Here is an 82,944-nt window from a genome sequence, read left to right on the forward strand (position 1 = left end):
TACTGACCCTCTCCCCGACTGACGCGCGCGCGGGCCGGACGACTCGTCCGGCCGGCGGCGGCGTTTTGCTTTGCTCACCGTCCTGAGTAGGACGTTGATGATGACTATCCAGAACTGATGAGTGGTCGATGGGGCCGCGATGACGGCGGATGCCAGGCTGCCGTTGTCCCCTTCACCTGATCAGGAGAATCATGAAGCGACTGTTGTTCCTCCCTGGCCTCGCCTCGGCTCTCGCCCTGAGCTTCCTCGCCGGTCCCACCCCGGCCCAGGCCGCGCCGGCCCAGCCCGCGTCCGTATCCGACGTCGAGGCGGTGATCGCGGCGGGGCAGGGCACCCGGATCGACGCGGCGACGCTCGCCACGAGCGGCTGCGGATCGTCGTGCGACGGGAAGGATCCCTACTTCAAGATCTACTACAACGGCTCGAGCTACTACAAGTGCGCTGACGACGCGATCACCCAGTACAGCGTCTCGAACTCCTCCGGCAGCGTCAGCCTGCGCTACAGCCCTCGTTGTCGTACGGCTTGGGCGAAGACCGCCGCGAGCGACGTGATCTTCAAGGTGGTCAGCCGCTACACCAATGGCACGCAGCGGACGTCGATGAGCGCCTTCTACCCGTCCGAATACACGAACATGGTCAATGACGCAGGGCTGGAGGCGCAGGCCTGTTTCGACCCGACCGGCCCGGGTGAAGGCTGGACCTGCACCAGTTGGTGGTGAGTCGAGCAGATGTCCACTTGGAGGGGAACGCGCCGACCGGTGCGCTCCCCTCCAAGTGCGGATGTGCGTACAACTCAGTTGTTGAGGAACTCCAAGGCGTTGGTGAGCACCTTCAGAGACTGTGTCGTTTCAGTCAGTGCCCGGCGGAGCGCTTCAACTGCTCGGTCGGACTGAGGCGTCTCGGGATCCGGCGATGCGCCGACCAGGCGAAGGTGCATCTCCTGCACCGAGGCGCCCGGATTGATGCCCAGCTCGGTGGCGAGCCGCATCTTCAACTGGTGTAGCAGCATCAGCGCTTCACCCGTGCGAGACCTTAGATGCAGAGCCTCGGCGAGCCGGCAGTGCAGACCCTCGTGGTAGGGGTAGCGCTGGACCCAGGTGCGGAGATCGGCGGTGACGGCGCTGTGTCGGCCGCAGCTGAACTCCAGCTCCACCAACGTCTCGATGGCCCTGAGTCTGGATTCCTCCCAACGGAGAGCGTCTGCGCTCAAGGCGGGCGAATCGATGCCCTCCAAGGCGGAGCCCCGCCAGAGGCCGAGGGCCGCGTTGAGGTGGCTGGCCGCGCGATCGAATTGCCCGAGTCGCTGAGCGTACTCGGCTTCGGCGCAGAGCTTGCGGAACGTGAGGCCGTCGACCTGATGCTCGCTCACTTCAAGGGAATAGCCCCGCCCGACCCGGTTGATTTGTGGGTCATGCGTCTGCCCGAAGAGGCGCCGAAGCTTGCCGAGCCGATTCTGAACCTGCTGGCGTGCGGTGCTAGGTGGCTGCTCGCCCCATAAGACATCGATGAGCCGGTCGATCGGTACCGGTTGGTTGGCATCGATCAGAAGAGCGGCGAGAAGTCTGCGATTCCGGTCCCCACCTAGAGGTAGAACCATTAAGCCCGATTTAACGGTTAATGGCCCTAAAAACGAGATTTCCAATTGAGCCCCCGTGTTGCGTTCGGTGCTTTTGCCGTAGCAAGTTGTGACTCAGCATAGTCGGTCCTGGATGTCCGTCAAGCGTCTCTCAAGATCATCTGAGTGGAAGCTCGACGCCTGATATAGGCCTCATGCCCGAATGGCTCGGCGCGGTCCACAGCCCCGTACCGAGGGGATGGATTGCCTGGGTACAGCCATCCGTCCGGTCTTCCCGCAGGGCGCTTTCGTGCTGGCGTCGACGCTGCGGCTAACGGCCGCTCGGCGGCGCGGCACGCGCTGGTCGTCCGGCGCTGCGTCGGGTGACGCCATCAGGTCGATTGGCCGAACTGTGGAGAGCTGGTGACGGCTTGATGGCCGACGGTTGGATCCTCCACTCATTCCATCGACATTGGAGGTACTGCCGTGCTGAAGAGGAATCTCGTCCGACTGGGCGCCACGCTGCTGATCTGCCTGGGGGGTGCCGTCGTCGCCCCGCAAGCCGCGATGTCGGCACCGTCGGCGACTGACAGCTCGGCCACCACGATCAGGGCGCAGGATCTGGACCCCAGCACCGCCACGATGATCCCGGCCGCGGAGCTGGCCAGTGCCGGCTGCGGATCGACGTGCGACGGGAAGAACCCGGCCACCTACAAGATCTACTACAGCGGATGCACGTCGTGCTACCACTACTGCGCGGACGATGCGACGACTGTCGCGTCGAACACCAGCGGCATCAACCTCGAGCTGCGCTACAGTCCCCGCTGCCGCACCGCCTGGGCTCGGGTCGGGTCGGACTTCTACTACCCGACCGTCCGCAGCTACTACTCCGACGGTCGCGTCCGTACGTCGTACAGCGGTTTCGCTGACGCCTACTACACCCAGATGGTGAACGACGCCGGGCTTCTCGCGAGAGCGGAAGCCTCTGCGGGCCCCACCACCTGGTGGACGTCCAAGTACTGATTCTGCCGTTCCATCGCCGTGCGGGGTGCCGCATCGGGCTGCACTTTCGCAGCAGCCCGATGCGGCACTTACCTTATGAGCCGCCGCCGGGAACGAACGCCACGGCGTCGAACCCGATGGTCTTCTCGGTGGGTGCTGACTTGAAAGAGTCGAGCCTCACGCTGGCACCGGAGCGGAGGCTGAAGTTGCCGAGCCACACCCAGCCGCCCTTGTGGTAGTCCTGGTCCACCCGTACCTGACGGGTCCGGCCGTCGCCCGTCTGGACTTCGTAGATCGCGTCATTCACGCGAGCCCCGGTCATGGGGATGTAGGCATAGATTCCGGTCCAACCGGAGTACGACGCCGGCGGTCGCCACGTTCCGATCACCTGGAACTTGACCGACCCGCGTGCTCTGGTGAACCAGTGATGACCCCCAAAGCCGTTGTCCACCTGGTGAAGGTCGATCTTCGCCGTGTACTCGTTCGGCCATCCACTCCCGAACTCGAATTTCACCGACCCGTCATTGCGTGGTCCGACGCCGCCGCAACGCGGCATGCTGGTTCCGGATAGAACGTAGTCGACCACGATCGCGCCAGACGGCAGCTGACTGGCCGTGCACCGTGGTGGATTGTGCGTGCCATCTGCCGGCTCGGAGTAGTTGTCCGGTACGTCGTAGCGAATGCCCTCGTAACCGCAGGTCTCCTCGCAATCGCTCTTCCAGGTCACGGGTTTGTGGTACCAGCACTTCAGGTCATACTGGCCAGCGCTGTTCTTGTGTAGGCAGGGCCCCGGCTTCTCGCCCTCCAAACCCGGCTCGTTCGGTTGCACCCGCTGGAGCTGGTCACAATTGTTGGTGGAATCGCAGAACGTCCAGATCTGTGGCTTGGCCTCAGAGCGCCGCAGCCGCGCCTCGATCGGTTCGCCGTTCCAGTACGCCGTGCGAAAACCAACCCCGTCGTCGCCGGTATCGATCGACTGAGCAGCCCACCCGATGACCTTCTCCTGGTAGGGCCAGTCCTGTGGATGTGCCGCGTCGCTGAACACCGGCACGTTGTCGTCTGGGTCGAGCGGGTTCCGCACGTCCAGGAACGGGTGTCGCGTCGGGTCGTACCGCGGGTTGATGGGGTTGTTCCCCCAACCCACTCCCCAGGGTGAGCCATCACCCTTGTCCGGGTAGAAACCACTGTTGTACGCCCAGGCAGCGAAGAACCAGTTCTCGATCCGGGTCGGGTCGGCGTTGTTGATCCTCAGTCCTGCGTTGTACGTCTGGTTCCACTTGTCCTGCAGGATCTGCAAGCCCGCGGAAATGTTCGCCGCGTAGTCGAGTGCAATTGCCCGCTGGTGGGTGGCCGGTCTGGCGGTCTCGCCCGGCTTCTCCTTTCCGGCCTTGCGCATACCGTCGGTCACCTGGCTGACGCCGTAGCCGCAGTCGGCCTCGTCCCAGTGGATCCGCCAGTCATCGCTGGTGTCGGAGTCGTAGTAGCGGCGGCCGTAGTAGTTGCCGATCAGCGGGTTGCCATACTCGCCGGACTCCGTCTGGGACGCCTGCCACAGGTTGGATTCCTGAGCCAGGATGCCGAGCATGACCTGGGCAGCAACATGGCCGCCGCCGGCAAGCGCGCGGGGCGGGAACATCCCCTGGGGCGAGTAGGCCGGCAGGCCGAAGCCCCGGTAGTTGGCGGGACGGCTCTGGGTCAACGCCCCGAAGATGCCGTAGTCGACGGCCCACTCGATCTGACGAGGGCGCGGATGGTAGGCGAGTGTGGCGATGTCGTTGCGCGGCACCGAACACCACGGGTCCGGGTCCTGTGGCGTGTACGGCTCCAGCACGTCATCGGCCGCGCTGGGCCCCATCGATCTGCCACTCGACGACGGTCGGGACGCGCCGATGGCTGGACTGTCCGACGTGGGGGCCGTCCCCACAGGGTTCACCTGAAAGGCGACCTCACGGCCGGACTTCATGACGCGGGCACCCAGCCGGAGAGGTGCCGGGGTGCCGACTGACACTGTCGACCCGGGCAGGCTCTCCTCCGCCGTCATCGTCCGCTCGAAGGCCAGGTCACCGTTTGTGGAGATCTCTGCCTGAACTGGCACGCTCAGTCGGCGCACCGCCGCTGGTAGCGGTTTCACCGTCTTCGGAGTGCCCGTCAGGAATACCCGACCGCTGTCGCCGCGCTCCAGGCCGAATGTGCCGATCGGACCCTCGGCGAGAGTGGTGACCCTGCTGTCGATCTGCCGACGTGCTCGCATGGCGGTTCCATCCGCCTCCAGGAAGTTGAGCCCGCCGTCTTTGTCTGCTCGGATCGCGAACGGCACGCCTCGGCTCTTCGTCACCATCCGCACCCGGCCCGCAGTGTCGACTGCGGCGAGCCTGTCGCTCAGTCCGCCGACGAAGCCGTCCCGCGTCGACACCGCGGAGGTGAACTGGCCGTTGATCTTGACCTTGGACCCCAGCGTGCCGCGTTCGGCGTCAAGCCGCAGCAGTTGGGTGCCGGGCAACCCTTCGTCGCCCTCTTGCGTCAGTGCAGCCGACTCACCCGCACCGCAGCCCGGATTGAAATACGCGAGGCTTGTCGTGACCGGAAGTTTGGTGACTTTTCCGGTCTGCAGATCGACGACAGCTGTGAAACCGCCCCGCCCGCTCAACTCGGTCTTGTTGGTGAAGCTGCGTGGGGCATAGACGACGACCACGCGGCGCCCGGACGACGTGACGCAGGCATTGCCGATCCACCGGTCGGTGTCGAAGCCACCCTCACGCAGCGTCGCAACGGTACGCCACGCATAGCCGTCGGCGGCATCCGCCACCAGCACATGAAGGCCCTCGGCGTCGCCCGCCGTGGTCCATGCCCGGTCCGTCGAAGTGCGCCACGATGCGCCCAGCAACTTGTCCCGATCGGCGCTGGGAACCGCTTCGGCCGGCACACCGGCTCCGGCCTTCGGTTCTGTCTCCGGTCGGGCCTGTGCCGCCGGAACCTGCACCAGAGTGAGGCCCACCGCACCCGCAGTCATCAGCGCCAACCGCAGGAAGGTCCCCCTCCTGATGGGGTCAACTGTCATGCCAGTCTCCTTCATCGTCGGTCGTTGCGGACGGTCAGTTCGGTCATGTTGGGGTACGCAGCCGCAATCTTGTCGACACCCACCATGTCGTAGTTGAATGGGTTCTCGTCACGTCCACTGTGAATCCGCACGATGATCCCCTTGATCAGAATTCCGGACTCGGGTCCTTCCCTGGGTATGGTGTAGACGGCTCCACCCATGTCTCCATCGCCGAACGCGATGGAGCTGCACCCGATCGAGTCGAAATCCTTGTAGAACGGGAAACCATTACATGGGCTTCCATCTTTCAGGATGTACGTGCGGCGATCAGGCCACAGGGTGCCGGGCTCGTTGATGTCGGCCTTGATCACCGATACACCCCTGGTCTCCTCCAGTTCTCCCTGGTAACTCTCAATCCATACGGTGTTGCTGCCGACGAACTCGGTCATCTCCACCCCGCAGAAGGTGCCGGTTTCGGCGCCCGAAACACAAACCTGTTGGCCGGCGATCGGCGACTCCCAGGCATCGATCTGCCAACCGTCCTGCGTCCAGCCAGTGCCGTCATAAACAGCCGGATCGGCACCACCCTTCGGCTTGGTCAAGGTGACGCCGCGGATTGGTTTATGCCAGGCTGCGTTGACGCCCGCCGTCTCGTTCACCACGTCCCCGCTGGGGTCAACGTAGGTCTGACCGGGAGTACCACAACTCGCCGGGCCGACCATCAGTTCGGTGTTCGTGGCGTCGTCCAGAATCGGGACGCCTGAGGTGCAGTGCCATTTCGTGTCGGCATCGACAACCTCGCCGGAATCAAGTCGAACACTCCAACCGCCATTGCCGCGGTTAGTGCTCGAGTTGATGATGTGTGCGCCTCCCCATGCCGGCGTCGTGTCATCCTGGCGGCTCGGACTGGGCCAGGTGACTGCGGCGGCAGCAACTCCAGCAGAGGTGCTGCGGCCATCTGACGTTCCGGTCCTCCCGCCGAGCGCGGGCAGATCCGGCTCGCGCCGCACCGTGACCGGCACGCCGACGTCCGGCAGCTGGAGAGAAGATTTGGCACCGCTCGACAAGGTGGCCGTAATACCGTCGCCCCGCACGGTGTAGGCGACAGACCGTATCGACCGGTTGCCGCTGGCCCTGATCTTCTCGGCAGCTCGAGCGAGTTCGTGGGCCGCGTAGCGGGCGGGCTCCACCTTCACCGGAACGCGCGCACCCTCCTGATCAAGCACGCGGCGCACGTCCGCCGGGACTTTGCCCCTCCAATAGACAGTCACTGTTCCTTGCCGAAGCGCCACTCCCGCGAAGCCTGACTGCCTCGCCTCGGCAGCAGTGCGGATACGTACCGCCGCTGCGGCCAGCGGTGCCTCGGCGGCCATCCGCGCGCGTTGTGCCGGCGTCGCGCCCTGGGTGTCAGCCGAGAACAGCTTGTCCGCGGCCGCAGGCGTCCGTGACGCCCTGCCCGGCTTGTCGGTACTTCCCGCTGCCTCCGCTGACACTGGCAGTACGGCGAGTGCTGCACTGGCCACGCCGGCGGTGACCAGCCACCCCATGGTTCTTACCGAACCCTTCAATCCGATCCCCTCACCGTGATGACGGGCTCGCAGGGCTCAAACGAGTCGATGCTGTGGCCCGATTGGCGCGAAGTCTGTCCGGCTGTCTCATCAATCGATCACAGCTCGGACAGTCCGAGCGCGGGGAGCAGGTCAGGGTGCGGGCGGCGGCCGGCGGGTCTCGGGCCCTGATCGCGCTGGGTTGCCACCTGATTGGACGGCTCGGGACACATGACGTACTACTGCGAGTACGGCAGGATGCCTCTCTATGAGCACCCAGTCGACGCCCGGCATCGACGACGCCGGAACCACCGACCACCCGTCCCGCTCCGATGGGTTCGTCCGCGGCCTCTCCGGCGCGATCGGCGGTCCGCTGGGCGACCACGCGACGGCCCTGGATCGGCCGGCCGGGCAGGAACGCCGGTTCTGGACCGCCGTCCGGATCGTCCTGGCGCTTGCCTGCCTCACGCTCGCGCTGCACTGGGTGCAGAAATCCCCATGCCAGGACGGCGCCTGGCAGAACAACGTCCAATACACCCGGTTCTGCTACACGGACGTGCTCGCCCTCTACTACGCAGAGGGCCTCAACGAGGGCAAGGTGCCCTACCGGGACCACCCGGTGGAATACCCGGTGCTGACCGGCTACTTCATGGGGGCGCTGGGTCTGCCGGTGCACGCCATCGGCGACGGCGACCCGAGCATCAACCAGGGTCAGTGGTTCTACAACCTCAACGCGCTCGTGCTCGGTGCGCTCGCCGTGGCCACCGTGGCGGTGATCCTGGCATTGCGCCGCCGACGACCCTGGGACGCCGCGTTGTTCGCGCTCGCCCCGGCGCTGGTGCTCACCGCCACCGTCAACTGGGACCTGCTCGCCATCGGACTGGCGGCGTTCGGTCTGCTGGCCTGGGCCCGACGACGACCAGCGGTGGCCGGCGTACTGCTGGGCCTGGCCGGCGCGGCGAAACTCTGGCCGCTGTTCCTGCTGGGGCCGATCCTCATCCTGGCGCTGCGGGCCAACCGGCTCCGCGCCGCGCTCACCGCGCTCGGCGCGGCGGTGGTGGCCGTGGTGCTGGTGAACCTGCCCGCCTACCGGGCCAACCCCGACAACTGGGGTCGGTTCTTCGAGCTGAACACCACCCGGCCGATCGACTGGGGGACGCTCTGGTACATCGGGCGCTACCTCGACGGCAAGGTCGGCAACGACCCCGGCCAGCAGGGCCCGTTCGAATGGTTGAACGCCAACATCCCCGCCCTCAACACCATCTCGTACGCCCTGTTCGGGCTGGCCTGCCTCGGCGTGGCCGTGCTGGCGCTGCGGGCGCCCCGCCGGCCGCGGCTCGCCCAGCTCGCCTTCCTGGTGGTCGCCGCGTTCCTCATCTTCAGCAAGGTCTGGTCCCAGCAGTTCGTGCTCTGGATGCTGCCGCTGGTGGTGCTGGCCCGCCCGAAGTGGGGTGCCTTCCTGGCCTGGCAGCTCGCCGAGGTCTGCTACTTCGTCGCCTTCTACGGTGAGCTGCTCGGCGCGGCGACCAGCCGGCCGGTCTTCCCGGAGGGCGTGTTCGTGCTGGCCTCGACGCTGCGACTGGCGACCGTGGTGACCCTCTGCGTCCTGGTCATCCGGGAGATCCTGCACCCCGAGCAGGACGCGGTACGGGCCACCTATGCCGACGACCCGGACGGCGGCGTGCTCGACGGCGCACCCGACGTCGGCTGGATCGACCGCTTCCGCCTACGCTCCAGCACCCCGACGACGGTCACCGAGGGGGACGTGCGGGTCTGACGCTGTGGCTTGTGCGTGCCGTACCGCGCTGGGATGCGGCACCTCCGTTACGTGCCGCCGCCGGGAGCGAATGGCACGGCGTCGGTTCCGACGGTGAGCACCTGCTCGCCTGACCGGAGCCGTACCGGAGGAGCGATCACTTCCGTAGGCCGACCGTCGTGTCCGCCTGGCCGAGTGTCCGGTCGAGGCCGGTGTCACAATCGGTGTCTGACATCGTCACCTCGGGCTCTGCACTCCGGGCGCCGCTGAACCGTACACAGAGCCGCACCGTCACCTCGGCGGGCGCGAGCCCTCCGGCGTTGCCGGTGCCGTCAAAGGCTACGTCCAGCCAGATCCGATCACCCGGCTCAGACCGGCGATCGAAGACGAACCCGTTGCGCTCCCCGCTTTCCACCAACTCGGCGATCGCACCGAGCAGCGCCTCCTGGCGCGGGGCCGACGGGTCGGCCAGCGCGTTCGCCATCGCCTGCCGGGACCGTTCCGCCTTGTCGCGGACCACAGCCGTGGCCTTATCCGTGGCCTCCTGCTCCTGGTCAGGGGCACCGCAGCCGAGGCTCGACGCGGCCAGGGCCGTGCCCGCGAGAAGGCCGAGCAGCCTTCTCGCGGGCACGGATGATGAAGGTCTGGTCAAAGCCCCATCTTTTCCTGCGTGACGTCGTTCATCACCTGAGCGTAGATACCGGCGCCACTGATCTTCGGGTGGAACGACTGCTGTGACACCCCGTAGACGTTCCACGAGTCCGGTATCGGGCTCTTGAGCGGTCCTTCCTCACCGGCGGTGAGGTCCTTGATGACACCGTTCACCGTTTCCGGTGAACCGCAGATGCCCTTGCCTGAGAAGCGCTGGATCGGGTTGCCAAACCACACCTGGACCCCCTCGGCCCTGACCTCGTTGACCGCCTCCTCCATCTTCGTCGCGAGGAGTTCGGCTGTGGAGTTGAGCCAGGGCAGTTCGGCGGCGCCGATACCGAGGACGCAATACCCTTCGACCAGCTTGGGATAGCCCATCAGCAGGATCTTGGCCGATGGCGCCTTCTTGTGGATCTCTCTGAGCACGATCTTGAGTGATTCCTTGACCGGCCCTTCGATGCGCTTTCTGGTGGCCGTGCTCACCGGCTCGGTGTCGCCCTTCAACGTGCTGTCCTGGCAGAGTTGGAGGCCGGACCCGTAGATGCATTCCTGGATCACCTTGCTGAACTCGGAGTCATTACCCCCGATAGACAGGGTGACCAGGGTGGTGTTCTCATCGAGGAAACCCTTGTCCAGTTGGGACACCTCGCCGTACGAGCCGCTGCCCGTCTTGTTGAACGCGTTCGCCGGCGGTGACTGCCCGGCGGGGACGGTACGGAAGGGCAGCAGGTTGTGAGTCCGGGCGCCCGAGCAGGCGTGGAACTGGTAATCCATCTGCGGATCCCAGGAATCGGCCCGGCTGCCGATCGATGCCGAGTTGTCCGACAGCACCGCCTGCCGTGACCAGGAGTACTTGGAGCGGTGGCAGTCGTTTTGGAACAGCGCGACATCGCCGTTGACTTGCTTGAAATCGGTCTCGCGGTAGTAGTCGGCACCACGGTTCTCCGAGGCTCCCTCGCCGGAGGAGTACGAGTCCCCGAGTGCCACCACCTGGTGACGCGGCTTCGCGTTCAGCTTCTGCACCGCGATCGCGTCCCACGCCACGTCCTCCACCCCGGTGCCGTCCTGGGTGTCGGTCGACAGCCGGACGCGGGGAGTGCCGGCGAATTTGAAGACACCCAGGGACACCCAGCGGTGCTCCTGGGTGCGTTGCAGCAGGACCCGCTTCTTGCCCTTGTCGAAGCCCTGTCCGAGGTCTACCTCGTACTCGGCCTGCCGGGTGTGCGCGCCCTGGTCGGGCATGTGCACCATCACCCGGGCCCAGCCCTGGAGTTGCTGGCTCAGCGACCACGTCCCGGACACCCGCAACTTGCCCCCCAGGTCATCGGGCCGGCGGGTGTGCGCGAACCAGAAGTGCCCCCCGAATCCGCCACCGATCTGGTGAAAATCGACCTTGGATGGGTAGTGGCCGGTGCTGTCTGCGGCGAAGTCCAGATTGAAGGTTCCGGCGTTCGTCCAGGGCCGTCCGCAGCCCGGCCGGACCGACGGGGTGCCGTCGACGACGTTGTCGATGACAAGAGCGCCGCTCGGCAAGCCCGACAGGCTGCAGTTTGGTGCGTAGCTGGTGGCATCCTCCTGGTAGGCGTACCCGGGATCGAATCGGAGCACCTCATTGCCGGCCTCGAAGCCCTCCTTCCACTTCACCGGCCGGTTGTACCAACATCTCAGGTCATACAGGCCTGCGGAGTTCTTGTGGGCGCAGGGGCCTGCGGCTTCGCCCACCACGTCCGGATCATTCGGAAGGTGCAACTCCCCTGGGTGGCAGTCGTTCGAGTCGTCGCAGAACTGATCGATCGGCGGCTTGACGGTGATCCGTTGCCGAGTGTCGTTCCACCAAGCGGCACGGAAGCCCGAGACCAACTGATCTGGGCCCTCCAGCAACTCCGGCGGGTGGCCGGCAAAACCGAGCACCTTCTCCTGGTACGGCCAGAACTGCGGGTTCGCCGCGTCGGCGTACGTGTACTCCAGGAAGGGCTCGCGGTCCGCCCGGAACCTCGGGTTGATCGGGTTGTTGCCCCAACCGACGCCCCACGGGGATCCGTCGCCCAGGTCCGGGTGGAAGCCACTGTTGTACGCCCAGAGAGCGAAGAACCAGTGCTCAAGCCCGCCGGCATCCCCGCTGTTGACGATCAACCCGGCATTTCGGGTCTGGTTCCACTTCGACTGCAAAATCTGCAGCCCGGCAGCGATGTTCGCGGCGAAATCCAGAGCGATGGCGCGTTGCTTGTACGCGGGCAGGGCTACCTCGCCATCCTTCTCCCGGCCCGCCAGCCGCATACCATCAGTGACCTGCGTGACCCCGTACCCGCAGTCTGCGTCTTTCCAGCTGATGTCCCAGTCGTCCACGTCGGTGTTGTTGTAGATGTCGCGGCCGTAGTAGTTGCCGATCAGAGGACTGGAGGTGACGCCCGGGACAGCGTGGAAGGACGCCTGCCAGAGATTCGACTCCTGCGCTGCGATGCCCAGCATGACCTGGGCCGGAACGCGGCCGCCGCCTACCAACTGGATCGGCGGGAACAGATCCTGAGGTCGGTAGGCAGACATGCCGAGGTTCTTCCAGTTGGCCTCCCGCTGCACGTAGAGCGAATTGGTGATTGCCTGGTCGATTGCCCACTCGACCTGGCGCGGCTTGGGCTGCAATGCCTGGTTGCGCGGATCGTTGCGCGGGACCGAGCAGTAGGCTTCCGCCTCCACGGGGTTGGTCGGTGAGCCTGCGGCGGCTGCCGAGGCCCGGCTACCCCCGCCGGCCGACGAGAGTTTTGGATGAATGCGCCTGCCCTCGGCGGCTTGGGCGTCCGAAGCGTCACCGGGTCGCACCTGGAAATCGACCTTCTTGCCGTTGGTCAACACGGTGGCCTGAATCTTCACCTGCCGCGGCGACGTCGGGTCCGGGACCGCAACCCGTGGGTCGGCCTGACCGGCCCAGCGGACCTCGGTCAACGCCAACTGCCCGTGCGAAGACAGCTGGGATCCGGCTGCCACCTCGACCTTCGACACGTTCTTCGGTAGTGCGTGCGTCCGGTCCGCTCGACCGGTGATGAAGGCCCGGCCACCAGCGCCAGGCGTGACGCTCAGCTTGGACAGTTGCCCTTCCGCGAGCGTTCGCGGTTCGTTCTTCGACTGAGGAACGGCAAGCCGGACCCGTACCCGGTCACCCGTGCGGTCCATGAACACGACACCGCCGCCGCCGTCCGCCTTGAGCTGGAACGGTGTTCCCGAGGTGGAGGCGACGGGCGTCAGCGTGCCGTCGCCCCGCACCTGCACCAGGCGCGAACTCCCGGCGGCCACGATGGTGCGCCCCACCGGCAGGGCAGAGGTGACCTCGGCATTGACCACGATCGGTCGTGAGAGCTCGCCTTTGCCGGCATCGAGGCGGAACAGTCGAGTACGGGTGGGCCCGTCGACCTGGTCGTTCGGTAGCTGGCCGCCCAGTTGGGTGAGGACCGCCGTCTCGTCCGCGCCGCAGCCCGGGTTGAAGTAGGCCAGCGATGACTGCACCGGCAGCTTGCGCACCGAGCCGGTCACCAGGTCGACAGTTGCCGTGAAGCCGCCGCGATCGAAAAGATCAGCTTTGTTGGTGAAGGCGCGCGGCGCGTAGACGACAACGAGCCGACGACCGGAACCGGTCAGGCAGGCGTTGCCGATCCACTGGTCCGCATCGAAGCCCGGCTCGGAAAGACTGGCCACGGTCCGCCACGTGTAACCGCTGCTGGCGGTCGCGGCGAGCACGTGGAAGCCGTCGCCGTCTCCCGACGTCGTCCACGCGACGTCCTGCGACTCCTTATAGCCTTCGGTCAGGAGATCAGCCCGACGCTGCGGATCGACAGTGAACGACGGGCTGTCCGCCGGGGGTGGCGGAGCAACCGGCGCGGCTGCTGCGAATGCCACGCCGTGCACCGACTGAGGAAGCAGCACCGCACAGGCCACCGCGGCGATGAGTAGTGCCGGAGATCGGGAACGTCGACGAGCCATCGGACTCCTCTCGGACTCGATGCGGCCGCATTCGTCTTCAGATGCCGTGCGAAAGGCCGGAACGTAAGGGCCGTGGTGGCTGAAGAACGCGCGGATGGCACCGGGGGATCAGGGAGCCCTCAGGGTGGGGTGAGTGGTCATTGCTATCTCATCGCCGTCACATCGGCCGACCGTCACGCGCCGTCGCTGAGCGTGGCTGCGGCCGATCCGGGTGCGCGGCCCGGGGTGCGTCGACCCCATTGGCTGCCAACGATGGATCTCCGCCGTGATACCGACGCCATCGGCAGGCCGCTGGGTGACCACGCCATGGCACTGGTCCGGCGGGCGGACGTGTTGCCAGGCAAACCTCAGGTAGCGAGAGGCGTCAGAGTCGGTAGACGACGGCGTCGCCGACGTCCTGGCGGGTGATGCCGAGCGACTCGACCGGCGCGTCGATGGTGATCTCCCACGGCGTGCCGGGCACCTGGCTGCGGAGCAGCACCACCGTGCGGACGCCGAACGTCCGCAGGTAGTCGACGCTCGTCTGGTCGGGGAACGACTGGCTCACCCGACGGACGTCGTCGAGCTGCCGAGGCGTGAAACCGCTGCCGCCGTTCACGACGTCCGGGAACCCGTCGGTCGACCAGAGCATCACGTGCTGGTCGATGCTCTGGTTGCTGGGCAGCACCAGCAGCGGTCCCTCTGCCGCGCGCATCGCCGCCGGCTGGGCCGGCACCACCGGATGCGGGGTGGCGTTCAGGCCCTCGAGTGTGACCAGCAGCAGCGGCAGCAGGGTGGCCATCCGCAGCCACGGCCCCGGCCAGGACGGGATCCGCTGCGCGGCCAGCTCACGGACCCGGTCGGTGAGGGCGGTGACCGCGCCCGCCGCGAGCAACGCGAGCAGCAACGTGGTCCACAGCATCAACCGGCCCGGGGTACGCAGCGCGTTCCAGCCCGGCGCGTGCTCGAAGAGCGGCACGTAGGTGAACGTGCCGTCGAAGAAGCGGGTGCCCATCGCGAAGGCCATCGTCACCAGCACCCCGACGAGCAACAGCAGCCGGTGCCGTAGCCGCCAGACCGAGAAGAACAGCCCACCGGCGGCCAGCGCGTAGAGCACGAAGCCCGGCAGCAGCGTCATCTCCGGATGCCACGGCAGCGCCGCGCGGGCGCCCTCGTGCAACCCACCCCAGACTCGTGATTCGGCCGGCGCGGTCACGAAGCCGGACGCCGGCGGCGAGAAGATGCTGATGTCGCGGATCGTCCGCTCGGCGTACGGGTGCAGTTCGGTCACCTTGAAGTACGGGAACGCCATCAGCAGGCCCACCCCGGCGAAGAACACCCCACCGACCACATCGGCCACGAGGAGGCGGCGGCCGAACGGCAGCGCCCGGCCGGACTTCAGCCGGCGAACTCCGAACAGCACCGCGACGACGAGCACCGCGCCGGCCAGGAAGTACGCGAACGGCAGGCCGATGCCGAAGCCGAGGCTGACCTGCCAGGCCGCCACCAGCCAGCCGGCGTACACCCAGCCGTCGTGCCGCCGCTCCGGGCGGTAGCCGTGCCGTAGCGACCAGCCGTGCCCCCGCGCGAGCATCGCGAGCGCCAGCGGGATGCCACCGTTGGAGAGCACGTGCAGGTGCCCGGCCTGGGCCAGCAGCCACGGCGCGTAGGTGTAGCCGACCCCGGCCACGGCGGCGCCGATCCGACCGGCACCGAGCTGCCGGGCCAGCGCGTACGCTCCGAGCGTGGCGAGCGCGTGCGCCAGCACGAACATGATGTTGTAGCGCAGCACCGCGTCCTCGGGGCCACTGCCGAGCATCCCGGCCGGGGCGTAGCCGAGCAGCGTGTCGGAGAACGCGAAGCTCCACAGCTCCGGGAAGAACGTGTTGGACTGCCACAGTCGCGCCGGGTCGGCCAGCAGGATGTGCCCGGACCACGCCATCTGCCACGCCTGCAGGCTCGGATCCCAGGTGTCCTGCGGAAGCGTGTAGCGCGGGTAGCGCAGCGTCGGCCAGGTCATCAGCACAGCCAGCGCCAGCGAGGCGAGGGTGGCCAGGGTCCACTCGTGGACCAGGAACCGTCCGACGGCGCGGGCGACTCGGCTGAGTCGGCTGGGCCGCGGCTCCGGCGCCGAGGCGAACGCCTCCCAGCGTTCGGCCTCGACCGGCTTCGCGTCGCCCGGCTTCGCGTCGCCGTTGGCCTTCTGCGGACCGTCGGCGTCATCCGCCTTCGTACCCTCGGCCTCGTCGGCGTCCTTGACTGCGACGTCCTTGACCGCGGCGTCCTTGACTGCGACGTCCTTGAGCGCGGCGCCCTTGAGCGCGGCGCCCTTCGTGCTGCCGCGCTTCGTGGCGGATTTCCTGCCGCCGACCTTGGCGATGTCGTTCTTCGTGGCGTCGCGCTCTGGTCGGCCGTTCGGGGCGGTGGCGCCCTCGGCCCCAGCGGCGCCGGATGGCGTGTCATCGGCGCGGGTCGGGCGGTCCGCGTCGGTGTTGGCGGTCGCGTCGGTGGAAGACGTGGCGGTGGCGGAAGCCGGCGGGACGGGCGGGTCCCCGGCGCGCGTCGGCGCCGGTCGGCTCGGGGCGTCGTCGGTCGGAGTGGGCCGGGGGTTCCCGGGCTGTCCGGTGGTCATGCGGCCGGGCGCTCCGTCCCGAGCTGCTGGCGGAGGAAGTCGATGTCGGCCGCCTGACCGGACACGCCGCCCGGGGTCTCGACGACCACCGGCGCCCCGGCGGCCCGGATCACGGCCACCACCAGCTCCGGGTCGATCGTCCCGCCATCCAGGTTGTCGTGCCGGTCCTGGCCGGAGTTGAACGCGCCCTTGGAGTTGTTGGCGTGCACCAGATCGATCCGACCGGTGATCGCCTTCACCCGGTCGACCAGGCCGAGCAACTCCTCGCCACCGGCGTACGCGTGGCACGTGTCGAGGCAGAAGCCGACCTCGTGGTCGCCGATGGCGTCCCAGAGCCGGGCCAGCGCGTCCAGCCGGCGGGCGCAGGCGTTGTCGCCGCCGGCGGTGTTCTCGATGAGGACCGGGACGCCGAAGCCGCCGGAGTCCGCCGCGTACGCGAAGGTCTTGCGCCAGTTGTCGAAGCCGACCGCCAGGTCGTCCCCGGCGTTGACGTGCCCGCCGTGGACGATCAGGCCCTTGGCGCCGATCGCGGCCGCCGCGGTCGCGTGCCCGAGCAGCAGCTTGCGGCTGGGGATCCGGATGCGGTTGCTGAGGGTCGCCACGTTGATGACGTAGGGCGCGTGCACGTAGAGGTCGACCTCGGCCGCGCGCAGCCGCTCGGCGTCCTCCCGCGGCTTGGGGGCCTTCCATCCCTGCGGGTCGGAGAGGAAGAACTGCACGGTGTCGGCGGACCGGGCGGCCGCCTCCGCCAGCGGGTCGGTCGAATCGACGTGGGCTCCGATACGCATGGCAGCGAGCCTACGTCGCGACCCCGACGGCTGCGGCGACGGCTGGCGCGGTGTCGTCGCTCGTCGCGTCACCCCGGCTGCTCGACGATCGTTGATGGGATGGAACCCGGCGAGCACGGCCCGGGGCTGCGCGTGGCGGGTCCGCCGCGCATGGCAGTCGGCGCTCGTCGGCCCGAGAGCGAGGTCATCCCCGCGGCGCGGCCCGGCACCGCGGGGGCGACCCCTCGACGTACCAGATCTCCGCCGTTGCAGAATCTCGGAAAATTCCGCCTTTTGCCCCGACAAGGGACGAGAGTCGTTGTATCGTCAGATAACAACACGATAAAGCTCCGCGGGGCGTCTTCGGTCCAACCTCATCGGTGTGGTCGTTCCTCCCCAGGTCCCACCCAAGGAATGCGGACGGGACGCTCCGCGGCCTCGTTGACGGGGGCTCGCCACCGACCAGTGACGGTCGGGTGGTGGGCCCCCGTCGGCACGCCCGGGGCACTGGCCCGACCACCCCGGGCATGATCGTCCGGACCGGGTATCCTGGTCAGGTTGTCCGCGTCCGGCCGGGTTCCCCCGGCACGTGCGGGCAGCGACGCACGACCTCCTGCCACGGAAGGACCGTGGCCGCTTAGCCCACAGGAGGTGAGCACGTCTTGCGTCATTACGAGATCATGGTGATCCTCGACCCCAGCCTCGAGGAACGCACCGTCGCCCCGTCGCTCGACACGTACCTGAACGTGATTCGGACCGCGGGTGGCTCGGTTGAGAAGACGGACGTGTGGGGCCGCAGGCGCCTCGCGTTCGAGATCAACAAAAAGGCCGAGGGCATCTATGCCGTCGTCGACCTGCAGGCTACGCCTGCTGCCGTGGCCGAGCTGGACCGTCAGCTCCGGCTGAACGAGTCCGTGCTGCGCACCAAGGTCATCCGGCCGGAGATGCGCTAAGCATTCAGTCCGGCATTCAACCCGGTTCGCCCGGATCAGCCTCCGCGACTCTGTCGTACGGCTCTGAGAGCCTGTACGACGAGACGCTGAGTGCGCGAGGAGATGGTCATGGCAGGAGACACCACCATCACGGTCATCGGCAACCTGACCGATGACCCCGAGTTGCGGTTCACCCCGTCCGGTGCGGCGGTCGCCAAGTTCCGGGTCGCTTCGACGCCCCGTTTCATGGACAAGACCACCAATGAGTGGAAGGACGGCGAGCCGCTCTTCCTGGCTTGCACCGTGTGGCGTCAGGCGGCGGAGCACGTCGCCGAGTCGCTGCAGCGGGGCGCCCGCGTGATCGTCTCGGGCCGGCTGCGTCAGCGGTCCTATGAGACCCGCGAGGGCGAGAAGCGCACCGTCATCGAGCTTGAGGTCGACGAGATCGGCCCGTCGCTGCGCTACGCCACGGCGAAGGTGCAGAAGATGTCCCGCTCCGGTGGCGGTGGCGGCGGCTTCGGTGGTGGCGGCGGTGGTGGCCAGGGTGGCGGCGGAGGCAACTTCGACGACCCCTGGGCTTCGGCCGCACCCTCTCCCGCGCGTGCCGGTTCGGGCGGCAACTTCGACGAGGAGCCTCCGTTCTAATGGCGCCGAGCGCCCGCGATCGCAAACCAGGAGCAAGGTCAATGGCCAAGGCTGCGGCACTTCGCAAGCCGAAGAAGAAGGTGAACCCGCTCGACAAGGACGGGATCACCTATATCGATTACAAGGACACGGCGCTGCTGCGCAAGTTCATCTCCGACCGCGGCAAGATCCGCGCTCGGCGGGTCACCGGCGTGACCTCGCAGCAGCAGCGGCAGATCGCCCGCGCGGTCAAGAACGCCCGCGAGATGGCGCTGCTGCCGTACACCGCAACGGCCCGCTGAGAGGAGGCACCGATATGAAGATCATCCTGACTCAGGAAGTGTCCGGCCTCGGTGCCCCGGGCGACATCGTCGAGGTCAAGGACGGCTTCGGCCGTAACTACCTGCTGCCGCAGGGCTTCGCGATCGCCTGGACCAAGGGCGCGGAAAAGCAGGTCACGGTCATCAAGCGGGCCCGTTCGGCCCGCGAGATCCGCGACCTCGACCACGCGAACGAGGTCAAGGGTCAGCTCGAGGGTCTCAAGGTCAACCTGAAGGCCCGCGCCGGCGACGGCGGTCGGCTCTTCGGCTCGGTCACCTCGGCCGAGATCGTCGACGCCGTCAAGGGCGCCGGCGGCCCGGTCCTCGACCGCCGCCGGCTGGAGGTGCCCGGTCACATCAAGTCGACCGGCACCTACCCGGTGAAGATCAAGCTGCACCCCGAGGTCACCGCGTCGTTCAACCTGAACGTCGTTCAGGGCTGACGACCAGCTGCACCACGACGAGGGCCCGCACCGAGCGATCGGTGCGGGCCCTCGCGCATGCCCTGGCGTGCCCGGCTCGCCGTCAGCCGATCGGTTGACCGGTCACCGCGCTGATCAGCACCGTGGACAGGCCACCGCCGACCACCGCGGCGGCCAGCGCGATGGTGGCCGACCGCCACGTCGTGCCGACCCGCCGCAGCAGGGCCGCCACCACCAGACTGCTCACCAGCGCCAACCCGAAACGCGGCGAGCCGGCCAGCAGCGACTCCAACGCGCGTGACCGGGCGGAGTCGCAGCCACCGCCGCTGATGTCGGTGACACACCCGGCCGGCGCCTGCCCGTCCAACGTCAGCAACCACAGGAAGATCAGCACTGCCGGCACCAGGTAACAGGCGGCGGTGTAGAGCAGCGGCCGGACGGACCCACCGGGATCCGGGTCGAGCAGGTCGTCCTCCAGACGACGCGCCCAACCGCCCGTCGCCACCGACTCCACCCGCCGTCGGACCGACGCCGCGCCGACCGGCGGCCGGTCCGACCGACGCCGGGCGCCATCAGGGGGTACGGGAGCACTGCGCGGTCGCGGAGCCGTGTAACCCACCACCGGCGACCGGGGTGCCGACGTCGTCGCATCCATCCAGCGCGGATCGTCGCCGGACAACCGCGTGCCGGACCAGAAACCGTTGTCCCGGCTTGACCACCCCTCGGCCGCCGTGAACCGGTCGGAACGGGGTGGGAGCGTCCGGTCCCACTGGTCGTCCTCGACCGCCGAGCGTTCCCACTGGCCGGTGCGGTCCGACCGCTCCCAGCCACCGATGTTCTCCGCCTGCGACCACTGCTCGCTCAGGTCGGCGCCGTCCGGGCCGGCCGGCGGCCAGGCGTGCACACCCGAGGCGTCCCACGGGTCCACCGCGGGCGCGTACGACGGGTCCGGCTCCGCCGCCCGCTCCGATCCGCGTTCCCACGGATCCACCGCCGGACGCGTCCAGGACTCCTCCGCCGCCCGTCGGCTGCGCCGCGTCGGCCGGCTCGGCTCCGGACGAGACGTCCCGTCGGCCGGGTCGGACTCCAGGTCCCCACCGGACCAGATCACCTGGGGCCGGCCGACGGGCGCACGGCGGGGACGACGGTCCGGGACCGCGCCGGAGACCGGCTCCTCCTCTGCCGCGTTGGCACGCCGACGGCCGGCGTACCCCCCATCCTGCGGTCGGTCGAGCGTCCACTCCCGGGTGTGGTCCGAATCGGGGCCCGCGCCGATCGCCGGCCGCTCACGCCAACCCGTCTCGACGGCACGCCGTCGGGCACCCGTCGTCTCGGTGCTTCGCCAGCCGCCCCCGGAACTCGGACGCTCGACCTCGAACTCGGGCTCGGGCGCGTCCTCGGGCGCGTCCTCGTCCTCGTCGGGCGCGGCGTGCCGGCCACCGCCGTCGGCGTGCCGAACCCCCGACTCCAGCGCCCACCGCGGCAGGTAGGCGTCGACCGGTTCGTCCTGCCCACGGTCCAGCGCGCGCCGCCGACTGGAGGTGCGATAGCGCGCGTCCTCGTCGTACGGCTCGACCGGAGCGGGCAGCATGGGCTCACCCCACGAGGCGGTCGGCGGGCGCTCGCGCGGGCTGCCCTCCCCGCGTCCCCAGTCCCGGTAACTCACGGCCGGAGTGTGACCCTTCTGAACCGAAAGCGTAATCCGCTGTCCAGGTGTAGCCGTTCGCTGGAGATAGTACGGGAAGATCGTGTCACAGAACCGACCGAAATATTCTCCTCCACAGGCTGGGGACCGCGTTTCAGCAGCTCAGCGGCTTGTGGCCGAGAATTCCCCAACCGTTGTCCACAGCCTGTGCACACCCTGCGCACATGCTTGTGCACCGGTGTCCACAGGTTGTCCCGAGGCCCGTCCACCGGGCTTGTTGAGTCGCTGACCTCGGGGTCCGTATGGTTGGCCCTCGACCGCCGGCGCGATGGCCCCCGATCGACCGGCCTGGTCGGAGGAGAACTGTCGTACCCCGGCGGTAGAGCTGGGACCGGATCCGACGCAGTGGAGGGGGGACCCGTGTCGGTCACCGACGACAGGCGGGCGGAGTCACGGCCCGGCGGCGGCCAGCCGCCCGTGCAGCGGGACGGCCAGTTCGACAAGACCCCGCCCCAGGACGTCGCGGCCGAGCAGTGCGTCCTCGGCGGCATGCTGCTCTCCAAGGACGCCATCGCCGACGTCGTCGAGATCCTCAAGACCAACGACTTCTACCGGCCGGTGCACGCCACCATCTTCGACATCATCCTGGACATCTACGGCCGGGGTGAGCCGGCCGACTCGATCACCGTTGCGGCGGCACTCGCCGACTCCGGCGACCTCGTCCGCGTTGGCGGGGCGCCCTACCTGCACACCCTCATCGCCAGCGTGCCCACCGCCGCCAACGCCGCCTACTACGCGCGGATCGTCAGCGAGCGGGCGGTGCTGCGCCGGCTGGTCGAGGCCGGCACCAAGATCGTGCAACTGGGCTACGGCACCGCCAGCGGCGGCAGCCGCGACGTCGACGACGTCGTGGACCTCGCGCAGCAGGCCGTCTACGACGTCACCGAACGGCGGGTCAGCGAGGACTTCGCGGTCCTGGCCGACATGCTCCAGCCGACGCTCGACGAGATCGAGGCGGTGGGTGCGCAGGGCGGGATGATGACCGGTGTGCCGACCGGCTTCACCGACCTGGACCGGCTGCTCAACGGCCTGCACGCCGGCCAGTTGATCATCGTGGCCGGCCGGCCTGGTTTGGGTAAGGCGCTCGCGCTCGACACCCCTCTGCCGACCCCTGACGGCTGGACCACGATGGGTGAGGTCAAGGCGGGCGATCAACTACTGGCGGCGGACGGCTCCCCGACCACTGTCACACACGCCTTCGACGTGATGCACGACCGTCCCTGCTACGAGGTGGAGTTCTCCGACGGCACCGTCATCGTGGCGGACGCGGAGCACCTGTGGAAGACGACCACCCGAGCGAGCCGGCGCCAGAGCCCGGCGCGGCGGACGCGGCACTGGTCCGAATCGTCGCTGACCAACCTACGGGCGGCCCACGAGACGCTCGGCGCCGCGGGAAACCAGCCGATCACCCTCTTCGACACGCTCGAGCAGGTCGGGCCGGAGTTCCGGCATGTCCTGCACACGGTCGCGCGTCGTCAGGTCGGGTCGACCGGCCGGATCACCCGCCCCATCGTCCGCAACGGCAAGACAAGGAACTGGACGGCGCCCGGCTACCCGGCCGGTCCGCTGGTGAACGCGCTTCTTGAACGGGCTGAGCGGGAGGTCAACGCAGGCAGCCGGGTCGACCATGATGGCGTCGTCACCACTGCCGAGATCGCGGCCACGCTGCGTACTGACACCGCAGACCGACGGCTCAACCATGCCGTACGGAACTGCGCCCCGCTCCAACTCCCGGACCGCGATCTGGTGGTTCCGTCCTACACCTTAGGGGCCTGGCTAGGGGACGGGCACACCGGCGCCAGCCGCTTCACCACCGCAGATCCGGACATGCTCACGCACGTCGAGGCGGACGGCTTCGCCGTGCGGCCCAGCGGGCCGATGGTCTACACCATTCTGCTGCAGCCCACGCCGGTTGCTCAGGCGCACGGCGTCTGCGCGGACTGCGGCGTTTCCACCAGGGCGTTGGTTGAGAGGCCGGCGACCAGGAGGTGTGCAGACTGCCGGCACCGCAACGGTTCCTTCCTCGGGTTGCTGCGTCAGATCGGGGTAGCGGCGGACAAACACATCCCTGATGTGTACCTACGCGCCTCCGAGGCGCAGCGCCGGGCGCTGCTGGCTGGCCTGATGGACACCGACGGCACCGTCGCCCCCACCGGTAACCTTCAGTACACGTCGACCTCGAAGCGACTGGCAGAGGACGTACGCGAACTCATCGTCAGCCTCGGCTACCGCTGCACGGTCAACGTGAAGCAGGTTCGCGGCCGCACAAGCGAGTCGTCGATCGCGTACACGTTGAACTTCTCCACCCCCGACGTCGTCTTCCGGCTCAAGCGCAAGCAGGATGCGCACGTCGAACGCCGCCGTATCACCTCCGACGTCCGGACGACCTCGCGGCACATCGTCGACGTTCGTCCGGTGCCGAGTGTGCCGGTCCGGTGCGTCACGGTCGACAACCCCGAGCATCTCTACCTGGCCAGCCGGGCGATGATTCCCACCCACAACAGCACGGCCAGCATGGACTTTGCCCGAAATGCTGCGATTCGGGCCAACCAGGCGGCCGCGATCTTCTCGCTCGAAATGAGCAAGGTCGAGATCGTCATGCGACTGCTCTCGGCCGAGGCGCGGGTGCCGCTGCACGTGCTACGCAGCGGGCAGCTCTCCGACGACGACTGGACCAAGCTGGCCCGCTGCATGGGCGAGATCAGCGAGGCGCCGCTCTTCGTCGACGACACGCCGAGCATGAACCTGATGGAGATCCGGGCGAAGGCCCGCCGGCTCAAGCAGCGACACGACCTCAAGATGATCGTCGTGGACTATCTCCAGCTGATGACCTCGCCGAAGCGCACCGAGAGCCGGCAGCAGGAGGTCGCCGACCTCTCCCGTGGTCTGAAGCTGCTGGCCAAGGAGGTCGAGTGCCCGGTCATCGCGGTGAGTCAGCTGAACCGTGGCCCCGAGCAGCGCACCGACAAGCGCCCCCAATTGTCTGATTTGCGTGAATCTGGCTCAATTGAGCAGGATGCCGACGTTGTCATCCTTCTGCACCGCGACGACTACTACGACAAGGAGTCGCCGCGGGCGGGGGAGGCGGATTTCATAATTGCTAAGCATCGGAATGGGCCAACCGACACGGTGACGGTCGCGGCCCAGCTGCATCTCTCACGTTTCGTGGACATGGCTATCGGATGAGCACTACGGCTTCTCGTCTGTCGGCGGCGCAAATCCAGGCTGTTGTTGAACGTGCGGGAGCGGTGAGACTCTAATCCGAATTGCGCATTCGTACGGAGTCAGCAGGCAGGCCATTCGTGGTCTGCTCAGACGACGGGGCGTGCCAGCCCGGTCGAGGGCAAAGTTGACCGAGCCAGAGCGCTCGGAGGCGGTCAGGCAGTACACCGAGGGTCTATCTATAGCCGAGGTGGCGAAATACTTCGCCATTACGGAGCCCGGGATGCGCGGCCTGTTGGTCCGCCGTGGCGTCGAGCTTCGCAGGACCGTGCACACTCTTCGACACGACGCATTTGATGTACTGACACCGGAAGCGTGCTACTGGCTCGGGTTTCTTTTCGCGGACGGATGCGTAACGTACCGGGAGGGCCACCTCCCGCAGATCTCGGTGGGCCTCGCTCAGCGAGACCGCGACCACCTTGTCTCGCTGCGCACCTTCCTGGGTTCGACCAGCAGCATCTCCGCGCCAAGCCCTACTCATGAATCGTGCCAGTTTTCGGTGCGCTCTGCTCGCTTGGCGGAGCGCCTGATCTCTCTGGGGAGATACGATGGTCCCCTCGGCGAACAGCTCGACGAATCACGCGACTTTTGGCGTGGCGTCGTCGACGGCGATGGATCAATCGGCAGTTACCGCCGACCGAAGCCGAGCGAATCGACGTTCTCGCAATTCAGGCTGGTAGGCAGCAAGCGTCTGCTTGAGCCGTTTGTGACATTTTTGCGAAGGCATGACATCAACGGCCTTTCTGTTCGTCCGCACAAGACGATCTACACGATCGGAACGACATGCGGACCCGCCGAGAGGATCGTAGCTCTGCTGTATGCGGAAGCAACAGTTGCGTTGGCTCGCAAGGCGGAGGCGGCGAAAATAATGTTGGGTCGCTGATTTCTGATCCGCTTGATGTCCTGAGCCGTCGGCGGCGAGGGCTTCAACCGAGCAGGGGGAACCAGCCCGCCGCCTCACCAAGCTCCACCCGGTCCCGGTCGGTGAGCGGGATTCGCCCGGTGGCCTTCAGCAGGAACTCCTGGTCGTCCCATCCAGCGGGGCGGACCGCGTCGTCGCTCAGCAGGCCGTCCATCGTGGAAACGGCGATGCGTACCGCCGTTGGGCCGGGTGGCGGCGCGTCCGACAGCTCCGGCGTCAGGTCGAGGTGGTGCACGACGGCCTCGGTGGTCAGGGTGGCGAGGAAATCCGGTACGCGCAGCACGTGGCCCTGTGTGGTCACGTACCCCTCGGGGTCTGCCGACGCGGCGGCGCGGACCGCCGCCGGGGCGGTCTCTTCCCAGAGCCGGACGATGCCGGTCGGGCGGTCGAAGGCGGACGCCGACCGGCGGACCCACCAGGCGTGCCGAGCGGCCTGGTCATCGCCGCCCGGGAAGCCGCGCCAGTAGGACACGTCGTCCACGTCGGCGGGACCGTCGACGGGGCTGGCCAGGGCCACGAGTGCCCGCTGGGCGTCGCCGAGCACGTGCAGCAGCAGGTCCGCGACGAGCCAGCCCCGGCAGCGGGTCGCTCGTTGCAGGCGCGCGTCGTCCAGGCCGTCGACCAACGCCGTGATGCCGTCGTACGCCTGGGCGAGAGCCTCGTCCGGCCGGATCTCGGTCATGCGATGCAGCCTCGCATGACGCACCTCGGCCGCCAACCATCGACGGCGTGGGTGGCTGGGCCACGAGTGACGTGCCTCTGAGTCACAGCCGCGACTCAGAGGCATGTCACCTGGGATGACTCCGCGGTCGGGCTCAGCCGAACATCTCGTCGAGGAAGCCCTTGCGCTTCTTGTGCCGGTAGTGGCCGTGGTAGCCCTGGTGCTGCTGACCGTAGGCAGGCGCCGGCGGGTAGCCGTGCACGGGCGGCGGGGGCGGCGGCGGGGGGACCGCGCCGTAGCCGGGCTGGTGCTGCGCCGGGGCGGGCGGCGGCGGGTAGCCCCCCGGCTGCTGGACGGGCTGCGGCGGCGGGCCGCCGGCCTGCTGGCGGCTCCAGTTGGCCTCTGCCTCGAACAGCTTCTCCAACTCGCCGCGGTCGAGGAAGATGCCCCGGCACTCCCCGCACTGGTCGATGACGACACCGCTGCGCTCGTATTGACGCATCTCGCCGTGACACTTGGGACAGGTGAGGCTATTCATCACCCGACGGTACCTGGTCGAGCTAAGCGGTTGCTGTGAGCGCGTCGGTGACCTCGTCGTCGGAGACCTCGTGGAAGTCGTCGTAGTAGACGCTCACCGCGCCGAAATCCGACGGGCGCTGCGCGCAGACGACCTGGTCGGCCTCGGCCGCCAGGAGTTCGTACGCCTCCTGCGCGCCGACCGGCACGGCCACCACCACCCGGCGCGCGCCGAGTCGGCGGACGACCTCGACGGCGGCGCGGGCGGTGGCGCCGGTGGCCAGACCGTCGTCGACGATCACGGCGACGCGCCCGGTGAGGTCCAGCGGTGGGCGACCACCCCGGTAGAGCCGCTCGCGGCGCTCCAACTCGACCTGTTCGCGCTGGCTGACCTCGGCGATGTCATCGCTGCTGAGGCGGCTGGCGATCGCGTCGTTGAGCACCTGCACCCCGGCCGGGCCGAGCGCGCCGAAGGCGACCTCCCGGGCCCAGGGCATACCGAGCTTGCGGACGACCAGCACGTCGAGGGGGGCGCCGAGCCGTTCGGCGACGACCCGGGCCACCGGTACGCCGCCGCGGACGAGGCCGAGGACGACCGTGTCCGGTTCGCCGACGAGGGCGGTGAGCCGCTCGGCGAGCACCCGGCCCGCCTCGGCGCGGTCGCGGTACGTGGTCATGCCTTCAGGTGTACGCCGTGCGGCGGCGTTTCGCCCGCCGGTTAGACCGATGTGGTCCGACCGGGCAGCCGGTCGGGCCACGGGGTGGTCGGTGCGGTGTCCGGGCTGTGCAGGGCGGGTGCCCAGGTGAGCAGGGCCAGCGGGTACAGCAGGTACCCGAATCGGGTGGAGGGCATCAGCGCGATCGCGGCGAGGAGTCCGTACCCGCAGATCAGCGCGGTGGCGGCGGCCGTGCCCGGCGGGCGGCGCGCGAGTCGGACGGCGATGGCCACGCCGGCCGCGACCAGCAGGGCGGCGGCGATCAGCCGGCCACCGGGCAGCGTGGCGGCGATCAGCTGACCGGGGAACGGAGACTGCGCCGGGCTGGTGACCAGGCCGTGCCCGAGCGGGAAGCGCAGCACGTTCTCGGTCAGCGCGTCGCGGTCGACCAGCAGGGCCGGGAGCAGGGCGGCGACGGGTAACCCGATCGCGCCGGCCGCGACCCGGGCGCCGGCTCGCCGGGTCAGACCCCAGACGATCAGGACCAGGGCGATCGGCCAGGCGAACAGCTTCAGCGCGCCCGCCAACCCGACCGCGAGGCCGGCCCGGCCGGGCCGACCGGCGGCGGCGAGTGCGAGGGCCAGCAGGCAGAGCGCGAGTACGGGCATGTCGTCACCGCCGGTGGCGAGGGTGAGCGCGCAGATCGGCAGGACGGTGGCGGCCTGCACGCCCCGCAGCAGCGCGGCATCGGACCGGCGCGCCCCGACAAGAGGGCCGCCGACGGTGCCGCGCGCGGCGCGCAGGGTGGCCACGGCCAGGGCGAGCGCCAGCGCGGTGCCCACCGCGAACCACACCCGGGCATCGGTCCACCAGGTGTCGGCGAGTGCCCGGGGCAGGCCGAACAACGCCATGCCCGGTTGGTACGGCGTGTATCCGAGCAGTTGTTCACCGGCCGGCAGGGCGGCGATGGCGTCTCGGCCGAGGTACGGCGTGCCGTGCTCCAGCAGGCGGATGCCGGCCTGCTCGACGACCAGCACCTCCTCCTGCGCGCGGTCGGTGCGTCCGGTGGCCCGCTCGGCGCTCTGCCAGAGCACGGGTAGCAGCGCGGTGCTCGCCCACGCGAAACCGGTCACCGCCCAGCGGGCCGGAAGGCCGGCCGGTCGGGTCGCCGGGTTGCGCCGACGCAGGAGGAGTTGAACGATCACCGCCAGCGTCGTGACCAGGTAGCCGACGGCGGCGACCGCACCCCAGGCGCGGTGTGGCGGCAGGGTCGACGTGACCGCGGTGATCGCCGCGAAGACGGCCGACACGGCGTAGAGGCCCAGGTCGAGGGCGAGCCCGCCGGCGGCGGTGTCGAGCGTCCGCCAGCGGTGGCGGCGGGCGGTCGGGGCGTGGGCGATCACGGGCGCCAGTCTGGCAGACCTCGCTGCTCACGCGATTGTCCGCAGGGCTCCGGCCGGCCTGGTCACACCGGCGGCGGCGCCTCTGCTCGCCGTGTCGTGCTCGTGCGCCGCTCAGGCGGGGAGGTGGGGAAGGCGGTCGGGGCGGGAACGCCCGGCCTGACGGCGGGTCTGGCTCAGCCGGATCACCGCGCCGGTGTCGTGCAGCGGTGGCGCCAGAGTGCCGGGTTGGCCACCCGACCCGCGCTGCAACGCGGCGAGCAGGGTGCCGGCGGGCATCGGCCGGGCGAACAGGTGGCCCTGGCCGGCCACGCAGCCCAACTCCCAGAGGGCGCGTCGCTGCGGCTCGCTCTCCACGCCCTCGGCGACCACCGCCAGGTCGAGGCTGCGGCCCAGGTCGAGGGTGGAGCGGATGACGGCGGCGGCCTCGGCCGAGCTCTCCATGGTCGTCACGAAGCTGCGGTCGATCTTCAGCTCGTGCACCGGGATCCGGGACAGCAGGGAGAGCGAGGAGTAGCCGGTGCCGAAGTCGTCCAGCGCCAACCGCACGCCCTCGTCGCGTAGCCGGCTGAGCACCCGGTCGACCACGTCGAGCTGGCTGAGGGTCAACGTTTCGGTCAGCTCCAGCACCAGCCGGTCGGGCGGAAGGTCGTGGGCACGCAGCCGGGCCAGCACCGAGCCCGGGAAGCGTGCGTCGAGCAGGCTGCGCGGCGACACGTTGACCGCGACCGGTACGTCGAAGCCGGCGTCGCGCCAGTTGGCCGCGGCGATCAGGGCCTGGTCGAGGATCGCCTCGGCGAAGGCCGGCAGCATTCCCGAACGCTCCACCGCCTCCAGGAAACGCAGCGGATCGATCAGCCCGTGCGTGGGGTGGTGCCAGCGGGCCAGGGCCTCCGCGCTGGTCACCTCGCCGGTGCCCAGGTCGACGATCGGCTGGAAGTTGACGATGAACTCGTGGTCGGCCACGGCACGGGGCAGGTCGCCGCCGAGGGTGAGGCGGCTCAGGTCGGCGGTGTCCCGGGTCGGGGCGTACGTGGAGATCCGCTGCCCGGCCCGTTTCGCCTGGTACATCGCGACGTCCGCGCGGCGCAGCAGCTCGGCCATGCCGCCGCTGGCCGGGGCGACGGAGATCCCGCCGCTGGCCTCGACGCTGATCCGCATGCCGTCCAGCTCGAACGGCTCGTGCAGGGCGGCGAGCAGCGTCTCGGCCCGGTGCGCGGCCACCGCGGGGGCCGGCAGCCCGCGCAGGAGTACGGCGAACTCGTCACCGCCGAGGCGGGCCACCAGATCGCTGGACTGGGCGGCCCCGCGCAGCCGATCGGCGACCTGGACCAGCACCTGGTCACCGGCGGCGTGGCCGAGGGTGTCGTTGACCTCCTTGAAGTGGTTGAGGTCGATCAATACCAGTGCGGTCACCCCGTCGGCGTGCCGGGCACTGAGATGCTCGGTGCCCCGGTCGAGGAGGTGCCGCCGGTTTGCGAGGTCGGTGAGCGCGTCGTGGGTGGCGGCGTACGCGTGCTCGTCGGCGACGCGGGCCAGCTCGGCGTACGCCTGGGCGTTGCGGACCGCCGTGCAGAGCGCCGAGGCGAAGGTACGCAGGGTGTACTGCTCCCGCTCGGAGAGCTGGACCGGCCCACGGAAGCGCAGGCGCAGGACGCCGACGTCGACGGAGCGGTCGTGGCCTTCCAGCGGGGTGGGCACGACGGTGCCGTCCACGTCGGTGGGCGTGCCGGTCGGTCCGTCGAAGGTGATGCCGCCGGTGCCGCCTCGAACGGTGCGGCCACCGTCGCGCAGCTCGATCTCGACCTCGTCGGCGGAGAACAACTCGGCGGCCTGGGTGACGGCGGTGGTGAGCACGTTGTCCAGGTCGACCACGTTGAGCGCGTCGGTGGTGCGGGCGAGCCGCTGCCACGCCTGCTGCTCGGTGCGACCTCGGATGCGCGCGGAGTAGGCCAGGTGCAGGCTCAACATCAGTGGGGGGACGGCAAGCAGCAGTCGGGGGTCCTCGCGGAGGATGAGTAGCGTGCAGACAGCCACGATGAATCGCACGCCGAAGCCGGCGATCCGCAGGTCAAGGTTGTTCAAGAACTGACGGGAGACCGGTGTCCCGGTGGCCAGCGCGATCACCGGGATGGCCAGCAGGTCGTCGAGGAGTGCCGCCACCAGGTAGATCGCCCCGAGCAAGGTGGCCAGCTCGACCACGCCGGCCGGCGGCCACTGCCAGGGGATGGCCAAAGTGGTGATGCCTGCTCCACCAGCCACCAAAATGTTCTTGCTGACTCCGAAGGCCGCCTTGATCATCGGCAGCTTCATGATGGCTGATGCGATACCGACGCCAGCCCCGGTCGCCAGTACCACCCAGGCGGGTGGTGCCACGGCAAGCCCTATCACGATCGCCGTCTCGACCCAGGTGATGCCGTGTGTGGTCGAGCGAATTCGGATAGGTGCCATGACGATCGTGCCAAGCGCAGTCATGAAGGTCAGCGCTACGAATGTCGCACCGTCGCCTACCGAGACGGGGCGACGGGTCAACACGTTGGCCCCAGCGATGACTGTGGGAACGATTGCCATGACCACGATGAGACCGACGAGCAGCAGAAGCGACCGATCTGCCCGGGGACTCTGCGGTGACACCTGGCTCATGAAGCTCCTGTCGTCGCCCACAGTTACCTGTTGACGACAGGAGCTTACCGCTCAGTGCTACTTCGATGTCAGAACCAGTCGCTGCCGCGCATTGCATGCTCCCTCCACTCGTCCGGCCGTTTCCGTATTCCGGATCCGTTCTCGTGATGGGAGCCTAAGAGGAGTTAGGCAGTTTTAGTAGCGATAAATGTCGGTATACGCAACATTAGCCAAGCCAGCGGCCTTTGTGACGGTCTGTCCATGCCACCTGAGCGGAGCGCGGTCGTGCTGCACTGGCGATCCGCAGCTTGCGCGCTGCTGAGAGGCTATCGGCGTTGTCGCCTCCTCCCTAGTGTGGCCAGGATGTGCGCCTGGCCTCATCCGTCAGTTTGGGCTCAGGGTCAATCCGGTCGGACAGAATCTGCTCTCCGTCGCCTGGTCGGTGTGGATTTGGGGTGTCTCGTTGGGGGGTTGGCGTGCATTCTGACCACCGTTAACCTTCCCCAGTGTGATCAGCTAGACACCGATAGACGCGAATTCGGAGGGCCGGTGGAGATCAACCTGCTGGGTGGTCTGGAGGTGCTGCTTGCCGACCACAAGTTGCACCTGGGTACGCCCAAACAACGGGTAATCTTCGCGATGCTCGCGGTCCAGCCAGGCCAGTTGGTGACGTTGTCCGGCCTCATAGACGAGCTGTGGGCCGACCGTCCTCCGCGTTCCGCTGTGGCGAATGTGCGGACCTATGCGGCCAATCTTCGCCGGGAGTTCGAGACGTTAGCGCTCGCGGACGCGACTCTCGTGCGGCAGGGGAACGGCTATCGCCTCGCCTTGCGGCCGGATGTGATCGACGTCTTCCGCTTCCAGGACGAGCTTTACGCTGGCCGGGATGCTCTGGGCGCCGGCGACCTGTCGCGTGCGTCGGAACTGCTGGGCCGCGCTTTGGTGCGGTGGCAGGGTCCCATGCTCGCCGGCATCCCGCTTGGGCCCGTCCTGACGGCTCGAACCGTCGCTGCGGAGGAGGAGCGTCTTCTGGCCGTGGAACTACTCGCCGAGGTTCATCTGCGATCCGGGCGGGATGATCTCGCAATTCCGTCACTGCGCGCGGTGACTGCCCTTCATCCGCTCCGAGAGCCGACATACCTCCTTCTCATGCGGGCCCTGCACGAGCGCGGTGACAACGCGGAGGCGCTTGTCGCGTATGACGAGATTCGCAGGCATCTGATGACGGAGCTGGGGGTGCGCCCGGGGGCCAACCTCGAAAAGTTGCGGCGCAGGATCCTCACCGAGGCGCCGAGCCGGGAACCCGTCGTCACCGGCCTGAGCAAAGGCACGGCTGGGCGCCTTGCTGGGTCCCCACCAGGACCGGCGGGTGACCCGACGACGAAGCAGATGCCCACAGTCGCAGCGGTGGATCATCTGCCTCGTTCGGTCACCGACTTCGTTGGTCGGGAGGCCGTCGTGGCCAGGCTGTTGGCGGAGACGCGGCGTGTCGAGGATCGCGTACCGGCCGTGCACGTCATCGACGGAATGGCCGGCAGCGGCAAGACAACACTTGCCGTGCACCTGGCCCGCCGGCTGAGCGATCGGTACCCGGATGCCCGTTTGTACGTCGACCTGCGGGGGCATGGCGAGAAGGACCTGATTGGACCGGCGTCGGCTCTTGTCGTCCTGCTTCGCCAGCTTGGGGTGCCGCCTGAGCGGGTGCCGGTTGACCTCGACGACAGGACGGAACTCTGGCGACGCGAACTGGCCCGCTGGAGGTCGGTGATCATTCTGGACAACGCCGCCAGCAGCGACCAGATCCTGCCGCTTCTGCCGATCGAGCCCACCGCCGTCGTGCTGGTGACGTCTCGACGCCGACTCACCCACCCGGACCTCGGCGCGTCGCAGTCCCTGCCGGTCATGTCGTCTGGAGAGGGCGTCGACCTGTTGGCTGCGAGTGTGGGGCGGGAACGGGTCGACGCCGAGCCGGAAGCAGCGGTCGAGGTGGTCCGGCGGTGCGGCCATCTTCCTCTGGCGATTCGGCTGGCCGGCGCCCGGCTGGCGCACCGACGTGGTTGGCGCTTGGCGGATCTCGCGGCACAGATGGCCGGCGCGGCGTCGGTTCTCCCTCATCTGGCCGGGGAGAACAGCACAGTCACCGGTGCGTTCGCCGCCTCCTACGAACCTCTCCCCGAGTCGACCAAGCGGGTCTTTCGCTTTCTGGGTCTGTACCCCGGTAGCCGGTTCAGCCCAACGGCGGTCGCGGCACTGACCGGGCTGACGGTGGCGGAAGCTCACGCGGCTCTCGACGACCTCACCGACAGGCACCTGGTAGAGGATCTGAACTCCAGGCAATACGGATTGCACGACCTCATGCGCCAGTACTCCGTCGAGCTATGCCTGTACGTCGATTCGGCGCAGGACCGCCGGTCAGCCCTGGCCCAACTGCTCGACTTCACCCTGGCAGCGGCACTGCGGATTGCTGAGATTATCGAGCCCGTTGTCATCGAAAGCCAGGTCAGTCATCTCCCGTTCGGTCGGCCTGAATTGCTGGAGGCTCTTGGCGAGCCGAGCGCCGAGTGGTTGGAAGCCGAGCGGGCGGACCTGGTGACGATGGTGGCGTCGGCACATGAGGCGGGCTTCCACGAGCACGCCTGGCGGCTGGCTCGTGCCCTGTGGCGATTCTGCTACATCCGCGGATACTTCGAGGACATCATCGTGACCCACCAGCAGGGGCTGGCAGCGGCAGAGGCGACGGGCAACGCCGAGTCGACGGCGCTGATGCAGAACTACCTGGCCTCCGCTTACGTCCGGACCGGCGACAACCGGGAAGCCCTGAAACATCTGACCCGCGCGGTCGAGCTTTCCAAGGAATCCCGGGACGTGCTGAACACGGCTCGCTACCAGGCCAATCTTGCCCCGGTCCACTACTGGAGCGGCAATCTGACCGAGGCGGTGGCACTCGGTATGGAACATCTGCGTGACTACCGGGGCTACGGCAACGCAGGAGCGCCGAACGCGTTACCGAACGTTGGTATCGCCCTCACGTCACTGGGCCGTTACGAAGAGGCGTTATGGATTCACCGGCGTCACCTGGCCTGGGCCCGAACCAACTCGAACGAGTTCCACGTGCTCAACGCTCTCAGCCATATCGGATCGGTACGCACCCGAATGGGAGATTTCCATCAGGCGATCAGGATCCTCAGGGCCTCGCTGGCGCTTCGCGACCGCACCGGCCACCGCTACGGCGAGGCAGAGGTACGCCTCGACCTCGGCATCGCCTACCGCGGTCTTGGTCGCTTGGCGGAGGCCAAGCAGGAGCATGAGTTGGCTCGGACCCTCGCGGTCGGTTCGGGCGAGCGGCATGTCGAGGCCGCGGCGTTGAACGAACTGGGCCGCACGCTGCGGGCACGCGGGCGGGACCGTGCGGCAGCCGAGATGCACCGCGAGGCCCTGCGGTTGGCGACGCGGATCGCACACCCGCACGAGCAGGGGCGTGCACTGGCGGGCCTCGCGGAGCATTTCAAGGCTGTCGACCCGGCCGAGGCCCGGCGGCACTGGGAGCGGGCGTTGGCGATCTTCCGTCGGATGGGCGTACCGGAACGCCTCGATGTCGAGCGCCGCCTCGCCGAACTGGCTGCCAGTGTCGTCGATGCGGGGTGCTGACCTGCGCGAACGTCGCTTATCGATTTCTTATCGCCGGGCCCGGTAGCTTCTGGAGCGTATCGGCGAACGGGGGAGGTTCTGCCCGTGGGCAGAACCGGGTCGTCGACACGCGCCCGCCGCCAGGTCCCCCCAGCGACCTCGGCGGCGGGTCCAGCGAGGGAGGGGCGCGGCCCGGTGAGCGCTGTCGCACCCGGCGAGTGCCGGGCCGCCGCCCCTTCCGAGCGCCGGGCGTCGTACCGCGACGATAGGCTCACGGCCGTGACCGAACCCGCGCAGCTCAGCCACGTCGACCGTGCCGGCGCGGCCCGCATGGTCGATGTCTCCGCCAAGCCGGTGACCGGCCGGGTGGCCGTCGCGGCGGGCCGTTTGCGCACCACGCCCGAGGTCGTCGACCTGCTGCACCGCGACGGGTTGCCCAAGGGTGACGCGCTGGCGGTCGGCCGGCTCGCCGGCATCATGGGGGCCAAGCGCACTCCGGAGCTGATCCCGCTCTGCCACCCGATCGCCCTGCACGGTGTCACCGTCGACCTGCGGCTGACCGCGGACACCGTGGAGATCACCGCCACCGCTCGCACGGCGGACCGGACGGGAGTCGAGATGGAGGCGCTCACCGCGGTCGCGGTCGCCGGCCTGGCGCTGATCGACATGGTCAAGGCGGTCGATCCGGCGGCCTCGGTGGAGGCGGTCCGGGTGCTGCGCAAGGAGGGCGGCAAGACCGGCGAGTGGGTCCGGCCGGAGGATCGGCCGTGATCCAGGCCCGGGTGATCGTGGCGTCCAACCGGGCCGCGGCCGGCGTCTACGCCGACACCAGCGGCCCGCTGCTCGTCGCCGGCCTGCGCGAGTTGGGCTGTCAGGTCGACGAGCCGGTGGTGGTGCCCGACGGCGAGCCGGTCGGCGCCGCCCTGCGGGACGCCCTCAGCGACGGTGTCGACGTGGTGCTGACCAGCGGCGGCACCGGGATCACCCCGTCCGACCGGACGCCGGACGTGACCCGGGCTCTGTTGGACTACGAGATCCCCGGCATCGCCGAGGCGATCCGGTCGCACAGTCGCGAGCGGGTGCCCACCTCGGTCCTGTCCCGGGGCCTGGCCGGGGTGGCCGGCCGGATGCTGGTGGTCAACCTGCCCGGCTCGACCGGCGGCGCCCGGGACGGGTTGGCCGTGCTCGGGCCGATCCTCGGCCACGCCGTCGACCAGCTTCGCGGCGGCGACCACTGATCGGTCCGCGCCGGCGACCACCGGCCGGTCCGCGCCCAGGCCCGGCGGGCGTCGGTCCGCCCCGATAGGCTCGGTCGGTGAGCACGGAAACCGCACCAACCGCGGGCCGGGTCGCCGCGCCCCCGCCGGCAGGGTGGGAGGAGGCGCGGTCCCGGGTGTACGCGGTGGGTCTGGCCGCCGCGCTGCCTGCCGTCGCCCGGCCGTTGGTCGACACCGACGGGCTGACCCTGGCTGAGCCGCTGACCACCCGCACCGACCTGCCCGCGTTCCCCACCTCCAGCGTGGACGGCTGGGCGGTGCGCGGCACCGGGCCGTGGCGCGTCGTCGGGCGGGTGCTGGCCGGCAACACCCCCACGCCACTCGCCGAGGACGGCACGACCGTCGAGATCGCGACCGGGGCCATGGTGCCCGAGGGCGCCACCGCCGTGCTGCGCATCGAGGAGTCCACCGTCACGGGCGGCCTGGTCAGCGGCACGCCCCGGCCGACGCCGGAGTGGCGGCAGCCGGGCGAGGAGGCGTACGCCGATGAGGAGCTTCTGCCGGTCGGCACGCCGGTCGACCCGGCGGTGATCGGCCTGGCCGCCTCCTGCGGGCACGACACGCTGCGGGTCCGGCGGGCGCCGCGCGCCGCGCTGCTGGTCTTCGGTGACGAGTTGCTCACGTCCGGTCCGCCGGGGGCGGGCCGGGTGCGCGACGCGCTGGGCCCGGCGGTGCCCGCGTGGCTACGTCGGTACGGCTGCCACGTCCGCCCGTCGGACGTGGTAGGCCCGGTCGCCGACACGCTGCCCGCGCACGTGGCGGCGGTGCGCGCGGCGCTGACCAGCGCCGACCTGGTCTGCACCACCGGTGGCACGATGTACGGCCCGGTCGACCACCTGCATCCGACCCTGGAGGCGCTGGGCGCCGACTACGTGGTCAACACGGTGGCGGTCCGGCCCGGCTTCCCGATGCTGCTGGCCCGGCTGGCCGATCACGACGGGCGGGTCCGGTTCGTCGCCGGCCTGCCGGGCAACCCGCAGTCCGCCATCGTCGCGCTGGTGTCACTGGTCGCGCCGCTGCTCGCCGGGCTCCAGGGTCGCTCGATGCCGGTGTTGCCCCAGGCCACGCTGGCCGAGGCGGTGCCCGGGCGCGGCGATCACACCCATCTCGCGCTGGTCCGCCTGGACCGGGCCGCCGGCACGGCGTACCCGGTGCGGCACGTCGGGTCGGCGATGCTGCGCGGGCTCGCGGGCGCCGACGGGTTCGCCGTCATCCGACCGGGCACCAACGGTGCGCAGGGTGATCGGGTGCCGATCGTGCCGTTGCCGCTGCTGCCCGGGGAGCGGGTGTCGTGACCGCGCCGGCGATCACCGTCGTCGAGGTCACCGACCAGCCCCTCGACCTCGCCGCGCACGAGGCGGCGGTCGCCGACCGCCGGGCCGGCGCGGTCGTCTCCTTCCAGGGCGTCGTACGCGACCACGACCACGGGCGTCCGGTGGTGAGCCTGGACTACGAGGGGCACCCGAGCGCCGCGCAGGTGCTGCGCGAGGTGGCCGCCGAGATCGCCGCCGATCCCGACGTCTACGCGGTGGCCGTCTCGCACCGGGTCGGGCCGCTGGCCATCGGTGACGTGGCGCTGGTCGCCGCGGTGAGCACCGCGCACCGCGCCGCGGCCTTCGCGGCCTGCGCCCGGCTGGTCGACGAGGCCAAGGCCCGGTTGCCGATCTGGAAACGGCAGGTCTTCGCCGACGGCACCGAGGAATGGGTCAACTGTCCCTGACCGCTCAGCGGCGGCCGTTGACCAGTACGGCCCGGGCGAGCCGTTCGCCGTAGAACGCCGGCTCGGCGCCGGGCCGCCAGGGCAGCGCCGCGACCAGCACGATCAGCGCGAGGGCCAGCGAGTTCTCCATCAGCGCCCCGAACAGACCGTCCTGGTAGTGCGACACCTCCGGCAGTTGGTGCTCGTACGGCCAGATGGGCGAGATCAGGAAGAGCAGGTAGAGGCCGAGGGCGGCGACGCCGTGCCGGAACCCGGTCAGCGTGGGGTACCAGATCGGCGGGCGAAGACCGTTGAGCCCGCTCAGGCCACCGAATGCGGCGCCCTGGCCGGTGCGCTGCCCCAGACCCCTGCTCGCTTCCCGTCGACGGACGGCGGCGTCGGCCAGCACGATGATCGCCGGGATCACCCAGATGAGGTGGTGCGTCCAGGAGATCGGGCTGATCACGTTGGCGGTCAGGCCGACAAGCGTGAACGCGGTCAGCTCGTCACCGTCGGCGCGCGAGCTGGCCGCCCGGGACAGACCCACCGCCAGGATCAGCACCGAGAAGGCGAGCCAGAGCAGCCCGGGAGTCTCGATCGAGTCGTACAGCCGGGCCAGCAGGCCGGCGAGCGACTGGTTCGGCGTCATGTCGGCCGCGCCGACCCGCTCGGTCTGCCAGAGCACGCTGCCGAAGTACGTCCGCGACTCGTCGCCGACGATCGCGAAGGTCCCGATCGTCACGCCGATCGTGGTGCCGATCGCGGTGGCCGCCACCCGCCACTGGCGGGTGATCAGCAGGTAGGCGATGAACAAGGCCGGGGTGAGCTTCACCGCCGTGGCCAGGCCGATGCCGGCACCCGCCCAGGCGCCGCCGTAGAGGAAGCGCAGCAACGGGCCGTCGGTCGCGGCGTAGTGGGTGCCTCGGCGCGAGCGCCACCGCAGCCCGATCAGATCCGCCATGATCAGTGCGAACAGCAGGAGGTTGACCTGGCCGTAGCCCAGCGTCTCCCGGCTGGGCTCGATGGCGAGCGCGAGCGGCACCGCCAGGGCCACGGTGAACCACAGTGGCCAGGCCAACCGGTCCACGATGGGGCGCAGCAGTCCGGCCAGCACCAGTGTCAGCGTCGCGATGCTGGCGAGGGCGTTGACCATCCCCGCCGCGTCGATCGGCAGCTGCGCCATGGGCAGCATGACGAGCCCGGCGAACGGCGGGTAGGTGAAGCCGAGCGTGGTGCCGGGCGCGATGAACTCGTAGAGCTCATGACCGCTCGCCCACCACACCACCGCACCGTGGTAGATCTTCATGTCGAAGAAGTTGTACGGTCGCCCGAACTCACCGATGGCGAGCCATGCGGCATAGGCGACGGCGGCCACGATGGCGCCTCGTACGACGTTCCTGCGATCGATCCCCCGCGTCATGCGTTGAACTGGGGCGACGCGGTCCGCCCGTCTACCGACAGCCGTCGGCATGGCGTGGCCACCCCCGTACCAAGGTCGTCCTACCCGTCCAGGTCCTGCACGGAGCCTAGAACGGCGCCTCACGTCAGTGCCTCCCGCGTTATGCGACCGTGTCCGATCCCACACATGTTTTTGACATTTCCACCGCGTTAACGCCTACCGGGTGGTTCAGGTAATTCGTCGCCTTAGCGGGGGGTGGGGGTGACACCGCAGCAGATCGAGGCAGGTCAGCCGGGAAGTCGACGCGCGGTGGCCGCTGACCGGACGGCGATCCGGGCCTCGCGGCGGGCGGTGCGGACGGCGCGCTGCATGGAACGTCGAGAGTGGCCGATGCGGTGACCCGTACGCCAGCGGATGCCCGGCTTGCCACCGGTGTCGGCGGCGGCGAGCAGGAGGCCGCCGAAGAGCCCGAGATTCTTCAGGGTGTGGATCTCGTTGTTGTTCTTGGCGATCGGGTCGTCGTTCTTCCAGAACGGATGCCCGGCGAGGGTGACCGGCACCAACGTGCCGGCGAGAACCAGCGCGGCGGGCCGGCTGAACCGCCCGGTGGCCAGCATCAGCCCGGCGCCGACCTGCACCGCCGCGTTGAGTCGGATCAACGTCTCGGTCTCGGTGGGGAAGTTCGGGTGCGCCTTCTGCAGGAGCGGCGCGACCCGGTCGGTGACCGGCTTGGCGGTCTCCGCGAGCCGGTGCGGGTTGCGGAAATTGCGGTACCCGCTGACCACGAAGATGCCGCTCAGCATGGCGCGGGCAAGGGAGCGTACGGGCGTCATGGATCAGTCATACCCCGTCGGGGCGTTTGCTACCCCGGCAACCGCCGGATCCGGATCGGCCGATGTGCACGTGCGCCACGCCGATTCGAGCGACCATCGCTGATGGACGGGCCGTCACGGGTAACGTCGCGCGGGTGACGACGCTGCGGCTCCGCCCCGAAGGTCCGGCCGATACCGGCCCGGTGCGTCGGGTGCTGGCCTCGGCGTTCGCCCGACCGGAGGTGCAGACGCCGCCGGAGGTGGGGCTGGTCGACGACCTGCGCGGCACCGACGCCTGGCTGCCCGAGCTGGCCATGGTTGCCGAGTACGGCGGCGAGGTCGTCGGATACTCGCTGCTCACCCGGGTGCGGGTGCGGCCCGATCGCGGTGCCGTCGCGCCGGCCCTGGCGCTCGGGCCGGTGGCGGTCGCGCCGCACCGACAGCGGGTCGGGCACGGCAGCGCGGTGGTGCAGGCCGCGCTGGACGCCGCCACCGAGCTGGGCGAGCGGCTGGTCGTGGTCCTCGGTGACCCGGCGTTCTATCGCCGCTTCGGCTTCGGGCCGGCCGCGGAGCTGGGCCTCACCAGCCCGTGGGCCGGGCTCGGGGAGCCCTGGCAGGCGCTGGTGCTGCCGCCGTCCACCAGCGAGGAGGGTCCACCGCCGCGTGGTGAGGTGGTCTTCCCGGCGCCCTGGTCCAGGGTCTGAACGCGCTGGCGGGCGCGGCGGTCAGGTTGGCTGGGTGCGCAGGTACCGGCCGAAGTGCGGAACGGTGAAGGCCACCGTGCCCCGTTCGCCGGAGTAGATGAGCCCCTTCTTGATCAGCGCGTCGCGGGCCGGGGAGAGGCTGGCCGGCTTCCGGCCGAGAGCGCGGGCGATCTCGGCGGTGGGCACCGCGGCGTCCATGTCGTCACGGACCACGCCGCCGGACTCGCCCTCCACCAGGGACAGCGTGGCCATCGCCCGCATGTATTCGCGCTCGGCCGGGGTGGCTCGCTCGAACCGGGAGCCGAAGAAGCCGACCGCCAGCTCGGCCTCGGCCTCGGGGGCGGCGACCCGGACGTCGGCGGCGGTGATCGGCGACCGTGGCGCATGATCCCAGGTCGCCTTCCCGTACGCCTGGACAAAGTACGGGTAGCCGCCGGACTTCTCGTAGAGCAGGTCGAGCGCCTTCTGCTCGTACTCCACCTCCTCGCGCTCGGCCGGCGCGCAGAGCGCCTGGTCGGCGGCGATCCGATCGAGCCGGTCGATGCGCTGGTAGCGGAAGAGCCGCTCCGAGTACGACTTGGCGGCGCTGAGCACGGCCGGTAGGTGCGGCAGCCCGGCGCCGACGACGATCAGCGGCGCGCCGATCTGGGACAGCTCGTGGCAGGCGGCGCAGAGCGCGGAGACGTCCTCCGGCCCGAGGTCCTGCATCTCGTCGATGAAGAGCGCGACGCCGGTGCCCACGTCACTGGCCACGGCGGCGGCGTCGCTGAACAGCTCGACCAGGTCGATCTCGATGTCGCCCGAGTCGGCCCGGCCACTGGCGGCGGGCACGTCGATGCCGGGTTGCCACCGGTCGCGCAGCTTGGACGGGGTCCCGGCGCGGCCCGTCGGTGTGGACCGCTGGGCGAACGCCTTGAGCACCCCGAGGAAGGCGTCGATCCGGTCCGGGGCGCGGTGCCGGGGGGCGAGTTCGCGGACCGCCATGTGCAACGCGGCGGCGACCGGGCGGCGCAGTGACTGGTCCGGCCGGGCCTCGATCTTGCCGCTGCCCCAGAGCCGGTTGATCGCCTGGGAACGCAGGGTGTTCAGCAGGACGGTCTTGCCGACGCCGCGCAGGCCGGTGAGCATGAGGCTGCGTTCGGGCCGACCGCGGGCGATGCGCTCCAGCACGATGTCGAAGACGTCCAGTTCCCGCCCCCGCCCGGCGAGTTCGGGCGGGCGCTGGCCGGCGCCCGGGGCGTACGGGTTGCGGACCGGATCCACGCATCGCAGAGTATCGGGCCCTCTAGCTGCGAAGCTAGATATGGATAGATGAGGCTACCGGCGTGTTGCGGCCGTCGAGATAAAACTAGGGCTGTCTAGCGTCCACGCTAGACAGCCCTAGTTTGCGCAAGGATCACCGCTTCTTCAGGCAGAGCACGTAATCGAACACGTCGATCGCGTTGTCGTGCACGTAGTTCGCGGTCGCCTGCGGCGCGAGCGTCTCGCACCGGTCCCCGTCGGTGGTCGCCGGGATGCGCAGCAGCACCTGGTAGGTGTTCGGGCCGCACGGCACCTTGCGCAGGTCCGCGTCGTCCTCGCTGCCGTCGTTGACCACGCAGTCCCCCTTGGCGAACTCCTCCTCGTCCGGGGACGGCAGGACGGGGCTCGGGGCGTCACTGGGCAGGCCCGGCGGGACGACGGGTGCGCTCAGCGACGGGGCTGGTGCGGCAGAGTCGCTGTCGCTGTCGGCGACCTTCCACGCCGCCCAGCCGACGAGGCCGAGACAGGGACAGAGCAGGAGCAGGACCACCAGCGCGACGATGAGGACGATCTTCCCGCCGCTCCTTCTCGCCGGCGGGGCGGGTGGCATCCCGTACCCGCCGGGCGCCTGCGGAGGCCACGGCGCCGCCGTCTCGCCGGGTGCGGGCCCGGCGGGTGGGAACGGCCCCGGCGGCGCGTCCCACTCCGAGGGCTGCGGTGGCGGGCCCCACTGCGCCGGCTGCGGCGGGGGACCCCACTGCGCCGGCTGCGGCGGCGGGCCCCACTGTGGTGGCTGCGGTGGCGGCGGACCCCACTGGGGGACGGTCGGGTCGACCGGTGGCGGGCCATCGGGGCCGGTCGGCGGGCGCTGGTACGGGTCGTCCGGCTGCCCGGAACCCGATGGTCCGTAGGTCGTCATGTCATCCCCAGGGGGTGGGTGGTCAGCGCTGCTTCAGGCAGAGGACGAAGTCGAGGGTGTCCAGCTCGCTGTCGAAGAAGTACCAGTTGGTGTAGCCGTCGACCTTGGCGCACTTGGCCTCGGCGTCGCGTTCGCCGCTGGTCGCGCCGTCGATCCGGCGCAGCACCTCGTACGACTTCGCCGTGCAGCCGCTGATCAGCAGCTTGGGCTTGCCGCCGGCCGCCCCGTCGTTGCGCACGCACTGGCCGACCTTGACGAACCGCGGGTCGGCCGACGACTCCGGTGCGGCGGCGCTCGGCACCGGCTCGGCCGGCTCGGTCACGTCCGCGCTTGGCGCCCCGACACCGGCCGAAACGGTCGGCGCGGCCACCGGGGCGGCCGGGTCGTCGGACCGGCCGAGAAACCAGTACGCGCCGCCACCGGCCAGCGCCAGCAGCACCACGACGGCCACCACAGCGATCAGCGGCCCTCTGCCGCGTCCGGACGGGTCGGGTGCGGGGTCACCGCCGTACGGGCCGTCGTCGGGCCGGTACGGCTCTCCGCCGTACGGGGGGTTCGCCGCGGCCGGCGGGTACGCGCCACCGTAGGGCGCCCCGGTCTCCCCGCCGTACCGCCCGCCGCCGTAGGGCGCCCCGGACGGCTCGGCCCCGTACGGTGTCCCGCGCTCCCCGCCGTACGAGGGCCCCGCACCGTAGGGCCTCGCCGGTACGCCGCCGTACGGACCGTCGCCGTAGGACCCGGGGCGCTCCGCAGGGGCGGGCGGGTAGGCCTGGACCGTCGGCGGGTAGGGCTCGGGGCCCGACGGATAGGGCTGCTGCGGCGGCCGGCCGGGCGTCTCGTCGGGCCGTTGCCCACGCCACGGGCCTCGAAAGCCCTCACCCGGTGGTCCGTAGTTCGTCATGCCGCCCTCCTGCACATCTGGTGAGAGGCCGGCCACCAATGCGCGACGCCGACTCCGAGGTCACCGTAGCGTGGTCCACCGATGAGCTCATCTCCACCGAGCGCCGCCGCCCTGCCCGGCCGCCGCGCCGCCGCCGCCAAGCCAGCCCTGGTCTGGACCGCGTTGATCGTGGTCTACCTGCTCTGGGGCTCCACCTATCTGGCCATCCGGGTCGCGGTGGAGACGCTGCCGCCGCTGCTGTCGGCCGCCCTGCGGTTCGCCGTCGCCGGCCTGGTGCTGGCGGTGGTGCTGCGGTTGCGCCGAGGGCCGGGCGCGCTTCGCGTGCAGCGTCGGCAGCTCGGCTCCGCCGCGCTGGTCGGTGTGCTCCTGCTCGCCGGTGGCAACGGCCTGGTGGTGCTCGCCGAATCCGGGCCGCCCGGGGTGGCGGTGCCGTCCGGAATCGCCGCGCTGCTGGTGGCGACAGTGCCGCTGCTCGTGGTGCTGCTGCGCTCCGCCACCGGTGACCGGCCCCCGGTCTGGACGTTCGCCGGGGTCACGTTCGGCTTCGTCGGTCTGGTCCTGCTGGTGCTGCCCGCCGGCAGCGCGGACGCGGTGCCGCTGGTCGGCGCGCTGACGGTGGTGGCGGGGGCCATCGCGTGGTCGGTCGGGTCGTTCCTGTCGGGACGGATCCGGGTGCCCGCCGACCCGTTCGTCGGCACGGTGTACCAGATGGTGGCCGGCGCGGTGGCGCTGGCCGTGGTCGCCGCCGGCCGGGGCGAGCTGAGTGAGTTCCACCCGGCGTCGGTCAGCACCCGGTCCTGGCTGGCGTTGGGCTACCTCATGGTGGCCGGCTCGCTGGTGGCCTTCACCGCGTACGTCTGGCTGCTGCAGAACGCGCCGATCTCGCTGGTCTCGACGTACGCGTACGTGAACCCGGCGGTCGCGGTGGCGCTCGGGGCGCTGCTGGTGGCCGAGCCGATCACCGGGCGGGTGCTGCTCGGCGGGGCGGTCATCGTCGCCGGGGTGGCCCTGGTGGTGAGCACGGAACGCCCGCGCCGGGCGGGCACGGGATCACGAACGGGGACCGCATCGACGGCGGACCGGCGGTAACCTCCGGCTCATGTCGGCCGCTGGGCTGGTGGGGGTGGCGTTGCTCGGTGGGGTGGTCGGATTCGTCGTACCCCCACTGGCCCGGCGCTTCACCACCCCGGCCCGGCTGCGGCGCGGCGCCTGGCTGAGCCCACCGGTGGCGGCCGTGGTATTCGTGGGGCTCGCCGTCGCGCGGGGTGACGACCCGGCGTTGCCGGTCCTGCTCGCGGTGGCGGCGGTGGGGCTGGTGTTGGCCGTGGTCGACCTGGCGTGCCTGCGGTTGCCCGATCCGCTGGTCGCGGTCGCCGGCACGGTGGCCCTCGGGGGCCTGACCGGGGCGGCGCTGCTGGCCGGCACTCCTGGCCGGCTGCTTGGCGCGCTGGGGGGTGCGGCGGTCGCGGGCGCGTCACACGTGCTGCTGGCCCTGCTGCCGAGGTCCCGGCTGGGCTTCGGGGACGTGAAACTCGCAGCGGTCCTCGGGCTGCCGCTCGGCTGGCTGGGCCGCGATGCCGTGCTGGCCGGGCTGCTCCTGCCGCACCTGCTGCACGGTGTCCTGGTTCTTGCCCTGCTAGCAGCTCGAAAAATCCACCGCGAAACGTTGCTGCCCCTCGGACCGGCCCTGCTGACGGGCACCTGGCTCGCCGTGCTCATCGGTTGACCAGGGCTGAACGTGTGGCCGACGCGCCGGTTGCCGCGACTGCCGGGCTCAGCGGCGGGCAATCACCGTTAGTGACATCGCCGGTAGCGGTCGTCCGCACGAGCGGTATACCTGAAAGTCATAAATATGACTTTCAGGTATACCGCTCGTCGGCGTGACTAGGCCCGAGCGCGCCACGCCGACGGCACCCAGCCCCCGGGTAGCTCAGATCAGGCGGAGTTGGCGATCCCTGGGGCGACGCGGCTCGGTTTCACCGAACCGCTCGAACAGGCCCGGGTCGATCGCGGTGAGGAACGGCGAGGGTGCGCAGTCACGCTCCACGCCGTGCCGGGTCCGGCGGGCGGCGTGGCTGACGTACAGCCGGTCCTGGGCCCGGGTCAGGCCGACGAAGAAGAGCCGGCGTTCCTCGGCGACCGCGTCCTCGTCGGGCGTCGAGCCAGGCCAGCGCAACGGCAGCAGCCCGTCCTCGACGCCGACCAGGAAGACCACCGGGAACTCCAGGCCCTTCGCGGCGTGCAGGGTGAGCAGGGTGACCGCCTCGGCGCGCGGGTCGAGCGCGTCCACCTCCGCGCCGGTGGCCAGCTGCGACAGGAACGTCTCCAGGTCGTCGCCGCAGCGGCGGGCCAGCGGGGTCAGCAGGTCCACCGCCGAGCGGACGTCGTCGGGGCGGACCGTGCTGCCGGCGCCGTCCAGGGTGGGCACCGCGAACCGCTCGGCGACCACCTGACCGGCCAGGCGCACCCGGGCGGCGAGCGAGCCGGCCAGCCCGTCGGCGTGCCGCAGCTCGCGGGCGATGGCCGCCACGCCGGGCCGGTCCCGCAGCCGGTCGTGCGAGCGCTTCTGGACCGGGATGTTGGCCCGGGTCAGGGCGTCCACGATTGGGGCGGCCTGGGCGTCGGTGCGGTACAGCACGGCGATGTCGGAGAACGACAGCGAGGTGGACCGGCCGTCGATCCGGCCCGAGTCCAGCGAACGGTGGGACAGGCCGCCGACCAGCTCGTCGACGGTACGCACCACGAAGTCGGCCTCCTCGGCCACCGACGCCGCCGGGTACCGCCCCACGAGTGGGGCTTCCGGGTCGAGTCGGGCCGGGTCCAGCCGCCGGCCCCGCACCAGCGAGGACGGTGCGATGGCCTGCACGGCGGCGGCCAGGATGGGCGCGGACGAGCGGTAGTTGCGGTTGAGCCGGACCAGTCGGGCGTCCGTGAAGTCCTGCGAGAAGCGCAGGAAGTAGCCGACGTCGGCGCCTCGGAACGAGTAGATCGCCTGATCCGGGTCACCGATCGCGCAGAGGTTGCCGTCGGCGGGGCTGAGCAGCCGCAGCAGCTCGTACTGCACCGCGTCGACGTCCTGGTACTCGTCGACGAAGATCCACTGCCAGCGGTTCCGGTACCGCTCGACCAGCTTCCGGTCGGCCCGCAGCAGCTCCACCGGGAGGCTCACCAGCTCGTCCAGGTCGACCAGGTCCTGCTTGCGCAGCAGCGCCGTGTAGCCGGCGAGATCGTCGCCGGCCTCCGACTTCGCCGCCGCCCGCTCGGCGTCGTCGGCGATCCGGAACCCGGCCGGCAGGCCCGCCGCGTCGGCGTTCTCCCGCAGGATGGTCAACCCCAGCGCGTGGAACGTGCCCACGGTGACGTCCTCGGCGACCGGGCCGAGTAAACCGTCGAGGCGGTGCCGCAGCTCCTCGGCGGCCCGTCGGGTGAACGTGATCGCGAGGCAGCGCTCGGGAAAGACGTTCAACTCCGCGCACAGGTACGCGATCCGGTGGGTCAGCGTCCGGGTCTTGCCGGTGCCCGGCCCGGCCACGATGAGCAGTGGCCCACCGGGCGCGGACGCCGCCACCCGCTGCATGGCGTCCAGCCGGTCCAGCAGGCCGGTGCCGACCTCCTCCATGCCGGAGAGCATCGGCTCGAACGGTTCGTGCGGTGACGGCGGCGACGCGATCGGTGGCGCGGGCGCCGGGGCCGGCTTGCGCTTCGGTTCCGCCTTGGCCGCCGCCGGGCGCTTGGCCGTGGCCTTGGCCGCCGGCTCCGCGGGTCGCCGCTGCGCCGGCACGGGTACGTCGAACAGCGTCTCCTGCGAGCCCAGCTCCGCCGGGTCGAACAGCGTGATCACCCCGTACTCGCCGTCGTAACCCGGCACCCGGCGTACGTCGCCACGCCGCAGCCGCCCGATGCCCTCCGCGAGCAGTTCGCCGCCGGCCTGCGCGATGTCCGACAACGGCGTCGTGGTCAGGATCTCCAGCTCGGGACCGAGCGCGGCGAGCAGCTCGTTGAGTCGCCCCTCGACCTTCTTCGACCGGGCACCCACCTTGTTGATCTCGCCAAGGATCTCGGCGAGCGGCACCAGGTGGGTGACCTCTCGGGCGTGTGCCGGACGGTGCCCGTCGGGTCGATCGGCCAGCTCCTCGATCCTGCTGAGGACGCCCACGGTGAGCGGCTTGCCGCACTCGGGGCAGCGCCCCCCGGCGGCCCGGGTGCGCTCCGGGGACCAGTTGACCCCGCAGAGCCGGTGCCCGTCCGCGTGGTACTTGCCCTCCTCCGGGAAGAACTCGATGGTGCCGGCCAGGCCGTCGCCGGTGCGCAGCGCCTCCCGGACGGCGAAGTAGTCCCGCTCGGCGGTCAGCACGGTGGCCTCCCGGCCCAGGGCCGGCGGCGAGTGCGCGTCCGAGTTCGAGACCAGTTGGTAGCCGTCCAGGCTGCCGACGCGCCAGTTCATGGCCGGGTCGGACGAGAGGCCGGTCTCCACGGCGAAGATGTGCTCGGCCAGGTCGGCGTAGCAGTCGGCGATCGCGTCGAAGCCGGACTTCGAGCCCAGCGCGGAGAACCACGGCGTCCAGATGTGCGCCGGGACGAGATAGCCGTCCGGGCTCGCCTCCAGGGTGATCTCCAGCAGGTCCCGCGAGTCCAGGCCGAGGATCGGGCGGCCGTCGGAGCCGAGGTTGCCGATCCGGCCGAGCGCGGTGTTGAACCGGGCCACCGCTTCCAGGTCGGGCAGGTAGATGAGGTGGTGCACCTTGCGGGTCCGGTCGTCCCGCTTGTAGATGGTGGAGATCTCCACGCTCAACATGAACCGGACCGCGTCCGCGTCGGTCGTGCCGGCGAGTCGCGGCGGCAGCCGGCGGGCGATGTCGCGCTCCGCCTCCGGGGCGAGCCGGTAGAGCCCCGGCTCAGCCGGCCGCAGCGTCTCGGTCAGATGGTCGTACCAGGCGGGATGGGTGAAGTCGCCGGTGCCGAGCAGGGCGATGCCCTTGCGCCGCGCCCACCACCCGAGGGTCGGCAACGTCAGGTCACGGCTGCACGCGCGTGAGTACTTCGAGTGGATGTGCAGGTCCGCGACGAAGGGCGGGAGGCCACCGGGGGGTACGGCGCTGAACGGGGGCACGCCGCATCCTGTCACGCCCGCCGCGCCGCCCGCCCTCCGCCACGCGCGGACGTGACGTCCGCTATGCCGAGCGCAGCTCCACGAGGCTGATCTGCGGCTTGGCGCCCACCCGCACCGGCGGGCCCCAGAAACCGGCGCCGTTGGTCACGTAGACCTTCGTGCCGTCGACCTCGCCGAGACCGCTGACCACCGGCTGCGCCAGGCCGACGACCAGGTTGAACGGCACCACCTGCCCGCCGTGGGTGTGCCCGGAGAGCTGCAGGTCGACGCCGTAGCGGGCCGCCTGCTTCGCGGCGAGGGGCTGGTGCGCGAGCAGGACGACCGGGCGGCTCGGATCGCGGTCACCGAGGGCGGCGGCGAAGTCCGGACCGGCGGCGAGGCCGGTGCCCGCCGGGTCCGCGTCCAGGTCGTTCACGCCGGCCAGGTCGAGCACACCGCCCCGGGCCTGGATCTCCTGCCGACGGTTCTGCAGCACCCGCAGGCCGAGGCGATCCACCTCCTGGACCCATTCCTCCACCCCGGAGTAGTACTCGTGGTTGCCGGTGACGAAGAAGTTGCCGTACCGGGAGCGCAGGTCACGCAGCGGCGCGGCGGCCGGGCCCAGCTCGGCGACCGAGCCGTCGACCAGGTCACCGACGACCGCCACCAGGTCCGCGTCGAGACGGTTGATCGCGCCGACGATCCGCTCGGTGTGCGCCCGCCCGCGCAGGGGGCCGAGGTGGATGTCCGAGACGGTGGCGATGCGCAGGCCGTCCATGCTGCGCGGGAGCTTGCTGAGGGGGATCTGCACCCGGTCGAGTTGGGGCGGGCCGAGTGCCGTGCGGACGCCGTACCCCGTGATGCCGGTGGCGGTGAGGCCGGCGAAGATGGCGGCTCCGCGGGCCAGCAGCAGACGGCGGGCCGGGTCGTGGTCCGGTGCCGTCACGGCGCCGGTGGCCGGCGGATCGGCGGGCCCGGCGGCCCCGACCAGCACCGGCTCGGGCGCGGCGGTGGTCGGCTCGGCGGCGGTCACCCGGCGGGGCAGCACCAGCCGGACGACCAGCATCGGCACTTCCAGCACGACGAGCGTGACCAGCAGGTAGAACATCACCGCGAGCCACAGGTAGCCGGGCCAGGCGAGCCAGTAGAGGCCGGCCTGCGTGCCGACCAGGGTGGCCGGCACGAGCACCGCCAGCACCAGGGCGGCGATCCCGCCGATCCGCCGCCAGCGACCCGGCGTGGTGGTGTCCCGGATGAGGCGCTTCCACAGGTAGAGGTGGATCAGCCCGGTGACCAGCGCCAGGACGCCCATGAACCCCAGAACCGCCAACATGTGTGCGCCCCCCTCAGCCGCCCGCGAACGGGGGCAGGACATCGATCGTGGCCCCGCCCGGCAGGGGTGCCCGACGATCATGGCAGGCGACGCCGTCCACGAGGAAACTGGCCACCCGCAGCACGGCGGCGAGCCGGTCGCCGTGCCGCTGGGCCAGCTCGGTGGTGAGGTCGTCGAGTGACCGACCGGCGGGGGTGACCTCCTCGGCGCGGCCGGCTGCGGCGCGCGCGCCGGCGAAGTAGCGGACGGTCAGCGGTCTCGGCTGCACGGTCATCCCCCGATCGCGGACATCGGCCGGGTCGGCTGGAGGAAGGTGGGGTCGTCGATGCCGTGCCCGGCGCGCTTGCCCCACATCGCGGTGCGCCACCGCTGGGCCACCTCGTCGTCGGTCGCGCCGCCGCGCAGCGCCGCCCGCAGGTCGGACTCCTCGGTGGCGAACAGGCAGGCGCGGACCTGGCCGTCAGCGGTCAGCCGCGTGCGGTCGCAGTCGCCGCAGAAGGGTCGCGTCACGCTGGCGATCACGCCGACCCGGGCCGGGCCGCCGTCGACCAACCAGGTCTCCGCCGGTGCCGCGCCGCGCTCGGCCGGGTCAGGGCTGAGATCGAAATGGGTACGCAGGGAGGCCAGGATCTCCTCGGCGGTGACCATCGTGCTGCGGTCCCAGCCGTGCTGCGCGTCCAGCGGCATCTGCTCGATGATCCGTAGCTGGTAGCCGTGGTCGAGCGCGAAGCGGAGCAGGGCCGGCGCCTCGTCCTCGTTGACGCCGCGCATCAACACGGAGTTGATCTTCACGGGGTCGAGCCCGGCGGCTGCCGCCCCGGCGAGCCCCGCCAGCACCGCGTCGAGGCGGGGACGGCGGGTGAGCTGGGTGAACCGGGCCGGGGCCAGCGTGTCCAGCGAAACGTTCACCCGGTCCAGGCCGGCCGTACGCAGCGCGGGCGCCAACCGGTCCAGACCGATGCCGTTCGTGGTGAGTGAGATCCGCGGACGGGGGTAGAGCGCGGCGACCGCGGCCACGATGCCGAGCAGCCCGGGCCGGATCAGCGGCTCCCCGCCGGTGAACCGCACCTCGGTCACGCCGAGCCGCTCGACGGCCACCCGGACCAGCCGGACGATCTCCTCGTCGGTGAGCAGCTCCGGGCCGGCCAACCAGGGCAGCCCCTCGGCCGGCATGCAGTACGTGCACCGCAGGTTGCACTTGTCGGTGAGGGACACGCGCAGGTCCCGCGCGACGCGGCCGTACCGGTCGACGAGGACGCCGTCGGTCCGTGGGGCGACACTCACCGGTCGACCGTAGCGCGCTTGACGCTGCCCAGGGCGGCTCGGGCGAGTTCGACGACCGCATCGCGGTAGCCCGCGCCGAACAGCGCGGTGTGCACGAGCAGCAGATGCAGCTGATGCAGCGGCACCCGGTCGCGCCAACCGTCGGACAGCGGCCAGCTCTCCCGGTAGGCGGCCAGCACCCGATCCAGGTGCGCGACGCCGCCGAAGAGCGCCAGTTGGGCGAGGTCGGTCTCGCGGTGCCCGCCGTGCGCCGCCGGGTCGATCAGCCAGGCCCGCTCGTCGATGCCCCACAGCACGTTGCCTGGCCACAGGTCGCCGTGGACCCGGGCCGGCGGCTCGTCCCCGCCGAACTCGCCGACCCGGCCGATCACCTGCTCGACCAGCGCGGCGTCGGCGTGGCTGAGCGCACCGCCGTCGACCGACAGCCACAGATAGGGCGCGAGCCGGCGGCGGGCGAACCATGTCGACCAGGGACCGTCGTCGGGGGTGTTGTCCTGCCCGAGCGCGCCGATGAAGCCGGCCCAGGCCGCACCGAAGGTCGGTGCGCCGGCCCGGTGCAGGGCGGCCAGCTCTCGACCGAAGCGTTCGGCCACGTCCGGCGTCGGCTCGCCGGGCTCCACCCAGTCGAGCGCCAGCAGGTCGGGCAACGCCACGATCACCTCGGGTACGCCGATCGCGTCGGCCTCGCGCAGCCAGCGCAGCCCGGCGGCCTCGGCGGCGAAGAAGCCCTCGGGCACCGGCCGGTCGGCCCGCTCCGGCCAGGACTTGGCGAAGACCGAGTGGCCGTCGTCCAGGGTGAGCCGGGCGGCGGCGCAGATGTTCCCTCCGGCGACCGGCGTCTCGCGGAGTCGCTGATGGGTCCGGAACGTCGGCAGGTGTGCCGGATGCGCGCGCAGGTACGCCAGGTCCATCAGCGCACGGTAGCCGCTGCCCATGACACCGGGGTGTCGTGTGAGTACATCGAAACGCGTCCACCTGCATGAATACGTTCAGTAACTGTGGATAAGCCGCGTGTCATCCACAGGGTCTGGAAGGCTTCGCAGGTCGGACGCAGCCTTCCTGCATGACCTCGACCGAACGTGCGAAGCTCTCCGTCCGCTCGCCCGCCGACCTGATCGCCGCCGTGCCGTACCTGCTCGGCTTCCATCCCGCCGACAGCGTGGTCGCGGTGGCGCTGCGCGGCCGGCAGATCATCTTCGCCGCCCGCGCCGACCTGCCCGAACCGTCCACGGACCCGGTCGAGCGTGCCCGACACCTGGCCGGGGTGATCTCTCGGCAGGGCGCGGAGGCGGCCACCGTGGTGGGCTACGGGCCACCCGACCGGGTGACCCCGAGCGTGGACGCGGTGCGCGCCGCCCTGACCGGCGCCGGCCTGGAGGTGCTCGACGCGCTGCGGGTGACCGACGGCCGGTGGTGGTCCTACCTGTGCACCGAGGCCGACTGTTGCCCACCCGAGGGTCGGCGCTACGACCCGACGGCCAACCCGGTGACCGCGTCGGCCGTGTTCGCCGGTCAGGTCGCCCTCCCCGACCGGGCGGCCCTCGTGGCGCAGGTGTCGCCGGTGGACGGCCCGGCCCGCGACGCGCTGCACGCGGCCACCGTCCGGGCGGAACGGCGACTGGTCGAGCTGGTCGAGCAGGCGCCCGCCAGCGACCTCCTCGGCGGGCGGGCACTGCGTTCCGCCGGGGTGGCGGCGGTCCGCGAGGCGCAACGCCGGCAGCGGCGCGGTGAGCGCCTCGACGACGACGAGGTGGCCTGGCTGAGCCTGCTGCTGACCCACCTGCCTATCCGTGACCACGCCTGGGAACGCACCGACGGCCGCGACCGGGACATCGCCCTCTGGACCGACGTGCTGCGCCGGGCCGAGCCGGAGCTGACCGCCGCCCCCGGTGCGCTGCTGGCGTTCGCGGCCTGGCGAGCGGGGCAGGGGGCGCTGGCGGCGGTCGCGCTGGAGCGCACGCTGAGCCTGCACCCCGACTACTCGCTGGCCCTGCTCCTGGACGACCTGCTCCGGCGCGGTGTGCCGCCCTCCGAGCTGGACGGCTGGCCGTCGGTCGGGATGCCCGGCGTGGTCCGCCCCCGCAAGCGGAGCCGACGTGGCCGCCGCTGACCCGCGCGCGGCCGGTCGTCGCCCAGCCGCCGTAGATTGCGCAGCAGCAGTATCGCACTTTTGCTATAGTCGGCGACGCCCCTGGTCAGTCCTCTATCACCCGCAGGCTCTGACCGAGCTGCAAGCCGTACCCGCCATCGAACACGTAGTAATCGGGCATGGTTGGCGCGATCGGTCCGGAGGCCGTTGTCAGTCAGCGAGACTTCAGGCGAGCGGTCAAGGCCGCGGAGCGAAGGATCAAGGATGTGGAGGAGGAGTGATAAAGCGTTCCGACCTCAAAACTGCACAGCAGGTCGTCGATGAGTGTGGTCATCAGGACCCGGATTTCCGCGCAGAGTGGGACCGGGCAGCCTTCGCTCGCGACGTCGCTCTCCGTATCGTCAAGTACCGCACCGCGAACGAATTGACGCAGACCGCGCTTGCTCGCAAGGTGGGCATGACCCAGTCGGTCATCGCGCGCCTGGAGTCTGGCGACCAGCCGCCGTCGATCGCGACACTCGCCAAACTCTCCAAGGGCACCGGCATGGCGTTCGAGGTCAAGATCTCGCACGGGGCTGCCGAGATCGTGGCCGCATAAGCCGCCGACCCGCGGGTCACTTGACCGTGGCGGCCACGCCGGACGAGTGGGCATCGCGGAGGGGCAGCCGAGCACTCCCATGGTTGATCGACTCAAGGTCGGCGATGTGGGGGCGTCGGGACGCCCGAATGCCCCCACATCGGCGATCTGGAGTGGATATCACGCCAGCGGACCAATCTCCTTCGCCAGATCGACGAAGCTCGCCCAGGCGACCGGGCCGAACGCCAGCGTGCCCCCGGCCCGGTCCTTCGTGTCGCGGACGAGCACGACGCCCGGCAGGTTGTCGGCCACCTCCACGCACGCCCCACCGTTCGAGCTGCTGCGGGTGCTCTTGCGCCAACGGGCGCCGGTCACGTCATCCATGCTCGCGCTCTCATCAGGTCGATGGTCAGGTCTCGCGGTAGCGCTAACGACCTCACGCTATCCCAGACCGCCCAGAATGGAGCAACGTCATTACTGAGGCGCCCGGCCGCCTGATCGTCGAGGTAGCCGACGTCGCCGCCGTCCGGTGTGCTGGCGATGACGAACGGTCCGGCCTGGCCGGGGTGGAACCCAGCAGTCAGGGGAAGCACATGGATCATCACGGCCGGCCGTTCGGCGAGCACCATCAGATGATCGAGCTGCTCGGCCATGATGTCGGGTCTTCCCCGGCGCAGCGCCGCCTCGTCGATGACGAAGACGGTCAGCGGTGGACGGGGTCGATCGAAGACGACGGCCTGCCGGCGCAGCCGGGTCTCCACGTGCGCCGCGAGGTCGTCGTCGGCCCAGAGCCCGCTGCTCAGCACGGCGCGCGCGTACGCCTCGGTCTGCAGGAGACCGGGCAACACGGTGGACTCGTACCACCGCAAGCCGACGGCCTCGCGCTCGATGTCCGTCCAGGGCCGGAGCCATGCTGGCTCGCGCCGCTTGAACAGGTCGGGCCACAGGTCCATCTCGTCGCGGCCAGGACCGCCGCGACCTTCGACCGGTGGCGCGTCTGGGGAATCCGTCCCGGGTTCGCCCACTTGGCCGCCGTCTTTGGATCCACCCCGATCTCGGCGGCGAGGCTGTCCGCTGTCAGGCCGGATGCTGACATCGCCTCGGCGACTGCGCGGTTCATCCGCGACCCCTCCCGTACGTCCCAGACGTCCACAGGAGATATTGCTACGCAGTGTATTCGGATAGCAACCCTTGGAAGTGTTCCTTCCGAACGGCGCGGCCGGCAGGGACCCCCCGAGACCCGGCGGTCGCGTTCGTATCGGGGCCGCCCCGCGGGCGAGCACTCCGGGGCGGCCCCTCCCAACGAGGAGGGGGACCATGCCGCCCAAGCCCACGAACCCGCCACCGCTCAAGGCCGGTGACCTTGTTCGCCTGACCCGCGCCGCGAGCCCGCAGTTCATCCGGCCGATCACGGTCCGGGTCATCCGCGAACTCACCGACCGCCACACCTACCACGGCTGGACCTGGATCGAGGCGTACGAGCTGGGATCGGACGGCACCGCACGGGCTAGGCGGGAGCTGTTCGTGCTCCGCGAAGGGGTCGACCTGCTGACGTCCGGGCCGACCAGCCGCCAGGTGACTCGGCGTGACCCGGTGCGGGCTGTCAGATGACCGAACACCAAATGCTCAAGCCGACGTGGCGCTGTCGCACCTGCGGGATCGCGTGGCCCTGCTCGGCCGCGAAACTGCGCCTGCTCGGTAAGTACCGCGGTCGCCGTGACGAGTTGATCGAGCACCTGACGGCGCTACAGGCCGAGGCGACCGAACACCTCACCGAGCTGCACGGTGGCACGCCACCGGCTGGCCTGACTGAGCGCTTCATCGGCTGGACCCAGGCCCGGTAGCCCGCACCTCGGCGCGGGGTCCATGGCCACCTCGGGGGTCGGCCCGGCGACCACGGCTGGACCTGGTCAAACCGGCCGCTGAGGTTCAGGCTGGCTGGTCGACCGTGATCCGCTGCGGGCCGGCGTAGACGTTCATGGTCGGGCCGCGCAGGAAGCCGACGAGCGTCATGCCCGCCTCCTCGGCCAGCTCGACGGCGAGGGTGCTCGGCGCGGACACCGCGGCCAGCAGGGGCAGGCCGGCCATCCACGCCTTCTGGGTCAGCTCGAAGCTGGCCCGGCCGGACACCAGCAGCAGGTGCCCGGTCAGCGGCAGCCGGCGTTCCCGCACCGCCCAGCCGATCACCTTGTCCACCGCGTTGTGCCGGCCCACGTCCTCGCGGAGCACCACCAGCTCTCCGGCCGGGCTGAACAGCCCTGCCGCGTGCAGCCCGCCGGTGCGGTCGAAGCCGCGCTGGGCGGCGCGCAACCGGTCGGGCAGTTCGGCGAGGAGGGCGGCCGGCACGGTGAGCGGGTCCGCCGTGACGTCGAACAGCGACCGCGTCCGGATCGCGTCGATGCTCGCCTTGCCGCACACCCCGCAGGAACTGGTCGTGTAGAAGTTCCGGGACGGGTCGGTGGTCGGTTCCGGCACGCCGGGGGCGAGCACCACGTCCACCACGTTGTACGTGTTCGGCGTCTCCGCGCCGGCGCAGAGCTGGGCGGTCAGCACGTCGTCGGTCGACCGGATCAGCCCTTCGGTCAGCAGGAACCCGATCGCCAGGTCCAGGTCGTCGCCGGGAGTCCGCATGGTGACGGCGAGCGGCTTGCGCCGGCCCGGGCCCGCCGCGCCGACCCGGATCTGCAGCGGCTCCTCCACGGCGAGGGTGTCCGGCCGTCGGACGGCTGCGCGCCCGTCGGCCGCCGCGTCCAGGTCGATCCGTAGTACGCCCCGTCGGTCAGTCGCCCGTCCCATCCCGCCATCCTGCACCCCGGCCCGGCACACCCGCACGGCCGCCGGTCATCAGGCACCCGGCAGCGCACGCCGCCACCGGGCACCGGCAGGGCCCCGCCGGGCACCGGACAGCGCACGCCGCCACCGAGCACCCGGCAGCGCACGCCGCCACCGGGCAACCGGCCCGGCTACCGTGACCGGGTGGGGACGTACGCCGCAGTGGTGCTCGCGGGTGGGGCCGCCCGACGGATGGGCGGGGTGGACAAGCCCGCGCTTCCGGTTGGTGGCCGGTCGATGCGTGACCGGGTGCTGGCCGCCGTGGACGATGCCGCGCCGCGTGTGCTGGTCGGCCCGGGTGACGGTGTCGCGGACGGTGTGCGGATCACCCGCGAGGATCCGCCCGGCGGCGGGCCGGTCGCCGCGACGGCCGCCGGGCTGGCACTGCTCGATCCCGACACGACGCTTGTCGCGTTGCTCGCCGCCGACCTTCCACTGCTCACCCGCGCCGCGATCGGCGACCTGCTGACCCACCTCGACGGGGAGCGACCAGTCGACGGGGTGTGCTTCGTCGACGCGGACGGCCGTCGGCAGTCGCTCTGCGGGGTGTGGCGCGTCGCCGCGCTGCGGACCGGGCTGGCCCGGCTGGCCGCCGAGCGGGGCGGCAGCCTGGCCGGTGCTCCGGTACGGGCGCTGTTGGCCGGTCTCGCCGTCCGGGAGGTGCCGTGGGCCGGTGACGGTCCGCCGCCCTGGTTCGACTGCGACACTGACGAGGACGTACGCCGGGCGGAGGAGTGGGTGCGATGACGGTGCTGGACGACTGGGTCACGGCAGCGTGTGCCGAGGTGGGTCTGGACCCGACCGAGGTGCCGGTGTCGGCGGTGCTGGACCTGGCCCGCGATGTCGCCCACCAGGTGCTGCGGCCAGGGGCGCCGGTCACCGCGTACCTGCTCGGGCTTGCCGTCGGCAGGGGTGCCGACCCGGCGGACGCCGCGGCCCGGCTCAGCGCCCTCGCGGCCGACTGGCCGGTCCGGCTCGGTGCCGATCCCGACGACCCCACCTCCTGACCCGCCGCGCCGCGCCCCCGCGACCAGACCGTCGCCACGGCGAGAGGACGGCGGTGTCCGATCCCGGTCCGGGCTGATTCGACGCCCGGACGGCGTGGGTAGGGTGATCGGAACGGACGGAGGCGATCATGACGGCTGACCACCCCTCGGCGCCGGACGGTGAGCCCGGCGGCATATCCGAGCCGGCAGAGTCGATCCTGCTCGACGAGCCCAGCACCACCGACCTGCGTGCCAAGGTGACCGAGGCGTGGCGGGAGTTCGCCCGGATGCTCGCCCTGCGGCTGCGGGAGCTGCCCGCCGGCGCGCACCTCGAACTGACCCTCGACCCCACCGCCTCCGGTACGGGGGATGCCGTCTACTCGATCAGCGTCGACGTGACCGGCGACGGCGGGCTGTCGGCTCGGGCCGTCGGCAACGCCGCCCTGCCGCAGGGCTACCGGCTGGACCGTGCCGCGGTGGCGGACATGGTGGCGCTGGGCTGGTCCCCGCCCGGGGTGGTGGCCGGCTCCGGCGGCTCGTTCGGGCTGGACGGTACGACGGCGGAGGCGGCCCGGATCGCCCCGCTGCTGTCCCGCACGCTGCGCGACGTGTACGGCGCCCCGCATCCCGCCTTCCTCGTCTACCTGGTGCACGACGCCGAGGGTGAGCCATTGACGGTGGAGCCGCTGGGCACCGCGCGCAGCGAGTTCGGCCCGGACGCCGACGTCGAGGGTGACCTCCAGGAGGCGCTGGCCGAGGCGGCCGCCGAGCGGGACGACGTGCTCGACCTGGCGGACCGCGTCCGCACCGTCGTGTCCACGATGCTGAAGTCCGACGCCGAGCGGTTGCAGATCGACTCGGACGGCGACATCACCATCCGGGCCGGCTCGGCGATGGTCTTCGTGCGGGTGCGGGACAATCCATCCCTGGTGGACGTCTTCTCCCCGGTGCTCACCGAGGTCGAGCCGACCGAACGGCTCTACGTCAAGCTGTCGGAGCTGACCAACCGGATGCCGATCGGTCGCCTCTACTGCGCCGACGACACGGTCTGGGCGTCCATCCCGGTCTTCGGGCGCAACTTCCAGGCCACCCACCTCATGCTGGCGGTGCAGGTGATGACCGGCCTCGCCGACGAGCTGGACGACCGCCTGCACGGCGAGTTCGGTGGCAAGCGGTTCTTCGGTGAGGGCGACAAGCCGGTCCGGCGCGACGAGTCGGAGCACCGCACCGGCATGTACCTCTAAACCACGTCCAGCAGGGTCTTGCCGACCGTCGCCCGCGCCTCGATGGCGGCGTGCGCGTCGGCGGCGCGTTCCAGCGGAAAGCGCTGGCCGATCAGCGGCCGGAGCTGGCCGGCCGCCGCGTCCGCCAGGGCCCCGATGGTGTACGCCCGCAGCCGCGCGGGCGGCACGTCCGGCCGGACCAGCGTGACCTGACGTTCGGCGGCGGCCTCCGGTGCCACCGGGGACCACTCGCCGCTGGCCAACCCGAAGCTGATCATCCGGCCGCCCGGGGCCAGCAGCTCGAACGCCGTCCGGGCGACCGAGCCGCCGACGCCGTCGAACACCACGTCGACCCCGCCCACCGCGTCCCGGATGCGGTCGGCCCAGCCCGGCAGCCGGTAGTCGACCGCCACCTCGGCGCCCAGGCCGGGTAGCAGGTCCACCTTGCGGGGCCCGCCGGCCACGCCGATCACCCGCGCGCCGGCCCGCGCCGCGAGCTGGACGAGGAGACTGCCCACGCCGCCCGCCGCGGCCTCGATCAGCACGCGGTCGCCGGGGCGGACGCCGACCGCCTCGACGAGCATGGTGGCGGTACGCCCGTCGGCCATCATGGCCACGGCCGCGTCCAGCGCCAGCCCGGCCGGCACGTCGATGGGCGCGGACGCGTCCACCACCGCCCGTTCGGCGTACCCGCCGGAGCCGCCGGTGGCGCTGACCACCCGCCGCCCGGTCAGGGCCGGGTCGACGTCCGGCCCGACGGCGACGATCACCCCGCCGACGCCGTTGCCGGGGATCAGCGGTGGAGTGACCTGGAACGGGCCGGGGCGTCCCGAGCGCTGCTGCGTCTCGACGAAGGTGATGTTCGCGTGCGCGACGTCGATGAGCACCTGGCCGGGGCCGGGGCTCGGGTCGGGCGCCGGGCCGGGCACCAGCGCCTCGGGACCGCCGAATTCACGTAACCAGATCGCCCGCATCAAGTCCCCCTCGTGTCGTGCCCAGGCCGCCACGAGTCCAACACCTGAACCGGGCTTGAGGTCAAGCCCGGTTGGACGGCCCGACGCCGGGAGACTCGACCAGCCGGGACAGCACGATGGTGCTGCGGGTGGAGGTCACGAAGGACTCGGCGCGCAGCCGTTCCAGCGCCGCCTCCAGGTGGGCGATGTCGGCGGCCCGCAGGTGCACCAGCGCGTCCGCCTCGCCGGAGACGGTGTACGCGCCGACCACCTCCGGGTGCCGGCGGGCGGCCACGCCGATCTGCGCCGGGGTGGTCCGACCGGCGCAGAACAGCTCGACGAACGCCTCGGTGGTCCAGCCGACGGCCGCCGGGTCCACGACGGCGGTGAATCCCCTGATCACGCCCGTGGCGCGCAGTCGGTCCACCCGGCGCTTGACCGCCGGGGCGGAGAGTGACACCCGGACGCCGATGTCGGCGTACGACGCGCGGGCGTCAGCGACGAGCAACGCAATGATCCGCTGGTCTACGGCGTCTATCTGCAACGTTCCGCCTCTGGGAAGCAATGGTTGTGGCTGTTACCAAAGTTCAACGGTACCTACTCTTGGTGACCGTGAACCAGCAGCGAGTCTCGCGAAAGCGGACATATCTCATGTGCTCGCCCGAGCACTTCGCGGTCGAGTACGCGATCAATCCGTGGATGGACGTGACCACCCCGGTCGACCGGGAGTTGGCCGTCAAGCAGTGGGACCGCCTGCGCGAGACGCTCGTCGGCCTGGGGCACGACGTGCATCTGCTCACCCCCGAGCCGGGCCTGCCCGACATGGTCTACGCCGCCAACGGTGCGTTCGTGGTGGACGGCAGCGTCTACGGCGCCCGGTTCAAGCACGAGCAGCGGGCCGCCGAGGCCGCCGCGCACCACGCCTTCTACGAGTCGCAGGGCTGGCGGTTCATCGCCCCGAGCGAGACCAACGAGGGCGAGGGTGACTTCGCGTACGTGCCGGAGGCGCACGGCGGGCTGATCCTGGCCGGGCACGGCTTCCGCACCGAGATCCCGGCGCACGCCGAGGCGCAGGAGGCGCTGGGCCGCCCGGTGGTGTCGCTGCGCCTCATCGACCCGCGCTTCTACCACCTGGACGTGGCGCTCGCCTCCATCGACGACTCGAACGTCGTCTACTTCCCCGGCGCGTTCTCGGCCGCCAGCCAGCGGGTGCTGACCCAGCTCTTCCCGGACGCGGTGATCGCCGACGACGAGGACGCGATGGCCTTCGGGCTGAACCTGGTCAGCGACGGCGCGAACGTGGTGCTCAACAGCGAGGCCACCCGGCTGGCGGGCAAGCTCAAGGCCGCCGGCTACAACCCGGTGCCGGTCGAGCTGGCCGAGCTGAAGAAGGGCGGCGGCAGCGTGAAGTGCTGCATCGCCGAGCTGCGGCACTGACCCGAACACTGCCGCGTACGGCAGGGGCCGGCCTCCCGTCGGAGGCCGGCCCCTGCTGCTGCTTGTGGTGGGCGTTTCAGCCGAGCGTGGCCAGCTCGTTGATCAGCACGTTCGACATGACCTGACCGTCGCGCTGGACCTCGCGCAGGTACCACTTCTGCTGGGGGGTACGCGGCTGGTTGAACTGCCAGATGCCGCGCGGGCTGTCGATCTGGCCGATCCGACCCAGCGCCAGGTTGACCTGCTGCGGGGTGGGCGACCCACCGGTCAGCTGGATCGCCTGGTCGAGCACCTGCGCCGCGTCGTACGACGCCATCGCGTAGGTCGTCGGCGTGGTCTGGTGCTTCTTGCGGTAGGCGGAGGCGAAGACCCGGTTCGACGTGTTGTTGAGGTCGGCCGAGTAGTTCAGCGCGGTCTGGATGCCGAGCGCGTCCCGGCCCAGGCTCTCCAGCACGGTGCCCTCGGTGAGGAAGCCGGGCGCGTAGACGGGGCCGCTGAACTGGTCGCGCAGTTGCTTGATGAACTCCACGGCGGCCGAGCCCGCGAAGAAGCAGAAGACGGCGGTTGGCTTCTTGCGCAGCGCCTTCTCGATGTCCGCCACGTAGGTGCCCTTGCCCGGGTTCGGGGTCGGGTTGGTGTTGGTCACCGGGTCGGCGATGCGCGGGTCGGAGGTGCCGAACTCCTGCCTGAAGCCCCGCACCACGTCCGGGCTACCCACGTTCTCCGGCATGATGATCGCGATCCGGCCGTTCGCCGGGAGCTGGTCGCGCAGGTAGCGGCCCAGCGCCCGGCCGGCCTCGTCCAGCACGTACGACGTACGCCAGATGTAGACGACGCTCTGCAGGCTGCTCGGCGAGGCGTTCGAGCCGATGAGCGGGACCCGAGCCTCCTCCACAGTGTCGCGGATGCCGACCATCACCGACGAGTTGACCACGCCGGTGAGCGCCAGCACGTTCTGCTTGAGCAGTTGGTCGACGGCGGCCTTGCCGGTCTTGGCGTTGTCACCCTCGTCGGCGGTCAGCAGCTCGACCGGATGCCCGCCCAGTTGCTGGCCGTGTAGGTCGAGGAAGAGCTGGAAGCCGTTGGTGATGTCGTCACCGATGGACTTGAAGCCGCCGGCCTTCGGCGCGATCAGACCGATCTTGATCGGGCTCTTGGCGGCGGCCGGCTTGCCCTCGGTGTCGGAGCCGCACGCGGCGGCGAACCCGGTCGTTCCGAGCGCGGCCAACAGTTGGAGCGCCCGCCTGCGATTCATCTGCGACACCGAGTTCCTTCCAGGAGCGTTGCAGGGCAGAACACCGCCCCTCCGGCGTTCTACCTGCTCCGCGACGCTGCGTCAATGGTTAGTGATCATCGTGCAGGGACCGCAACACAGCGAGCACCGGGGGCCACGCCGAAGACTCCGGGTCGATCAGCCCGAAATGCTCACATCCGGGCAGCTCGACAAGGGAAATATCGGATCCTGCGGCACGAGCCGCCGCGACGAAGTCCCGGCTCATCGCCACCGGCACCTGCAGATCCGCCGAACCGTGCACGACTACTGTCCGTGTCCGGATCGGTACCAATGATCGTGGATCGGCCGCCGCGTACCGGTCCGGGAAGTCGAGTGGGCCGCCGCCGAGCAGCGCCGCCACCGCACCCGCGTCCAGATCCAGCCGGTACGCCGCCGCGAGATCGGCCACCGGGGCCAGGGCCAGCACTCCGCTCACCGTCGACGGCGCGGTGGCCGCCGCGTACAGCGCCAGATGGCCACCGGCGGAGTGACCGATGACGATCGGCGCAGCCCTGCTCACCCGACCCGGCAGCGCCTCGGTGGCCAGCTCGGGCAGCGCCGCGATCCCGGCCAGCGCGTCGGTCAACGTGCCCGGCCAGCCGCCGCCCGGCTGCCCCGTACGCCGGTATTCCAGCTGCGCCACCGGGTAGCCCTCGGCGGCGAGCGCGGCGGCCAGCGGGCCGGTGTGGCGGCGGTCGTACTCGGAGCGCCAGAAACCACCGTGCACCACGACGACCAGCGGCTGGGCCGGACCGACACCGGCCGGCCGGCGCAGGTCGGCAATCTGGTCGGGGTGGTCGCCGTAGGCCACCGTCAGGTCCGGCTCCGGCGCGGGCCGGGTCAGCACGGCGCGTGGGTCGGCAGGCATGGCGCGACGGTAGCGCGCCCCGCCCGGGTGGTTCGGCCCTGGGAGTCGGTCCCGGGCGGCATGGGTCGCGCCCACTGGGTAAAGATGGACCCCATGACCGAAGCGCGCTCCGCTGAGCAGAACGACCAGCCCGGCCCCGACGACTCCGGCCACTCCGGCACGGTGGTGGTGGTCGGTCCGGACGGCCGGCCGATCGGCACCATGCAGACCGAGGAGGGGCAGGGCGAGGACCCGACCCGTCTGGTAGAGCAGCCGGCCAAGGTGATGCGGATCGGCAGCATGATCAAGCAGTTGCTGGAGGAGGTCAAGGCGGCCCCGCTGGACGACGCCAGCCGGCACCGCATGCGCGAGATCCACGAGCGGTCGATCGTCGAGCTCAAGGAGGGTCTCGCCCCCGAGCTGCGCGACGAGCTGGAGCGGATCTCGCTGCCCTTCACGGAGGACAAGGCCCCGAGCGAGGGCGAGCTGCGTATCGCGCACGCCCAGCTCGTCGGCTGGCTGGAGGGCCTGTTCCACGGCATCCAGGCGGCCCTGGTCGCCCAGCAGATGGCCGCGCGGGTCCAGCTGGAGCAGATGCGCGGCGGCCGGCAGGCGCTGCCCAGCGGCCCCGGCGGTGTGGTGCCCGGAATGCCGGGCATCGGCCAGCCCGGCGGCGGTGAGGGCCACAACACCGGCCAGTACCTCTGACCTGGCCGGTCAGTCCACCCCGAAGATCTTCTCCAGGTACGCCGCCACGCCGTCCTCGGAGTTCGCCCCGGTCACCTCGTCGGCGACCGCGAGGACGGCGGGGTGCGCGTTGGCCACCGCCACGCCGCGCCCGGCCCAGCTCAGCATCGGCACGTCGTTCGGCATGTCGCCGAAGGCCAGCACGTCCGCGGCCGCCACGCCGAGCCGGTCGCAGTACCAGTCGAGCCCGGCCGCCTTCGTCACCCCGGCCGCGGAGATCTCCACGAGCCCCGAGGACGACGAGTGCGTCGCCTCGGCCAACCCCGCCACCGCTGCCGCCACCAGTGCGACGAACGCGTCCGGGTCCTGCTCGCCGGCGCGGGCGAGCAACTTCACCGCGGGAAGCGAGAGCAGCTCCTCCGGTGTCTCGACCGGCCGGATCCCGTCGGGGTCGACGTCCCAGCGCAGCGGGTAGTCCGTCTCGTGCCGCATCTGGCGGCTGTCCATGATCTCCACGGCGAAGCTGATCCCGGGCACCTCGGCCCGCAGCCGCTCGGCCACCTCGGCCAGGTGCTGTGGCGCGAGCGGGTCGGCCCGCAGCACCTCGTCCCGCACCGGGTCGTAGACCACGGCGCCGTTGGCGCAGACCGCCGGCAGCGGCTCGGCCAGCTGGTCGTACACCATCTCGAGCCAGCGGACCGGACGGCCGGTGACCAGGACGACCGGCGTGCCTCGCGCGGTGATCCGCGCGAGCACGTCGGCGGTGCGCGGGCTGAGCGTGCGGTCGTCGCGGATCAGCGTGCCGTCGATGTCGGTGGCGACCAGCGCAGGGGTGTCTCGCATCACCGGGACAGTAGCCGGTCCAGGTACACCGCCACCCCGTCGTCGTCGTTGCGCAGGGTCACCTCGTCGGCGGCGGCACGCAGCGCGGGGTGCGCGTTGGCCACCGCGACCCGGGACCAGCCGGCCCACTCGAACATCGGCAGGTCGTTGGGCATGTCGCCGAAGACCAGGACATCAGCGGGGTCGACCCCCAGGCTCTGCGCCACCACGGTCAGCCCGGTCGCCTTGTCCACGCCGGGCGGGCAGATCTCGATGAACCCGAGCCCGGCCTGGGTGAGCGTGGCGACCTGCGGCGAGACGATCCCGCGGGCCACCGCCAGCAGCTCGTCGACGTGGTGGTCGGCGGTCCGGGCGAAGGCCTTGATCACGTCACAGGAGAGGCATTCAGCGCGGCTGCGCGCCTCGAACCGGTCCTGGTAGGGCCAGCTCTCGTGGTAGTCACCCCAGAGCGGGGCGTCGTGCTCGTCGGACGCCTCGACCATCACGGTCAGCGGGCCGACCTCGGCCTCCAGGTCGGCGAGCAGCCGGGCCAGCACCTCGGCGGGCAGCCGCTCGTCGCGGAGCACCACCGGGCCGGTCGGGTCGCTCTGGTCGACCACCCGTCCACCGCCGGCCATCACCAGGAAGTCGGCGGCCCGGATGTCGTTGCGGGTCAGCTCGGTCAGTCGGGGGCCGCGTCCGGTCGCGCCGACCACCGGAATTCCGGCGGCCCGCACCCGGTCGAGCACCCCGTGGGTGTACGCGGAGACGGTGTCATCGCTGCGGACCAGCGTTCCGTCGAGGTCGGTCGCGATCAGTTTGGGCAGTCCCGGGCGGGTCATCGTTCCTCCTTCGCCCGCCGCCGTCGCACCTGCCGAGGCCAGGGAAAGCGAGGCCCGGCGTGACGGCGGGCAGCAACCGTACCTCGGGAAACGGGCCCGAACCATGTCTTCCAGGCGAATCGGGCACCAACTCCAGGCCCGTTCCCAACCTCCGCGATCTTGTACTTCCGGTCGCCGATACGCGGTGGAATGCGCCTTCTGTCGCTGCAGAAAGTGCAAGATCGGTGGGTCGGGGTCGGCCTGGCCGGCTCAGGTGTTGGGGTGTTCGGGGCGGGCGAACGGCGCCACCGCGGTCACGGTCAGGTCGGCCGGCGCGGGCGGGCCGTCCTCCTTCTCGACCGGGTCGAGGTGCCGACGGCGCCAGCCCTGCCCCGTCGCGGCCCCGGAACGGTTGTCCTCCGTCGGCGCGTTCGGGGCCAGCCGCAGGGCCGCGGCGAGCAGCACGCAGGCCACGAACGCCATCACCAGGCCGCGACCGTACTCGACCCGGAAGTTGTCCTCCGGCTCGTAGAAGTAGTTGCGCTGACCGGGGTCGTCGAGTGTCGCCGTCGCCGCGACCAGCAGTGCCAGCAGCGCCCCGCTCAGGGTGAACCCGACCAGTCGGGCGTTCGGCCGGACGGCCGCCGTGCCCCGCAGCGCCAGTGCCACCGTGCAGACCAGCCCGAGCAGACCGACCAGGTAGCCGATGCCGAAGCCGCCGACGTCGGACACCCCGGCGGGCACGTCGATCGAGGTGGCACCGGCCGGGCCGCCGTTCGGCAGAGTCATCACCAGCCACTCGCCGAGCAGCGAGGCCACCCCCGCCACCGCCCCGAGCCCGGCGAGCAGCACGGGCAGGCGGGGATCCCGGGTGATGCCGGCCAGGGACCCGCCGAGGCGACGGCGTCCGGTGGCGGGCTCGTCGGCACCCCACTCGATCACGGCCGGCCCGTCGGACGGATCGCCCTGCCGTGGGATGGGCAGCTCCTCGGACATCGGCCATCCTTCCGCCGGTCGCGGGCCTGCGTCGAATCATGGCACAGAGGGTCGTGCTGGTGCCGCTGCCGAAACCGCCCGCGTCGCGCCTCCGCCAGGGGTGACGGGAATCGCACGGCAGGCGTCGGTGCCGGTCGGTCGCTCGGGAGGCACCTTTCCGCTAGCGTTCTCCTCATGCCTATCCGTACCGCTTCCGCACAATGGCAGGGCAATCTCACCGAGGGTTCCGGCACCGTCCGCACCGGTAAGGGCGGCCTGTCCGGCAACTACTCCTTCAAGTCGCGCTTCGAGGAGGGTGAGGGCACCAACCCCGAGGAGCTGATCGCCGCCGCGCACGCCGGCTGCTTCTCGATGGCGTTCTCGAAGGCCCTCGCCGACGCCGGCTCGACGCCCACCTCGGTCGAGACCACCGCCAAGGTCCACCTGGACAAGACCGACGCCGGAATGAGCGTGACCCGGATCGACCTGGAGACCGTCGGCCAGGTGCCCGGGGTCGACGAGGCGGAGTTCCAGAAGCTCGCCGAGGCCGCCAAGGCCAACTGCCCGATCTCCCGGCTGCTCTCGCCGGGCGCCGAGATCACCCTCACCGCTCGCCTGGCTTCCTGACCCGGCGACGCACGCCGCACGTTCACGGAAGGAGCCTCCGCCCGGTCCCGGGCGGCCGCTCTCTTTCGTGAACGCGCGGCCCCGGCCGGGGTGGCCGCGCGTGAGCCGGCCGATCGGTGCGGCGTCGGGCAGAATGGACGCCGTGCCGGTGGACATGACTCGCGAGCGCTTCGAGGAGCTGGTGGCTGACGCCCTCGACGAGGTGCCCGAGGAACTGCTCGGCCTGATGAACAACGTGGTGATCCTGGTCGAGGACGACCCACCGCACACCGACCCCGACCTGCTCGGCCTCTACGAGGGGCACGCGCTCACCGATCGGGGTTGGGACTACGCCGGCGTGCTTCCGGACCGGATCTTCATCTACCGCCGTCCGATCCTGCGGATCTGCGACAGCGACGAGGACGTCGTCGACGAGGTCGCGGTGACCGTGGTGCACGAGATCGCCCACCACTTCGGCATCGACGACGCGCGACTGCACGCGCTGGGCTGGGGCTGACCCGGCCGCACACCGCCAGGTCAGAGCGCGGCACGCCGCTTCGCCGATGGCCCCTGGTTGCCGTGGTCGCCTACCGTCGGTGCAGCGACCGCGACCGTTTCAGGAGGCACCTTTCATGCGCAGCGAGCTGTTCTCGGCGGAAAATCTGGAGAAGGAGTCCGCGCAGGCCGGCATGCGGCTGCAGAACTCCAAGATGTTGAAGATCGAGCTCAACGGCGAGGCGATGGCCCGGGTCGGGTCGATGGTCGCCTACCAGGGCAACGTGCAGTTCCAGGCGCTGGGCTCGGGTGGGCTCGGCAAGTTCCTCAAGCAGAAGCTCACCGGCGAGGGTGTCCCGCTGATGAAGGTCACCGGCCAGGGTGACGTCTTCCTCGCCGAGCTGGCCAAGGACGTGCACATCATCGACCTGGAGCCGGGCGACGCCCTGTCCATCAACGGCTCCAGCGTGCTGGCCTTCGACTCGACCCTGCAGTACGACATCAGGATGGTCGGCGGCGCCGGGATGGCCTCCTCGTCCGGCCTGTTCAACTGCGTGTTCAGCGGGTACGGCAGGATCGCCATCACGACCAAGGGCACCCCGGTGGTGCTCAACGTGGACGCCCCGACGTACGTCGACCCGCAGGCCGCCGTCTGCTGGTCGGCCAACCTCCAGACCGGCTACCACCGGGCTGAGCAGCTCGGTCTTGGCACGCTGCTGGGCCGGCGCACCGGCGAGTCGTTCACGATGAGCTTCGCCGGTCAGGGCTTCGTGGTGGTGCAGCCGTCCGAGGAGCCGCCGGTCATGGGCAGCGGTCAGCAGCAGCAGGAGGGCGGTCTGCTCGGCGGTCTGCTGAGCTGAGCACCGACGCGGGTACGGGCGCTCCCGGTCGCACCGGAGCGCCCGTACGCGTGTTGCTCGCCTGCTCGGCCGGTCAGCTCAACTCGCCGGTGCGCAGCCGGGCCAGCCAGGCCGCCGCGTCGGCGTAGTCGACGTCGGAGAGGCCGGCCGGCGCGGGCACGGGCCGCTGGCCCGCCGCGTCGACCCAGCGATGCCGCGGGTACGACCCCAGGAAACGGACATCGGCGCACACCCGGCGCAGCCCCTGCAACGCCTCACCCAGGCGTACGTCGGCCACGTGGCCGGTGCAGTCGAGGAAGAAGACGTACCGGCCCAGGGCCTCGCCGGTCGGGCGGGACTCGATCCGGGTCAGGTTGACGCCGCGGACGGCCAGCTCCATCAACACCGACAGCAGCGCGCCGACCCGGTCGTGGGCGATGTAGACGGCCAGCGAGGTGAGGTCGTCGCCGGTCGGCGGTGGGGGTGGCCCGGGGCGGGAGACCAGGACGAAACGGGTCACCGCGTCGGGATGGTCGGCGATCTTGTCGGCGAGCAGGGCGAGTCGGTGTCGGGCGGCCCCGATCGGGGCGCAGATCGCCGCGTCGTACTCGCCGGACCCGGCGCCGGCGGCTGCCGCGCCGTTGGAGAGCACGTCGACGACCACGGCGTCGGGTACGTGGTCACGCAGCCAGCCCCGGCACTGGGTGGACGCCTGCGGGTGCGCCGCGACCGTGCGGACCGCCGACAGCGCGGTGCCCGCACGCGCGGCGAGCACGAACTCGACCGGAAGGATCACCTCTCGGGTGATCACCAGCGGGTCGCCCTCGACCATCTCGTCCAGGGTGACGCCGACCGCCCCGCCGATCGAGTTTTCCAGCGGCACCAGCGCCGCGTCGGCATCTGAGGCCCGGACGCTGTCCAGGGCCTCACCGACGCTGCGGGCCGGCGTCCGGGTGCCACGCTCGGCGGCGGGGACGGTGCGCAGGGCCTGCTCGGCGAAGGTGCCCTCCGGGCCGAGGTAGACGAAGCGCGTGGGCGGTGTTCCGGGCATGTCGACCAGACTACGCACCCGGCTGGACCGCCGGAGAAGCATCGCAGGCGAGCGTACGGATCCCGGCTGGCCCGGTGGCGCGGACCTCGATGGTGCACACGTCGGTGCCGGCGGTGACCAGTTCCGGGGCGGTGGGCCGACCCCGGGTGACGACCTGAAGCTCCTCGTGCCCGGTCACCTCCAGCACGGTGTACTGCCAGTCGGCGGCGCACAGCGGCCCGGTGCGGACCCGGACCCGCACGTTGTCCGGGAGCACCGAGGCCCGGCCGCGCAGCAGCTGCACCACCCGCTGCCCGGTCGGACCGTTCCGGCAGGCCGTCGCGACCAGACCCGGGTCCCGGGTGGCCGACGGGGTGGAGAGCGGTGGGGCGCTCGGCACGGTGGACGGCGTGCCCGTCGGGACGCCGGTCGGGCCGGTCGCCGTCGGGGTGCCGGCGCCGGTGGGCACCCCGGCCGGGTCGCGCAGCTCGGGAGGGGCGCCGCAGCCGGTCAGCGCCCCCATGGTGAGGAGCGCCAGCAGGGCCCCGGCCACGGGCAGCGCGCGAACCGCCACGGGTGTGATGGCGGTTGTCGCCCGGGACGGGGGAGCCGGGTGGCGGGGCGGGTCGAACGGCACGGGCCGATCCTCGGACATCGGGAAACGTCATCGCGGCCGGGGTGGCCGAGCCCATCGTAGGGCGAGCTGACGGCGGGGTGAAGCTCAGCCGAGGACGCGGTGCCCGGCGCGCTCCAGGGCGGCCGTGCCCTCGGTCAACCGGACGGTCGGCACCAGCACGTAGTCGGTGTCGAAGGTGGAGAACGTGACCACGCTGACCCGGGCCGCGGCGAGCGGGTCGACGAGCGCCGCCAGTGTTCCCGTGGCGTCCACGCCCGTCGGGCCGACGACGCGCAGACAGCGCCAGGTGGTCTCCACCACGGCCTGGGCGGGCACCCGGTCGGTCGGGCAGATCACCGAGATCCCGTCGGCGGTCCAGCTCACCGTGACCACGTCGGCGCGGCCCAGCCCACTCGACAGCGCGGCCGGCAGGGCGGTGTCGGCCCGCAACCGGCACACGGCGTACTCCCCCGGCAGCAGAGCGATATCGAGCATGAGGGCACCTTACGGCGTGGGTGTGGGCCCATCCCGCCATCGCCGCGTGCGGCGAACGACACATTGCGCCGCAGGTCAGACGGCGAACGACACATTGCGCCGCAGGTCAGGCGGCGAACGACATATTGCGCCGCAGGTCAGACCTCGGAGAAGAAGGTGAGCGAGCCGGCCACGGCGCCGTTGGTGAGCACCGGGGTGGAGATCGCGTCCACCGTCGCGTCGGAGCTGTCCGGCGAGGCGGCCTGCACCCGCAGCAGCCCACGGGCGAGCCGGCCGGAGGAGAGCGCCAGCAGAGGCGGGATCTTGTCGATCTCGGCCTCGGTCAGCTCGCCCCGGTTGGCGGTGAAATCCAGCAGTCGCAGGCCGCCGTCGAGCAGCGGCCGCCCGATCAGGCCGGCCGGGTCGCCCAGACAGAGCAGCTCGCAGCCGGCGGCGGAGATGGCCACGACCCGGGTGTCGGCGTCGATCAGCAGGCAGGGCTCATCGGCCCGGTCGACCGTCGAGGACCACTGGCCGACGTTGTCGGACTCCAGCTCTGTCGAGGCCCGCGCCGACGGCACGAACACTTCCGAGAGCGAGAGTTCGACGTGGGCCACCGCGCCTCCTATGTCCACCGACGGACTGTCCACGCTAGCCGGTCGCCGACGGAATCACCGAGCGCACCAGGTCACCGGACCGCACAGCTCGAACCGGGGCGGCCGGCGACGGCGCGGGAGCCGGTGGGTAGTGGGGGACCGGGGCCGCGTGGCGTCGCCGGTGACGTTACCGGCGGTGGGCCGGCTTGTCAGCGGCCGTTCGGCCCTCGTCGTACCACCGGTAGTCGGCCGATGGACGGTAGGTGCCGTTCAGCCAGGTGCTCGGGTGCTGTGCCACCCGGGACAGCTTCTCGGCCGTGGCCGGGCTGATCCGGCTGCCACCGGCCACGAGGAGCCGATCCAGTTCCCGGTGGGTGGCCATCAGACAGTCCTTCGGAAGGCCGTAGACGCTGATCACGCCGGAGCCCACGAAGGTCAGCACCGGCGTCACCGGGATGGTCAGCCCCACCGCGTCGGAGAGGGCCTTGCTGGCCCGCCTGGCGTCCCGCCGGGCCTCGGTGACGTACGGAGGCCGCTTGCCGTTGATCTGCACGACGTCCCCGGCGACGAGCACCCGGGCCCGGCCGTGGTCGGCGATGGTCACCGCGAACAGGCCGCTCGGCCCGATGGCGAGGAACCCGGCGCGGTCCTCCTGGGTGCGGTCGAGCAGGACGTCCGCCACGTCGGTGCGGGGCCACTCGATGACGTGCCAGGCCGGCCCGAGATGGTCGAGCTGGCCGAGCGCGCGGGCTCCGGCCGCCTCCAGTCGACGGGCTCCCCGCTCGGCACGGCGGCGGCGGGCCCATTCGAGCGGTGTCGGACGGACCGGCTCCAGAGCCCCGGGCGACTCGACGCGGGGGTGGGGCACCGCGATGGGCGGCAGTGCCCTGGCGGTCGGTACGGCTCGTCGTGCGGGAAAGACAGTCATCGTCGTCGACCTCCGGCAAAAGGTCCCTCGAAGTTATGTCCTCACTACCCTACGTTGCCACTCCCGGTGTTCGGCAAGCCGGAGCGCCGGAGTGACTGTGGATGAATGCCATATTCATCCACAGTTCTTTTGTCGGATGCCGCCAAACCCTGCCCTACGCTGCGGGGGTGACCCACTACGTCGACAGTGAAGTCGGCCGGCTCGGCACCGTGTTGCTGCACCGGCCCGGCCCGGAACTGGCCCGGCTCACCCCTCGCAACAACGACTCACTCCTGTTCGACGCGATCCCCTGGGTCGGCCGCGCCCAGGAGGAGCACGACGCGTTCGCGGCCGCGCTGCGCGAGCGCGGGGTCGAGGTGCTCTATCTGGCCACCCTGCTGGCCGAGACGCTGGCCGTCGAGGATGCCCGCGCCGAGTTGACCGAGGAGGTGCTGCGCTCCCGTCGACTCGGCGACACGCTCCGCGCCCGGGTCGCCGACCACCTCGCCTATCTGGACCCGGCCGCGCTGGCCGACGTGCTCACCGCCGGGCTCGCCCACGAGGAGCTGCGGATCAGCTCGGAGCGGCCGGGCGGGCTGGTCTACACCCTGATGGACCGGCACGACTTCGTCATCGACCCGCTGCCGAACCTGCTCTTCACCCGGGACTCGTCGTTGTGGATCGGTGACCGGGTCGGTGTCACCAGCCTGGCCATGCCGGCCCGCCGCCGGGAGACTACCCTGACCGACGCCATCTACCGCCACCATCCGCGCTTCGCCGGCACCGAGTTCGTCTACCGCCCCAATCTGGAGCACCTGGAGGGCGGGGACGTCCTGCTGCTCGCACCGGGCGTCCTGGCGGTCGGGGTGGGCGAGCGGACCACCCCGGCCGGCGCCGAACGCCTCGGCCGGCAGGTCTTCGCCGCCGGGCTGGCCCACACCATCCTGGTGGTGCCGATCGCGCAGAAGCGCGCCACCATGCACCTGGACACCGTGTGCACGATGGTCGACGCCGACGCCGTGCTGATGTATCCGAACATCGCCAGCACGCTCTCGGCGTACACCGTGATCGCCGGCGCGGACGGCGAGGACCCACGTGTGGACGGCCCGGCGCCCTTCCTGCGGGCCGCCGCCGACGCGATGGACCTGGACCAGCTCCGGGTCATCGACACCGGCCTGGACCCGGTCACCGCGGAACGCGAGCAGTGGGACGACGGCAACAACACCCTCGCCCTGGCGCCCCGGCTCTGCGTCGGCTATGAGCGCAACACCGAGACCAACGCGCAGTTGGAGCGGGCCGGCATCGAGGTCATCGCGATCGCCGGCTCGGAGCTGGGCTCCGGCCGGGGAGGCCCGCGCTGCATGTCCTGCCCGATCGTGCGCGACCCGCTGCCCGTCAACGGGTGAACGGGCCGCGCTTCGGGGTCAGCGGAGGGTGAGCTGACGGCCGAGCAGCCCCTGGCGGGCCCGCCGGCCGGCGGCGTCCAGCGGTTCGGTGGTGGCGAGCGCCTCCGCGTACCGCTTGGCGAACTGCGCGACCGGGTCCTCCCAGTCGTCGGCCGGAGTCTCCTCCGGCAGGTCCCACACCGGCACCAGCCGGCCGTGCGCGCGGAACATCCCGGCGAACTTGGTCTGCTCGCCGAGCGTCAGCGTGCCAGCCGCGCCGAGGCGGGCCAGCGCGTCCAGTGCGGCGTCCTCGTCGTCCGGGAGCACCCAGCGCACGTGCGCCTTCTCCGGGACCTGGCACCAGTACGCGGCCTTCGCGGCGGTCATCCGCACGGTCGGGTAGATGGCGGCGTTCGCCCGCTCCAGCGACGCCTGGACGCTCGGGTCGTCGGTCGCGCCGGGGTCGAGCCAGAACTCGAACCCGTCGTGCATGGTGATCTCCAGCGGGCCGTCCACCAGGAAGTCCTGCAGTCGCGGCCCGGGACCGGGCAGCGGTGGTACGGACACCTGGCCGCCCGGCTCGGTCCGCAGCGCGCAGAGCAGCGCCTCGGCCAGGTCCCGGGAGACGTCGCCGGACTGCTGGTGGCGTTGCAGACCGATGAGCACCCGGCCGTCCGGCTTGCTCACCGCCGGCGCGGCCATCGGCAGCACCGTGGCCAGCGTGGCCGACCGGTCCCCGAATTCCTCGACGAGGGCGGGCGCCAGCCGCAGCGGCGCGGACGCGGCGGGCACCAGCTCGCGCAGCGCGATCCACTCGGACTCGTCGGCCAGCCCCTCGAACGGTCGCGGCACGAAGACGTCGCGCACCTTGTCCTTCCGGGGCGCGGTGTCGGCGGCGGTTCGCTGGCTCTTTCGACGCTTGCTCACGGCGTCACAGCCTAAGGCCCCGCCCGTCCCGCCGTGGGCCGGACCCACCCACCCCACCGCTTGTTGATCATGAAGTTATTGTCACCGCGCACGGCGTGTCGTGGCAATAACTTCATGATCAACGATGTCAGGCGGCTGGTACCAGGTCGGGGTGGGAGGCGGGGGTGGGGTCGAACTCCGCCCACACGCGCTGGCCCATGCCGTCGCGCTCGACGCCCCAGCGGGTCGCCAGGCCGGCCACGATGTGCAGACCCCGCCCGTCCGCGGCGTCCGGGCTGGCCGTGCGGATCCGCGGGCTGGTGCCCGCGCCGCCGTCGGTCACCCGCAACTGGATCCGCGGGCCCTCGGCCGAGGCTCGCAGCCGCCACGCCACCCGGACCACGCCGCCGGGCAGCGGCCGGGCGTGCCGGACCGAGTTGCCCACCAGCTCGGCGAGCACCGCGATCAGATCCGCGAGAAGCGCCGGCGTCACGACGTCAGCCAGGTCGTCGGCAAGCCGGTGTCGCGCCAGTCGTGCGCCGGCGGGATGGTGGGGAACCACCACGCACCACGCCCGATCCCTCACTGCCGCTACCACCGTCGCCTCCACGTCGCGCCACCGTCGGTCAACCGCGCGGTAGCCGCACCTCTGCGACCGTACCGCCGTCGGTCCTCGGACGTAGGGATACCCATCCATTCTGTTGTTCAACGATCCGGCGGACGAGATAGAGGCCGAGCCCCGCTCCCGGGTAACCGCGCCGGTCGCCGGACTCGCCCTGCCAGAACCGGTCGAACGCCCGCTCCACGTGCTCCGGCCGGATGCCGATGCCCCGGTCACGGACCCGGAACGCGACCAACTGGCCGTCCACCCCGGCGGTGATCTCGATGGGGGAGCCCGGCGGCGAGTACTTGCCAGCGTTGGTCGCCAGCTCGGTCAGCACGGTGGCCAGGCTGGGCCGGTGGCCGAGCGCCTTGGGCAGGTCGGCGGGGAGGCGCAGCGTCAGCCGGTGCCGCAGCTCCGCCGGCAGGTCCACGATGGCGGCGCGCAACGCCTCAGCGAGGTCGAACGGGGTCGGTGGGTCGTCCCCCGGCCCCGCCTCGGCCGCCGAGGAGAGCAGCCGGTCGACCAGCCGGGCCAGCTCGTTGGCGCGCTGCCCGATCACCCGGGCGGCCTGTCGCCGGTCTCCCTCGGTCAGCGACTCCCAGTGGTCGGTGAGGGTGTCCGCGTACCCCTTGATGACGGTGACCGGCGTGCGCAGCTCGTGGCTGGTGACCGCGACGAACAGCTCCCGGTCGTGATCGCGGCGCTGCTGGTCGGTGATGTCGCGGAAGGTGACCACCCGCAGCGCGCCCGGGCCGGGCAGGTCGCCGGAGGTGATGCGCAGCCAGCGCCCGTCCGGCAGCCGGTGGTCGCGGACCTGCCCGGAGGGCGGCAACGGAAAGGGCAGCGGGCCTTTCAACGCCTGCTCCGCTGTCCGGCCGGTGACCTGGGCGGCGGCCGGGTTCCAGAGCCGGACGTGGCCGTCCCGGTCGACCACCGCCAGCCCGTCGGCGAGTGCCGCCACCACCGGCCCGTCGCCGTGCACCGGCAACCCGCTCTGGTCGCCGTACATGTGCCCGACGCACGAGGCGAGGTAGGCGACCACCCCCCGCTGCTCGGCGTCCGGCTCGTCGTCTCCCGCATAGAGGGCGTGCAGGCTGCCGACGGTGTGACCGCCGATCTCGGCTCGGGCCACCACCATCCGGCGTAACCCGCTGCCGGCCAGCTCAGCGGCGAGCTTGCCGTTGAGGTCGGTCACCCGAACCTGGGCCACCCGTGGCCCGGAGAGCAGGCAGACGGTGTCCGGGTCGTCCGCCGCGAGCGGTCGGCCGAGCGCCCACTCCGCCGCGCCGGTCGCCGCGATCACCCGGCCACCGGTCGGGCCGAACTCGACGAACGCCATGCCGGTCGCGCCCAGCGCCGGTTGGGTTACCCGGAGCAGTTGGGTGAGGACCGGCAGGCCCGCGTCCCCAGCATTGATCGACTCGATCGCGACGGTGTGGCCGGCGAGAAGAGCGGGAAAATCGATACGCTCCGGCATGTGCCGAGTCTGCCCCGCCGGCCCGGCTTTCGGCACCCCCGGTTGTCGCGTAGGTGCTGCCGGCCCTCGGCACGCTGGACGGCCAGCTCGGCATTGAGGCCCGTTCAGCGGTCCCGCCGGGCCAGGACGTGCGCCGGGCGGTCGGTGATGATCCCGTCCACCTCCTCGGCCAGCACCAACTCCACGTCGGCCGGCTCGTTGACGGTCCAGACGTACACCTGGTTGCCGGCGGCGCGCAGCGCGGGCAGCAGGTGCGGGCGGGCCCGGACCAGGCCGATGCCCGGCCCGGCGATGCGGGCGCCGAACGGCAGCCGGCCCAGCCGCAGCCAGGGCGGCAGCACCTCCAACAGCAGCACCGTGGGCAGCGCCGGGGCCAGCTCCCGGACCCGTCGGACGGCCAGCGGGGAGAACGACATGACGGTGAGCTGGACGGGGTCGTCCGGTGCCGGGTCGGCCAGCCCGTACCGCCGCAGCAGCTCGACCAACCGCCGTTCCACGGTCGAGCCGTAGCGGGACGGATGCTTCGTCTCCACCAGCAGCCGGACCGGCCGCCCGGCGGCGAGCACCGCGTCGAGCAGCCGGGCCAGCGTCAACAGCCGGGTGTGCGACTCGTCCGGCGGCAGGTCACCGCTCGGAGCGCTGCCCGGATGCCAGGAACCGAAGTCCAGCGCGTCCAGCTCGGCGAGGGTGCGCGCGCTGACCAGACCGCGGCCGTTGCTGGTGCGGTCCAGTCGCCGGTCGTGGACGCAGACCAGATGCCCGTCGCGGGTCAGCCGGACGTCGCACTCCAGCCCGTCGGCGCCCTCGTCGAGGGCGCGCAGGTACGCGGCGAGGGTGTGCTCCGGAAGGTCGTACGAGGCGCCGCGGTGCGCGAAGACCAGAGGACCGCCCATTCCGGCCGCCTCAGATGACCTGGCCGGGCTGCCCGTTCGCGTCGACCACCGGACGGCCGACCGCTGCCCACTGGCGCATCCCGCCGTCGGCGTTTCGCACCTGCTCCCAGCCGTTGTTGACCAGGTAGGCGACGACCTGGGCGGAACGTCCACCGGAGCGGCAGATGACGGCCACGTCCCGGTCGGTGGGCACCTCGGCCAGCCGCGCCGGCAGCTCCATCATCGGCAGGTGGTGGGCGGTGGGTGCGTGGCCGGCCGCCCATTCGTCGGCCTCCCGCACGTCGAGCAGGTAGGTGTCGTCGGCGATCTGGGTCACGGGCACGGTGGGAACCTGGGGTCCGAACACAGGAAGCAACACTAGATCCTCGCGGGCCGGATCGGCACCGACCCGGCCGTCGGTACGGTCACAACCGGGTCACCCAGCGGGGATTGGCCTGCGCCCAGGCCGGTACGCGGGTCCCCCGGACGGCCTCGAAGAGCCCGTTGCCGCCGTTGTCGAGCACCACGTACGAAACCTGGTCGATGGTCTGCGGCGACGAGGGCACCTCAACGCCGCGCATCCCGTCGGGCGGCAGCGCGCGGAGCGCGAGGAGCAGATCCTCCAGGGGTACGCCGTTGGTGTCGACGGTCAACGAGCCGCCGACCGCGCGGAGCACCTGGTCCAGTTTGACGGGGTTGTTGCGCAGGTCGGCTTTGCCGGCGCTGTCCAGCATCGCCCGCAGGAGTTGCTGCTGGTGGCGCTGCCGGTCGAAGTCGCCGTTGGGCAGGTCGTAGCGCTGCCGTACGTAGTCCAACGCCTGCGCGCCGTCCATCCGCTGGCAGCCGGTGGGGAAGACGCGGTTGGTGTGGATCGAGCGGACCTGGGTGTCCACGCACATCTGCACCCCGCCGAGGAGGTCGATCACTTTCCGGAAGCCGGAGAAGTCGATCAGCGCGGCGCCGTCGAAGCGGATGCCGGTGAGCCGGTTCAGGGTGACGGAGAGCAGTCGGGTGCCGGCCTGCCCGCCGCCGCCGTGCTCGTACGCAGCATTGATCTTGTCTGGACCGCCGCCGAAGCCGTTCGCGGGCGGGATGGAGACCAGCAGGTCACGCGGGATGGAGACCAGGTACGCCTCCCGCCGCCCGGCGGGCACGTGCACGATGAGGATGGTGTCCGAGCGCTGGTCCGGTTCGCTGCTGCCGGCGCGTCGGTCGGTGCCGATGAGCAGGTAGTTGAGCGGCCCGTCCAGGTCGGTCCGGTCGGTGCGGGCGTCGGCGTCGAGCAGCTGCTCCTTGGTCACCGTACGGTCGTACCGGTGGGTAAGCGTCTTGAGCCCGATCTGGGCGAGCCCGGCCAGCAGGACGAGGGCCAGACCGACGCCGAGCAGGAGGCGTGACCAGCGGGCGCGGCGGGGCGCGGCCGGGCGTGCCCGGTCCGCTGCGTTCCGGCCCCACCTGGACGTGACCGCCTCCCCGCAGCCGATACGTGAAACCTGCTCACGTCAGGCTACGGGCGGTAGCGAACCGGTCGTCGGGCTTTCCGCGACTTGGAGTGGGCGGCCTGAGGCGACGCGGCCCGAGGCGACGCCGCCTCAGGCGAGGCGGCGTGAAGCGACGCGGCGGCCGTCACTTGCGGCCGGAGATCACCTCGGGGTGGGTGAAGACGAACTCGGCGAGCTTGTCCTGCTTGACCGCCTGGAACATCTGCATCGTTTCCTCGTTCAACGCCTCACGGTTGTTGCCGTTGCCGTTGAAGCTGCCGTTGTTGGTCTTCAGCATGGTCAACTCGTTAGCGGTGACCCCACGCATGGTGAAGATGAAGTTCTCGATCGGCACGCCGCCGGTGTCCAGGACGAACGCCTTGCCGGCCGCCTTGATCAGCTGGTTCAGCTTGGCCGGGTTGGTCAGCATGCCGCCGTCGGTGGCCTTGCGGGCCATCGCCTTGATCAGTTGCTGCTGGTTCTGCTGCCGGTCGTAGTCGCCGCCGGGGAGGCCGTAGCGCTGCCGGGCGTAGTCGAGGGCGGCCCAGCCCTCCATCTCCTGGCAGCCCTTCTTGTGCACGACGGGCGTCATCGTCTTGCCGGTCTTCTTGGCGTCCGCGTTCCACATGGGCTTGCCGTCGACGAACGACATGTGCTTCGACTTGACCTCGTAGCTGACGCAGATCTTCACGGTGCCCAGGGTGTCGATGACGTTCTTGAAGCCACCGAAGTTGATGATCGCCGCGCCGTCGAAGCTGATCCCGGTGAGCCGCTTGATCGTCTGCGCCATCAGCTGGGCGCCGCCCTCCCAGCCGCCACCGTTGCGGGCGCCGGCCTGGAACGCGGCATTGATCTTGTCGGTGCCGCCGGTGAAGCCGCTCTTCTTGAAGGGCGGGATCTGCGCCTCGGTGTCGCGGGGGATCGAGATCAGGTACGCCTGGTCGTGCGAGGCCGGGATGTGCAGGATGATGATGCTGTCCGAGCGGACGTCGTCGGCGGCCCAACGCTCGCGCGCGTCCACGCCGAGCAGCAGCATGTCGATCGGACCGTCGAGGCTCGCGCCGCCCTCCGCGTCGGTCTTGCCGGCATCACCGAGCAGGTTGCGTTGGGCGATGTCGCCGGTCGCCTGGCCGATCAGCACCTTGGTGCCGACGATGGCCACCCCGCTGCTGAGCATCAGCACCGCGCCGAAGATCACGGTCAGCCGGGCCCAGAGCGGATCCTTGCGGCGGGGCCGCTTCTTCGCCGGCCCCTTCCCGCCTGTCCGGCCGTTGCCGCCACCCGGCGGGCGACCGCCCGGACCACCGTTCGACGGGCCCGGCTGCACCGGTATGGACGCGGCGATCCGGCCGCTCGGCGCGGCGGATCCGGCGGACGAAGGGCGACGGCTGGCCTGAACCGGCATGCGTGCTCCAGCTCGTGATCAGGAGGGGGGCCGCCCCACTGTACGTACATCAATTCGACTTTGCGAGTTCATCTGGACTCAATTGGGACGACAGGTGCCGTCAACCGGGCGATCGTCCCCATTCGATGACCGTAAAGGCGAGGTCGGCTCGCTTCAGGGTGGACCGCGTCGCCGCCGACGCGGTCCACCCCTGCGCTCAGCCGCCGTCGGTGCTCTTCGGCGGGTTGGCCTTGACCCAGTCCGCCATGGTGTCCGCCGACATGGCCCGGTACATCGCCAGCGCCCTCTCCCGGTCGGACACCACCACCGACTCGCCGTTGATGGTGTCGCTGCCCGAGTTCGGGCTGGTCAGGAACGTGAGGTTCTGCCCACGCAGGTTGCGGAACTGCACCGCCATGTCCGTCACCGAGAAGCCCTGGTCGACGGTCACCGCGGCGGTCACCGACTTGAGGAAGTCGTTGAGCTTCTTCGGGTTCGCCAGGGTGCCGGTGCTCGCCGCCTTGTCCATCAGCGCCCGGAGGAACTCCTGCTGGTGCCGCATCCGGGCGAAGTCGCCGTCCGGGAACTGCTTGCGCTGCCGGATCCAGTCCAGCGCCTCGCCGCCGTCCATGTGGTTGGTGCCCTTGGTGAACGTCCGGTACGGCTTGTGGATCGAGGTGATCGTCCGCTCCACCTTCAGGTCCACTCCGCCGAGGGCGTCGGTGACCTCCTTGAAACCGCCGAAGTCGATCGCCATCACGTGGTCGATCCGGACGTCGGTGAAGCACTCCACGGTGCGGACTGCCAGCGGCAGGCCACCGAACGCGAACGCCGCGTTGATCTTCGCGCGCTGGCCGGAGCCGCAGTCCGCCCCGGCGCTCTGCGGGATCGGCACGTACAGGTCACGCGGGATGGAGACCAGGTACGCCGACTGGTGGTCGGCCGGGATGTGCATCACGATGACCGTGTCGGCCCGCCACTGGCTCTTGGTGTCGACCGGCGCGTCCGGGTCCCGGGAGTCGCTGCCGACCAGCAGGATGTTCAACGCGCCGTCGACGGGCTTCGCCGGCCGACCGCCGGTGATCTCCGCGAACGGGTCCGTGCGGGCCAGGTCGTTGTCGAGGTTGCGCGCGTACAGCCAGGCGCCCAGGCCGCCGAGCAGCGCGAGCACCAGCACCGCGATCCCGGCCACCAGGCCGATCCGTCCCCAGCGCGGCCGGGGGCCACGCCGTCCCGGCCCGCCGGCCCCACCGGGCCCGCCCGGTCCCGTCGGCCCCGCCGGGCCGCCCGGACCGGGCTGCTGCTCGTCGTACGGCGGGTACCAGCGCGCCTCGGCGGGACGCGCGCGTCCGGAGGCGCCCCGGTCGGGGCTGGGCACCGAGGCGCGCCCGGCGCTGCGGTGCAGGTGCGGGTGAGGAACGCCGGCAGAGGTCGCTGACATGTAACTCAGGGTACGTAGCGGGAGCCACTACCGCCCTCAGGCGACACTCAGCCCGCGGTGCTCCGCCGTGAGCTGGTTACCCTAGCCGCGCCCGGAAATACTCGATCGTGCGTCGCAGGCCGTCTTCGGGCGTCACGGTCGGCTCGTATCCGAGCAGTTCACGGGCGAGGGTCAGATCGGGGCGGCGCATCTCCGGGTCGTCCGAGCTGCGGGTGATGTACGTCACCTGCGAGCTGCTGTCGGAGAGCGACACGATCAACTCGGCGAGTTGACGCATGGACATCTCGTGCTCGGTGCCGCAGTTGACCGGGCCGGTCTCGGTCGAGTCGAGCAGCAGCAGGATGCCCCGCACCAGGTCCTCGACGAAGCAGATCGACCGGGTCTGGTTGCCGGTGCCGTGCACGGTGATCGGCTCGCCGCGCAGCGCCTGGGAGATGAAGGTGGGGATGGCCCGGCCGTCGTCCGGGCGCATCCGCGGGCCGTACGTGTTGAAGATCCGGACGATCGCCGCGTCCAGCCCGCGGTAGCGGTGGTACGCCATCGTGGCCGCCTCGGAGAAGCGCTTCGCCTCGTCGTAGACGCTGCGGACGCCGATGGGGTTGACGTTGCCCCAGTAGGTCTCGCGCTGCGGGTGCTCCTTCGGATCCCCGTACGCCTCGGAGGTGGAGGCCATCAGGAACCGGGCGCCGTCGGCGACCGCGCGCTCCAGCAGGTGCAGGGTGCCCACCGAGCCGACCCGGAGGATCTCCACGGGCAGTTGCGCGAAGTCGGTGGGGCTGGCCGGCGAGGCCATGTGCAGGATCGCGTCGAACCGCTCGGCCATTGCCGGGTGGTGCGTCGGCAGGCCGTCGGAGAGGTCCGCCTCGACCAGGGTGAAGGTTGGCCGGTCGAGCAGGTGGGCGACGTTCTCCTTGGAGCCGGTGACGAAGTTGTCCAGCGCCACCACCGTGCAGCCCCGGGCGATCAGGGAGTCGACCAGGTGCGACGGGACGAAACCGGCGCCGCCGGTGACGAGAACGCGGTGACCGGAACCGAAGCGCTCAGCAACCTTCATGCCGGTCAGCCTACCGACCCCTGTTTACCGCAAGAGGCCCCCTGTTGACGCGTGGCGTCAACAGGGGGC

The 82,944-nt window shown here is 70.9% G+C and carries 75 protein-coding genes and 2 pseudogenes; 30 read left to right on the top strand and 47 right to left on the bottom strand.

What is annotated here, in order from left to right; all coding sequences use genetic code 11:
* Positions 1–191: 191 nt before the first annotated feature.
* Positions 192–719, top strand: coding sequence for a DUF2690 domain-containing protein (locus ABZU46_RS08240; RefSeq protein WP_354855757.1), 528 nt, complete (start codon positions 192–194; stop codon positions 717–719).
* Between the two features lie 74 nt (positions 720–793).
* Here ABZU46_RS08240 and ABZU46_RS08245 read toward each other — a convergent pair whose 3' ends face one another.
* The gene (locus ABZU46_RS08245; protein ID WP_354855758.1) at positions 794–1,642 is read right to left on the bottom strand and encodes an AfsR/SARP family transcriptional regulator; all 849 of its coding nucleotides are present in this window, start codon (positions 1,640–1,642) and stop codon (positions 794–796) included.
* Between the two features lie 399 nt (positions 1,643–2,041).
* Between ABZU46_RS08245 and ABZU46_RS08250 the strand changes: the two genes are divergently transcribed.
* Complete coding sequence (locus ABZU46_RS08250) at positions 2,042–2,578, top strand: DUF2690 domain-containing protein (RefSeq protein ID WP_354855759.1); 537 nt, start codon at positions 2,042–2,044, stop codon at positions 2,576–2,578.
* A 73-nt stretch (positions 2,579–2,651) separates the two neighbouring features.
* On the opposite strand, the gene ABZU46_RS08255 is transcribed toward ABZU46_RS08250, so the two are convergent.
* Positions 2,652–5,615: a hypothetical protein gene (locus ABZU46_RS08255; protein ID WP_354855760.1), complete on the bottom strand. Its 2,964-nt coding sequence runs from the start codon at positions 5,613–5,615 to the stop codon at positions 2,652–2,654.
* Positions 5,616–5,626: 11 nt separating this feature from the next.
* Entirely contained in the window at positions 5,627–7,141 is a 1,515-nt protein-coding gene (locus ABZU46_RS08260) for a hypothetical protein (protein ID WP_354855761.1), read from the bottom strand.
* 268 nt (positions 7,142–7,409) lie between these two features.
* Here ABZU46_RS08260 and ABZU46_RS08265 point away from each other — a divergent pair, with 268 nt between their 5' ends.
* Positions 7,410–8,918, top strand: a complete 1,509-nt coding sequence (locus ABZU46_RS08265; protein ID WP_354855762.1) for a glycosyltransferase 87 family protein — start codon at positions 7,410–7,412, stop codon at positions 8,916–8,918.
* Positions 8,919–9,054: 136 nt separating this feature from the next.
* Here ABZU46_RS08265 and ABZU46_RS08270 read toward each other — a convergent pair whose 3' ends face one another.
* The 4 genes from ABZU46_RS08270 to ABZU46_RS08285 form a co-directional block, all read right to left on the bottom strand.
* On the bottom strand, positions 9,055–9,381 hold the full coding sequence (locus ABZU46_RS08270; protein ID WP_354855763.1) for a hypothetical protein: 327 nt from the start codon (positions 9,379–9,381) through the stop codon (positions 9,055–9,057).
* Positions 9,382–9,545: 164 nt separating this feature from the next.
* The gene (locus ABZU46_RS08275; RefSeq protein WP_354855764.1) at positions 9,546–13,520 is read right to left on the bottom strand and encodes an SGNH/GDSL hydrolase family protein; all 3,975 of its coding nucleotides are present in this window, start codon (positions 13,518–13,520) and stop codon (positions 9,546–9,548) included.
* 364 nt (positions 13,521–13,884) lie between these two features.
* Positions 13,885–16,131, bottom strand: a complete 2,247-nt coding sequence (locus ABZU46_RS08280) for a hypothetical protein (RefSeq protein ID WP_354855765.1) — start codon at positions 16,129–16,131, stop codon at positions 13,885–13,887.
* Positions 16,128–16,919, bottom strand: coding sequence for a deoxyribonuclease IV (locus ABZU46_RS08285; protein ID WP_354855766.1), 792 nt, complete (start codon positions 16,917–16,919; stop codon positions 16,128–16,130). The genes ABZU46_RS08280 and ABZU46_RS08285 overlap by 4 nt, the downstream gene beginning before the upstream one ends.
* 641 nt (positions 16,920–17,560) lie before the next feature.
* Here ABZU46_RS08285 and rpsF point away from each other — a divergent pair.
* From rpsF to rplI, 4 genes are all read left to right on the top strand, one after another.
* Positions 17,561–17,851: a 30S ribosomal protein S6 gene (gene rpsF, locus ABZU46_RS08290; RefSeq protein ID WP_007453836.1), complete on the top strand. Its 291-nt coding sequence runs from the start codon at positions 17,561–17,563 to the stop codon at positions 17,849–17,851.
* A gap of 90 nt (positions 17,852–17,941) precedes the next feature.
* Positions 17,942–18,475 (top strand): single-stranded DNA-binding protein, encoded by a 534-nt coding sequence (locus ABZU46_RS08295; RefSeq protein ID WP_234582687.1) that lies wholly within the window; start codon positions 17,942–17,944, stop codon positions 18,473–18,475.
* 41 nt (positions 18,476–18,516) lie between these two features.
* Positions 18,517–18,756: a 30S ribosomal protein S18 gene (rpsR, locus tag ABZU46_RS08300; RefSeq protein ID WP_007073789.1), complete on the top strand. Its 240-nt coding sequence runs from the start codon at positions 18,517–18,519 to the stop codon at positions 18,754–18,756.
* A 14-nt stretch (positions 18,757–18,770) separates the two neighbouring features.
* Positions 18,771–19,217 carry a 50S ribosomal protein L9 gene (gene rplI / locus ABZU46_RS08305; RefSeq protein WP_007453817.1) on the top strand — a complete coding sequence of 149 codons (447 nt, stop codon included), beginning with the start codon at positions 18,771–18,773 and terminating at the stop codon, positions 19,215–19,217.
* Positions 19,218–19,299: 82 nt separating this feature from the next.
* On the opposite strand, the gene ABZU46_RS08310 is transcribed toward rplI, so the two are convergent.
* Positions 19,300–20,862, bottom strand: a complete 1,563-nt coding sequence (locus ABZU46_RS08310; RefSeq protein WP_354855767.1) for a hypothetical protein — start codon at positions 20,860–20,862, stop codon at positions 19,300–19,302.
* A gap of 384 nt (positions 20,863–21,246) precedes the next feature.
* Here ABZU46_RS08310 and dnaB point away from each other — a divergent pair, with 384 nt between their 5' ends.
* Positions 21,247–24,087 carry a replicative DNA helicase gene (gene dnaB, locus ABZU46_RS08315; protein ID WP_354855820.1) on the top strand — a complete coding sequence of 947 codons (2,841 nt, stop codon included), beginning with the start codon at positions 21,247–21,249 and terminating at the stop codon, positions 24,085–24,087.
* A gap of 163 nt (positions 24,088–24,250) precedes the next feature.
* A complete protein-coding gene (locus tag ABZU46_RS08320; RefSeq protein WP_354855768.1) occupies positions 24,251–25,006 on the top strand; it encodes a hypothetical protein in 756 nt (251 codons plus the stop codon).
* A gap of 43 nt (positions 25,007–25,049) precedes the next feature.
* On the opposite strand, the gene ABZU46_RS08325 is transcribed toward ABZU46_RS08320, so the two are convergent.
* From ABZU46_RS08325 to ABZU46_RS08345, 5 genes are all read right to left on the bottom strand, one after another.
* Positions 25,050–25,727: a maleylpyruvate isomerase N-terminal domain-containing protein gene (locus ABZU46_RS08325; protein ID WP_354855769.1), complete on the bottom strand. Its 678-nt coding sequence runs from the start codon at positions 25,725–25,727 to the stop codon at positions 25,050–25,052.
* A gap of 133 nt (positions 25,728–25,860) precedes the next feature.
* Entirely contained in the window at positions 25,861–26,244 is a 384-nt protein-coding gene (locus ABZU46_RS08330) for a zf-TFIIB domain-containing protein (RefSeq protein ID WP_354855770.1), read from the bottom strand.
* A 22-nt stretch (positions 26,245–26,266) separates the two neighbouring features.
* Complete coding sequence (locus ABZU46_RS08335; protein WP_354855771.1) at positions 26,267–26,899, bottom strand: phosphoribosyltransferase family protein; 633 nt, start codon at positions 26,897–26,899, stop codon at positions 26,267–26,269.
* 41 nt (positions 26,900–26,940) lie between these two features.
* On the bottom strand, positions 26,941–28,281 hold the full coding sequence (locus ABZU46_RS08340) for a glycosyltransferase 87 family protein (RefSeq protein WP_354855772.1): 1,341 nt from the start codon (positions 28,279–28,281) through the stop codon (positions 26,941–26,943).
* A gap of 111 nt (positions 28,282–28,392) precedes the next feature.
* Positions 28,393–30,849: a bifunctional diguanylate cyclase/phosphodiesterase gene (locus ABZU46_RS08345; RefSeq protein ID WP_354855773.1), complete on the bottom strand. Its 2,457-nt coding sequence runs from the start codon at positions 30,847–30,849 to the stop codon at positions 28,393–28,395.
* Between the two features lie 600 nt (positions 30,850–31,449).
* Between ABZU46_RS08345 and ABZU46_RS08350 the strand changes: the two genes are divergently transcribed.
* The 5 genes from ABZU46_RS08350 (at position 31,450) to ABZU46_RS08370 (ending at position 37,524) form a co-directional block, all read left to right on the top strand.
* The gene (locus tag ABZU46_RS08350; RefSeq protein WP_354855774.1) at positions 31,450–34,548 is read left to right on the top strand and encodes a BTAD domain-containing putative transcriptional regulator; all 3,099 of its coding nucleotides are present in this window, start codon (positions 31,450–31,452) and stop codon (positions 34,546–34,548) included.
* Between the two features lie 258 nt (positions 34,549–34,806).
* On the top strand, positions 34,807–35,298 hold the full coding sequence (gene moaC / locus ABZU46_RS08355; protein WP_354855775.1) for a cyclic pyranopterin monophosphate synthase MoaC: 492 nt from the start codon (positions 34,807–34,809) through the stop codon (positions 35,296–35,298).
* The gene (locus ABZU46_RS08360; RefSeq protein ID WP_354855776.1) at positions 35,295–35,765 is read left to right on the top strand and encodes a MogA/MoaB family molybdenum cofactor biosynthesis protein; all 471 of its coding nucleotides are present in this window, start codon (positions 35,295–35,297) and stop codon (positions 35,763–35,765) included. The genes moaC and ABZU46_RS08360 overlap by 4 nt, the downstream gene beginning before the upstream one ends.
* Positions 35,766–35,842: 77 nt before the next feature.
* On the top strand, positions 35,843–37,099 hold the full coding sequence (locus ABZU46_RS08365; RefSeq protein WP_354855777.1) for a molybdopterin molybdotransferase MoeA: 1,257 nt from the start codon (positions 35,843–35,845) through the stop codon (positions 37,097–37,099).
* Positions 37,096–37,524, top strand: a complete 429-nt coding sequence (locus ABZU46_RS08370) for a molybdenum cofactor biosynthesis protein MoaE (RefSeq protein WP_354855778.1) — start codon at positions 37,096–37,098, stop codon at positions 37,522–37,524. Before ABZU46_RS08365 ends, ABZU46_RS08370 begins: the two co-directional genes overlap by 4 nt.
* Before the next feature lie 4 nt (positions 37,525–37,528).
* Here ABZU46_RS08370 and ABZU46_RS08375 read toward each other — a convergent pair whose 3' ends face one another.
* Positions 37,529–38,974, bottom strand: coding sequence for a glycosyltransferase 87 family protein (locus ABZU46_RS08375; protein WP_354855779.1), 1,446 nt, complete (start codon positions 38,972–38,974; stop codon positions 37,529–37,531).
* 215 nt (positions 38,975–39,189) lie between these two features.
* Positions 39,190–39,735 (bottom strand): DoxX family protein, encoded by a 546-nt coding sequence (locus ABZU46_RS08380; protein ID WP_354855780.1) that lies wholly within the window; start codon positions 39,733–39,735, stop codon positions 39,190–39,192.
* Between the two features lie 134 nt (positions 39,736–39,869).
* Here ABZU46_RS08380 and ABZU46_RS08385 point away from each other — a divergent pair, with 134 nt between their 5' ends.
* The gene (locus ABZU46_RS08385; protein ID WP_354855781.1) at positions 39,870–40,418 is read left to right on the top strand and encodes an N-acetyltransferase; all 549 of its coding nucleotides are present in this window, start codon (positions 39,870–39,872) and stop codon (positions 40,416–40,418) included.
* A 21-nt stretch (positions 40,419–40,439) separates the two neighbouring features.
* On the opposite strand, the gene ABZU46_RS08390 is transcribed toward ABZU46_RS08385, so the two are convergent.
* The 3 genes and pseudogenes from ABZU46_RS08390 to ABZU46_RS08400 form a co-directional block, all read right to left on the bottom strand.
* Positions 40,440–41,681 (bottom strand): ATP-binding protein, encoded by a 1,242-nt coding sequence (locus ABZU46_RS08390; RefSeq protein ID WP_354855782.1) that lies wholly within the window; start codon positions 41,679–41,681, stop codon positions 40,440–40,442.
* A 133-nt stretch (positions 41,682–41,814) separates the two neighbouring features.
* Positions 41,815–42,270 carry a hypothetical protein gene (locus ABZU46_RS08395; protein WP_354855821.1) on the bottom strand — a complete coding sequence of 152 codons (456 nt, stop codon included), beginning with the start codon at positions 42,268–42,270 and terminating at the stop codon, positions 41,815–41,817.
* Between the two features lie 331 nt (positions 42,271–42,601).
* Positions 42,602–43,057 (bottom strand): annotated as a pseudogene (locus ABZU46_RS08400) (flagellar basal body protein FliL); the annotation flags it as partial.
* Between the two features lie 504 nt (positions 43,058–43,561).
* Between ABZU46_RS08400 and ABZU46_RS08405 the strand changes: the two are divergent.
* Together ABZU46_RS08405 and ABZU46_RS08410 are read left to right on the top strand one after the other, a co-directional pair.
* Positions 43,562–44,569, top strand: coding sequence for an EamA family transporter (locus tag ABZU46_RS08405; protein ID WP_354855783.1), 1,008 nt, complete (start codon positions 43,562–43,564; stop codon positions 44,567–44,569).
* Positions 44,570–44,579: 10 nt separating this feature from the next.
* Positions 44,580–45,206, top strand: coding sequence for a prepilin peptidase (locus tag ABZU46_RS08410; RefSeq protein WP_354855784.1), 627 nt, complete (start codon positions 44,580–44,582; stop codon positions 45,204–45,206).
* Positions 45,207–45,410: 204 nt separating this feature from the next.
* On the opposite strand, the gene ABZU46_RS08415 is transcribed toward ABZU46_RS08410, so the two are convergent.
* The 5 genes from ABZU46_RS08415 to ABZU46_RS08435 all read right to left on the bottom strand — a co-directional run bounded on the left by ABZU46_RS08415 (position 45,411) and on the right by ABZU46_RS08435 (position 52,097).
* Positions 45,411–48,590: a UvrD-helicase domain-containing protein gene (locus ABZU46_RS08415; protein ID WP_354855785.1), complete on the bottom strand. Its 3,180-nt coding sequence runs from the start codon at positions 48,588–48,590 to the stop codon at positions 45,411–45,413.
* A gap of 61 nt (positions 48,591–48,651) precedes the next feature.
* Entirely contained in the window at positions 48,652–49,902 is a 1,251-nt protein-coding gene (locus tag ABZU46_RS08420) for a metallophosphoesterase (protein ID WP_354855786.1), read from the bottom strand.
* A 13-nt stretch (positions 49,903–49,915) separates the two neighbouring features.
* The gene (locus tag ABZU46_RS08425) at positions 49,916–50,176 is read right to left on the bottom strand and encodes a MoaD/ThiS family protein (RefSeq protein ID WP_354855787.1); all 261 of its coding nucleotides are present in this window, start codon (positions 50,174–50,176) and stop codon (positions 49,916–49,918) included.
* A complete protein-coding gene (moaA, locus tag ABZU46_RS08430; protein WP_354855788.1) occupies positions 50,173–51,186 on the bottom strand; it encodes a GTP 3',8-cyclase MoaA in 1,014 nt (337 codons plus the stop codon). Before moaA ends, ABZU46_RS08425 begins: the two co-directional genes overlap by 4 nt.
* Positions 51,183–52,097 carry a fructosamine kinase family protein gene (locus ABZU46_RS08435; RefSeq protein ID WP_354855789.1) on the bottom strand — a complete coding sequence of 305 codons (915 nt, stop codon included), beginning with the start codon at positions 52,095–52,097 and terminating at the stop codon, positions 51,183–51,185. The genes moaA and ABZU46_RS08435 overlap by 4 nt, the downstream gene beginning before the upstream one ends.
* 152 nt (positions 52,098–52,249) lie before the next feature.
* On the opposite strand from ABZU46_RS08435, the gene ABZU46_RS08440 reads away from it, so the two are divergent.
* The gene (locus ABZU46_RS08440) at positions 52,250–53,296 is read left to right on the top strand and encodes a DUF4192 domain-containing protein (RefSeq protein WP_354855790.1); all 1,047 of its coding nucleotides are present in this window, start codon (positions 52,250–52,252) and stop codon (positions 53,294–53,296) included.
* A 256-nt stretch (positions 53,297–53,552) separates the two neighbouring features.
* Positions 53,553–53,873: a helix-turn-helix transcriptional regulator gene (locus ABZU46_RS08445; protein ID WP_354855791.1), complete on the top strand. Its 321-nt coding sequence runs from the start codon at positions 53,553–53,555 to the stop codon at positions 53,871–53,873.
* A 159-nt stretch (positions 53,874–54,032) separates the two neighbouring features.
* Here the strand turns inward: ABZU46_RS08445 and ABZU46_RS08450 are convergent, their stop codons facing one another.
* Positions 54,033–54,227, bottom strand: coding sequence for a DUF397 domain-containing protein (locus ABZU46_RS08450; RefSeq protein WP_354855822.1), 195 nt, complete (start codon positions 54,225–54,227; stop codon positions 54,033–54,035).
* Positions 54,224–54,972: pseudogene (locus ABZU46_RS08455) on the bottom strand (DUF5753 domain-containing protein). The gene ABZU46_RS08450 and the pseudogene ABZU46_RS08455 overlap by 4 nt, the downstream one beginning before the upstream one ends.
* A 197-nt stretch (positions 54,973–55,169) precedes the next feature.
* Between ABZU46_RS08455 and ABZU46_RS08460 the strand changes: the two are divergent.
* Both ABZU46_RS08460 and ABZU46_RS08465 read left to right on the top strand, forming a co-directional pair.
* On the top strand, positions 55,170–55,463 hold the full coding sequence (locus tag ABZU46_RS08460; protein ID WP_354855792.1) for a hypothetical protein: 294 nt from the start codon (positions 55,170–55,172) through the stop codon (positions 55,461–55,463).
* Positions 55,460–55,696, top strand: coding sequence for a flavin reductase (locus ABZU46_RS08465; protein ID WP_354855793.1), 237 nt, complete (start codon positions 55,460–55,462; stop codon positions 55,694–55,696). The genes ABZU46_RS08460 and ABZU46_RS08465 overlap by 4 nt, the downstream gene beginning before the upstream one ends.
* Positions 55,697–55,781: 85 nt before the next feature.
* On the opposite strand, the gene fdhD is transcribed toward ABZU46_RS08465, so the two are convergent.
* Entirely contained in the window at positions 55,782–56,648 is an 867-nt protein-coding gene (gene fdhD / locus ABZU46_RS08470; RefSeq protein ID WP_354855794.1) for a formate dehydrogenase accessory sulfurtransferase FdhD, read from the bottom strand.
* 180 nt (positions 56,649–56,828) lie between these two features.
* On the opposite strand from fdhD, the gene ABZU46_RS08475 reads away from it, so the two are divergent.
* From ABZU46_RS08475 to ABZU46_RS08485, 3 genes are all read left to right on the top strand, one after another.
* The gene (locus ABZU46_RS08475; RefSeq protein ID WP_354855795.1) at positions 56,829–57,431 is read left to right on the top strand and encodes an NTP transferase domain-containing protein; all 603 of its coding nucleotides are present in this window, start codon (positions 56,829–56,831) and stop codon (positions 57,429–57,431) included.
* Entirely contained in the window at positions 57,428–57,691 is a 264-nt protein-coding gene (locus ABZU46_RS08480; RefSeq protein ID WP_234582654.1) for a DUF6457 domain-containing protein, read from the top strand. Before ABZU46_RS08475 ends, ABZU46_RS08480 begins: the two co-directional genes overlap by 4 nt.
* Before the next feature lie 128 nt (positions 57,692–57,819).
* A complete protein-coding gene (locus ABZU46_RS08485) occupies positions 57,820–58,914 on the top strand; it encodes a hypothetical protein (protein WP_354855796.1) in 1,095 nt (364 codons plus the stop codon).
* Here ABZU46_RS08485 and ABZU46_RS08490 read toward each other — a convergent pair.
* The gene (locus ABZU46_RS08490; RefSeq protein ID WP_354855797.1) at positions 58,911–59,867 is read right to left on the bottom strand and encodes a zinc-binding dehydrogenase; all 957 of its coding nucleotides are present in this window, start codon (positions 59,865–59,867) and stop codon (positions 58,911–58,913) included. The genes ABZU46_RS08485 and ABZU46_RS08490 overlap by 4 nt on opposite strands.
* A gap of 61 nt (positions 59,868–59,928) precedes the next feature.
* On the bottom strand, positions 59,929–60,390 hold the full coding sequence (locus ABZU46_RS08495) for an Lrp/AsnC family transcriptional regulator (protein WP_354855798.1): 462 nt from the start codon (positions 60,388–60,390) through the stop codon (positions 59,929–59,931).
* A 59-nt stretch (positions 60,391–60,449) separates the two neighbouring features.
* On the opposite strand from ABZU46_RS08495, the gene ddaH reads away from it, so the two are divergent.
* On the top strand, positions 60,450–61,283 hold the full coding sequence (gene ddaH, locus ABZU46_RS08500; RefSeq protein ID WP_354855799.1) for a dimethylargininase: 834 nt from the start codon (positions 60,450–60,452) through the stop codon (positions 61,281–61,283).
* A 76-nt stretch (positions 61,284–61,359) separates the two neighbouring features.
* On the opposite strand, the gene ABZU46_RS08505 is transcribed toward ddaH, so the two are convergent.
* Positions 61,360–62,547, bottom strand: coding sequence for an ABC transporter substrate-binding protein (locus ABZU46_RS08505; RefSeq protein ID WP_354855800.1), 1,188 nt, complete (start codon positions 62,545–62,547; stop codon positions 61,360–61,362).
* A 79-nt stretch (positions 62,548–62,626) separates the two neighbouring features.
* On the bottom strand, positions 62,627–63,424 hold the full coding sequence (locus ABZU46_RS08510) for an alpha/beta hydrolase (protein WP_354855801.1): 798 nt from the start codon (positions 63,422–63,424) through the stop codon (positions 62,627–62,629).
* Positions 63,425–63,508: 84 nt separating this feature from the next.
* Between ABZU46_RS08510 and ABZU46_RS08515 the strand changes: the two genes are divergently transcribed.
* Positions 63,509–64,111, top strand: coding sequence for a bacterial proteasome activator family protein (locus tag ABZU46_RS08515; protein WP_354855802.1), 603 nt, complete (start codon positions 63,509–63,511; stop codon positions 64,109–64,111).
* Between the two features lie 9 nt (positions 64,112–64,120).
* Here the strand turns inward: ABZU46_RS08515 and ABZU46_RS08520 are convergent, their stop codons facing one another.
* The 3 genes from ABZU46_RS08520 to ABZU46_RS08530 all read right to left on the bottom strand — a co-directional run bounded on the left by ABZU46_RS08520 (position 64,121) and on the right by ABZU46_RS08530 (position 66,729).
* Positions 64,121–64,933, bottom strand: a complete 813-nt coding sequence (locus ABZU46_RS08520; protein ID WP_354855803.1) for an HAD family hydrolase — start codon at positions 64,931–64,933, stop codon at positions 64,121–64,123.
* Positions 64,933–65,754, bottom strand: a complete 822-nt coding sequence (locus ABZU46_RS08525; protein ID WP_354855804.1) for an HAD family hydrolase — start codon at positions 65,752–65,754, stop codon at positions 64,933–64,935. Before ABZU46_RS08525 ends, ABZU46_RS08520 begins: the two co-directional genes overlap by 1 nt.
* Before the next feature lie 249 nt (positions 65,755–66,003).
* On the bottom strand, positions 66,004–66,729 hold the full coding sequence (locus tag ABZU46_RS08530) for a hypothetical protein (protein ID WP_354855805.1): 726 nt from the start codon (positions 66,727–66,729) through the stop codon (positions 66,004–66,006).
* 174 nt (positions 66,730–66,903) lie between these two features.
* On the opposite strand from ABZU46_RS08530, the gene ABZU46_RS08535 reads away from it, so the two are divergent.
* The 3 genes from ABZU46_RS08535 to ABZU46_RS08545 all read left to right on the top strand — a co-directional run bounded on the left by ABZU46_RS08535 (position 66,904) and on the right by ABZU46_RS08545 (position 68,669).
* Positions 66,904–67,335: an OsmC family protein gene (locus ABZU46_RS08535; protein ID WP_007453754.1), complete on the top strand. Its 432-nt coding sequence runs from the start codon at positions 66,904–66,906 to the stop codon at positions 67,333–67,335.
* A gap of 148 nt (positions 67,336–67,483) precedes the next feature.
* Positions 67,484–67,831, top strand: coding sequence for a metallopeptidase family protein (locus ABZU46_RS08540; RefSeq protein WP_354855823.1), 348 nt, complete (start codon positions 67,484–67,486; stop codon positions 67,829–67,831).
* 115 nt (positions 67,832–67,946) lie between these two features.
* Complete coding sequence (locus tag ABZU46_RS08545; protein ID WP_234582643.1) at positions 67,947–68,669, top strand: AIM24 family protein; 723 nt, start codon at positions 67,947–67,949, stop codon at positions 68,667–68,669.
* 73 nt (positions 68,670–68,742) lie between these two features.
* Here the strand turns inward: ABZU46_RS08545 and pheA are convergent, their stop codons facing one another.
* From pheA to ABZU46_RS08570, 5 genes are all read right to left on the bottom strand, one after another.
* Entirely contained in the window at positions 68,743–69,699 is a 957-nt protein-coding gene (pheA, locus tag ABZU46_RS08550) for a prephenate dehydratase (RefSeq protein ID WP_354855806.1), read from the bottom strand.
* A gap of 10 nt (positions 69,700–69,709) precedes the next feature.
* Complete coding sequence (locus tag ABZU46_RS08555) at positions 69,710–70,333, bottom strand: hypothetical protein (protein WP_354855807.1); 624 nt, start codon at positions 70,331–70,333, stop codon at positions 69,710–69,712.
* A 66-nt stretch (positions 70,334–70,399) separates the two neighbouring features.
* Positions 70,400–70,789: an ACT domain-containing protein gene (locus tag ABZU46_RS08560; RefSeq protein WP_354855808.1), complete on the bottom strand. Its 390-nt coding sequence runs from the start codon at positions 70,787–70,789 to the stop codon at positions 70,400–70,402.
* A 137-nt stretch (positions 70,790–70,926) separates the two neighbouring features.
* Positions 70,927–71,385: a hypothetical protein gene (locus tag ABZU46_RS08565; RefSeq protein WP_354855809.1), complete on the bottom strand. Its 459-nt coding sequence runs from the start codon at positions 71,383–71,385 to the stop codon at positions 70,927–70,929.
* A 166-nt stretch (positions 71,386–71,551) separates the two neighbouring features.
* Positions 71,552–72,292, bottom strand: coding sequence for a hypothetical protein (locus ABZU46_RS08570; protein WP_354855810.1), 741 nt, complete (start codon positions 72,290–72,292; stop codon positions 71,552–71,554).
* A gap of 167 nt (positions 72,293–72,459) precedes the next feature.
* Between ABZU46_RS08570 and ABZU46_RS08575 the strand changes: the two genes are divergently transcribed.
* Positions 72,460–73,677, top strand: a complete 1,218-nt coding sequence (locus ABZU46_RS08575; RefSeq protein WP_354855811.1) for an arginine deiminase — start codon at positions 72,460–72,462, stop codon at positions 73,675–73,677.
* Between the two features lie 18 nt (positions 73,678–73,695).
* On the opposite strand, the gene ABZU46_RS08580 is transcribed toward ABZU46_RS08575, so the two are convergent.
* From ABZU46_RS08580 to ABZU46_RS08620, 9 genes are all read right to left on the bottom strand, one after another.
* Positions 73,696–74,583: a DUF5926 family protein gene (locus ABZU46_RS08580; protein ID WP_354855812.1), complete on the bottom strand. Its 888-nt coding sequence runs from the start codon at positions 74,581–74,583 to the stop codon at positions 73,696–73,698.
* 127 nt (positions 74,584–74,710) lie between these two features.
* Positions 74,711–75,127 (bottom strand): ATP-binding protein, encoded by a 417-nt coding sequence (locus ABZU46_RS08585; protein ID WP_354855813.1) that lies wholly within the window; start codon positions 75,125–75,127, stop codon positions 74,711–74,713.
* Positions 75,128–75,188: 61 nt separating this feature from the next.
* Positions 75,189–76,643, bottom strand: a complete 1,455-nt coding sequence (locus ABZU46_RS08590) for a PAS domain-containing sensor histidine kinase (protein ID WP_354855814.1) — start codon at positions 76,641–76,643, stop codon at positions 75,189–75,191.
* Positions 76,644–76,747: 104 nt separating this feature from the next.
* Positions 76,748–77,536, bottom strand: coding sequence for a glycerophosphodiester phosphodiesterase family protein (locus ABZU46_RS08595; RefSeq protein ID WP_354855815.1), 789 nt, complete (start codon positions 77,534–77,536; stop codon positions 76,748–76,750).
* A gap of 10 nt (positions 77,537–77,546) precedes the next feature.
* The gene (locus tag ABZU46_RS08600; protein ID WP_354855816.1) at positions 77,547–77,882 is read right to left on the bottom strand and encodes a rhodanese-like domain-containing protein; all 336 of its coding nucleotides are present in this window, start codon (positions 77,880–77,882) and stop codon (positions 77,547–77,549) included.
* A 58-nt stretch (positions 77,883–77,940) separates the two neighbouring features.
* Complete coding sequence (locus ABZU46_RS08605) at positions 77,941–78,903, bottom strand: LCP family protein (protein WP_354855824.1); 963 nt, start codon at positions 78,901–78,903, stop codon at positions 77,941–77,943.
* Between the two features lie 238 nt (positions 78,904–79,141).
* A complete protein-coding gene (locus ABZU46_RS08610; RefSeq protein WP_354855817.1) occupies positions 79,142–80,401 on the bottom strand; it encodes an LCP family protein in 1,260 nt (419 codons plus the stop codon).
* Positions 80,402–80,597: 196 nt separating this feature from the next.
* Positions 80,598–81,821 (bottom strand): LCP family protein, encoded by a 1,224-nt coding sequence (locus ABZU46_RS08615; RefSeq protein WP_354855818.1) that lies wholly within the window; start codon positions 81,819–81,821, stop codon positions 80,598–80,600.
* A 76-nt stretch (positions 81,822–81,897) separates the two neighbouring features.
* Positions 81,898–82,875 (bottom strand): NAD-dependent epimerase/dehydratase family protein, encoded by a 978-nt coding sequence (locus tag ABZU46_RS08620; RefSeq protein WP_354855819.1) that lies wholly within the window; start codon positions 82,873–82,875, stop codon positions 81,898–81,900.
* Between the last annotated feature and the right edge of the window lie 69 nt (positions 82,876–82,944).

This window comes from Micromonospora sp. NPDC005197 (genome assembly GCF_040608295.1).
In the GTDB taxonomy this organism is placed as follows: domain Bacteria; phylum Actinomycetota; class Actinomycetes; order Mycobacteriales; family Micromonosporaceae; genus Micromonospora.

Excerpts from the sequence above, each read along its gene's own strand:
- ABZU46_RS08240 (WP_354855757.1), top strand. The coding sequence starts at position 192 with ATGAAGCGACTGTTGTTCCTCCCTGGCCTCGCCTCGGCTCTCGCCCTG.
- ABZU46_RS08255 (WP_354855760.1), bottom strand. The coding sequence starts at position 5,615 with ATGACAGTTGACCCCATCAGGAGGGGGACCTTCCTGCGGTTGGCGCTG.
- ABZU46_RS08260 (WP_354855761.1), bottom strand. The coding sequence starts at position 7,141 with ATGGGGTGGCTGGTCACCGCCGGCGTGGCCAGTGCAGCACTCGCCGTA.
- ABZU46_RS08265 (WP_354855762.1), top strand. The coding sequence starts at position 7,410 with ATGAGCACCCAGTCGACGCCCGGCATCGACGACGCCGGAACCACCGAC.
- ABZU46_RS08270 (WP_354855763.1), bottom strand. The coding sequence starts at position 9,381 with ATGGCGAACGCGCTGGCCGACCCGTCGGCCCCGCGCCAGGAGGCGCTG.
- ABZU46_RS08275 (WP_354855764.1), bottom strand. The coding sequence starts at position 13,520 with ATGGCTCGTCGACGTTCCCGATCTCCGGCACTACTCATCGCCGCGGTG.
- ABZU46_RS08280 (WP_354855765.1), bottom strand. The coding sequence starts at position 16,131 with ATGACCACCGGACAGCCCGGGAACCCCCGGCCCACTCCGACCGACGAC.
- ABZU46_RS08285 (WP_354855766.1), bottom strand. The coding sequence starts at position 16,919 with ATGCGTATCGGAGCCCACGTCGATTCGACCGACCCGCTGGCGGAGGCG.
- rpsR (WP_007073789.1), top strand. The coding sequence starts at position 18,517 with ATGGCCAAGGCTGCGGCACTTCGCAAGCCGAAGAAGAAGGTGAACCCG.
- rplI (WP_007453817.1), top strand. The coding sequence starts at position 18,771 with ATGAAGATCATCCTGACTCAGGAAGTGTCCGGCCTCGGTGCCCCGGGC.
- ABZU46_RS08325 (WP_354855769.1), bottom strand. The coding sequence starts at position 25,727 with ATGACCGAGATCCGGCCGGACGAGGCTCTCGCCCAGGCGTACGACGGC.
- ABZU46_RS08330 (WP_354855770.1), bottom strand. The coding sequence starts at position 26,244 with ATGAATAGCCTCACCTGTCCCAAGTGTCACGGCGAGATGCGTCAATAC.
- ABZU46_RS08335 (WP_354855771.1), bottom strand. The coding sequence starts at position 26,899 with ATGACCACGTACCGCGACCGCGCCGAGGCGGGCCGGGTGCTCGCCGAG.
- ABZU46_RS08345 (WP_354855773.1), bottom strand. The coding sequence starts at position 30,849 with ATGGCAATCGTTCCCACAGTCATCGCTGGGGCCAACGTGTTGACCCGT.
- ABZU46_RS08375 (WP_354855779.1), bottom strand. The coding sequence starts at position 38,974 with ATGCCGACGGCTGTCGGTAGACGGGCGGACCGCGTCGCCCCAGTTCAA.
- ABZU46_RS08380 (WP_354855780.1), bottom strand. The coding sequence starts at position 39,735 with ATGACGCCCGTACGCTCCCTTGCCCGCGCCATGCTGAGCGGCATCTTC.
- ABZU46_RS08395 (WP_354855821.1), bottom strand. The coding sequence starts at position 42,270 with ATGCCACCCGCCCCGCCGGCGAGAAGGAGCGGCGGGAAGATCGTCCTC.
- ABZU46_RS08405 (WP_354855783.1), top strand. The coding sequence starts at position 43,562 with ATGAGCTCATCTCCACCGAGCGCCGCCGCCCTGCCCGGCCGCCGCGCC.
- ABZU46_RS08410 (WP_354855784.1), top strand. The coding sequence starts at position 44,580 with ATGTCGGCCGCTGGGCTGGTGGGGGTGGCGTTGCTCGGTGGGGTGGTC.
- ABZU46_RS08420 (WP_354855786.1), bottom strand. The coding sequence starts at position 49,902 with ATGTTGGCGGTTCTGGGGTTCATGGGCGTCCTGGCGCTGGTCACCGGG.
- ABZU46_RS08425 (WP_354855787.1), bottom strand. The coding sequence starts at position 50,176 with ATGACCGTGCAGCCGAGACCGCTGACCGTCCGCTACTTCGCCGGCGCG.
- ABZU46_RS08435 (WP_354855789.1), bottom strand. The coding sequence starts at position 52,097 with ATGGACCTGGCGTACCTGCGCGCGCATCCGGCACACCTGCCGACGTTC.
- ABZU46_RS08440 (WP_354855790.1), top strand. The coding sequence starts at position 52,250 with ATGACCTCGACCGAACGTGCGAAGCTCTCCGTCCGCTCGCCCGCCGAC.
- ABZU46_RS08460 (WP_354855792.1), top strand. The coding sequence starts at position 55,170 with ATGCCGCCCAAGCCCACGAACCCGCCACCGCTCAAGGCCGGTGACCTT.
- ABZU46_RS08465 (WP_354855793.1), top strand. The coding sequence starts at position 55,460 with ATGACCGAACACCAAATGCTCAAGCCGACGTGGCGCTGTCGCACCTGC.
- fdhD (WP_354855794.1), bottom strand. The coding sequence starts at position 56,648 with ATGGGACGGGCGACTGACCGACGGGGCGTACTACGGATCGACCTGGAC.
- ABZU46_RS08480 (WP_234582654.1), top strand. The coding sequence starts at position 57,428 with ATGACGGTGCTGGACGACTGGGTCACGGCAGCGTGTGCCGAGGTGGGT.
- ABZU46_RS08485 (WP_354855796.1), top strand. The coding sequence starts at position 57,820 with ATGACGGCTGACCACCCCTCGGCGCCGGACGGTGAGCCCGGCGGCATA.
- ABZU46_RS08490 (WP_354855797.1), bottom strand. The coding sequence starts at position 59,867 with ATGCGGGCGATCTGGTTACGTGAATTCGGCGGTCCCGAGGCGCTGGTG.
- ABZU46_RS08510 (WP_354855801.1), bottom strand. The coding sequence starts at position 63,424 with ATGCCTGCCGACCCACGCGCCGTGCTGACCCGGCCCGCGCCGGAGCCG.
- ABZU46_RS08515 (WP_354855802.1), top strand. The coding sequence starts at position 63,509 with ATGGACCCCATGACCGAAGCGCGCTCCGCTGAGCAGAACGACCAGCCC.
- ABZU46_RS08520 (WP_354855803.1), bottom strand. The coding sequence starts at position 64,933 with ATGCGAGACACCCCTGCGCTGGTCGCCACCGACATCGACGGCACGCTG.
- ABZU46_RS08525 (WP_354855804.1), bottom strand. The coding sequence starts at position 65,754 with ATGACCCGCCCGGGACTGCCCAAACTGATCGCGACCGACCTCGACGGA.
- ABZU46_RS08530 (WP_354855805.1), bottom strand. The coding sequence starts at position 66,729 with ATGTCCGAGGAGCTGCCCATCCCACGGCAGGGCGATCCGTCCGACGGG.
- ABZU46_RS08535 (WP_007453754.1), top strand. The coding sequence starts at position 66,904 with ATGCCTATCCGTACCGCTTCCGCACAATGGCAGGGCAATCTCACCGAG.
- ABZU46_RS08545 (WP_234582643.1), top strand. The coding sequence starts at position 67,947 with ATGCGCAGCGAGCTGTTCTCGGCGGAAAATCTGGAGAAGGAGTCCGCG.
- pheA (WP_354855806.1), bottom strand. The coding sequence starts at position 69,699 with ATGCCCGGAACACCGCCCACGCGCTTCGTCTACCTCGGCCCGGAGGGC.
- ABZU46_RS08555 (WP_354855807.1), bottom strand. The coding sequence starts at position 70,333 with ATGTCCGAGGATCGGCCCGTGCCGTTCGACCCGCCCCGCCACCCGGCT.
- ABZU46_RS08560 (WP_354855808.1), bottom strand. The coding sequence starts at position 70,789 with ATGCTCGATATCGCTCTGCTGCCGGGGGAGTACGCCGTGTGCCGGTTG.
- ABZU46_RS08570 (WP_354855810.1), bottom strand. The coding sequence starts at position 72,292 with ATGACTGTCTTTCCCGCACGACGAGCCGTACCGACCGCCAGGGCACTG.
- ABZU46_RS08590 (WP_354855814.1), bottom strand. The coding sequence starts at position 76,643 with ATGCCGGAGCGTATCGATTTTCCCGCTCTTCTCGCCGGCCACACCGTC.
- ABZU46_RS08595 (WP_354855815.1), bottom strand. The coding sequence starts at position 77,536 with ATGGGCGGTCCTCTGGTCTTCGCGCACCGCGGCGCCTCGTACGACCTT.
- ABZU46_RS08610 (WP_354855817.1), bottom strand. The coding sequence starts at position 80,401 with ATGCCGGTTCAGGCCAGCCGTCGCCCTTCGTCCGCCGGATCCGCCGCG.
- ABZU46_RS08615 (WP_354855818.1), bottom strand. The coding sequence starts at position 81,821 with ATGTCAGCGACCTCTGCCGGCGTTCCTCACCCGCACCTGCACCGCAGC.
- ABZU46_RS08620 (WP_354855819.1), bottom strand. The coding sequence starts at position 82,875 with ATGAAGGTTGCTGAGCGCTTCGGTTCCGGTCACCGCGTTCTCGTCACC.